Annotated in this window: 99 protein-coding genes, 1 tRNA gene and 1 riboswitch (2 of these 101 only partly in view); of the genes, 46 read left to right on the top strand and 54 right to left on the bottom strand. The window is 66.8% G+C overall.

Annotation, left to right across the window (positions count from 1 at the left end):
- The 3 genes in view from DK26_RS13275 to DK26_RS13265 are tightly spaced (each overlapping or abutting the next) and all read left to right on the top strand, a layout consistent with a single transcriptional unit that may run on beyond the window.
- Positions 1–1136, top strand: partial view of an ABC transporter permease gene (locus DK26_RS13275; protein ID WP_066473785.1) — the 3' portion only. It extends 754 nt beyond the left edge of the window; only the last 1136 of its 1890 coding nucleotides appear in the window; its start codon lies beyond the left edge, outside the window; it ends in the stop codon at positions 1134–1136.
- Positions 1133–1894, top strand: coding sequence for an ABC transporter ATP-binding protein (locus DK26_RS13270; protein ID WP_066472952.1), 762 nt, complete (start codon positions 1133–1135; stop codon positions 1892–1894). The genes DK26_RS13275 and DK26_RS13270 overlap by 4 nt, the downstream gene beginning before the upstream one ends.
- Positions 1894–2607, top strand: coding sequence for an ABC transporter ATP-binding protein (locus tag DK26_RS13265; RefSeq protein ID WP_066472950.1), 714 nt, complete (start codon positions 1894–1896; stop codon positions 2605–2607). Before DK26_RS13270 ends, DK26_RS13265 begins: the two co-directional genes overlap by 1 nt.
- A gap of 217 nt (positions 2608–2824) precedes the next feature.
- Here the strand turns inward: DK26_RS13265 and DK26_RS13260 are convergent, their stop codons facing one another.
- The 6 genes from DK26_RS13260 to DK26_RS13235 are packed head-to-tail and all read right to left on the bottom strand — an operon-like array spanning position 2825 to position 6722.
- On the bottom strand, positions 2825–3613 hold the full coding sequence (locus DK26_RS13260; RefSeq protein WP_066472948.1) for a MetQ/NlpA family ABC transporter substrate-binding protein: 789 nt from the start codon (positions 3611–3613) through the stop codon (positions 2825–2827).
- Positions 3614–3654: 41 nt separating this feature from the next.
- Positions 3655–4455, bottom strand: a complete 801-nt coding sequence (locus DK26_RS13255) for a MetQ/NlpA family ABC transporter substrate-binding protein (RefSeq protein WP_066472947.1) — start codon at positions 4453–4455, stop codon at positions 3655–3657.
- Between the two features lie 37 nt (positions 4456–4492).
- Complete coding sequence (locus DK26_RS13250) at positions 4493–5158, bottom strand: methionine ABC transporter permease (protein WP_066472944.1); 666 nt, start codon at positions 5156–5158, stop codon at positions 4493–4495.
- A complete protein-coding gene (locus DK26_RS13245; protein WP_066473782.1) occupies positions 5148–6254 on the bottom strand; it encodes a methionine ABC transporter ATP-binding protein in 1107 nt (368 codons plus the stop codon). The genes DK26_RS13250 and DK26_RS13245 overlap by 11 nt, the downstream gene beginning before the upstream one ends.
- Before the next feature lie 7 nt (positions 6255–6261).
- Positions 6262–6456: a hypothetical protein gene (locus tag DK26_RS13240; protein WP_066472941.1), complete on the bottom strand. Its 195-nt coding sequence runs from the start codon at positions 6454–6456 to the stop codon at positions 6262–6264.
- Positions 6457–6464: 8 nt separating this feature from the next.
- Positions 6465–6722, bottom strand: a complete 258-nt coding sequence (locus DK26_RS13235; protein WP_066472940.1) for a hypothetical protein — start codon at positions 6720–6722, stop codon at positions 6465–6467.
- Between the two features lie 146 nt (positions 6723–6868).
- Here DK26_RS13235 and DK26_RS29005 point away from each other — a divergent pair, with 146 nt between their 5' ends.
- The gene (locus tag DK26_RS29005; protein ID WP_184231700.1) at positions 6869–7171 is read left to right on the top strand and encodes a hypothetical protein; all 303 of its coding nucleotides are present in this window, start codon (positions 6869–6871) and stop codon (positions 7169–7171) included.
- A complete protein-coding gene (locus DK26_RS13230) occupies positions 7168–7920 on the top strand; it encodes a hypothetical protein (protein WP_066472938.1) in 753 nt (250 codons plus the stop codon). Before DK26_RS29005 ends, DK26_RS13230 begins: the two co-directional genes overlap by 4 nt.
- Before the next feature lie 3 nt (positions 7921–7923).
- On the opposite strand, the gene DK26_RS13225 is transcribed toward DK26_RS13230, so the two are convergent.
- Positions 7924–8139, bottom strand: a complete 216-nt coding sequence (locus tag DK26_RS13225; protein ID WP_066472936.1) for a hypothetical protein — start codon at positions 8137–8139, stop codon at positions 7924–7926.
- 132 nt (positions 8140–8271) lie between these two features.
- Here DK26_RS13225 and DK26_RS13220 point away from each other — a divergent pair, with 132 nt between their 5' ends.
- The 5 genes from DK26_RS13220 (at position 8272) to DK26_RS29000 (ending at position 12302) form a co-directional block, all read left to right on the top strand.
- On the top strand, positions 8272–8658 hold the full coding sequence (locus DK26_RS13220; protein ID WP_066472935.1) for an STAS/SEC14 domain-containing protein: 387 nt from the start codon (positions 8272–8274) through the stop codon (positions 8656–8658).
- A gap of 129 nt (positions 8659–8787) precedes the next feature.
- Positions 8788–9087 carry a hypothetical protein gene (locus DK26_RS13215; protein ID WP_066472934.1) on the top strand — a complete coding sequence of 100 codons (300 nt, stop codon included), beginning with the start codon at positions 8788–8790 and terminating at the stop codon, positions 9085–9087.
- A gap of 964 nt (positions 9088–10051) precedes the next feature.
- Positions 10052–10366, top strand: coding sequence for a GIY-YIG nuclease family protein (locus DK26_RS13210; RefSeq protein ID WP_349236327.1), 315 nt, complete (start codon positions 10052–10054; stop codon positions 10364–10366).
- Positions 10367–10600: 234 nt separating this feature from the next.
- Positions 10601–11569 (top strand): pentapeptide repeat-containing protein, encoded by a 969-nt coding sequence (locus tag DK26_RS28535; protein ID WP_083533205.1) that lies wholly within the window; start codon positions 10601–10603, stop codon positions 11567–11569.
- Complete coding sequence (locus DK26_RS29000) at positions 11535–12302, top strand: hypothetical protein (protein WP_157089645.1); 768 nt, start codon at positions 11535–11537, stop codon at positions 12300–12302. Before DK26_RS28535 ends, DK26_RS29000 begins: the two co-directional genes overlap by 35 nt.
- Before the next feature lie 283 nt (positions 12303–12585).
- Here DK26_RS29000 and uvrB read toward each other — a convergent pair whose 3' ends face one another.
- Positions 12586–15300 carry an excinuclease ABC subunit UvrB gene (gene uvrB / locus DK26_RS13205; RefSeq protein WP_083533204.1) on the bottom strand — a complete coding sequence of 905 codons (2715 nt, stop codon included), beginning with the start codon at positions 15298–15300 and terminating at the stop codon, positions 12586–12588.
- Between the two features lie 138 nt (positions 15301–15438).
- Here uvrB and DK26_RS13200 point away from each other — a divergent pair, with 138 nt between their 5' ends.
- The gene (locus DK26_RS13200) at positions 15439–18879 is read left to right on the top strand and encodes a DNA methyltransferase (RefSeq protein WP_066472932.1); all 3441 of its coding nucleotides are present in this window, start codon (positions 15439–15441) and stop codon (positions 18877–18879) included.
- Positions 18880–19035: 156 nt separating this feature from the next.
- Positions 19036–20352, top strand: coding sequence for an esterase-like activity of phytase family protein (locus tag DK26_RS13195; RefSeq protein ID WP_248309975.1), 1317 nt, complete (start codon positions 19036–19038; stop codon positions 20350–20352).
- Positions 20353–20377: 25 nt separating this feature from the next.
- Here the strand turns inward: DK26_RS13195 and aspT (DK26_RS13190) are convergent, their stop codons facing one another.
- The 3 genes from aspT (DK26_RS13190) to DK26_RS13180 form a co-directional block, all read right to left on the bottom strand.
- Positions 20378–22045, bottom strand: a complete 1668-nt coding sequence (gene aspT / locus DK26_RS13190) for an aspartate-alanine antiporter (protein WP_083533203.1) — start codon at positions 22043–22045, stop codon at positions 20378–20380.
- A 124-nt stretch (positions 22046–22169) separates the two neighbouring features.
- The gene (locus DK26_RS13185) at positions 22170–23390 is read right to left on the bottom strand and encodes a hypothetical protein (protein ID WP_157089644.1); all 1221 of its coding nucleotides are present in this window, start codon (positions 23388–23390) and stop codon (positions 22170–22172) included.
- A gap of 195 nt (positions 23391–23585) precedes the next feature.
- Positions 23586–24524, bottom strand: coding sequence for an aldo/keto reductase (locus DK26_RS13180; RefSeq protein WP_066472924.1), 939 nt, complete (start codon positions 24522–24524; stop codon positions 23586–23588).
- Positions 24525–24746: 222 nt separating this feature from the next.
- Between DK26_RS13180 and DK26_RS13175 the strand changes: the two genes are divergently transcribed.
- Positions 24747–25586, top strand: a complete 840-nt coding sequence (locus tag DK26_RS13175; protein WP_066472923.1) for a universal stress protein — start codon at positions 24747–24749, stop codon at positions 25584–25586.
- Positions 25587–25607: 21 nt separating this feature from the next.
- Here the strand turns inward: DK26_RS13175 and DK26_RS13170 are convergent, their stop codons facing one another.
- From DK26_RS13170 to DK26_RS13140, 7 genes are all read right to left on the bottom strand, one after another.
- Positions 25608–26168, bottom strand: coding sequence for an AAA family ATPase (locus DK26_RS13170; RefSeq protein ID WP_157089643.1), 561 nt, complete (start codon positions 26166–26168; stop codon positions 25608–25610).
- Between the two features lie 11 nt (positions 26169–26179).
- Positions 26180–27745, bottom strand: a complete 1566-nt coding sequence (locus DK26_RS13165) for an EAL domain-containing protein (protein ID WP_157089642.1) — start codon at positions 27743–27745, stop codon at positions 26180–26182.
- Between the two features lie 258 nt (positions 27746–28003).
- The gene (typA, locus tag DK26_RS13160; protein WP_066472918.1) at positions 28004–29827 is read right to left on the bottom strand and encodes a translational GTPase TypA; all 1824 of its coding nucleotides are present in this window, start codon (positions 29825–29827) and stop codon (positions 28004–28006) included.
- A 137-nt stretch (positions 29828–29964) separates the two neighbouring features.
- Positions 29965–30621 (bottom strand): SdpI family protein, encoded by a 657-nt coding sequence (locus DK26_RS13155; RefSeq protein WP_066472914.1) that lies wholly within the window; start codon positions 30619–30621, stop codon positions 29965–29967.
- Positions 30618–30923 carry an autorepressor SdpR family transcription factor gene (locus DK26_RS13150; protein WP_066472912.1) on the bottom strand — a complete coding sequence of 102 codons (306 nt, stop codon included), beginning with the start codon at positions 30921–30923 and terminating at the stop codon, positions 30618–30620. Before DK26_RS13150 ends, DK26_RS13155 begins: the two co-directional genes overlap by 4 nt.
- 86 nt (positions 30924–31009) lie before the next feature.
- On the bottom strand, positions 31010–31375 hold the full coding sequence (locus tag DK26_RS13145; RefSeq protein WP_066472911.1) for a hypothetical protein: 366 nt from the start codon (positions 31373–31375) through the stop codon (positions 31010–31012).
- 20 nt (positions 31376–31395) lie between these two features.
- Positions 31396–32694: a TAXI family TRAP transporter solute-binding subunit gene (locus DK26_RS13140; protein ID WP_066472910.1), complete on the bottom strand. Its 1299-nt coding sequence runs from the start codon at positions 32692–32694 to the stop codon at positions 31396–31398.
- 196 nt (positions 32695–32890) lie between these two features.
- On the opposite strand from DK26_RS13140, the gene DK26_RS13135 reads away from it, so the two are divergent.
- From DK26_RS13135 to DK26_RS13125, 3 genes are all read left to right on the top strand, one after another.
- Positions 32891–33592: a phosphoribosylanthranilate isomerase gene (locus DK26_RS13135; RefSeq protein WP_066473775.1), complete on the top strand. Its 702-nt coding sequence runs from the start codon at positions 32891–32893 to the stop codon at positions 33590–33592.
- Positions 33589–34836: a tryptophan synthase subunit beta gene (gene trpB, locus DK26_RS13130; RefSeq protein WP_066472909.1), complete on the top strand. Its 1248-nt coding sequence runs from the start codon at positions 33589–33591 to the stop codon at positions 34834–34836. Before DK26_RS13135 ends, trpB begins: the two co-directional genes overlap by 4 nt.
- Before the next feature lie 92 nt (positions 34837–34928).
- Positions 34929–35666, top strand: a complete 738-nt coding sequence (locus tag DK26_RS13125) for an SIMPL domain-containing protein (RefSeq protein WP_066472906.1) — start codon at positions 34929–34931, stop codon at positions 35664–35666.
- A gap of 21 nt (positions 35667–35687) precedes the next feature.
- Here DK26_RS13125 and DK26_RS13120 read toward each other — a convergent pair whose 3' ends face one another.
- Together DK26_RS13120 and DK26_RS13115 are read right to left on the bottom strand one after the other, a co-directional pair.
- Complete coding sequence (locus tag DK26_RS13120; protein WP_066472902.1) at positions 35688–36140, bottom strand: PIN domain-containing protein; 453 nt, start codon at positions 36138–36140, stop codon at positions 35688–35690.
- 4 nt (positions 36141–36144) lie between these two features.
- Entirely contained in the window at positions 36145–36390 is a 246-nt protein-coding gene (locus tag DK26_RS13115) for a type II toxin-antitoxin system prevent-host-death family antitoxin (RefSeq protein ID WP_066472899.1), read from the bottom strand.
- 112 nt (positions 36391–36502) lie between these two features.
- On the opposite strand from DK26_RS13115, the gene DK26_RS13110 reads away from it, so the two are divergent.
- From DK26_RS13110 to DK26_RS13080, 7 genes are all read left to right on the top strand, one after another.
- Positions 36503–37186 (top strand): helix-turn-helix domain-containing protein, encoded by a 684-nt coding sequence (locus DK26_RS13110; RefSeq protein WP_066472896.1) that lies wholly within the window; start codon positions 36503–36505, stop codon positions 37184–37186.
- Positions 37183–37569, top strand: coding sequence for a DUF488 family protein (locus tag DK26_RS13105; protein ID WP_066472895.1), 387 nt, complete (start codon positions 37183–37185; stop codon positions 37567–37569). The genes DK26_RS13110 and DK26_RS13105 overlap by 4 nt, the downstream gene beginning before the upstream one ends.
- Before the next feature lie 80 nt (positions 37570–37649).
- The gene (locus DK26_RS13100; protein WP_066472893.1) at positions 37650–38591 is read left to right on the top strand and encodes a cysteine synthase family protein; all 942 of its coding nucleotides are present in this window, start codon (positions 37650–37652) and stop codon (positions 38589–38591) included.
- A 48-nt stretch (positions 38592–38639) separates the two neighbouring features.
- Positions 38640–39488 carry a tryptophan synthase subunit alpha gene (trpA, locus tag DK26_RS13095; RefSeq protein ID WP_066472892.1) on the top strand — a complete coding sequence of 283 codons (849 nt, stop codon included), beginning with the start codon at positions 38640–38642 and terminating at the stop codon, positions 39486–39488.
- 40 nt (positions 39489–39528) lie between these two features.
- On the top strand, positions 39529–40431 hold the full coding sequence (accD, locus tag DK26_RS13090; protein WP_066472889.1) for an acetyl-CoA carboxylase, carboxyltransferase subunit beta: 903 nt from the start codon (positions 39529–39531) through the stop codon (positions 40429–40431).
- An 82-nt stretch (positions 40432–40513) separates the two neighbouring features.
- On the top strand, positions 40514–41836 hold the full coding sequence (locus tag DK26_RS13085; RefSeq protein WP_066472888.1) for a folylpolyglutamate synthase/dihydrofolate synthase family protein: 1323 nt from the start codon (positions 40514–40516) through the stop codon (positions 41834–41836).
- Between the two features lie 58 nt (positions 41837–41894).
- Positions 41895–42317 (top strand): hypothetical protein, encoded by a 423-nt coding sequence (locus DK26_RS13080; RefSeq protein ID WP_157089641.1) that lies wholly within the window; start codon positions 41895–41897, stop codon positions 42315–42317.
- A gap of 10 nt (positions 42318–42327) precedes the next feature.
- Here the strand turns inward: DK26_RS13080 and DK26_RS13075 are convergent, their stop codons facing one another.
- Positions 42328–43161, bottom strand: coding sequence for a prolyl oligopeptidase family serine peptidase (locus DK26_RS13075; protein ID WP_066472883.1), 834 nt, complete (start codon positions 43159–43161; stop codon positions 42328–42330).
- Between the two features lie 107 nt (positions 43162–43268).
- Between DK26_RS13075 and DK26_RS13070 the strand changes: the two genes are divergently transcribed.
- On the top strand, positions 43269–44111 hold the full coding sequence (locus tag DK26_RS13070; protein WP_066472881.1) for an aldo/keto reductase: 843 nt from the start codon (positions 43269–43271) through the stop codon (positions 44109–44111).
- A 140-nt stretch (positions 44112–44251) separates the two neighbouring features.
- On the opposite strand, the gene DK26_RS13065 is transcribed toward DK26_RS13070, so the two are convergent.
- Together DK26_RS13065 and DK26_RS13060 are read right to left on the bottom strand one after the other, a co-directional pair.
- A complete protein-coding gene (locus DK26_RS13065) occupies positions 44252–45187 on the bottom strand; it encodes an acetamidase/formamidase family protein (protein WP_066472880.1) in 936 nt (311 codons plus the stop codon).
- 33 nt (positions 45188–45220) lie between these two features.
- Entirely contained in the window at positions 45221–46306 is a 1086-nt protein-coding gene (locus DK26_RS13060; protein WP_066472877.1) for a DMT family transporter, read from the bottom strand.
- A gap of 241 nt (positions 46307–46547) precedes the next feature.
- Between DK26_RS13060 and DK26_RS13055 the strand changes: the two genes are divergently transcribed.
- Complete coding sequence (locus DK26_RS13055) at positions 46548–47660, top strand: AbrB family transcriptional regulator (RefSeq protein ID WP_198162328.1); 1113 nt, start codon at positions 46548–46550, stop codon at positions 47658–47660.
- On the opposite strand, the gene DK26_RS13050 is transcribed toward DK26_RS13055, so the two are convergent.
- A complete protein-coding gene (locus DK26_RS13050; protein ID WP_066472874.1) occupies positions 47661–48833 on the bottom strand; it encodes a glycosyltransferase in 1173 nt (390 codons plus the stop codon).
- Positions 48834–49160: 327 nt separating this feature from the next.
- On the opposite strand from DK26_RS13050, the gene DK26_RS13045 reads away from it, so the two are divergent.
- Positions 49161–50180: a glycosyltransferase family A protein gene (locus DK26_RS13045; protein WP_248309960.1), complete on the top strand. Its 1020-nt coding sequence runs from the start codon at positions 49161–49163 to the stop codon at positions 50178–50180.
- A 21-nt stretch (positions 50181–50201) separates the two neighbouring features.
- On the opposite strand, the gene DK26_RS13040 is transcribed toward DK26_RS13045, so the two are convergent.
- Complete coding sequence (locus DK26_RS13040) at positions 50202–52670, bottom strand: exopolysaccharide transport family protein (RefSeq protein ID WP_184231698.1); 2469 nt, start codon at positions 52668–52670, stop codon at positions 50202–50204.
- Positions 52671–52728: 58 nt separating this feature from the next.
- A complete protein-coding gene (locus DK26_RS13035) occupies positions 52729–53796 on the bottom strand; it encodes an endo-1,4-beta-xylanase (RefSeq protein WP_066472864.1) in 1068 nt (355 codons plus the stop codon).
- 145 nt (positions 53797–53941) lie between these two features.
- Here DK26_RS13035 and DK26_RS13030 point away from each other — a divergent pair, with 145 nt between their 5' ends.
- A complete protein-coding gene (locus DK26_RS13030) occupies positions 53942–55171 on the top strand; it encodes a transporter (protein WP_066472861.1) in 1230 nt (409 codons plus the stop codon).
- A gap of 16 nt (positions 55172–55187) precedes the next feature.
- Here DK26_RS13030 and DK26_RS13025 read toward each other — a convergent pair whose 3' ends face one another.
- Positions 55188–56084 (bottom strand): DUF6492 family protein, encoded by an 897-nt coding sequence (locus DK26_RS13025; protein WP_066472858.1) that lies wholly within the window; start codon positions 56082–56084, stop codon positions 55188–55190.
- Positions 56081–56884 (bottom strand): WecB/TagA/CpsF family glycosyltransferase, encoded by an 804-nt coding sequence (locus tag DK26_RS13020; protein ID WP_248309959.1) that lies wholly within the window; start codon positions 56882–56884, stop codon positions 56081–56083. The genes DK26_RS13025 and DK26_RS13020 overlap by 4 nt, the downstream gene beginning before the upstream one ends.
- Positions 56885–57224: 340 nt before the next feature.
- Here DK26_RS13020 and DK26_RS13015 point away from each other — a divergent pair, with 340 nt between their 5' ends.
- The 3 genes from DK26_RS13015 (at position 57225) to DK26_RS13005 (ending at position 60878) form a co-directional block, all read left to right on the top strand.
- Positions 57225–58682, top strand: coding sequence for an undecaprenyl-phosphate glucose phosphotransferase (locus tag DK26_RS13015; RefSeq protein ID WP_066472856.1), 1458 nt, complete (start codon positions 57225–57227; stop codon positions 58680–58682).
- Between the two features lie 108 nt (positions 58683–58790).
- Entirely contained in the window at positions 58791–59537 is a 747-nt protein-coding gene (locus DK26_RS13010; protein WP_066472853.1) for an SDR family NAD(P)-dependent oxidoreductase, read from the top strand.
- An 81-nt stretch (positions 59538–59618) separates the two neighbouring features.
- Entirely contained in the window at positions 59619–60878 is a 1260-nt protein-coding gene (locus tag DK26_RS13005; protein WP_066472850.1) for an allantoate amidohydrolase, read from the top strand.
- A 4-nt stretch (positions 60879–60882) separates the two neighbouring features.
- Here DK26_RS13005 and DK26_RS13000 read toward each other — a convergent pair whose 3' ends face one another.
- Entirely contained in the window at positions 60883–61791 is a 909-nt protein-coding gene (locus DK26_RS13000; protein ID WP_083533200.1) for a protein-methionine-sulfoxide reductase heme-binding subunit MsrQ, read from the bottom strand.
- A 204-nt stretch (positions 61792–61995) separates the two neighbouring features.
- On the opposite strand from DK26_RS13000, the gene DK26_RS12995 reads away from it, so the two are divergent.
- Entirely contained in the window at positions 61996–62607 is a 612-nt protein-coding gene (locus DK26_RS12995) for an HAD family phosphatase (RefSeq protein ID WP_066472842.1), read from the top strand.
- A 70-nt stretch (positions 62608–62677) separates the two neighbouring features.
- Here the strand turns inward: DK26_RS12995 and DK26_RS12990 are convergent, their stop codons facing one another.
- Positions 62678–63043 carry a hypothetical protein gene (locus DK26_RS12990; RefSeq protein WP_083533237.1) on the bottom strand — a complete coding sequence of 122 codons (366 nt, stop codon included), beginning with the start codon at positions 63041–63043 and terminating at the stop codon, positions 62678–62680.
- Positions 63044–63131: 88 nt separating this feature from the next.
- Positions 63132–64937 carry a translation elongation factor 4 gene (lepA, locus tag DK26_RS12985; protein ID WP_066472838.1) on the bottom strand — a complete coding sequence of 602 codons (1806 nt, stop codon included), beginning with the start codon at positions 64935–64937 and terminating at the stop codon, positions 63132–63134.
- A gap of 226 nt (positions 64938–65163) precedes the next feature.
- On the opposite strand from lepA, the gene DK26_RS12980 reads away from it, so the two are divergent.
- Entirely contained in the window at positions 65164–65706 is a 543-nt protein-coding gene (locus tag DK26_RS12980) for a GNAT family N-acetyltransferase (protein ID WP_066472834.1), read from the top strand.
- A gap of 21 nt (positions 65707–65727) precedes the next feature.
- Here DK26_RS12980 and DK26_RS12975 read toward each other — a convergent pair whose 3' ends face one another.
- From DK26_RS12975 to DK26_RS12960, 4 genes are all read right to left on the bottom strand, one after another.
- Positions 65728–65970 carry a DUF3297 family protein gene (locus DK26_RS12975; RefSeq protein WP_066472831.1) on the bottom strand — a complete coding sequence of 81 codons (243 nt, stop codon included), beginning with the start codon at positions 65968–65970 and terminating at the stop codon, positions 65728–65730.
- Positions 65971–66240: 270 nt separating this feature from the next.
- Complete coding sequence (locus tag DK26_RS12970; protein WP_066472828.1) at positions 66241–67248, bottom strand: amino acid ABC transporter substrate-binding protein; 1008 nt, start codon at positions 67246–67248, stop codon at positions 66241–66243.
- A 146-nt stretch (positions 67249–67394) separates the two neighbouring features.
- Complete coding sequence (locus DK26_RS12965) at positions 67395–68558, bottom strand: amidohydrolase (protein WP_066472825.1); 1164 nt, start codon at positions 68556–68558, stop codon at positions 67395–67397.
- A complete protein-coding gene (locus tag DK26_RS12960) occupies positions 68558–69778 on the bottom strand; it encodes a diaminopropionate ammonia-lyase (RefSeq protein WP_066472823.1) in 1221 nt (406 codons plus the stop codon). Before DK26_RS12960 ends, DK26_RS12965 begins: the two co-directional genes overlap by 1 nt.
- A 104-nt stretch (positions 69779–69882) precedes the next feature.
- Between DK26_RS12960 and DK26_RS12955 the strand changes: the two genes are divergently transcribed.
- Positions 69883–70380 (top strand): Lrp/AsnC family transcriptional regulator, encoded by a 498-nt coding sequence (locus tag DK26_RS12955; protein ID WP_066472821.1) that lies wholly within the window; start codon positions 69883–69885, stop codon positions 70378–70380.
- 81 nt (positions 70381–70461) lie between these two features.
- Here the strand turns inward: DK26_RS12955 and aspT (DK26_RS12950) are convergent, their stop codons facing one another.
- The 4 genes from aspT (DK26_RS12950) to DK26_RS12935 form a co-directional block, all read right to left on the bottom strand.
- A complete protein-coding gene (gene aspT, locus DK26_RS12950; protein ID WP_066472819.1) occupies positions 70462–72147 on the bottom strand; it encodes an aspartate-alanine antiporter in 1686 nt (561 codons plus the stop codon).
- A gap of 110 nt (positions 72148–72257) precedes the next feature.
- Entirely contained in the window at positions 72258–73877 is a 1620-nt protein-coding gene (locus tag DK26_RS12945) for a bifunctional aspartate transaminase/aspartate 4-decarboxylase (RefSeq protein WP_066472817.1), read from the bottom strand.
- Positions 73878–73927: 50 nt separating this feature from the next.
- Positions 73928–75619, bottom strand: a complete 1692-nt coding sequence (gene aspT / locus DK26_RS12940) for an aspartate-alanine antiporter (RefSeq protein WP_066472815.1) — start codon at positions 75617–75619, stop codon at positions 73928–73930.
- 54 nt (positions 75620–75673) lie between these two features.
- Positions 75674–78433 (bottom strand): decarboxylase, encoded by a 2760-nt coding sequence (locus DK26_RS12935; RefSeq protein ID WP_066472813.1) that lies wholly within the window; start codon positions 78431–78433, stop codon positions 75674–75676.
- 317 nt (positions 78434–78750) lie between these two features.
- Positions 78751–78947, top strand: a riboswitch (cobalamin riboswitch).
- Between the two features lie 154 nt (positions 78948–79101).
- On the opposite strand from DK26_RS12935, the gene DK26_RS12930 reads away from it, so the two are divergent.
- From DK26_RS12930 to DK26_RS12900, 7 genes are all read left to right on the top strand, one after another.
- The gene (locus DK26_RS12930; RefSeq protein WP_066472812.1) at positions 79102–80097 is read left to right on the top strand and encodes an ABC transporter substrate-binding protein; all 996 of its coding nucleotides are present in this window, start codon (positions 79102–79104) and stop codon (positions 80095–80097) included.
- Positions 80098–80125: 28 nt separating this feature from the next.
- Positions 80126–81097: an ABC transporter substrate-binding protein gene (locus DK26_RS12925; RefSeq protein ID WP_066472810.1), complete on the top strand. Its 972-nt coding sequence runs from the start codon at positions 80126–80128 to the stop codon at positions 81095–81097.
- 17 nt (positions 81098–81114) lie between these two features.
- Positions 81115–82128 carry an ABC transporter substrate-binding protein gene (locus DK26_RS12920; RefSeq protein WP_066472807.1) on the top strand — a complete coding sequence of 338 codons (1014 nt, stop codon included), beginning with the start codon at positions 81115–81117 and terminating at the stop codon, positions 82126–82128.
- 40 nt (positions 82129–82168) lie between these two features.
- Entirely contained in the window at positions 82169–82729 is a 561-nt protein-coding gene (locus DK26_RS12915) for a GNAT family N-acetyltransferase (protein WP_066472797.1), read from the top strand.
- A gap of 297 nt (positions 82730–83026) precedes the next feature.
- Entirely contained in the window at positions 83027–84472 is a 1446-nt protein-coding gene (locus DK26_RS12910) for an efflux transporter outer membrane subunit (protein WP_248309958.1), read from the top strand.
- On the top strand, positions 84469–85674 hold the full coding sequence (locus tag DK26_RS12905; RefSeq protein WP_066472794.1) for an efflux RND transporter periplasmic adaptor subunit: 1206 nt from the start codon (positions 84469–84471) through the stop codon (positions 85672–85674). The genes DK26_RS12910 and DK26_RS12905 overlap by 4 nt, the downstream gene beginning before the upstream one ends.
- Positions 85675–85678: 4 nt before the next feature.
- Positions 85679–87634: a MacB family efflux pump subunit gene (locus tag DK26_RS12900; RefSeq protein ID WP_066472793.1), complete on the top strand. Its 1956-nt coding sequence runs from the start codon at positions 85679–85681 to the stop codon at positions 87632–87634.
- A gap of 104 nt (positions 87635–87738) precedes the next feature.
- Here DK26_RS12900 and DK26_RS12895 read toward each other — a convergent pair whose 3' ends face one another.
- The 6 genes from DK26_RS12895 to DK26_RS12870 all read right to left on the bottom strand — a co-directional run bounded on the left by DK26_RS12895 (position 87739) and on the right by DK26_RS12870 (position 96783).
- Positions 87739–89601: an ABC transporter ATP-binding protein gene (locus DK26_RS12895; protein ID WP_066472791.1), complete on the bottom strand. Its 1863-nt coding sequence runs from the start codon at positions 89599–89601 to the stop codon at positions 87739–87741.
- Between the two features lie 70 nt (positions 89602–89671).
- Entirely contained in the window at positions 89672–91396 is a 1725-nt protein-coding gene (locus DK26_RS12890) for an ABC transporter ATP-binding protein/permease (protein WP_066472789.1), read from the bottom strand.
- The gene (locus DK26_RS12885) at positions 91393–92286 is read right to left on the bottom strand and encodes a ChaN family lipoprotein (protein ID WP_066472786.1); all 894 of its coding nucleotides are present in this window, start codon (positions 92284–92286) and stop codon (positions 91393–91395) included. The genes DK26_RS12890 and DK26_RS12885 overlap by 4 nt, the downstream gene beginning before the upstream one ends.
- Positions 92279–93031, bottom strand: coding sequence for a hypothetical protein (locus DK26_RS12880; protein ID WP_157089640.1), 753 nt, complete (start codon positions 93029–93031; stop codon positions 92279–92281). Before DK26_RS12880 ends, DK26_RS12885 begins: the two co-directional genes overlap by 8 nt.
- Positions 93032–93136: 105 nt before the next feature.
- Positions 93137–95398, bottom strand: coding sequence for a TonB-dependent hemoglobin/transferrin/lactoferrin family receptor (locus DK26_RS12875; protein ID WP_066472780.1), 2262 nt, complete (start codon positions 95396–95398; stop codon positions 93137–93139).
- Positions 95399–95772: 374 nt separating this feature from the next.
- A complete protein-coding gene (locus tag DK26_RS12870; protein ID WP_248309957.1) occupies positions 95773–96783 on the bottom strand; it encodes an amidohydrolase family protein in 1011 nt (336 codons plus the stop codon).
- Between the two features lie 260 nt (positions 96784–97043).
- On the opposite strand from DK26_RS12870, the gene DK26_RS29655 reads away from it, so the two are divergent.
- Positions 97044–97235: a hypothetical protein gene (locus tag DK26_RS29655; protein WP_248309956.1), complete on the top strand. Its 192-nt coding sequence runs from the start codon at positions 97044–97046 to the stop codon at positions 97233–97235.
- Here the strand turns inward: DK26_RS29655 and DK26_RS12865 are convergent.
- Genes DK26_RS12865 through DK26_RS12855 form a run of 3 tightly spaced genes read right to left on the bottom strand, consistent with a single transcriptional unit; the run spans position 97220 to position 99935 of the window.
- Positions 97220–98245 carry an ABC transporter substrate-binding protein gene (locus DK26_RS12865; RefSeq protein ID WP_066472778.1) on the bottom strand — a complete coding sequence of 342 codons (1026 nt, stop codon included), beginning with the start codon at positions 98243–98245 and terminating at the stop codon, positions 97220–97222. The genes DK26_RS29655 and DK26_RS12865 overlap by 16 nt on opposite strands.
- 33 nt (positions 98246–98278) lie before the next feature.
- Positions 98279–99052, bottom strand: a complete 774-nt coding sequence (locus DK26_RS12860; protein WP_066472776.1) for an ABC transporter permease — start codon at positions 99050–99052, stop codon at positions 98279–98281.
- Between the two features lies 1 nt (position 99053).
- A complete protein-coding gene (locus DK26_RS12855) occupies positions 99054–99935 on the bottom strand; it encodes an ABC transporter ATP-binding protein (RefSeq protein WP_083533196.1) in 882 nt (293 codons plus the stop codon).
- A gap of 179 nt (positions 99936–100114) precedes the next feature.
- Here DK26_RS12855 and DK26_RS12850 point away from each other — a divergent pair, with 179 nt between their 5' ends.
- A complete protein-coding gene (locus DK26_RS12850) occupies positions 100115–100873 on the top strand; it encodes a GntR family transcriptional regulator (RefSeq protein ID WP_066473760.1) in 759 nt (252 codons plus the stop codon).
- Positions 100874–100878: 5 nt separating this feature from the next.
- Here the strand turns inward: DK26_RS12850 and DK26_RS12845 are convergent, their stop codons facing one another.
- The gene (locus DK26_RS12845; RefSeq protein ID WP_066472774.1) at positions 100879–101286 is read right to left on the bottom strand and encodes a nuclear transport factor 2 family protein; all 408 of its coding nucleotides are present in this window, start codon (positions 101284–101286) and stop codon (positions 100879–100881) included.
- Positions 101287–101395: 109 nt separating this feature from the next.
- Between DK26_RS12845 and DK26_RS12840 the strand changes: the two genes are divergently transcribed.
- The 3 genes from DK26_RS12840 to DK26_RS12830 all read left to right on the top strand — a co-directional run bounded on the left by DK26_RS12840 (position 101396) and on the right by DK26_RS12830 (position 109211).
- On the top strand, positions 101396–102661 hold the full coding sequence (locus DK26_RS12840) for an amidohydrolase family protein (protein ID WP_066472772.1): 1266 nt from the start codon (positions 101396–101398) through the stop codon (positions 102659–102661).
- Positions 102662–102871: 210 nt separating this feature from the next.
- Positions 102872–102948, top strand: a tRNA-Arg gene (locus DK26_RS12835).
- A 1322-nt stretch (positions 102949–104270) separates the two neighbouring features.
- Positions 104271–109211, top strand: coding sequence for an autotransporter-associated beta strand repeat-containing protein (locus tag DK26_RS12830; RefSeq protein ID WP_066472770.1), 4941 nt, complete (start codon positions 104271–104273; stop codon positions 109209–109211).
- 101 nt (positions 109212–109312) lie between these two features.
- Here the strand turns inward: DK26_RS12830 and DK26_RS12825 are convergent, their stop codons facing one another.
- The 4 genes from DK26_RS12825 to DK26_RS12810 all read right to left on the bottom strand — a co-directional run bounded on the left by DK26_RS12825 (position 109313) and on the right by DK26_RS12810 (position 112008).
- A complete protein-coding gene (locus tag DK26_RS12825; protein ID WP_066472768.1) occupies positions 109313–109534 on the bottom strand; it encodes a hypothetical protein in 222 nt (73 codons plus the stop codon).
- Between the two features lie 83 nt (positions 109535–109617).
- Positions 109618–109974 (bottom strand): HdeA/HdeB family chaperone, encoded by a 357-nt coding sequence (locus DK26_RS12820; RefSeq protein WP_066472767.1) that lies wholly within the window; start codon positions 109972–109974, stop codon positions 109618–109620.
- Positions 109975–110035: 61 nt separating this feature from the next.
- Positions 110036–111466: a DUF1254 domain-containing protein gene (locus DK26_RS12815; RefSeq protein WP_066472765.1), complete on the bottom strand. Its 1431-nt coding sequence runs from the start codon at positions 111464–111466 to the stop codon at positions 110036–110038.
- A 209-nt stretch (positions 111467–111675) separates the two neighbouring features.
- Complete coding sequence (locus DK26_RS12810; RefSeq protein ID WP_066473757.1) at positions 111676–112008, bottom strand: AraC family transcriptional regulator; 333 nt, start codon at positions 112006–112008, stop codon at positions 111676–111678.
- 124 nt (positions 112009–112132) lie between these two features.
- On the opposite strand from DK26_RS12810, the gene DK26_RS12805 reads away from it, so the two are divergent.
- Positions 112133–113194, top strand: coding sequence for an AraC family transcriptional regulator (locus DK26_RS12805; protein WP_248309955.1), 1062 nt, complete (start codon positions 112133–112135; stop codon positions 113192–113194).
- Positions 113195–113452: 258 nt separating this feature from the next.
- Here the strand turns inward: DK26_RS12805 and DK26_RS12800 are convergent, their stop codons facing one another.
- On the bottom strand, positions 113453–114439 hold the 3' portion of the coding sequence (locus tag DK26_RS12800; protein WP_066472758.1) for an ABC transporter substrate-binding protein. The gene runs 12 nt beyond the window's last position; 987 of the gene's 999 nt are visible here — the last part of the coding sequence; the start codon falls outside the window, past its right edge — the gene reads right to left on this strand; its stop codon occupies positions 113453–113455.

Here is a 114439-nt window from a genome sequence, read left to right as displayed (position 1 = left end):
TGATCGGCGTGATCCACGCCTTCGGCATCCTGATCTTCCCGAAGATCACGCTCGTCCTCGTCTTCCTGGTCATGGCGGTCGTCCTGATGGTCAAGCCCTACGGGCTGATGGGCAAGCGGCCGGTCGGCAGCGCCCATGCCCATGGTCCGGTCGAGCCGCTGCTGCTGCCGGCCAGCCCTGCCGCCAAGGGACTCGGCTTGCTGGCCCTCGCACTCCTCTTGGTCGCGCCCTTCATCGTCGCCGATCACTGGCTGCTGACGCTCACCGAGCTCTCGATCTTCGCGCTCTTTGCGGCCTCGCTGCACCTGATGATGGGTCCGGGCGGCATGGCCTCCTTCGGCCACGCCGCCTATTTCGGCCTCGGCGCCTATGGTGCGGCGCTCGCCGTGAAATGGCTCGCTCTGCCGATGCTGCCGGCGCTTGTCTTCGCTCCCTTCCTGGCGGGCATTGCCGGCTTCGTCTTCGGCTGGTTCTGCGTCCGGCTCTCGGGCGTCTATCTGGCGATGCTGACGCTCGCCTTCGCCCAGATCGCCTGGGCGACCGCGTTCCAATGGGTCGATCTCACCGGTGGCGACAACGGCATCCTCGGCGTCTGGCCTGCGGCCTGGGCAAGCTCGAAGCTCGTGTTCTATTACCTCACGCTGGCGATCTGCGTCGTTTTCGTGCTGCTGCTCCGGGTCTTCGTCTTCGCGCCGTTCGGCTATGCCCTGCGGGCCGGGCGCGACAGCCCGCTCAGGGCCGAGGCGATCGGCCTGCCGGTGATGCGCATCCAGTGGCTCGCCTTCATCATCGCCGCCTTTGCGGCGGGCATTGCAGGCTCGCTCTTCGCATTCTTCAAGGGCTCGGTCTTCCCGACCTATATGGCGATCCCGCGTTCGGTCGATGCGCTGCTGATGGTGCTGCTCGGCGGCGTCCAGACGGTTTCGGGCCCGATCGTCGGCGCCTTCGCCTTCATGGGTCTGCAGGAGCAGCTCGCCAAGGCGACGATGTACTGGCGCTTCGTGCTCGGCGCCTCGATCGTGCTGCTCGTCATCCTGTTCCCACGCGGGCTGGTCGGCACCACGCTCGCCCTCGCCGAGCGCCGCCGCGAGGATGGCGGCGCCGCGCCTGCCGCCACGCCGGAGCCCGCCCGATGACGCCGGTCCTCGAAGTCCGCAATCTCGGCAAATCCTTCGGCGGCGTGCGTGCCGTCGACGATGTCAGCTTCCAGGTCGAAGCCGGCAAGCTGCTTGCCCTGATCGGCCCGAACGGCGCCGGCAAGACCACCTGCTTCAACATGCTGAACGGCCAGCTGCCCTCCGATCGCGGCGAGGTCATCCTCGCCGGCCGCCGGATCAGCGGGCTGAAGCCGCGCGAGGTCTGGCGCCTCGGCGTCGGCCGCACCTTCCAGATCACCGCCACCTTCGCCTCGATGAGCGTGCGCGAGAATGTCCAGATGGCGCTGATCTCGCATGCCGGCGAGATCTGGAAACTGTTCGGCCGGGCCAAGGATCGCCATGTCGCCGAAGCCGACGCGCTGCTGCAACAGGTCGGCATGCTCGACCAGGCCGAGCGCGCCTGCGGCGTGCTCGCCTATGGCGATCTGAAGCGCGTCGAGCTCGCCGTCGCCATCGCCAACCAGCCAAAACTCCTGCTGATGGACGAGCCCACGGCCGGCATGGCGCCGCGCGAGCGTATCGCCCTGATGGCGCTGACCGCCGAGATCGCCCGGCAGCGCGGCATCGCCGTGCTCTTCACCGAGCACGACATGGACGTCGTCTTCGCCCATTCCGACGCCGTGCTGGTGCTCGACCGCGGCCGGCTGATCGCGCAAGGCAAGGCCGAGGAGGTCCGCAACGATCCGGCGGTGCGCGCCGTCTATCTCGGCTCAGGCGCGACTTCGGGAGGCCATTGATGGGCGCCACCATGCTCGAGATCGAAGGGCTCAACGCCTATTACGGCCGCGCCCATATCCTGCAGGGCGTCGGCTTCTCGATGGGCCGCGGCGAGGTGCTGGCGCTGATGGGTCGCAACGGCGCCGGCAAATCGACGACGATGAAGGCGGTGATGGGGCTCGTTGCGCCGCAATCGGGCCGCGTCGTCTTCGACGGGCAGCCGATCGCCGGGCGCGAGCCCTTCGAGATCGCCCGGCTCGGCCTCGGCTATGTCCCGGAGGACCGGCGCGTCTTCTCCGAGCTCAGCGTCATGGAGAACCTCGCCGTCGGGCGCCGGCCGCGCCGCGAGAACGTGCCCTATTGGACGCCCGAGCGGCTGTTCGACCTCTTCCCCAATCTCGGCCGCATGCGCGACCGGCCGGGCGGGGCGATGTCGGGCGGCGAGCAGCAGATGCTGACCATCGCCCGGACCCTGATGGGCAATCCGAGCCTTGTTCTGCTCGACGAGCCTTCCGAAGGGCTTGCCCCGGTCATCGTCGAGGACATGGCCAAGACCATTCTGGCGCTGAAAAGCGAGGGGCTCTCGGTGCTGATCTCCGAGCAGAACCTGCATTTCGCCGGTTCGGTCGCCGACCGTGCCACGATCATCGAGAAGGGCCTGATCCGCTTCTCCGGCACCATGGCCGAGCTCAAAGCCAATGATGCCGTGCGCTCGCAGTACCTGTCGGTTTGATCCCCGTCCTACCTCTCTGTCGTCCCGGACAAGCGGCGAAGCCGCACCGATCCGGGACCCATGCCTGAGCCTTCATCGCAAAAGGCTCAGGCATGGGTCCCGGGTCTCCCTTCGGTCGCCCGGGACGACTACGCATTCGCGCCGGAAACGAAAAACCCCGGAAGCTTGCGCTTCCGGGGCAGGTGCCCGGCAGTGACCATGCCAGGTGGGAGGAAGCTTACCAGCCGGCGAGGACCGAACCCTTGAAGCGCTCGGCGACGAAGGCCTTGATCTCGGGAGTGTGATAGGATTCGAGCAGCGCCTTGACCCAGGGCTTGTCCTTGTCGGCGGCGCGGACCGCGATCAGGTTGACATAAGGCCCCTTCGGGTCTTCGCGCAGGATCGCAGAGGTCGGCTCGATCTTGGCGTCGACGGCGTAGTTGGTGTTGATCGCCGCAGCGGCGACGTCGGCCAGCGAGCGCGCCGTCTGGGCGGCCTCGATCTCGATGATCTTCAGCTTCTTCGGGTTGCTCACGATGTCGGCGACGGTCGGCTTGAAGCCGACGCCGTCCTTCAGCTTGATCACGCCCTTGTCCTGCAGCAGCAGCAGCGAGCGGCCGCCATTGGTCGGGTCGTTCTGGATCGCGATCGTGGCTCCGTCCGGCACCTCGGCCCAGCTCTTGTGCTTCGCCGAATAGATGCCGAGCGGGAAGTTCACGGTCAGCCCGACGCTGACCAGCTTGAAGCCGCGATCCTTCACCTGGTTGTCGAGATAGGGCTGGTTCTGGAACGAATTGGCTTCCAGCTCGCCGGCGTCGAGCGCCTGGTTCGGCACGACATAGTCGGAGAACTCGGTGATCTTGAGGTCGAGCCCCTTCTTGGCGGCGATCGGCTTCACCTTTTCGAGGATCTCGGCATGCGGCCCGGGCGAGACGCCGATGCGGACGACCTGGTTCTGCTGGGCGAGCGCCGGGCCGGCGACAGCGACTGCGAGGGCGGCGGCGAGAATGGTCCTGCGGGTGGTCATGGAACGGACTCCGTTCTTGAAGATTGCGGAAGACGACGGTTTCACCAGGTAGGCAGGATCGAGCCCTTGAAGCGCTCGGCGACGAAGGCCTTGATCTCGGGCGAGCGGTAGCTGTCGACCAGCGCCTGCACCCAGGGCTTGTCCTTGTCGACGCTGCGCACCGCGATCAGGTTGGTGTAGGGGCCCTTGGGCGCCTCGCGCAGGATCGCCGAGTTAGGGTCGATTTTCGCGTCGACAGCATAGCTCGTATTGATCGCCGCGGCAGCGACGTCGGCCAGTGAGCGCACCGTCTGCCCGGCCTCGATCTCGACGATCTTCAGCTTTTTGGGGTTCTCGGTGATGTCGAGCACGGTCGGCTTGAAGCCGGTGCCGCCCTTCAGCTTGATCACACCCTTGTCCTGCAGCAGCAGCAGGGCGCGGCCGCCATTGGTCGGGTCGTTCTGGATCGAGACGGTGGCGCCGTCCGGTACCTCGGCCCAGCTCTTGTACTTGGCCGAGTAGATCCCCATCGGGAAGTTCACGGTCGGCGCGGCGCTTACGATCTTGAAGCCGCGATCCTTCACCTGGTTGTCGAGATAGGGCTGGTGCTGGAAGGCATTGGCCTCGAGGTCGCCGGTGTCGAGCGCCTGGTTTGGGATGACGAAGTCCGAGAACTCGAAGATTTTGAGCTCATAGCCCTTCTTGGCGATGATCGGCTTGATCTGCTCGACGATCTCGGCATGCGGGCCGGGGGTGACGCCGATGCGGATCACCTGGTTCTGCTGGGCGAGGGCGCCCGAAGCGGACAAGGAGAGAGCGGCGGCGGCAGCCAGCAGGCTGCGCCGGGAGATGAACGTGGACATGGTAGGCTCCGGCTGAAGAAGAAGGTTCGCGTGGCGCTCAGGCGTGGCGCAGGCGCTTGTTGAGATGGCGGGCGAGGCGGTCGCCGAGGCTCTGAACGGCCTGGACGAGGACGATCAGGACGGCGACCACGGCTGCCATCACCTCGGGCATGAAGCGCTGATAGCCATAGCGGATGCCGAGATCGCCGAGCCCGCCACCGCCGACCGCGCCGACCATGGCCGAGAAGCCGATCAGGCTGACGAGAGCGAGCGTCAGGCCGAGCGTGATCGCCGGCAGCGCCTCGGGGACGAGGACCTTGCGGACGATCTGCACCGGCGTCGCGCCCATCGAGCGCGCGGCCTCGACCAGCCCCTGGTCGACCTCGCGGATCGCGCCCTCGATGAGGCGGGCGATGAACGGCGTCGCCGCGACCGTCAGCGGCACCGTCGCCGCCGTGGTGCCGATCGAGGTGCCGGCGATCAGCCGGGTGAACGGGATGATCGCGACGACGAGGATGATGAACGGCGTCGAGCGCGTGGCGTTGACCAGCGTACCGAGGATGGCGTTGACGGCCGGGGCGGCGAAAAGCTCGCCGCGCTTGCTCGTCGCGAGGAAGACGCCGAGCGGCAGGCCGAGCAAGGTGCCGAGCCCGGCGGCGATCGCGACCATCAGCAGCGTGTCGCCGGTGGCCTGGATGATCAGGCGGATGAGTTCAGGCGACATGACCGATGACCTCTGCCTTGAGTTCGAGGCCCTTCAGCGCGCCGAGCACGGCGCCGACGCCGGGCTCGCCGGCCGGGATCGCGACCAGCAGGCTGCCGAAGGGCTTGCCGGCGATGGCGTCGATCCGCCCCGCCAGGATGTTGATGTCGATGCCGACCGTGGCGCTGAGCCGGCTGATCACCGGCGCAGTGGCATTGGCACCGGAGAAGGTGATGCGCAGCACCGTGCTGCCGCCGGCCTGCGGCGTCTCGCGCAGCTGCCCTTCGAGATGGGCCGGCAATTCGACGCCGGTGACCGCCTCGACGAAACGCGCCGTGGTCGGATGCTGCGGCCGGGTGAAGACCTCGAAAGTCTCGCCCTCCTCGACGATGCGCCCGCCCTCGATCACGGCGACCCGGTCGCAGATCTCCTTGATCACCGGAATTTCGTGGGTGATCAAAAGGATGGTGACACCGAGCTCGCGGTTGACCTGCTTGAGCAGGGCCAGGATCGACTGTGTCGTCTCGGGGTCGAGCGCCGAGGTCGCCTCGTCGCAGAGCAGCACCTTCGGGTCGGTCGCCAGCGCCCGGGCGATGCCGACGCGCTGCTTCTGCCCGCCCGAGAGCTCGGCCGGATAGCGCTCGCGCTTGTCGGCGAGGCCGACGAGGTCGAGCAGCTTCTCGACCCGTCCGGCGATTTCGGCCTTCGGCGTACCGCCGATCTCGAGCGGCAGCGCGACATTGTCGAACACCGTGCGCGAGGACAGAAGGTTGAAGTGCTGGAAGATCATGCCGGTCGAGCGGCGGCGCGTCCGCCAGCCGGCCTCGGTCAGGCCGGTGACGTCCTCACCCTCGATCAGGATGCGGCCGGAGCTGGCGCGCTCCAGCCCGTTGACCAGGCGGATCAGGGTCGACTTGCCGGCGCCGGAGCGGCCGATCACGCCGACGATGGCGCCGCGCGGCACATCGAGGTCGATGCCTTCCAGCGCCGTGACGGGCTTCTGCCGGCGCCGGCCGGCAAAGACCTTGCCGACCCGCTCGAAGCGGATGATCGGCTCGGCCGCTGGCGCGATCTCGGCCGCGACGCGGAAGGCGTCGGGTTTCAGGGGGGCGTTCATCATGACCTCAGTATAGCGTGTGGCAGGACCAGTGGGTGATGCCGATTTGCTCGAGCGTCACCTGCCGGACCGATCGACGCTGCGCCTCGGCGTCGATCGAAAATGAAGGCTGGTCGTGCCAGCGCGGTGCGCCGGGCACGGCGGGCAGGGCGTCACCGAGCCAATGCGCGAGGCGCCGGCGCAGGGTTTCGAGCACGGACATCACCCGCCTCAGGCCGCCAGCCGCGTCTGGCCCTGGCGGCGCGGGGCCGCCAGCAAACGGGCGGCCCGCTCGGCCGCGCCCGGCGTCGCGAAGCGCTCGCCCTCGAGCCGGTCGAAGGCCGAAGCCGCCGAGATGAAGGTGAAGAGGCGCTCGCCGGCGCGGCGCGCCACCAGCCCGGCCTGGGTCTCGCCGACCTCGATGACATAAGCGAGCGTCGGCTGGGCAGTGGCGGGCTGATCGGATGCAAGGAAAGTGAGCTGCGACATGACATGACCTCCGCCGCGTTGCGGCGTCTCGAAGGATGAATCTGTTCGGAAAAAACTCCGCCGCGTAGGCGGCCTCAGCGCTTGCTCAGCGCCGACAACAGAACATCATCGAACGGAGCGTCGGTCCGATCGGAGGAAAGGAATGCTTGGTCATGTTGCTCTCCGCTTTAGCGTTTGGTGACGCGGCGCAAGCTGCTCGCTCAAATCTCCGCGGCCGCAGGGCTGAGCCCGACGACACGATCAACCTAGCCAAGGTCGTTCTGCATGTCAATCCAAACGTTCTTTTAAAGAGACTTTCTAATCTGGAAGGCTGTTCTGCCGAGGGGCGCCGTAGCAAAAAATTCTTGCGTGGCGGCATGGCCGGCGCATGGCGGCGCCCGTTCTGGCGCGCGGCGGCTCCAACCTGCTATCGTCCCGCCATGGCTATTCGAGATTCGGACCTCGCATGAACCAGGCGGTGCGCGGCGTCAGCATCGCCGACGGGCGGATGACGGTCGACGGGGTCACCGGCGCCTTCATCCAGGCCGTCGGCCGCCCGCTCGCTCTGGAGGCGGACGGGCTCGCTCTGGTGCGCGGCCATGTCTGGCGCGAGGGCGTGCGGCACGAGGCCAACCGCATCGAGGCTCGCGCCCGGCCGCGCGAGGCGAGCCTGCACCGTGCCGGCTATCCCGGCGAGGCCCATGACATCGCCCTGACCATCCGGCCCTTCCCGACCGAAGGTGCGCAGGCGCCGCTGCTCCGCCTCGGCCTTTCCGGCGATACGCAGGAGGCCGGGCTCGATCAGAACTACCGCGCCGATCTCTTCCTGCCGCAGCCGCTCTTCGCCGAACTCGGCCGCGACCTCGCCGCGAGCGCGCCCGAACCCCTGCACCTGTCGCTCAGCGCCGCCACCGATCTCTGGCTGCGCGAGGCCGAGCCCGAGGCGCTGCCGGGAAGGCCGCTCGCCTTCCATCTCGGGCTCGAAGCCGCCAGCGGCCGCAGCGCCAGCGGCCATGGCCGGGTCGAGTCGATCGAATGGAGCAGGGCCGGCCTCCGTAGCGGCACTGCACCGGCTGATCCCGATGCGGCCGCTGCTGAAGCCGACCCCGAAGAGGAACCGGATGATCCGGTTTCCGAGCAGCTCAGGCGGATCAACTGGAGCCTGAAGCAGGTCCTGATCGTCCTCGCCTTCCTGATGCTGATCGTCGCGCTGAAATAGGGCTCATTCGCCCTGCGAGCGCTGGTTGCCTTGCGTCTCGTAGACCTGCTCGTTCTCGATCCATTTGCCGTCCAGGCCGCGGCCGCGATTGAGCTGCGTCTTGTCGCGATTGGAGAGCACCTTGTGGTCGGGCAGCGAGACCGGCCGCGTGCTCGTCGCGCCGGTTCCGTCTCCCTTGCCCTTGATGCTCGGGCCGAGCTTCCCGCCGGCATTGGCCATCATCATCTCCTTTGCGTGCAGTGCCCCCCGCTGAGCCAACGCCCCGCCGCGCCGAAGGTTCGCCGCGAACTTCTGCCGCAGCTTTGCGTTGTTCGGGGTGCAGGCCAGGAGCTTGCAAGGCAGGAGCCCGCAATGCTCGACATCCTACCCGCGGCCGATCATGTCGCGGCCTTCCGCATCACCGGCACGCTGACCGAGCCGGATTTCGACCGGCTGATCGCCGAGATCGAGGCCAAGCTCGAACGGCATGAGAAGCTCGGCATCTTCGCCGATCTCACTGGCTTCGAGGACATGACCTTCCGCGCCGGCCTGAAAGATGCCCGCTACGGTTTTGGCAAGATCCTGCAATGGCACCGTTTCCCACGCGAGGCTGTCGTCACCGACAAGGGCTGGATCGAGACCCTGGTCGCGATCGCGAGCCCGCTCGTGCCCTTCGTCGAGGTCCGGAGCTTCAAGCCCGGCGCTTTCGACGCGGCGCTCGCCTGGGCGAGCGAGATCGAGGGCGGGCCCGACGCCTGATTCCCTGATTCCATCCCGAGCCGGCGGAAACGCGCCGGTCCCAAGATGAACGGCAGCCGACTGGCCCGTTCAGGCGGGGTTCCGTGCCCCGCTGGTCAAATCCCCACAACAGACGAAGGAGACAAAGCCATGCGTCACATTCTCATCGCCGCGGCCATCGCACTCGGCGCCGCCGCCACCCCGGCCGTCGCCGGCGAGGCGTTTGGCGGCGCCAGCAGGCTCGACAAGCTCGAGGCGACCTATGTCCGCCACAACCGCGAGCACCGGATGTGGGAGATCCAGCGCAACATGGAGCGCCAGGACCGCTATGAGCGCCGCCATCGCTATCGCGACGGCTACGGCTATGGCTATGGCCGCCGCCATGGCGGCCCGCCGCCCTGGGCCCCGGCCCATGGCCGCCGCCACCGCGACGCCTACGACCGCTGGTAAGGCGGCCCCGCGCCCTTCGTGCCCCTGTTCCCCACAAGCGAAGGGCGCGGGAACTTTCAGCTTCCTTCTCCCACCCATCTCGGGCCTGCCCGAGATGGGCACTCTAGGTGGCTCATGTCGGAAACATCCGACATGAGCGGGGGAGAAGGTCCGGCAGGGGATGAGGGCGGTTCGACCGGGTGAGACGCCTTTGCTTCCTTCATCCGGCAGCTCCACGCCAACTCCCTTCCCCCTTGCGGGGAAGGGTTGGGGATGGGGGGGCGAACGACTGGGTACGAAACTGCCGGTAGAAGCGTCACGGCGAACCGGCGCCCGCGCGTTCCGACTTTCCGCCCCCCACCCCTGCCCCTCCCCGCAAGGGGGAGGGGTTCGCCCAAGCGTCGTCCCCGCCCGCAGGCTCGTCCCGCGGGCGTTGTCGCATCTGAGGGGCAGCGGAGCGCCGCGAGGCGCGTTTGGTGATCCGCTTCCGTGACCGGGAGCGGCGCGGATGGATTGAGCCACCATCCGCACGCCCCGTGGCGCTCCGCCGGCGGCGATTTGAAAACTCCGGGCCGCGCTTCATTCGGACCTTGCCCCGATCCCGCTCGTCGCCTTCGCCTGTTCCCCTCATCGGGTTGTCGCATCGGCGCTCGGGCGGTTCACGATCGGCGGCAGGTCCAGCTAGCGAGCTCCTCGCGCAGGGATCGTAGTGTCCCCAGGTCGGTTCCCGAAGCCTCCCGGGACCGGGTTGCAAGCCCGGCCGCAGGCGCCGCACCCACCCCGCCAAACGACATGCCTCCGGTCGGCCGCCCCTCGGGGATGGGATGCGGGGGATTATACGGGCGGTTGGGATGACGGGGATAAGTTGCCCCCGTTTCCCTGCTTTACCCTCCCCGTCATGGTCGGGCTTGTCCCGACCATCCACGCCTTTGCATCCGAGCGACGGGGCACCGAGCTGGCGGGCATGTCATCAGCGCCGCAAGACATGGATGCTCGGCACAAGGCCGAGCATGACGGGAAAGGCGTCGGCACTCTTGCCGCTCGCCGGACCACCCGCCATCCTGCCGGCATGAGGCGCAAGGGTGGCTGGGTCTACATCATGACCAACCGGCCGAACGGCACGCTCTATCTCGGCGTGACGAGCGATCTGGCGCACCGTGTCCGCGAGCATCGCGAGGGGCTGCTCGCCGGCTTCACCAGGACAGACGGCCTCAAGCGCCTCATCTGGTACGAATGGCATGACGAGATCGAAGCCGCGATCCAGCGCGAGACCTCGATGAAGCGCTGGTATCGCACTTAGAGAACACACGATCATAGCGGGCAATCCAGACTAGGACGACCTTCACGACGAGCTGGCGCGAGCGTTGGCTCAGCCGGTCGTCCGCGATATGTGCACTTCTTCTTGATTGTGCAAGCATCAGGATGCTTCAATATTCCTGCCCGCACGTGTTTGCAATTTGGAGAGGGGTGGCTTGGGCTAGCGGGAAAAGCGTTCTACAAAAACGCATTCGTCGCTGCTGGAAAAGGGCGAGTCATGGAAGCAATACTGAGGATTGCAGAAAACATTCAGACGCCGTTGTCTATTGGAGCGTTGGCGGTTCTTTGTTTTTTTGGACTTTTTAAGTTAATTATAGATAAGCTTCCCATAGAGAAGATGATAAAGAAAGATACATATGATATTCTTAAATATTCTATTAAATTAATATTTGCTATTTCTTTAATTGGATTAGTTCTAGGAATTTTATTGCATGGATTAACGACGGTCCTTAATTGGTCAAACGAGAAAAGGATACAAGTCTCGTTAGAGAAGCTTGAAACTCTATCGTCTGAGAATCGCGAGGCGATTATACGTAACGCTATTGGATTTAGATACTATAATCAAAATTCTATATCAGGACATTGTTCTATTATTGCTACAATGGTTCGAAATTCACCAAATATGTCAAATGATTTTACGAGAGCCAGAGTTGATGTGCAGGCTGCAGTCGAATATCTGAGCTATAATATTAAGAATAAGAAATGCAGTAATGTTGATTTAACTGGAAGCGATCTTCGCAGATTAATTTTGCCCGATGGGGATTTGTCAACATCAATAATGACGGAATCTAAGCTTCAAGAGGCAAATTTTAGGGGAGCAAAATTCTATGATGCGAGACTGATCGGTGCAAACCTATCAGGCGCATCACTAAGGCAGGCGAGGTTGAGAGGCGCCTATCTGAATGGCGCGACTTGGGCGGGGGTCATCCTAACGGATGCTGATCTAACGCATGCGAAAGGTCTGGCGGGCGCAGATTTGAAGACGGTCTTGATGGATAGAGCTGTCCTTGATAGCGTTGATCTTCGAGGGGCTAAGTTCTCAATGCATTCTGTTCGCGGTATTTCGTTGAAGGGCGCTGATTTAAGAGGGGCTGACCTAAGTCTCGTAAAAGGAATCTGTAAGGAAAGTTACAAGGAGGCTATGATAGACAATGACACAAAACCTCCCGAGACATATGAATGCTGAAAATACTCGTCGAGATTTTATAATTCGAGCGACGTCGGTAGGGGTCGCTCTATGTAGTAGTCCTGCTGTGGGGAACGCACAATATAGTAAGCGTATGTTTTCTTATATTGGACAGAGTGGCGTTCCATCTGCATCGGGTATGTTTCTTGGTGTTCTTTATTCTGCAGATGATACAACGCATCGTGCTGAAATTCAAAAAATTCGTGAAAAATGTAGTTATTGGAGAAAGCTTTTATCGAGATCGACTGATAAATGGAAGATTAAATATTCACATCAAATTATTGATTATATACTTTCACAGGATAGTATTCGATATTTCTGCGCGCGAATCGAGAACGCTATTTGGCCGGATGATCCCGCCGAAAAGGACGCTGTTCGGTTGTCTTGTTATGCTGCGCTGATTTCACAATCAGGAATGCTTAGATCTGCCCTTCCTGTTTCTGTTTCTCTCAAGTATACAGAGAAAAATCCTCACGACAGGAGATTGGCAAGAGGGCTGCAAGATTTTGTGTCTCGAGAAAACGATCAAAATCGTGTTATCAAAGCAGATAACGAACTAATCGAGATATCGCAATTCTTGACGGGGCTTGCTCGATATGAATTCGCCGTGATGAGATCGGCGCGCCGTGCTGAGATCAACAGATACTTGCGCGAAAAGCTATCAGTCCGAACACTCTCGGTCGATGAGCTGAGTCAAAATGCCAAATTCCGTATGCAAACTATAAGAGTATAGAACGCCAGCGGGCTAATACGGTCGCATAGCCACCCAAAGCCCGCCAGCGTCGCATTTATTCTGAACTCACACAGCCAAGCCTGTCAAGCGAGTAGCATTTGCGCTCGATATTCTGCGCCCAAAAAGTTCGAAAACTCCGATAGAGCGGCAGTGGGACGCACTAGCGCACTATCGGCCAGTCTCCCGATACATTCGCGAGCTACTGTCGTTGCAATTCATCATCACCGTCTGTGAATGTCGTGGAAAATCCTTCGACTAGATGTGGATCACACTCGGCCATGTTCTACTTCCGCCTTCCCCGTCTCTCCCCCGCCCCCTTGGGCCGCGATTCCGGCACCGGGCCCATCTCGTCGAGCCCGGGCTTGCGCGGTCGCGCCACGCGGGCGAGCGGCTTTGCTTCGCCGCCGCCCCAGTTGTGCGGGCCCATATCGGCCTCGGTCGGCTTGCGGGCTCTCGTCGGCAGGTTGGCCGAGGCGCCATAACTGCGCTCGCCCTGGTACTTGCCGGCGCTGCCCTCGACATCGCTCTGGCGGGCGAGCGGGTCGTCGGCGATGGCGAGCTCGGTCGCCTGCAGGCGCTTGATCTCGTCGCGCAGGCGCGCGGCGGTCTCGAATTCGAGGTCGGCGGCGGCTTCGCGCATGCGCTTCTCGAGATCGGCGATCGCCGCCTTGAGGTTGTGGCCGGCGACCGGGCCCTCGACCAGGCCCTTGTCGACGGTGACATGGTCGCGCTCATAGACCGAGCCGAGGATGTCGCCGATGGCGCGCCGGATCGTCTGCGGCGTGATGCCGTGCTCGGCGTTGTAGGCCTCTTGCTTTTCGCGCCGGCGATTGGTCTCGGCCATCGCTCGTTCCATCGAGCCGGTGATGTGGTCGGCATAGAGGATGACCTTGCCGTCGACATTGCGGGCGGCGCGGCCGATGGTCTGGATCAGCGAGGTCTCCGAGCGGAGGAAACCTTCCTTGTCGGCGTCGAGAATGGCGACGAAGCCGCATTCGGGAATGTCGAGGCCCTCGCGCAGCAGGTTGATGCCGACCAGCACGTCGAACGCGCCGAGGCGCAGGTCGCGCAGGATCTCGATGCGCTCGATCGTGTCGATGTCGGAGTGCATGTAGCGCACCCGCACGCCGTTCTCGTGCAAATATTCGGTCAGGTCCTCGGCCATGCGCTTGGTCAGCACGGTGACGAGGGTGCGGAAGCCCTTTTCGGTGACCTCCTTGATCTCGTCGAGGAGGTCGGCGACCTGGTGCTTGGCGGGCCTGATCTCGACCGGCGGGTCGATCAGCCCGGTCGGGCGGATGACCTGCTCGGTGAAGACGCCGCCGGTCTGCTCCATCTCCCATGAGCCGGGCGTGGCCGAGACATGCACCGAGGCGGGGCGCATCGCGTCCCATTCCTCGAAGCGCAGGGGCCGGTTGTCCATGCAGGAGGGCAGGCGGAAGCCGTATTCGGCCAGCGTCGCCTTGCGGCGGAAGTCGCCCTTGTACATCGCGCCGATCTGCGGAACCGTGACATGGCTTTCGTCGGTGAAGACGAGGGCGTTGTCGGGCAGGTATTCGAACAGGGTCGGCGGCGGCTCGCCCGGCTTGCGGCCGGTGAGATAGCGCGAATAGTTCTCGATGCCGTTGCAGGAGCCGGTGGCCTCGATCATCTCGATGTCGAAGGTGCAGCGCTGGTCGAGCCGCTGCGCCTCGAGATAGCGGCCCATGCGGTTGAGCTCGTCGAGCCGGCCCTTCAGCTCCTCCTTGATCGACTTCACCGCCTGGTTCAGCGTCGGGCGCGGCGTGGTGTAGTGCGAATTGCCGTAGACCTTGATGAATTCGAGCTCGCCGGTCTTCTGCCCGGTGAGCGGGTCGAATTCCGAGATGCTCTCGATCTCGTCGCCGAACAGGCCGATGCGCCAGGCGCGGTCCTCATAGTGGGCCGGGTAGAGCTCGACCGTGTCGCCGCGCACGCGAAAAGTGCCGCGCGCAAAATCGTGCTGGACGCGCTTGTATTGCAGCGCCACGAGGTCGGCGATCAGCTGGCGCTGCTCGATGCGCTCGCCGAGCTTCAGCGAGAAGGTCATCGCCGTATAGGTCTCGACCGAGCCGATGCCGTAGATGCAGGAGACCGAGGCGACGATGATCACGTCGTCGCGTTCGAGCAAAGAGCGCGTCGCCGAATGGCGCATCCGGTCGATCTGCTCGTTGATCGAGGATTCCTTCTCGATATAGGTGTCCGAGCGCGGCACATAGGCCTCGGGCTGGTAGTAGTCGTAATAGGAGACGAAGTACTCGACCGCGTTGTCGGGGAAGAAGCTCTTGAACTCGCCGTAGAGCTGCGCCGCCAATGTCTTGTTCGGGGCGAGGATCAGCGCCGGGCGCTGCGTCTCCTCGATCACCTTGGCCATGGTGAAGGTTTTTCCGGAGCCGGTGACGCCGAGCAGCACCTGGTCGCGCTCTTGCCGGCTGATGCCGTCGACGAGATCGGCGATCGCGGTCGGCTGGTCGCCTGATGGAGAGAAATCGCTCTTCATCTGAAAACGCACGCCGCCTTCCGATTTCTCGGGGCGGGCCGGGCGGTGCGGCACCCAGGCCTTGCCGGGCTCGATGAACGGGCTGCCGGTCTCCAGCAGCGCCTGCAGCGACTGCGCCGTCAGCGAGGCCGCGGTCTCGCCATCCGAGCCGGCGAAGGCGGCGTCGGCCTTCTTCGAGAGCTTGCGCTTCTTGGTCTCGCCGGCATCGCCCGGCCGCGCCTCATAGCCGGCCTGCGGCGTGTCCTTGAAGCCAGAGGCGCCGCCCGGCACCGCCGTGCCGCGGTTGATCGCCGGGTTGAGCAGGTCGGCGAGATAGCCTTCCAGCGGCTTCAGCTCCGGCTTCGTTGCCTTGGAATTGGGCGTGCGCGCGCTCGCCGGCTTCTTCGCGGGCTTCTTGGCCGCGGGCTTTGCGGCCTCGGCGGCGGGGCGTTCCGCCTCGGGCGAGACGGTGTCGGAGCTGGCATCGGGGCGCTTTGGCATGGCCGCAATATGGGCGCAGATCGCCGCCGATGCGAGGGGGTGGGTACGCGCTCCCTCTCGATTGATGACAGGAGTTGACAGGAGACGATTTGCTCGCATTAGTTGTAATAAAAGGTGATGCAATCAAAGGGAGCGGCCATGCCGGGGGGCGGGGCTGGGACCGATGCGGCGGCCGTCGACGCCTTCATCGCGAAATGGCGTGTCTCGGAGGGCGCGGAGCGGGCCGCCTACGCGCAGTTCCTGACCGAGTTCTGCCGATTGATCGGCGCCGAGACGCCGCTTCCGCCGACCAGCGATGCCGAGGCGGTGACCTATCGCTTCGAATATCCGGTCGCCTTCCAGGATGCGGCCGGCACGAGCGGCACCGGCCGCATCGACCTCTACAGGAAGTCCTGCTTCGTGCTCGAGGCCAAGCAGAGCCGGCTCAAGGGCCAGCGCAAGGAGATCCTGCTGGCCGAGGAGGGTGCGGAAGAACGCTCGGCCGCGCCGCGCGGCCGCCGCGGCGCCGACCGCTCGCTCGACGTCATGATGCTGCACGCCAAGCGCCAGGCCGAGCATTATGCTCGCGCCCTGCCGGCCTCGCATGGCTGGCCGCCCTTCGTCATCCTCTGCGATGTCGGGCACTGCTTCGAGTTCTATGCCGACTTTTCCGGCCAAGGGAAGAACTACGCCCAGTTCCCCGACCGGCACCGCTTCCGCGTCTATCTCGACGATCTCAGAGATCCGGCGATCCGGGCCCGGGTCGCCCGGATCTGGTCCGACCCCGCCGCGCTCGACCCCGCCCGCCATGCCGCGCTGGCGACACGCCAGATCGCGCTGCGTCTCGCCGCGGTCTCGAAAGCGCTCGAGCGGCGCTACGATGCCGAGGATGTTGCGCTCTTCCTGATGCGCTGCCTCTTCACCATGTTCGCCGAGGATGTCGGGCTGATCCCGCGCGACAGCTTCAAAAGGCTGCTGCGCGAATGCCTGGAGGCGCCGAGGAGCTTCAAGCCGCTGGTCGAGGATCTTTGGCGGGCCATGGATCGCGGCGACTTCTCCTCGGCGGTGCGGGCCCAGATCAAGCAGTTCAACGGCCGCATGTTCGCCGAGCCGCAGGTCTTCGCGCTCGGCCGGGACGGCATTGCTGAATTGCTGGCGGCGGCCGAGCACGACTGGAGCCTGGTCGAGCCGGCGATCTTCGGCGCCTTGCTCGAACAGGCGCTGGAGCCGGCCGAGCGGGCAAGGCTCGGCGCGCATTACACGCCGCGCGCCTATGTCGAGCGTCTGGTGGTCGAGACCGTGATCGCGCCGCTGCGCGACGATTGGCGGGCGGTGCTCGGCGCCGCCCAGCAGGCGCGCGATGGCGGCAGCGCACGGACGGCGCTGGCGCTGGTCGAGGCTTTCCATTTTAAGCTCTGCGAGACGCGCGTGCTCGACCCGGCCTGCGGCACCGGCAATTTCCTGCATGTCGCGCAGGATCTGATGAAGCGGCTCGAGGGCGAGGTGCTCGAGACCGCTGCCGAGCTCGGCGCCGTCGAGCAACTCGGCGGCTTCGCCGAACGCGGCGTCGGGCCGGGCCAGTTCTTCGGCATCGACGCCAATCGCCGGGCGGTGGCGATCGCCGACCTGATGCTCTGGATCGGCTATCTGCAATGGCATCTGCGGACGAGGGCCTACGCACCGCGCGAGCCGATCCTGCGGAAGCTGGCGCAGATCGTGCCGGGTGATGCCTTGCTGACCTGGGATGATTGGCCGGTGCCCTCGGTCGAGGCTGGCCGCGAGGTCGCCCCGGCCAATCCGCGCCCGCCGCCCTGGCCGGAGGCGGAGTTTATCGTCGGCAACCCACCCTTCATCGGCGGCAAGGATCTGCGCCGGCGCCTCGGCGACGGCTATGTCGCGGCGCTGCGGCTCGCCTGGCCGCAGATGAACGAGAGCGCCGACCTCGTCATGTATTGGTGGGAGCGCGCCGCCGCGCTGCTGACGGCGCCTGGCACGGTGCTGCGGCGCTTCGGCTTCGTCACCACCAACTCGATCACCCAGCTCTTCCAGCGTCGCACCGTCGAGCGCTATCTGGACGCGCGGGGCCCGGTCTCGCTGCTGCTGGCGGTGGCCGATCATCCCTGGACCAAGGCCGGCAAGGACGCCGCCGCGGTGCGCATCGCCATGACGGTGGCCGCTGCCGGCCGGCATGAGGGGCGGCTGCTCGAAGTCACCTCCGAGGCGGGCCTCGACAGCGATCAACCGCAGATCGGCTTCGCCGAACGGGCGGGGCGGATCAATGCCGACCTCACAATCGGCGCCGATGCGTCGCGTGCTCTGCCATTGCTGGGCAACGAGGCTCTGTGCTCGCCGGGCGTCAAGCTGCACGGGGCGGGCTTCATCGTCTCGCCGGAGGAGGCGGAGGCGCTCGGCCTCGGTCGGCGCCCCGGGCTCGAAGCCCATATCCGGCCCTATCGGAACGGGCGCGATCTCACCGCCCGTCCGCGCGGGGCTCTCGTCATCGACCTGTTCGGGCTCGATGCCGGAGAAGTCCGGGAGCGTTTCCCCGAGATCTACCAGCATCTTCGCCTGACCGTCGAACGGGACCGGCAAGCGCAGTTCGCGCGCTCGCCGACCGCCGATGCAAAATCCTACTTGGCCAAATGGTGGCAGTTCGGAAAGCCGCGTCAGGAGCTGCGGCCGGGGCTTTCCGGCCTGCAGCGCTACGTTGCCACGGTCGAAACCGCCAAGCATCGCGTCTTCCAGTTTCTCGACCAGTCGATCCTGCCGGACAACATGGTCATCGCGGTCGCGCTCTCGGACGCCTTCCATCTCGGCGTGCTGTCCTCGCGCATCCATCAGTCTTGGGCTCTACGCGCCGGTGGTTGGCTCGGCATCGGCAATGATCCCCGCTATTCCAAATCGCGCTGCTTCGATCCCTTCCCTTTCCCCGATGCGACGGAGACCCAGAAGCAGGCGATCCGCGAGCCGGCCGAGGCGCTCGACGCCTTGCGCAAGCAGGTGCTCGCGGCGCATCCCGGGCTGACGCTGACCGGGCTCTACAATGTCCATGAGAAGATCCGGGCGGGCCTGGCGCTGACGCCCGGCGACGAGGATGCCCGCGATCGCGGCCTCGTCGTGATCCTCGGCGAGCATCACGACGCCATCGATGCCGCGGTGGCCGCGGCCTATGGCTGGCCGGTCGATGCCGGTGTGGAGGAGGTGCTTTCCCGTCTTATCGCCCTCAACCGCGAGCGGCGCGGCGAGGAAGCGCGCGGCGCGGTGCGCTGGCTGCGGCCGGACTATCAGCGCCCGCGCTTCGGGGAAGGCGGGGGCATGGGCGAGCAGGTCGAGGCCGCCGAACTGCTGTCGCTTCCCGCGGCTACGGCCGGCAGGCCGGTCTTTCCCACCCAGCCGGTCGAGCGGGTCGCCGCCGTGCTCGCTGTCCTGGCCAAAGGTAGCGCGCCGCTCGATGCTGAGGCGATCGCCTTGCAGTTCCGGCAGGGGCTCAAGGTCCGCCCCGCCATTCGTGCCGTCCTGGTTTCGCTGGCGCGGGTCGGCGAAGTCTCGACGGCCGATGGCGGCGCACGCTTCGGGCGCCGCTTCGCTTCGCACGGCTAGAGCATTTTCAAGCCGGCGGATCGGCTGTCGCGCAAGCGTCACGCCGCTGTCGCGCGGCTGCAAACTCCGGGCGCGAAGCGGGGCCTTCCGCTCTTCCCAAACCCGGAGTCTTCCATGCGTCTGCGCCTCGCTGCCGCCCTGCTTCTGTCCTCGACCATGCTCGCCGGCGCGCAGGACGCGCAAAAGGAGTTTCCGGCCAAGCTGGTCGGCCACGCCCTGCTGCCGGCCAACACCATCATCCCGGCTCCGGCCGATGCGCCGGCCGATCTCAAGGTCTCCGGCAAGTTCATCACGCCCGGCAAGCGCGTCGAGCAGGTGGGCACGGTGATGGGCACCTCGGGCGGCCGTCCCACCGGCCTTTCCACCCCCTTCGCCGGCCAGCCCGTGCAGGGCTTCTCCGGCATCCGCTCGCTGGGCAATGGCGAGTTCCTGGTGCTGACCGACAATGGTTTCGGCGCCAAGGCGAACTCGCCGGACGCGATGCTGTTCTTCCACCGCCTCAAGGCCGATTTCGAGGGCGGCAAGATCGAGCGCCTGGCGACCACCTTCCTGCACGATTCCGACAAGAAGGTGCCGTTCCGCATCGCCAACGAGGGCACCGAGAAGCGCTACTTGACCGGCGCCGATTTCGATCCGGAATCGATCCAGCCGATCGGCAACAAGATCTGGATCGCCGAGGAGTTCGGTCCCTACCTCATCCGGGTCGACCAGAGCGGCAAGGTCGAGGCGGTGTTCGAGACAATGGTCGACGGCAAGCCGGCCCGCTCGCCCGACCATTACGCCGTGACCACGCCCGGCGCGCCCAACCTACCGGTCGAGTTCAATGTCCGTCGTTCCAAGGGCTATGAGGGCATGGCGCAGTCGCCGGATGGCCGCTTCCTCTATCCGCTGCTCGAAGGCCCGCTCTGGAATGCCGAGACCAAGGGCAATGAGGAGGTCGACGGCAAGGAAGTGCTGCGCATCCTCGAATTCGACGTGCAGAACGAGAAGTGGACCGGCCGCTCCTGGTTCTTCCCGCTCGCGCAGAAGGGCCTGGCCATCGGCGACTTCAACATGATCGACAGCACTACAGCGCTCATTGTCGAACGGGATAATGGCGAAGGCACCGCTGACAAGGCGTGCGCCGCCGGCCAGAAGGGCCCGGATTGCTTCCACGACCTCGCCAAGCACAAGCGCATCGTCAAGATCGAGATGACCGACGCCAATGTCGGCAAGGCGGTGCGCCGTATCGGCCATGTCGACCTGATGAAGATCGCCGATCCCGACAAGAAGGCGAAGCAGGGCGCGATCGACGGCGTGCTGCCCTTCCCGTTCTTCACCATCGAGAATGTCGACGTCGTCGATCTCGCCAATGGCATCATCGTCGTCGGCAACGACAACAACCTGCCGTTCTCCTCGTCGCGCGACCCGAAGAAGGCCGACGACAACGAGCTGGTGCTGCTTCAGGTCAAGGAGCTGCTCGCCGCCAAGTGAGGCGGTTTCGACCGCGCCGGGCTGCTCAGCCGATCAGCCCGGCCATGGCGACCACGACCGGCCCCATCAGGGGCAGCAGCACGTTCGAGATCGCATAGGTCACGGTGTAGCCGATCACCGGGATCGAATTGCCGGCAAGCGAGACCAGGGCGCTGATCGAGGGCGTGCTGCAATGCTGGCCGGCGATCGCGCCGAGCAGGATCGGCCCCTCGATCTTGAGCAGATAGCGGCCGATATAGAGCGAGGCCACCGCCGGCAGGGCCGAGACCAGGACCGAAAGCACCGGCAGGACGAGGCCGTACTGCTTGAGCAGGGCGAAGGCATCCGGCCCGACCGAAAGCCCGACGGCGGCGATGAACGTCGCCAGCCCGAAATCCTTCATGAAGGCAGCGGCCTCGGAGGGGATCGCGCCGCTCTGCGGCCGGTGCATATGCAGCCAGCCGAAGACCAGGCCGGAGACCAGCGCCCCGCCACCCGTGCCGAGTGTCAGGTTGAGCGCCCCGATCTTCAGGCTGAGCTCGCCGAGCAGCAGGCCGGCGACGATGCCTAGGCCGAGCATGACGAAATCGGTCGTCGCACTCGCCGACAGCAGATGGCCGAGCTCCGGGCCGGCGCGGGCGATCGCGTCGTCCGTGCCGTAGAGCGTCAGGATGTCGCCCTGCTCGAGCATGGTGCCCGGCAAGGCCGGGATGTTCTGGCCGAGCCGGCGGATCCGCGAGATGAAGACGCCGCGCCGCAGTTCTGCGCCGGCGAGCCGGTGCAGGTCGCGGATCCGGCGGCCGCGGACCTCGCGCCGGGTCAGAACCACCTCGCGTTCGACCAGCGGCACATTGGCGCCGACCGGTAGCGGCACCTCGGCGCCGAGCCGCTCGCTGATCGCGATGACGGCGCGCCGGCGGCCGACCACCAGTACGATGTCGTCGGCCTCCAGCATCGTCTCGGTGGTCGCCTTCTCGAAATTGCCGCCGCGCCCGACCAGCGTGATCGTCACGGCGCCGCTGACGCTGTTCTCGAAGGCGCCGACGCTGCTTCCGCCGATCGCGCCGGCGCGGAAGCCGCGCGAGACGATCTGCGGCACGCCGTTCTCCTTGGCCGTGTCGTCCTCGGCCCCGAGCTCGCGGGCAAGCGCTGCCGAGGCCTCGCGAACATTGATCCCGAGCAGCAGCGGGCCGATCTGCGTGGTGAAGACGACGATCGCGACGAGGCCGAACAGATAGGTGATGCTGTAGGCGGTCGCCATGTTGCCCTGCAGGCGGGTGATCTCGGCCGCAGGCAGAGCGAGGCGCGTCATCGCCTCGGAGGCGGTGCCGAGCACGGCGGATTCGGTGGCCGAGCCGGCGAAGAGCCCGGACGCCGTGCCGGCATCGAGGCCGAACAGCACGATCGCCGCGGCGAGCAGCAGCAGCACCGTGATGACCTCGACGAAGGACAGGATGCCGTAGCGCCAGCCGCCGCGGATATTGTTGAAGAATTGCGGGCCTGCGGTGAAGCCGAGCGCGTAGATGAACAGTGCGAAGGCGACGTTCTTCAGGTCCGGGCTGATGGTGACGCCGAGCTGGCCGATCGCCAATGCCACGAACAATGTGCCGCAGACGCCGCCGACCGCGACCGAGCCGATCCTGATCTTGCCGATCAGATGGCCGAGTGCCAGCGAAACGAACAGGGCGACAACCGGTTGCGCGATGAACGACACGATGAAGCCCCGCCATGTGCCAGCAGCGAGACTGACTATCGGCGGCGTTCCGTGCGCAGGCAAGATGGCCGGGAGAACAATGATCGCGCCGGGGAGCGGCGTTAGCGTCCGCCGATTGCCGGGGTCAGCAGATCGCGGCGCGCAGTGCCGGCGCCAGCAGCAGCTCCGAGGCCGAGCCGGTCTGGATCCAGCTCTTGGCCGAGGCGTCATCCTCGCGCGGGTCGATCCGCAGCACGATCTGTTCGAGGTCGCCGAGGCGGCAGAGCTGCTCGCGCGAGATCTCGGTGGTCATCGGCCCTTCCGGCTGGGAGCTGTCCTCGTTGCTGGCGACGATCGGCGCCGCGCCGGGCAGGCCGATTGTGACCGTGCGCAGCCGCGTCGCGATCGGCGCATTGCCGGAGAGCAGCCGCATCCGCAGGCCGACCTCGCCGGGCTGGCTGCCCTCGCGGACCGCGAGCTCGAGCCTGATCTCTCGGCCGCGATGCTGGCCGAAGCCGATATTGCCGAGGATCGCCGAGGCGATGCGGCGGTCGGCCGGGGCGGGCGCGGCCTCCGAGCGCTGTTCGGAGAAGATCGCGCTCGCCGGCGAAAGCTGCGTCGCGATCGTCGTCGCGCGCATCTCCTCGGGCCGCAGATAGCGCATCGTGTCGGCCGGGGTCGACACGGTCAGCTTCAGGAAGGATCGGTCGAGCCCCATCGCGTCGAGATGCCGGGCGATCTTGGCGTCGATCTCGCCGGTCGCCTGCTCCTGCTTGACGGTGCGGGTCTCCTTGCGCTCGTTGACCAGCTCGCGTCGCTCGACCATGCGGTCGCCCTCGCGCCTGCGCACGATCTGGTAATCGCGCACCGTCGTCGTCTCGGTCTCGAGAATGGTCTGCTGGTGCACCCCGATGCGCGATTGCGGCGGGATGATGCGCCTGACGCCGCCGGCGAGCACGAAGGTGCAGGCCGAGGAGCAGAGCGGGCTGCGCTCGTCGATGGTGCCGAGATTGGGGTCGCGCTGGGTCAGCACGGTGCGGGCAACCGCGATGTCGAGCCCCTGCTGGCGGATCAGCTCGCCCATCGCGATCGCGACCTCGACCGTGCCGCCGGTCGAATAGATCAGGATCGGCAGCTTGCGCCCGCCGAGCCCGGCAAGGGCGCGGCGCAGCTCCTCCAGCGTGTCGTTGGTAATCGCGCCCTGGGCCGAGAGCCATTCCCGGCAATGCGGCTCGCAGCCGGGCTCGGCGCTGCGCACGGCGACGATCCGCATCGGCTCCGGAGCCGGAGCCGGCTTGTCCTGCGCCACTGCCGGCAAGGCAAGCAGCGAGAGGGCGAGCGCCAGGCAGGAGGCGATGCGCGACACGATACCAGGAGACTCCATGAAGAGGGCGCGCAAGGGAACCCCAGGCGCGCCGATTTGACAACCGTTTCCGGCGCCCGAGCGTTCTCGGCGCCCAAGCGTTCTCGGCACGGTTGCGGCTTCGGCGGTAGGGCCGATGCTTCACACCGCCGGTTGGGCGGCTTTGAGGCGTTCTCGCGACCGACTAATGGCCCGCGCTCACGCTGTGATCTGGTCGATCTCCGCCAGCTCTTCGGTCGAGAGCCTCCATTCGGCCGCCTTCACATTGGCGGCGACCTGCTCCGGCCTGGTCGCGCCGGCGATGACGCTGGAGACCACGGGCTGCGCGGCGAGCCAGGAGAAGGCGAGCTCGACCATCGTCTTGCCGTGCTTCTCGCAGAAGGCGGAGAGCTTCTCCGTCTTGCGCCAGTTCTCCTCCGTCAGCACTTCGCCGGCGCGCTGCGCCTCGCGGGTCATGCGCGCGCCTTCCGGCATCGGCTGATTACGCTTGTACTTGCCGGTGAGCAGGCCGTTGGCGAGCGGGAAATACGGCAGGAGGCCCATGCCGAAATGCCTGATGGACGGGATCAGCTCCTTCTCGGCGCCGCGCACCAGCAGGCTGTACTCGTCCTGGCAGGAGGCGAAGCCCTCGATGCCACGGGTCTTTGCCGTCCAGTGGGCGTCGGCAACCTGCCAGCTCGGCAGGTTGGAGCAGCCGATATAGCGGACCTTGCCCTGGCGGATCAGGTCTTCGAGCGTGCGCAGCGTCTCCTGGATCGGCGTCAGCGGGTCAGGCCGGTGGATCTGGTAGAGGTCGATCCAGTCGGTCTTCAGCCGCTTCAGCGAGGCCTCGACCGCGTCCGTGATGTAGCGCCGCGAGCCGCCTCTCTTGATGCCTTCGGCGTCCATGTCCATGCCGAACTTGGTCGCCAGCACGATCTGCTTGCGGCGGGCGCCGAGCACCTCGCCGAGCGCGGTCTCGGAGCCACCGCGATTGCCGTAGATATCGGCGGTGTCGAACAGGGTGATGCCGTGCTCGATCGCGGCATCGACGACCTTGCGGGTCGCTTCAAGATCGATCCGGCCGCCGAAATTGTTGCAGCCGAGGCCGACGAGCGAGACGCGCAGGCCTGAGCGGCCGAGATTGCGGGTGAGCATGGCTTTTCTCCTCCTCCGAGAGCCGCACACAGGACCAGAGCCGTGGCGGGCCGGCAAGCGCGCTCTGCGCGACCTGCGGGCTGCACTGCGCGCAGGGCAGGGCCTTCGCCATGCTCACGGGGCTGATGGCGCGCGACGTGGCTGCGATTGACCGAACGCAAAGCGGCGGCAGAATGATTGGGTAGAGTTGCTCCAGGAAACCATGAAACAGCCGGAGAACCCATGGCCCCGATGATCAAGAGCGTCTTCACCGCTTATACGGAAGAAGGCGAGGGCGAGCGCGACTCGGCGCTCGGCTATGCCCTTTCGCTCGCGCAGCAGGCCGGCGCGCATCTGACGGTGCAGGCCGCCGCGATGCGCTACAACATCCCGGGCACGCTGATCGGCGATTTCGGTGTCGCCTTCGTCGCGACCGAGAACCGCCGCATCACCTCGCTGGCGAAGCGCTTCGGCGAGCTGGCGCGGACCAGCGCGGCGCTCGCGGGCGTCAACGCCACGGTCGAGACGCCGGAGCTGATCTATGCCGAGCTCGGCGGCTGGCTGGTGAGCCAGGCCCGCGTGCATGATCTCAGCGTGCTCGATCTCGAAAAGGACGCCGCCGAGCGCGATCGCGGCCTGATCGAGGCCGCCCTGTTCGACAGCGGCCGGCCGGTGATCATCGTGCCGCCGGGCGTCGAGACCTTCGCCGCCAAGCGCATCCTGATCGCCTGGGACGGCAGCGCCACCGCGGCCCGCGCGGTCGCCGAGGTACGGCCCTTCCTGGCGGGCGCGGAGGTCGAGATCCTCTCCGTCACCGGCGAGAAGGACCTGTCGAAATTCGTCGCCGGGGCGGAGCTGGCGCCGCATCTGTCGCGCCACGGCGCCGCGGTCAGCGTGCGCAACGTCTCCCTCTCGCCTGGCCAGGACGTGGCGGAGGCGATCCGGATGGCGGCGGCCGAGTTCAGCGCCGATCTCGTCGTCTGCGGCGCCTACAAGCATTCGCGCCTGCGCGAATGGATCCTCGGCGGCGTCACCCAGTCGCTGCTGAAGTCCAGCCCGCGGCCGCTGCTGATGAGCCGCTGACCCGGCAAGGCGGGCGGCCGCTCAGGCGGCCCGCGCCCAGCCGATCCGATCGAGGATTTCGCGCGCCAGCTCCTGCGGCGCGCGGCCATCGGTCTCGACGACGAGGATGTCCGCAATGTCCTCGTCGGCCAAGCGCTTCGACTGTTTCAGGCTGCGCTCGATCTGGGCATCGCGGCCAGCCCCGGCTTCGCGCCTGTCGAGGCGCTGCCGCAGGCTGTCGTCGCCGGCACGCAGGCGCACCACCGTGATCCGCGCATCCGGAATGGCGGCGAGGATCCAACGTTTGTCGAAGGCGACATGGATCATCACGCCCGACATGATCAGCCTGCTGTGGCCGAGCGCGCGATAGGTCGTCCAGAGCGCGGCGAGGTTGAGCTGGCTGACATCGCGTACGCCTGGTGCCAGGGCCGATAGCGCAGTAGCGTCCGGCTTCGGAAAGACGCGGTCGAGCTCGTCGCTCTCGATCGCCGCATGGGCGATCCCGGTCTCGCCGAGCAGGCCGCCCAACTCCCAGCACAAGGTCGACTTGCCGACCCCGGCCGGGCCGGTGATCAGCAGGATCTCGACCACGGAATCGACCATGACGGCGCCGGTCACAGCGCGCCGGCCGGGGATTGCTCCTGCTGCGCCAGCTGGCGCGCGGCATCGGCCGAGAGCAGCTGCGACGCGCTCTGCCCTTCCCTGATGCCGGAAGCGAGCAGGGCGGCATCGCCAGCCGAGCCCGCGATGCCGTCGGCACTGACCGCGACGCCGAGCCCCTGGCCCAGGCCCGCGAGCGCCCGCACCACGCTCGCCGCCTCCTTATCCTGCATGTTGGAGATCAGACGGCGGTCGATCTTGACCTTGTCGAAGCCGAATTCGCGGATGTGGTAGAGGCTCGAGTAGCCCGTGCCGAAATTGTCGAGCGCGACCCGCACGCCCGCCTGCCGCAGCGCGCCGAGGGCCACCTTCGCGGCGTGCAGGTCATGCACGATGGCGCTTTCCGAGATGTCGACCTCCAGACGCGAGGCCGGCAGTCCCGCCGTGCGGATGGTCGCCAGAACGCCGTCGCTCAGCGTCCGGTTCTTCAGCTGGGCCGGCAGGATGTCGACCGACAGTATGATGTCGTCGGGCCATTCGCGCGCCGCCTGGCAGGCGATGGCGAGGACACGCCCGGCAAGCTGGTGGATCAGCCCGGTCTCCTCGGCGACCGGCAGGAAACGCTCCGGCGGAAAGCGCTCGCTCCCCTCGACGACCCAGCTGGGCACCGCTTCGAACCCGGTCACCCTGCCGCTGGCGAGATCGATCGACGGGCGGAAACGCGGCCTGATCTGGTCCTGTTGCAGCGCCTCGCGCAGTTCGCGTTCGATCTGCTGCCGCTGGCGGACCAGGCGGTCCATGTCTTCCTCGAAGAAGCGGAAGGCGGAGCGGCGCTCGGCCTTGGCACGATAGAGTGCGAGGTCGGCCTTGCGCAGTACCTCGGGCGCCGTCTGCGCGTCATCGGGCAGGAAAGCGATGCCGATGCCGGTGGCGACGCGGTGCTCGACCCTGCCGATCATGATCGGCTCGGCCAGGCTGTCGATGACGCGCATCGCGATATTGGCGCTGGCCTCCAGCCCCATCAAATGCTGGGCCAGCAGCACGAACTCGTCGCCGCCGAGGCGCGCCACCAGGTCGCCCTCCCGGACGGAGCGCAGCAGGCGCTCGGCCACGATCAGCAGCACCTCGTCTCCGGTGCCGTGGCCATAGGTGTCGTTGATCTGCTTGAAGCCGTTGAGATCGAGCAGGTAGACGGCGTGCACCTGTCCCTGCGCCGGCGGCGAGGCGGCCGCCATCGTCAGCGCCTCCTCGAACTGCCGGCGGTTGGCGAGGCCTGTCAGCGGATCCTGATAGGCGAGCTCGCGAGCCCGGCTCTCGGCGGCGATGCGCCGGGCCATTTCGCGCTTCTGCTCGATATAGCGGCGCGCCGCGAAGATCAGCAGGCCGACGGCCAGCACCGCGCCGATCAGCAGCGCCTCGTCGAGTTCGATCGACTGCTGCTGCGCCGGTACGCTGCCTTGCGTAACGAAGATGTCGACGGCGTAGGCGACGTAGGTGACGACGAGCACCACTGCCAGGACCATGCCGAGATCCTGGAGGCTGGCACGGTGCTTAGCGATGACGTTCCTGACTCTCGACAAGCAAGCCTCCCGACCCCGCGAGACGACGCTCACCTCGCTCCGGTCGGCCGCCTAGTACCCTTGCCGGATGCTCGTTACCAGCAATCCGGAGATGATCGCGGCAATTCGCCGGGAGAGCAACTCTGTCCCGGCCGGCCCTGCGCCGGCGGCGCCAAGGCGCTCCGGTGCAACCGGCTCGGACGGAAGCCGGAGCGGCAGATAAAAAACGGCCCGGGCGATTGCCCGGGCCGTGCATGGATTGATTCAGGCTAGCGCCTCTCAGGCCACTTCGGCCTTCTGCTTCTGCGAGCGCTTGCGCTCGTTGGGATCGAGGATCGACTTGCGCAGGCGGATCGACTTCGGCGTGACCTCGACGAGCTCGTCATCGTCGATCCAGGCCAGCGAGCGCTCCAGCGTCATCCGGATCGGCGGGGTCAGGCGCACCGCCTCGTCCTTCGAGGTCGTGCGGATGTTGGTGAGCTTCTTGCCCTTGAGCACGTTCACTTCGAGATCGTTCTCGCGGGTGTGCTCGCCGACGATCATGCCCTGATAGACCTTCCAGCCCGGCTCGATCATCATCGGGCCGCGATCCTCGAGGTTCCACAGCGCGTAGGCCACGGCCTCGCCGGTCTCCATCGCGATCAGCACGCCGTTGCGGCGCCCGCCGATCTCGCCCTTGTAGGGCAGGTAGTCATGGAACAGCCGGTTCATGATCGCGGTGCCGCGGGTGTCGGTCAGCAGCTCGCCCTGATAGCCGATCAGGCCGCGGGTCGGGGCGTGGAAGACGAGGCGCAGGCGATTGCCGCCGGAGGGACGCATCTCCAGCATGTCGGCCTTGCGCTCGGACATCTTCTGCACGACGACGCCGGAATGCTCCTCGTCGACGTCGATCACGACCTCTTCGATCGGCTCGAGCAGCTGGCCGCTCTCATCGCGCTTCAGCACGACGCGCGGACGCGAGACGCCGAGCTCGAAGCCCTCGCGGCGCATGGTCTCGATCAGGATGGCGAGCTGGAGTTCGCCGCGGCCGGATACGATGTAGCTGTCCTTGTCGGTGGCTTCCTCGACCTTCAGCGCGACATTGCCCTCGGCCTCCTTCAGCAGGCGGTCGCGGATGACGCGCGTCGTGACCTTGTCGCCCTCGGTGCCGGCGAGCGGGGAATCGTTGACCATGAAGGTCATCGACACGGTCGGCGGGTCGATCGGCTGGGCCTCGATCGGGGTCTCGACCGACGGATCGCAGAAGGTGTCGGCGACCGAGCCCTTGACCAGCCCGGCGATCGAAACGATGTCGCCGGCGATGGCCTCCTCGATCGGCTGGCGCTCGAGCCCGCGGAAGGCGAGGATCTTCGAGATGCGGCCGGTCTCGACGACCGTGCCGTCGCCGGAGAGCACCTTGATCGTCTGGTTCGGCTTGGCCGTGCCCGAGGTGACGCGGCCGGTGATGATGCGGCCGAGATAGGGGTTGGCCTCGAGCAGCGTGCCGATCATCCGGAACGGGCCTTCCTCGACCTTCGGCTCCGGAACGTGCTTCAGGATCAGATCGTACATCGGGGCGAGGCCCTGATCCTGCGGGCCGGCCGGATCATGCGCCATCCAGCCCTGCTTGCCCGAGCCGTAGAGGATCGGGAAATCGAGCTGCTCGTCATTGGCGTCGAGCGCCGCGAACAGGTCGAAGACCTCGTTGATGACTTCCTGGACGCGGGCGTCGGGCTTGTCGACCTTGTTGATCGCGACGATCGGCTTCAAGCCGAGCTTCAGCGCCTTCGAGACCACGAACTTGGTCTGCGGCATCGGGCCTTCGGCGGCGTCGACCAGCACGATCGCCGAGTCGACCATGTTGAGGATGCGCTCGACCTCGCCGCCGAAATCGGCGTGGCCGGGGGTGTCGACGATGTTGATGCGGGTATCCTTCCAGACCACCGAGGTGGCCTTGGCCAGAATGGTGATGCCGCGTTCCTTCTCCAGATCGTTGGAGTCCATGACGCGCTCGACGATGCGCTGGTTTTCGCGATAGGTGCCGGACTGCTGCAGCAGCTTGTCGACCAGCGTTGTCTTGCCGTGGTCGACGTGGGCGATGATGGCGATGTTACGCATGGACATGCGGGAAACGGCCTTGGTTCAAGACCGCGAGCCGGCGGGGACAGCCCGGCCGGCGCAGCCTGTGCGTGAATGGAATCTGAGGTTAGTTGCGCTGCACATAAACGCTGGAGGGCGTTAGGGCAACCTGCAAGGCTGCTTCAGCTGCGCGCGACCTGCCGCGAGAGCCAGTAGGAATAGCCGGTGCTGCCGGCGAGGAGCAGGGCGAGCCCGCCGAGGCAGGCGCTCGCCAGCACGAGCGGCGGTGCTCCGGCCAGTGCAAGCGCGACGAGGCCGAAGCCGAGCCCGACGGAAGCCCGGCCGTAGAATCTGTGCGTCTTTTCCCAGACATTCCGGTCGGCAAGGGTCCAGGGCGTCCGGATACCGAAGAGCTGCATCGGCCGCGTCTTGCCCGCGACATTGCCGGTGGCGATCAGGAACAGCCCGAGCAATGCGCTCGTCAGGCGCGGCACGTCCGGCATGAGGCCGAGCGCGTTGCCGACGAGCAGGGCGTGGCAGGCGGCGAGCACCAGGATGACCGCATGCCAGGTCGTGACATAGGCCTTGCCTGAGCGGGCGAGGTTGGCGGCGAGAGGCTCCAGCCTCGGCAGGAGGGCGAAGAGCACGGTCGCCGCGAGAGCAAGGCCGGGCAAGACCAGGAAGGCGAGCCAGGGGGCGGCGAACCTGTCCGGGCGGCCGTTGATGTCGAAATGCACTGCGATCTGTGCATCCGCTGGCACCTGACCGAGCGCGAAGGCCGAGGCGGCGAGCATGACCCCGATCAGGGCAAGGCTCATGAGGAGCGGATGGCGGATCATGGCTTATCCTTTTGGGGCCTGGACGGAAGCGAGCGGGATTCCAGGACGAGCCCGAAATGGTCGAGGAACAGGCACATCGCTTCTTCGAGGACGGAGAGGTTCAGGTGGTAGGTGACCGTGGTGCCGGCTTTCTCGCTCTGGATCAGCTCCGCTTCGCGCAGGACCGCGAAGTGACCGGAGAGGGTCGGCTTGGCGAGATCGAAGCGGGCCGCGATCTCGCCGGCCGTCATGTCCTTCTCGCGCAGCAGGCGCAGGATCTCGCGTCGCGTCGGATCGGACAGGGCTTTGAAGACTGCGCTCATATTCGGTATTTAGGAAAATAGCGAAATAGAAGCAAGCCGCTTTCGACGCGCATTCGAGGAGCCGGCGTTACCCCTGGGCCGAGGGTCTATTTCCGGCAGGCGAAGGGCATGAAGGTGCTCGACAGGCCGGCATTCATCCCGGCCATCACCATGATGTTGGCGAGGTTGAGCTCTTCCGTGCTGCGCGGGCAGACATCCGGCGGCGTCTGGCAGCCCGACGCCATGAAGGCGTCGTGCCGGGCAAGGAACTCCGGGCCGAGCCCCTTGGTCCCGAAGCGGCGGGTCGCCTCGTCATACGCCTTGCGATAGCGCTCGCATTTCACCGCCGGCCAGTTCTCGCTACCGGGCGCCTGGGCTAGTGCGGCGGTGCCGAGCGCGAGATTGCCGGCGACGATCGCGGCGAGCAGCAGAGCGAGGCCCGCGGGCCGAAGCTGGATAGGGGGCATGGTCATGTGTCCGTGATTATGCCGGCCTATTCGGCCAGCGACGCTTCACTCAGGGCGGTGCGGCGCTCGCTCGCGGCCCGGCCGATCTGGTCCATGGCGAGGCGATAGGCGCTGACGCCGCCGGAATCGATGTGGCCGCGCGCATAGCTTTCGAGGACGCCGGCCAGGATGCTGTCGGCCTCGCGCTCCAGCCCCGCCAGCGCCGGTTCGTCGCGGGCGGTGCGCATTGCGCCGAGCAGCGAGACCAGGCGGCCGAGATCCGCCATGGCGCGCTTGCGCCTTGCGGAGCTCTCATAGCCGAGCAAGCCGGCGGCGCCGGAGCCGAGCAGCGAGAGCGCCATGACGCCGAGATAGAACCAGTCGCCATAGAGCTCGAAGAAGGTCTCCTGCTCGCCGTCGATAAAGGCGGCGGCGCCGCTATGGACCGCGAGCGGCGCATCCTTGTCGGTCGCGGGCGTCTCCAGCCCCTGGATCGCCGGCAACTCGCCGGCGAGGGCGACGCGCAGCGACAGGATCGCGCTGACGAGATCGGCGACGCGGCCGTCGTCGAGCGATTGCGCCGCCATCAGGCGCGAAGTGATCGAGATCGTCGGCAGGTTCTCGGCCGGCAAGGGCGGGTCGCCGCCGAGCGCGCCGCGGACGATCTCGCCGGCCTCGACCGCCCGGTTGCGCGCCGCGAGCGCGTCGGCCTCGCGGATCGGGATGATGCCGGGCTCATCGCCGAAGGCGGCGCGCAGGCGCTGGGCGGCGTCGTTGGCGGTGCGGGCGCTGATGGCGCCTACGGCGAAGAAGGCGTCGATTCGACCCTCGCGGGCGGCGCCGACCACCATGTCGCGCGTCAGTCCGACGATCTCGACTTCCTCGGGCTGGACATCGTATTGCGACAACACCAGCTTCAGCAGGTCGATGTTCTCGGCGGGATTGCGGATCACGCCGATACGCTTGCCACGCAGGCCCGCAACGCGGTCGACCGGCAGCGCCTTCGTCGTGATGAAGAACGGGAAGGAGCGCCGCGTGATCAGAGCGGTGTCGGCCTTGGCCGGCAGCGCGATGTCCGGGCGCACGATAGCGAGATCGACCTCGCCGGCATCGATCTTCCGGGCGCTCTCGGCCGAACCCTCCGTCAGGATCAGACGCAGACGCACCGATTTCTTCTCGCGGCTGAGGCCCTGGACGAAGGCGGCGGCCATGCGCGCATCGTCGGAACCCAGCGGTCCGACGGCGAGCTTCAGCGTCTTGGGCTGGCTCCAGAGATAGACCCCGAGGGCCACGAGCCCGGCTGTTAGCAGCAGGCCCGCCAGAACCGCAAAACCGCGCCGCCCCATGCCTTGCCCGCTTTCGCCCCGCCTTGCCGCCGATCGCTCTCGACCGTCATCATGTCACAAGTGCGGCAGCCGGGGAGCAGCGGCAAGAACCAGCGGCAGGAGTCTGCAAGAAGAGTTCGTAAGAGGGTGCAGAATTTGGATGGCAGCCGTTGCGGCAAGGGTGGGGGAGCCCGTGCAATTGTGCTACAGCGCGGCGATGACGCGCGCCGAACCCAGCTTCCCGGTCAAGATATGCGGTCTCTCCACGCAGGAGACGCTTGAGGCCGCGCTCGCCGCGGGTGCCGATATGATCGGCCTCGTCTTCCACCCGAGGAGTCCGCGCTTCGTCATGCCGGACCAGGCCTCGCGGCTCGCCGCCCAGGCGCGCGGCAAGGCGGAGATCGTGGCACTGACGGTCGATTTCGAGCCCGCCAAGGCGGCCGAACTCGCGCAGCTCCTGCAACCCGACTGGCTGCAGCTGCATGGCAGCGAGACCCCCGAGGCGGTGAGGGCGATCAAGGCCGCGACCGGATTGCCGGCGCTCAAGGCGCTGGGCGTCGCGAAAGCAGCGGATCTCGACCGCATCCCGGCCTATGCCGGCAGTGCCGACATGATCCTGCTCGACGCCAAGCCGCCCAAGGACGCGGCCTATCCCGGCGGCCATGGCCGGCCCTTCGATTGGACGCTGCTCGCCGGCCTCGACCCGGCTTTCCGCTTCATGCTATCGGGCGGGCTCGATCCGGCGAATGTCGCGGAGGCGATCCGCATCGCGAGGCCGTCCGGCGTCGACGTCTCCTCCGGGGTCGAAAGCGCGCCGGGCGCCAAGGATGTCGACCGGATCGCGGAATTCGTGAAGGCTGCCCGGGCGGCGGCCGAAGCGCTGAACGACGACATGTTGAAGAAGGCAGGCAAGGCATGAACGCGCCGCACGCACCGAACAGCTTCCGGAACGGCCCGGACGAGAACGGCCGGTTCGGCCAGTTCGGCGGGCGCTTCGTCGCCGAGACGCTGATGCCGCTGATCCTCGAACTCGAAGCGGCCTACACCGCTGCGAAGGCCGATCCGGCCTATCATGCCGAGACCGCCTACGGGTTGAAGCACTATGTCGGCCGGCCCTCGCCGCTCTATTTCGCCGAGCGTCTGACCGAGCACTTTCGCAGTGTAGCGACGGCCTCCGGCCTATCGGGCGGCGCCAAGATCTATCTGAAGCGCGAGGAGCTGAACCACACCGGCTCCCACAAGGTGAACAATGTGCTCGGCCAGATCCTGCTGGCGCGGCGCATGGGCAAGAAGCGCATCATCGCCGAGACCGGTGCCGGCCAGCACGGCGTTGCCACCGCCACCCTCTGCGCCCGCTATGGCCTCGAATGCATCGTCTACATGGGTGCGGTCGACGTCGCCCGGCAGGCGCCGAACGTCTTCCGCATGCAGATGCTGGGTGCGACCGTCGTGCCGGTCGAATCCGGTACCAAGACGCTCAAGGACGCGATGAACGAGGCGCTGCGCGACTGGGTGACCAATGTCGCGACGACCTTCTACTGCATCGGCACGGTTGCCGGCCCGCACCCCTATCCGGCCATGGTGCGCGACTTCCAATGCGTCATCGGCAAGGAGACGCGCGAGCAGATGCAGGAGCTGGAAGGCCGCCTGCCAGATTCGCTGGTCGCCTGCATCGGTGGAGGCTCGAATGCGATGGGCCTCTTCCACCCCTTCCTCGACGACAAGAATGTCGAGATTTACGGCGTCGAGGCTGCCGGCCACGGCATTCCCTCCGGCCTGCATGCGGCCTCGCTCACCGGCGGCCGCCCCGGCGTGCTGCACGGCAACCGCACCTATCTCCTGATGAACGAGGACGGGCAGATCAACGACGCCCATTCGATCTCGGCCGGGCTCGACTATCCCGGCATCGGCCCGGAGCATTCCTGGCTGCACGATGTCGGCCGCGCCACCTATCTCTCTGCGACCGACGAGGAGGCGCTCGAGGCCTTCCAGCTGATCTCGAAGCTCGAGGGCATCATCCCGGCGCTGGAATCGGCGCATGCCCTCGCGAAGGTCGCCGAACTCGCACCGAAAAAGCCGCAGGACCATCTGATGGTCGTCAATCTCTCCGGCCGCGGCGACAAGGATATCCCGCAGGTGGCGGAGATTCTGGCGGCGCGGTGAGCCTATCGTCCTGATGCTGCCCCATTAGGTTGCGCATGGTCTGGGCGCAGAAGCTGTGCCGCTTCTGCGGACCATGCCAGCGAAGGACGATCATGTCGAAGACCAAGAAGGCCCTGCTCATCGCCGCGCTTGCGGCGCTTTCCGCCCCCGTTCAGGCCCAGACTGCTGCTCCGCTCGCTCCGGCCGAAGGCATCGTCATCCGCACCGAGGGCGAAGTCAGGGTGAAGCCGGATCTGGCGACGATCCAGGCCGGCATCGTCAGCGAAGGCAAGACCGCCGCTGAGGCGCTGGCCAAGAACACCCCCGCGCTGGCGAAGCTCGTCGAGGCCGTGAAGGCGGCCGGCATCGCTGGCGGTGACGTCAGGACCTCGCAGGTGGCGCTGGTGCCGCGCATGACGCAGCCCTCCGCCTCCTCCTCGCCGCAGCCGCGCGCGCCGAAGATCGACGGCTATGAGGCACGCACCGGGCTCACCGTCATCGTGCGCGACATCGCCAAGGCCGGGCCGCTGATCGACGCGCTCGCCGCCGCCGGCGCCAACGAGATGTCGGGGATCATCTTCGGCCTCGCCAACGAGGACACCGCCAAGGACGCGGCGCGCCAGAAGGCGGCCGAGGCGGCGCGGGCCCGTGCCTCGCTCTATGCCGACAAGCTCGGCGTCAAGGTCGGCGAGCTCGTCTCGATCGTCGAGGCCGAGGCCGAGCCGCCGATCCGCCCGATGGGCGATGTCCGGGCCTATCGCATGGCAGCCGCCGGTGCGCCGATGGCGGTCGAGCCCGGCGAGATCACCGTCAGCGCCGCGCTGCGCACCGTCTGGCGCATCGAAAAGTAGCGCAGCCGGCCGGTTGTGGGCTCAGTCGGCGTGCCGCAGCGCATCCGCCAGCAGCGGATGGGGCGGTTCGGCGAAGGGGTTCACCACCGTGACGCCGCGATGGACGAAGCCATGCTGCATGTCCTCCGACAGCAGCATGGCGCATCCGGCCTCGGCGGCAGTGGCGAGGATCAGCGCATCCCAGAACTGCAGGCCGTGCTGGGTGGAAAGTTCGAACGCGCCGTCCCAGCAACGCGTGTCGACCAGCCGGAAACCAGTGGTGCCGCGCCATTCCAGGCATATGTCCCTTGCGCGCTGCCGCGGAACGCCGAGTTTTCGCGTCAGTGCATTGAACAGTTCGCCGAGCACCTGCGATGGCAGGATGACGCGATCTTCGCCCAGAGCTTCCCGGATCTCTCGCGACCGTACGACGCGCGGTGCGTCGTTGAAGCCTTCGACATAGATCAGGATGTTGGTGTCGAAGCCGACTCGCATCGCTTCAATCGTAGAAGTCGTCGCGCGTCAGCCGTGGCAGGTTGAGCGCAGGCTGGGAGTTCAACCGCTCCGTCATCCTGTCGAAAGCCTCGCGCCGCCGCGTCCTTTCGGCGTCGGCATCCTCGATGCGGGTGATCTGAACCTTGGGCTGCCCGCGCGAGGTCACGACGACGCGCTCGCCGCTTTCGGCGAGCTTCATCAGCTTCGAGAATTCACGATTGGCCTGCGCGGCCGAAACCGTCTTCACCATCGCCACCTCCAAAGTAGTGATATCACTACTTCAATCCGCTGCGTCCGTAAACGATCATAGCCGGTCCGCATTCCGTACCGCCTCGGTTGGATCTTCATGCTAGGCTCGGCGCATGACGAGCTATGGCCAGTTCTGTTCGATGGCGCGCGCCCATGAGGCGCTGGGCGGGCGCTGGACGCTGCTTGTGGTGCGCGAGATCCTGTGCGGCAGCAGCCGCTTCAACGAGATCCGCCGCGGCATCCCCCGGATTTCGAAGACCATGCTCGCGGAGCGTCTGCAGGCGCTCGTCTTGGCCGGCGCGCTCGCGCGCCGGGATGGCGCGCAAGGCCCTGAATACGCGCTGACCGAGGCTGGCCTGGAGCTCGCCGAACTCGTCAGGGCGATGGGTGCCTGGGGCCAGCGCTGGTTGCCGCGCCATGCCGTGGGCGAGGATCTCGATCTCGAGCCCGTGCTGGTCGACATGCAACGGCGCGTGCGCTTCGAGGCTTTGCCGGAGGCGCCTCTGGTCGTCCGTTTCGAGATCGCCGGCCACGGGCCGCGTTTCCTGCTGCTTCGGCCGGGCGAGGCTTCGCTTTGCACCCAGAACCCCGGCTTCCCTGAAGCGCTCTGCGTCCGCGGCCCGCTCTCGGCGCTGGTCGCCTGGTGGCGCGGCGATGTCGGCTTCGCGGAGAGCAGGCGGTTCGGCCTGTCGCTGGCAGGCCCGCGCCCACTGGCGGCAGCCTTTCCCGATTGGTTTCAGCTCTATGCCTTCGCCGGCATCCGCCCGGCGCGGGCCGTTGAAAGGACAAGCCCATGACTGTCCGCATCGTTCGGTTGGGAACGCCGCGCGCTGCTGGCGAAGGCACACGCATCGGCACGGTTCGGCGCGTGCCGCGCGGCGTACCGAAGGAGCGTTATGCCAGCGAGAACTGGTTCGACGTCTGGTTCCCGGTGTTGTCGCCGACGCCGGAGCTGATGGCGCAGGCCAAGGCGGCCGAGACGGAGAAGGACTGGGCCGGCTTCACCCGCGCCTTCAAGGCCGAAATGGCCGAACCGGCGCCGCGCCATGCGCTCGACCTGCTGGCGACGCTATCGCATGACAGCGATTTCTCGGTCGGCTGCTACTGCGAGGTCGAGGCGCACTGCCATCGCTCGGTGCTGCGGGCCCTACTGGTGGAACGCGGAGCTAAACTGGGCTGACGCGGTCTGGATTTCGGACCGGACCGATCGTGGATTTCGAGCGACAAGGCGAGGCAGGATCGACCGCTCAGGAACCGCCAATGACCCAGCCGACCATTCTCGGCCGCATCGGCAAGACAGCACTCATTCAGCTGCGCCAGGTCGCGCCCGCCAATGGCGCGCGCATCCTTTTGAAGCTCGAAAGCGAGAACCCGACCGGGAGCATGAAGGACCGGATGGCGCTCGCTATGATCGAGGGCGCCGAAGCCGACGGGCGGCTGCAGCCGGGCGGCGCGGTTGTCGAATATACCGGCGGCAGCACCGGGGTTTCGCTGGCGCTGGTCTGCGCGGTGAAGCGCCACCCGCTCCACATCGTCACCTCCGACGCCTTCGCCCGCGAAAAGCTCGATCACATGGCGATCCTCGGCGCAAAGCTGACGGTGATCGCCAGTGAGGGCGGAGGCATGACCGAGAAGCTGACCCGCGACATGATCGCCGCTGCTGGCGTGCTCGCCGAGCAGATCGGCGCCTTCTGGACCGACCAGATGAAGAACCGCGACCAGCTTGCCGCCTATGATGCGATGGCCGACGAGATCTGGAGCCAGGCCGAGGGGAGGATTGACGGCTTCGTCCAGAGCGTCGGCACCGCCGCCTCGCTGCGTGGCGTCGCGGCGAGACTGCGGCGCCATGACGAGCGCATCAGGATCGTCGCGGTCGAGCCGGCGGAATCGCCGGTGCTCTCCGGCGGCGCGCCCGGCGCGCACAAGATCGACGGCATCGGTGCCGGCTTCGTCGTGCCGCTCTGGCAGGAGGGCATTGCCGATGCCGTCGAGCGGGTCTCGACGCAGGAGGCGCGGGCGATGGCGCTCAGGCTCGCTCGCGAGGAGGGGCTGTTCGCCGGGCTTTCGACCGGCGCGAACGTGCTTGCGGCACTGCGGCTCGCCGAGCGGCTCGGCGAGGGCGCGACGATCGTCAGCGTGATGTGCGACACCGGCATGAAGTACTTCGGCAGCTACCGCGTCGCCCTTGCAGAGCATGGCTGAGCCTGCGCCCTCTCGCCAGCCGGGCCGGGCCATGCTAACCGCAGCGCCATGACACAGACCGGCCAGACCCGTATCGAGAACCGCTTTGCCGCCTGCGCCAGGGAAGGCCGGGCCGCGCTCGTGACTTTCGTCACGGCCGGCGACCCGGATTTCGACACGGCGAGCGCGATCCTGCACGCCCTGCCGGCGGCGGGCGCCGACATCATCGAGCTCGGCGTGCCCTTCACCGACCCGATGGCGGACGGCATCCCGGTCCAGCTCGCCGGGCAACGCGCGCTCAAGGGCGGCCAGACCCTGAAGAAGACGCTGGCCATGGTCGAGGGCTTCCGCAAGGCCGGAAACGACACGCCGATCGTGCTGATGGGCTACTACAATCCGATCTGGGCCTATGGCGTCGAGCGCTTCCTCACCGATGCGCGCGCCGCCGGCGTCGACGGGCTGATCGTCGTCGACCTGCCGCCCGAGGAGGACGCGGAGCTCTGCTTGCCGGCGCTGGCCGCCGGCCTCAGCTTCATCCGCCTGGCGACGCCGACGACCGATGACAAGCGCCTGCCGCGCGTGCTGCAGAACACCTCGGGCTTCGTCTATTACGTCTCGATGACCGGCGTCACCGGCGGCACCATCGCCAATTACGACGCGGTCGGCGATGCGGTCGGCCGGATCAAGCAGCACACCAAGCTGCCGGTCGCGGTCGGATTCGGCGTCAAGACGGCTGCCGATGCGGCTGCGATCGCGCGCGGTGCCGATGGCGTCGTCGTCGGCTCGGCTCTGGTCGAGCGCGTCCGGCTTTCGCTCGATGGCGAGGGCAAGGCCACGGAAAAGACGGTTTCGGCTGTCACCTCGCTGGTCGCCGAGCTCGCTGCCGGCGTCCGTTCGGTCGCCAAGGCGGCAGCCTGAGCCCGAGCCGGCTGCTCCCGCTGAATTCGAGGATGGTCCGATGAACTGGATTTCCGAAGTCGTTCGCCCGCGCATCAAGACGCTGTTCAAGCGTGAGAGCCCGGAGAACCTCTGGATCAAGTGCCCGGATTCCGGACAGATGGTCTTCCACAAGGATGTCGAGGCCAATGGCTTCGTCATTCCCGGCTCGGACCACCATCTGCGCGTCAAGGCGCCGGACCGCCTTCGTCTGACCTTCGACGAGGGCAAATGGCTCGATGTCGCGCTGCCCGAGGCCGCCGTCGACCCGCTGAAGTTCCGCGACGAGAAGCGCTATGTCGACCGTCTGAAGGACGCCCGCGCCAAGACCGGCGCGACCGACGCCTTCAAGGTCGGCTATGGCCGCGTCCAGGGCCTGCCGATGACCGTCGCGGTGCAGGACTTCCACTTCATGGGTGGCTCGCTCGGCATGGCGGCGGGCGAGGCCTTCATCAAGGGCGCCGAGACCGCGCTCGAGAAGAAGACCCCCTACGTGGTCTTCGCGGCCTCGGGCGGCGCGCGCATGCAGGAGGGCATCCTCTCGCTGATGCAGCTGCCGCGCACCACGGTCGCGATCCGGCGCCTGCAGAAGGCCGGCCTGCCCTATTTCGTCGTCCTGACCAATCCGACCACCGGCGGCGTCACCGCCTCCTATGCGATGCTCGGCGACATCCACATCGCCGAGCCGGGCGCGCTGATCGGCTTCGCTGGCCCGCGCGTCATCGAGCAGACGATCCGCGAGAAGCTGCCGGAAGGCTTCCAGCGCTCGGAATATCTCAGGGACCACGGCATGGTCGACATGGTCGTCCACCGCCACGACATCCCGGCGACGCTGGCACGGCTCGCCCGCTTCCTGACCAAGCAGCCGGCCCCGGGGGCGAACGCGACCGCGGAAGCCGAGCCGCTCGTTCACGAGGCCAACTGAACTTTCCCACGACGCATCGGGGATCGCCGGCAGCCGCTCCGCACCGGCGCGATGCCTTCGCCGGCCGGGGGGCCGGAGCCGCATGAGCACATCCGACCTGCTGCTGGCGCGCTTCCTGGCGCTGCATCCCAAGCTGATCGACCTCTCGCTCGGCCGCATATTGCGCCTGCTCGAGCGCCTCGGCGATCCGCAGAAGCGCCTGCCGCCGGTGATCCATGTCGCCGGCACCAATGGCAAGGGCTCGACCATCGCCTTCATGCGGGCGATCCTCGAGGCAGCCGGCCTCAGCGTGCACGTCTACACCTCGCCGCATCTGGTGCGCTTCCATGAGCGCATAAGGCTCGGCCGGCCGGGCGGCGGCCGCTTCGTCGACGAGGACGTGCTGGTCGAGGCGCTGGAGCGCTGCGAGCGCGCCAATGCCGGTGATTCCATCACCTTCTTCGAGATCACCACCTCGGCGGCGCTGCTGCTGTTCTCCGAGCACAAGGCCGATGTCGTGCTGCTCGAGGTCGGGCTCGGCGGGCGCTACGACACCACCAATGTCATCGACCATCCGGCCTGCACCGTGGTCACTCCGGTCTCGCTCGACCATTCCGAATATCTCGGCGACACCGTGACCAAGATCGCGGGCGAGAAGGCCGGCATCTTCAAGCGCGGCGCCCCGGCCGTGATCGCGCCGCAGGAGCCCGAGCCGACCGCTGTCCTGGAGGCTGCTGCCGAGCGCGCCGGCGCGTCGAAGATCCTGATCGGCGCGCAGGACTTCAACGTCCATGAGGACGGCGGAAGGCTGGTCTACGAGGATGGCGACGGCCTGCTCGATCTGCCGCTGCCGCGTCTCGCCGGGCGTCACCAGCACATCAATGCCGGCACCGCGATCGCGGCGCTGCGGGCCGCCGGCTATGGCGGCCTGCCGGCGGCGGCCTTCGAGCGCGGCATGACCGAGGCCGAATGGCCGGCCCGGCTGCAGCGGCTGGCGCGCGGCCACCTCGCCGAACTCGTGCCCGCCGGCGCCGAGCTTTGGCTCGATGGCGGCCATAATCCCGATGGCGGCCGCGTGCTCGCCCAGGCCATGGCCGATCTCGAGGAGAAGAACCCGGCGCCGCTGGTGATGATCACCGGCCTGCTCTCGACCAAGGATGGCCGCGCCACGCTCGGCCATTTCAAGGGGCTGGCGCATGCGCTCTTCGCCGTGCCGATGCAGAACCAGCTCGCCGCCCGCCCGGCCGAGGAAGTCGCGGAGCTCGCTCGCGCCGCCGGGCTCAGGGCGGAAGCCACGGGCTCGGTCGAGCAGGCGCTGCGCGAGATCGCCGCGCGCCACTGGCCCGTGCCGCCGCGCATCCTGATCTGCGGCTCGCTCTATCTCGCCGGCGAGGTGCTCCAGGCCAACGGCACCCCGCCGGTTTGAGGCCGGGGCGAACGGCCCTATCGTCCTGTTCCGCCTACCGCCTGCGCCGAGGAGAGCCATGCCAGTTGCCGGATTGACCACCCTCGGCATCGTCCTCCTGTGCAGCATGCTCGGCGGCTGCGTGACCTCCGGCGACGCACCCGGCGAGGCCGCCGATGGCATCGACCGCGTCCGCGCCGGCGAGCCGACCTTCCTGCAGCAGACCTACATGACCATGGACAAGCGCTGCCGGCAGGTGAAGCGGCCGACCGCCGTGGTGACCCGCAATCCCGAGCACGGCAAGGTCAGGATGGCGACGCGCAAGGCCGAGGCAGTCTACGGGCCCGGGCCCTATGCCCATTGCGACGGGCGGGCCGGCAACTCGCTCGCCTTCGAATATACCTCGCGGCCTGGTTACCGCGGACGCGATAGCTTCGAGGTCAAGGTGCGCTATGCCGATGGCGAGGTCCGCCATGGCCGCTTCGAGATCGAGGTCCGCTGAGGCGTGGCCGTCAGCGGCGGCCGACGAAGCCGATCGCCGCGAAGAACACGTCGACCTTGTCGCGCCATTGCTCGAGCGCGCGGATATAGCGATGCCCGTCCTCGCCGAATGGCGGCGCGGCGACGAATTCGGCCCTGCCTCCGGCCTCCTGGAAGGCGCGGTGGAGCCGGCCGGCGATCTCCGGACCGAAGAAGCGGTCATTGCTGCTGTAGAGCCAGAGCTGCGGCACGCGCGAGCCGCGGCCATAGCGGCCTGCGGCGGCGACCAGAGCTTCCGGGGAACAGACTTCGCCGGCCTTCAGCGAGCCGCGGCCGCCGGCAAAACTGACCACGCCGAGCAGGCCGGGAACGGATTGCGAGGCGGCGGCGAGCGAGCCCCAGCCGCCGGCCGAAACTCCCATCAGCACGACGCGGCGCCGGTCGGCGTCCGGCCGGGCCAGAACCGCGTCGAGCGCCGCGCGGATGTCACGGGCGCTGTTCAGCCCAGCCTGGTGGAACTCGGCCCGGTCGCAGGCGCCGTAGCCCTCGGCCCAGGAACCACCCTCCGCGCCATAGCCGCGGCGGATCGGCACCGCGACCATCACGCCGCGCGCAGTGAAATGGCGCGCGATGGCGGCGAGCGTGCCCTTGCCGAACTCTGCCCGCCCGGCCGCGTCGCGCGGGCTGCCATGGGACAGCACCAGGACAGGGAAGGGGCCCGTGCCCGTCGGCCTGCGGACATAAACGGCGATCTGCCGGTCACCGACGCGCGCCTGCAGGGCTTCGACCGTTTCGGCTGCAGCGATGGCGGCGGTGAGCATGACGGCCAGGCCGGCTGAAGCCAGCGCTGCAATGACCCTGCGCATGATCAGCCCCCAGCTGCAAAGCTCCTATTGGATGGCGGCTTCATCGCCCGATGGCAAGGAGGACGCCGCCATGGCCTTGCCCGGACAACCTCGCTAAGCTCGTGCGCATGACGACACGGACTTTCGGACAGGGCGGTCAGCGGGCTTCCGTGATCGGCCAGGGCAGCTGGAACATCGAGCTCTCCGAGCGCAAGGCGGCTGTCGCGGCGCTGAGGCGCGGGCTCGATCTCGGGCTGACGCATATCGACACCGCCGAGATGTATGGCGACGGCCGCGCGGAGGAGATCGTCGGCGAGGCGATCTCGGGCCGGCGCGACGAGGTCTTCCTGGTCTCCAAGGTGCTGCCGCACAATGCCTCGCGGGCCGGCACGCGCGCCGCCTGCGAGCGCTCGCTGCAGCGGCTCGGTACCGACCGGCTCGACTGCTATCTGCTGCACTGGCGCGGCTCCTACCCGCTGGCCGAGACCTTCGCCGCCTTCGAGGCGCTGCGGGAAGAGGGCAAGATCCTCTCCTGGGGCGTCAGCAATTTCGACGTCGATGACCTCGATGAGGCTTTGAAACTGGTCGGGCCGGGCAGGATCGCCTGCAATCAGGTGCTCTACCATCTGCGTGAGCGGGCGATCGAGCACGCCGTCATCCCCTGGTGCGAGAAGAACGGCGTCGCGGTCACGGCCTATAGCCCGTTCGGGCAGGACGATTTCCCAGAGCCCGGCTCGGCGCAGGGGCGGGCGCTGGCGCAGATCGCGGCAAAGCATGGCGCGAGCCCGCGCCAGGTCGCGCTCGCCTTCCTGACCCGTCGCCCTCAGCTGTTCGCGATCCCGAAGGCGGCGAGGGCCGCGCATGCCGAGGACAATGCCGAGGCGCTGTCGCAGAGCCTCGACAAGGCCGATATCGCCGCGATCGACGCCACCTTCCCGCGCGGCAGGCCGCGCTCGCTGCCGATGCTGTAGCAACCCCTTGGACAATCGCGCCGTCGTCCCGGGCGACCGGAGGGAGACCCGGGACCCATGCCGGAACCTCTATGGATAACGCTCAGGCAGGATCCCGGCTCTCCGCTGCGCTCCGGCTGGGATGACCCGCGTCAATTGAGCTACCCCACCAGCGTCTTCGGCAGCATGCAGTGGATGCCCTTGTTGCCGTTGACGGTCTGGGTGACGCGCAGATCGGCGGCGAGGCTGCACAGCATATAGGCCTCCTCGCGGGTGAGCCGCGTCCGTTCGGTGATCAGCCCGATCATCTCGCGCAGCGCGTTCTTGGCACAGATGTCGAGATCGGGATCGATGCCCATGGTGATGTGGTGGGTCCGGGTCTCGGCTCGCGGCATGGCGAAGGAGAGGTCCTCGCGCAGGTGGAATTCGAAGGTGCCTTCGAGGGCGGTCTCGATCGCGGTGACGCAGACCTCCCCATCGCCCTGCGCGCCATGGCCGTCGCCGCAGGAGAACAGCGCCCCCTCGACGAAAACAGGCAGGTAGAGCGTCGCGCCGGCGACGAGCTCTTTGTTGTCGATATTGCCGCCGAAGGCCCGCGGCACCAGCGAGCTCTGCCGGCCCCAATGCGCCGGCGGCGCCGTGCCCATCACGCCGAAGAAGGGTGCGAGCGGCAACTCCATCCCCCAGGGGAGCACGGCGATGTTGCGCTCGCGGTCGAGATGGATGTGGCGGAAGGTGTGGGCGTCGAATTCCTCGGGCAGCGTCCCGCCGAGCGGCTTGATGAAGGTGAAGCCGAAATCGGTGCGCGGCTTCACGCTCCTGATCTGGACCTCGAGCACCTGGCCGGGCTTGGCGCCCCTGATCGCGATCGGCCCTGTCAGGATATGGCCGGGCACCATGCGCTCGGCCTTGGCGTGGATCTCGTGGATCTCCGGCGGGATCGTGGCGTTGCCGGCCGGCAAGGTGTCGGCGCCGCCGGTCAGGGTGCGGATGGTGACGCTGTCGCCGCTCTCGATCTCCAGCACCGGCTTCAGCTTCGCGTCGAAATAGCCCCAATGGCAGGTGGCGAGGCTGGAATCGAGCTGGTGATGGGTCATGGCATGGCCTCTTTGGCGCGGCGCGGGCGGTCGTCAGGCTGGGGGCGCGAGTCCGGTTTCGGCCCGGCTGCGGGCATTGCGGCGGATCGTATACAGCGTCGCTCCGATGACGATGGCCGAGCCGATGAAGGTCGAGAGCGACGGGATCTCGGCGAAGAAGACGAAACCGGTGAAGCTCGCCAGCAGTAGCCGGCTGAAATCGAGCGGGGCGAGCGCCGCCGCCTCGCCGACCTGGTAGGCCTTGGTGATCAGCCACTGTCCGGCGGTGCCGAACAGGCTGAGCAGGACGAGCGCGAGCCATTGTTCGGCTGTGGGCCAGACCCAGTAGGCGAAGGCCGGCCAGGCGAGGACGACGATCAGCACGAGGCCCTGATAGATCAGGATCGTCTCGGTGCGCTCCGACGTGCCGAGCATGCGCACGCTGACGGTGATGCAGGCGCCGAACACCGCGCCGCCGACCGACATCAGTGCCCAGAAATTCAACCCCTCGGTCGAGGGGTTCAGCATGATCAGGATGCCGATAAAGCCGATGATCGTCGCCGCCCAGCGCCGGCCGTCGACCTTCTCCTTGAGCACCAGCACCGCCGCGATGGTGACGAACAGGACCTGGCTGAAACTGATCGAGGTCGCCTGCGCCAGCGGGATGTGGATCAGCGCACTGAAGCCGCAGAGCATCGAAGCCAGCGTCACCACCCCGCGAAAGATCTGCAGGCCGGGATGGCGGGTGCGCAGCATCGAGGGCAGCGCCCGGCCGACGACGAGCACGATGACGAGGCTCATGATCAGCTGGCGGATCATCAGCGTCTCGACAAGCGGGATCGAGCTGCCGAGATGCTTGAACAGCCCGACCATCACCGCATAGACCAGCAGTGCCGACAGCATGTAGACCGAGCCGCGCAGGTTCGGGCTGGCGCCGCGCCACCACAGGCCGGTGCGCGAGCGCCGCCTGGCGAGCCAACTGCCGCCGGCCGGGGCGATGACGGGTGGCGGTGGAATGTCGGGAAGTGCGGCGCTGCCGCCCGGACAGTGGTCTTCGTCGGATGCCGAGGCAGCCGGCTCGCCGATCCCGGCGCTCTCGCCGCCGCGGGCCTCCTGATCCGAAAGACGGTCGTCGCTCATGGCAGCCCGGAGCCGGGCTCAGCGCCAGCGGCTTATTATTGGTCTCGTTCCGGAACTCTCGCCGATTTGCCGGTTTCGGAGGAGGGGGCTTGCGCACATGGCAGGGTTGTTCTGGCGTCCGGCCGCCCCGCCTTCAGGGCAGGGGCGTCATTCGGCTGGGCGGCTGCCTGCGCCGCCATTGTGGCGTATAGCAGCGCGGATCCCGCATTCGGGCGGCGATCGGACAAGGTGACGCGGGACGATGCGGGATCTGCTGGCCGACATGGCGAACGGCGTGCGCGAATTGTCGCCGCGGCGCTTTCCCTGGCGGCGCTTCCTGCTTGCGCTTTCGCTCGGCATTCTCGGCGGCTGGCTGTTCGCCTATCTGCGCCTGCCCTTGCCCTGGATGCTCGGCTCGATGGTGTTCTGCACGGCCGCCGCGATCTCGCGTGCGCCGGTCGCGGCCCCGCCGGTGATCCGCCCGCCCATGTCGGCCGTGATCGGCGTCATGCTGGGCTCGGGCTTTCGGCCGGACCTGATCGCGCAATTGCCGAACTGGCTGCCGACGCTGGCCGGGCTCATGCTCTTCATGGCCGCCTGCGCCTTCTTCTGCGTCGGCTATTTCCGCCGCGTCGCCGGCTATGACCCCGTCACCGCCTTCTTCGCCGGCATGCCCGGCGGCCTCGTCGAGATGGTGATCACCGGCGAGGAGAAGGGCGGCGATGCGCGCACCATCGCGCTGATCCACTCCGCCCGCATCCTGCTCGTGGTGATGACGCTGCCCTTCATCGTGCAGTGGCTCGAGGGCGTCTCGCTCGGCATCAATCGCACCTCCGGCCCCTCGATGATGCAGACCTCGGCGCTCGGCTGGTTCTGGCTGGTCGCCTGCGGCGTCCTCGGCGTCATGCTCGCCCATGCCCTGCGCCTGCCCGCCAAGCAGCTGCTCGGGCCGATGCTGGTCTCGGCGGCGGTGCATGTCGCAGGCCTCAGCGACTCCGTGCCGCCCTTCGAGATCGTCAACCTCGCCCAGCTGATCCTCGGCGTCACCATCGGCTGCCGCTTCGTCGGGACGCCGCCGCAGGCGATCCTGCGCATCCTCGTGATCTCGGCCGGGTCGACGCTGATCCTGCTGGTGCTGACCCTGGTCTTCGCCTTCGCGGTGGCGCAGGTCTCGCGCTACCAGCCGGTGCCGCTGATCCTGGCCTATTCGCCGGGCGGTCTCGCCGAGATGAGCCTGATCGCGCTCGCTTTGCATACCGAGGTCGCGTTCGTCGCCGCCCACCATATCATCAGGGTCTTCCTGGTGATGATCGGCGCCGGGCCCCTCTTCGGCCTGCTCGGGGGCAAGGCCAAAAGCGCGAGCAAGCCGAAATAGTCAGCGCCCGACCGCAGCAGCGAGCCCGCGCGCCAGCGCGTCTGCCAGCGCCGCGCGCTGGCGTGCCATGAAGGCGGCGCCGTCGAGACGCAAGTTGGCGCCGGTCCGCGCCGCCATGACCAGCTCGATCAGTGCTGCAGCGAAGGCACGTGGTTCGTCTGCAACCCGGAAATTCGCGGGTATCTCGGTGAAGCCGCGGCAGGAGAGCGGTGTCGCCACGGCGGGGGCACCGAGCTGCATCGCCTCGATCGTCTTCAGTTGCACGCCGGTGCCGGCCCGGCTCGCCAGGGCCAGCGCCCGGCAGGAGAGCAGGAATTCGCGCGCATCCGGCACGCGCCCGACTAGCTTCACCTGCTCCGGCACGGGCGGCATGTCGGGCGGCAGGCGCCCGGCGACCGCGATCTCGAAATCTGCCGGCAGAAGCGGGCAGACCTCGCGCAGGAACCAGTCGAGCCCGGTGAAGTTCGGCACCCAGGTCCAGGTGCCTATCAGGCCGATATCATGGGCCGCCGCGACGGGCTGAACGCTCGAAGCTTCGATCTCGGCGCCCGAAACCAGCGGCAGCACGGCCGATTTTCCGGCCATCTCCGGGCCGAGCGCGGCGCGGTCCTCCTCGGCCAATGTCCAGACGAAGCGTGCCTCCTGCCAAAGCCGGCGCTCGACCTTTTCGAGCAGATGCGCCTCGCGGGCGAACAGCGCCCGCATCAGCGGACTGCGGGCATGGTCGGCATTCTGCTGTGCCGAGACATGCTCGATATTGTGCTCGACGAGCACGCAGGGGCCGAGCCCGGTCAGCTCCGGAAAGGCGCCGGGCAGCATCACGGAATTCAGCACGATGGCGTCGAATGGACCGCGCGCCTTGACCGCCTCAATGAGCCGCCCGCGCCCCGCAAGCCTGAGCTTGGCGCAGGCGACCGGCAATGAGGCGGCGAGCGCGCTGCCCAGCCATTGCAGCTTGCGCGCCTTCGAGACGACGGCGTTCTCGACATCGACCGCATCGATCACCACGGCGCCGTCAGGATCGACCGGCACCTCGCCCGGCCGCACGAAGCCGAAGGCGGTGACCTCATGGCCGGCGGCGCGCAGCGCATCGAGGATGGCGGCATTGGCGATCTCGAAGCCGGTATCGGGCCGTGCGACGGGGATCAGCGTGGTGAGGAAGGCTAGGCGCACGGGTTTCCGCATCCTGGGATCGTGGCCGAGAAAGGGGGCAGGCCGCCCGCCGGGTCAAGCCCGCTAGAGCCGGATCCGATCAGATTGAATCAATCTGATCGGTGAATCCGTCTCTCACTTTGAGATGGAGGCCGTTTTGCCGATCAGCTTGCGGCGCAAGCTGATCGGAACGGGCTACGGGCGGTGACCTCAACGGCATGTGATCGACGAGGCTGCGCTCGCCGGTGCCGCGCATACGGAACCTTAAAGCGAATCGGTTGCGATGCCCTGACGACAATGGAAGTCCCGGGAGCCGTTCATCGTTTTTGCCGGGGCGAGGAACATCACATGATGCAGCAGGCACTGGCGGAAAGGCCGGGTTTCGGCCCGCCTGAAACCTTCGAGATCGTGGCGCAGTCGGCGCCTGAGATCTTGGCCCATGTCGAAACCGTGGTCTGCGTTCCGACCTTCCGGCGGCCCGACATGCTGGAGCGCACCTTGCGCTCGCTGGCGGCGCAGCGGGGCGCCGGCCCGTTCGCGGTGATCGTCGTCGAGAACGAGGGACAGGAGCGAGCCGGCGCCGAGCGGGCCTGCGCGCTGTTCGCCGAGGGGCTGTTCGAGGGGCTGGTCATCGTCGAGCCGCGCCAGGGCAACTGCAAGGCCTACAACGCCGCCTGGCGCTGCGCGCTGACGCGGCTGCCGGCGCTGAGCCATATCGCCGGCATCGACGACGACGAGGAGGCCGAGCCCGGCTGGCTCGCAGCCTTCCTGCAGGCCGCGGCGAACGCGCCGGCGGAACTGTTCGGCGGCTCGGTGACGCCGCGCTTCGAGGACCCGACCCGCGCCTGGCTCGGTGCCCATCCGGTCTTCCGCTCGCACTACACGGCATCGGGGCCGGTCCCGATGCTCTATTCCAGCGCCAACTACCTGATCCGGCGCGAGGTGCTCGATACCCTCGGCTTCCCCTATCTCGACGAGAGTTTCGACTTCACCGGCGGCGGCGACAGTGACTTCTTCAGGAGGGCGATGGCAGCCGGTTTCCGCTTCTGGTGGGTGCAGGAGGCGGCGCAGCGCGAGACCATGCCGGCGCGGCGCACCGAGGCCGACTGGATCAGGGCGCGCGGCTATCGCAACGGCGCGATTTCCGCCCGGATCGAGCGGCGCAGCCAGCCCGGCAGGGCTGGGCGAGTGCGGGTGCTGGCCAAGAGCCTGATGCTGCTCGCCGCCTCGCCGCTGCGCGGGCTGATGCTCGGGCTCGACACCCGCTCGCTGACCATCGGTCTCTATCACGCCCAGGTCGCGCTCGGGCGGCTCGGCACCGAATTCGGCGTCCAGGACGAGCAGTACCGCGTACCCGACAAGAACTGAGGGCTGCCGACCCGCCGCGCCTCAGGCCTGATTGACGACGAAGCCGCGGATCTTGCCGGCCTGGGCCCCGAGCGCCTCTGCCGCGCGTTCGATGTCGCCGCGGCCGACCTCGCCCTCGCGCAGTACCAGCACGATGTCGTCGACGGCCTCGGCGAAGTGCAGGGTCAGCTCGTCGCTGCCGAGCGCGGCCCCATCGACGATGATCGGGCCGAAGCGCTTCGCGGCGCCGAAGAACTCTCGGCTGATCTTCGTCCCGGTGATGGCGGTGGTCGGGCCGCGGCGCGGCAGGAAGAACAGTCCTGTCCCTTCGTCCTGCAGGGCGGCGCGCACCACGCCGACGGTGCCCGAGACGATGTCGGCGAGGCCCGTCTGCGCATCCCTCGCAAAGGTCGTCGTGAGATTGGCGGCGCCGACCCCGGCATCGACCAGGATCGCCGCCTTGCCGGCGAGCGCCGCATCGAGGGCGAGGTTCAGCGCCAGCGTCGAGGCGCCGGCGCCCGGGCGCATGCCGACGATCAGGATGCGGCGGCCGTCATTGCCGCCGGCGGCAGCCTGAAGGGCTTCGCGTACCTGGCCTACCGCCCGCGCAAAGCTCGCCTGCGGCTTGTCGAGCACGTCGACGAGGGGGCCCTTGCCCTGGAACACCGAACGGGTCTCGTCCGGCTCGCGCCGCCAGCGCCGGTGGCGCACGGCTGGCAGGGTCGCGAGCAGCGGGGCGGCCGTCGTCGCCAGCACCTCGGGCAGGCGCTTGCCGCCCGGCAGCGACGTCAGGCGACGCCAGCCGGCCCTGGCCGGGCTCGCCGCGGCGGCCGGCGCGTCCTTGGCGGGCGAATCCTCCGCAGGCGCATCGCGGGGCGGCGCGGGATCGGCCGGGCGCACGGCGGGCACCTGGGCGGCGGGCATCTGGGCACCAGGCATCCGGGCGGCCGGAGCGCCGGCTGCCGGCTGCGCGGGCTGTGGCCGGTCGCCACGCGTTGGCGGCTCGGCTTGTGCAGGGGCGGGCGCAGGCGCCGCGCCGGGCTGCGCCGGCCTTACCGTGCCGAGGAGGGCGAGGGCCAATGCCAGCAACGCGCCGACGCCCGAGCCGCCGATGCCGCCGAGCAAGGCGATGGTCCGGCGCGACATGCCGGATTTCTGCAGCGGTGGCATGGCCTGCGAGATGATGCGGGCATTGGTGGTGTCGATGCCCGAAAGCTCGCCGGTCTCGCGGGCCCGCTTCAGGAAACCCTCATAGATCACGCGTGAGGATTCGACCTCGCGCTCGAGTTCGCGCAATTCGACCCCGGCGCGCCCGGCGGCGAACTGGCCGGATTTCAGCTCGTCGACGCGGGCCGCGGTCTGGCGCTCGGCGGAGAGCGCGCGATCGTACTCGCTCCTGGCAGCGCGGGCGATCCGGCCGAGCTCCTCGGCGATCTGGCGGCGGGCGTCACGCACCTGCGACTGCGCCGCGAACAGCGAGGGATGCCTGGCTCCGAGCGAGGCGGTGAGGTCGGCCTCGCGGCTCAGCGCCGCGCCGAGCTGGGCCCGCAGCGCCGTCATCGTGTTCGAGGCGAGCGCTTCGGGAATCGCACCGGCTTCGAGCGAGGAGGCGCGGGTCCGGGCGATCTCGTCGTACTTCGCCTTGGTCTCGGTGACCCGGGTGCGTGCCGCAACGAGCTGGGCGTTGCTGAGCGCGAGCTGCTCCTCGCTGATCGACCGGCCGCCGGCGGCGACGAGGTTGTTGGCTTCCTTGAAGCGCTCGGCCTTGTTCTCGGCATCGCGCAGGCGCGAGCGCAGCTCCTCGAGACGGCCGGTCAGCGACTCCGTCGCACGTTTAGCGGCCGCGTCGCGCACCGCCGCCTGGTTTTCGAGATAGGCGTTGGCGAGTGCATTGGCGAGGCGGGCGGCCTTTTCAGGGTCACGCGAAGTCACCGAGATGTCGATCACGAAGGTGCGCTCGCCGCGGCGCACCGAGACCCGGCGATCGAGTTCAGCCAAGGCGTAGAGCATGCCGTCGCGCTTGCTGGGCGTGCCGCCGAACAGGCGTGAGAGCAGGCCGGGGCTGGCTGAGCCGCCGAACTCCGGATCGCTGTCGAGATGCTCGCTCTCGACGACGCGCGCCTTGATGCTGTCGGAGGCGATGATCCGCGCCTGGCTTTCGAGATAGGCGGTGATCGAGGTCGGGTCGCTGCCGACCATGGTCGGCGAGACCTCGTTCTGGAGCACGCGCAGGTCACGCGGGTCGATGAAGAGCTGGGCGGTCGAGACGTATTTCGGCGTGATCAGCAGGCTCGCCAGCGAGGCCAGCACGAGGCCCGCCAGCCCGCAGAGCAGGATCAGGCCCTTGCGCCGCCAGAGCGTGCCGAGCACCCAGAGCGGATTGGCGAGCACCGCCAGCGACGGCCGGCCGGCATCAGCCGGAGCCGCGCTCGCCGCCTGAGGCGGCGGCGTCGCGGCCCGGTCGCTGTCGCCCGGTGCGTTCTCGGTGGTGAACATTGCGCTCTGCTTCACTCGCTCTGCATCGTCCTCTACGTCCCGTCCGGCCTGGCCGGGACGTCTCGTCATTCGGTCAGGCCCGGCCGCTTCGGTAGCGTTCGAGCACCTGCATCATCGGTTTGGGGCGGTAGTCCTCGTCGAGCGGCAAGGGCCTTGCCTTGGCCGAATCCTTGCGCGGGAAGGTCTCGTGCACCCAGCTGTAGCGGTCGGTCAGGCCCCAGGTGACGATCGCCTTGGGCTGCCCGCCTGCCACAACGGCTTCGAGATAGGTCGAAACCAACTTGGCCGCGGCCCGGTCCCGTACGCCGGTATCGCGCGGCAGCTTCCAGTCGATCACGTCGAGCTCGGTGACCTCGACCCCGACGCCGAGCTTGCCGAGATCGGCGACGAAGTTGCGTACGCCGTCGCTGTCGATCGCATTCTCTGCATAGAGATGCGCCTGCATGCCGACCCCGTGGATCGGGATGCCCTTGTCCTGGAGGCGGCGTACGATATCGAGCGCGATCCTGCGGCGGGCCACTATGCCCGCTCCCGCTTCCTCGAAATTGAAGTCGTTCAGTACGAGCCGCGCCTTCGGATCGACCCGCGCCGCGGTGCGGAAGGCGATCTCGATATGGCCCGGTCCGAGCAGGCGCTGCCAGATCGTGTCGCGATAGGGCTCGCCCGGCTTGGGGTCGAAGGCGATCACCTCGTTGACCACGTCCCAGGTCGCGATCTTGCCCTTGTAGCGGTCGACCACGACCTCGATATGCCGCGTCAGCTCGCGCTCGGCCTCGGCCCGGCTCGACATCTCCTTGGCCCAGGGCGGCAGCGCCATGCCCCAGAGCAGCGCGTGGCCGCGCAGCGCCTTGCCGTTCTTCAGCGCGAAGTCGACCAGCTCGTCCGCCCCGGAAAAGTCGAAGCGGGCGCGGTCATGGCGCAGCGCCTCCCATTTCAGGTCGTTCATCGGCACGATCACGTCGCAATACCGCGTCAGCGCCTCGCGATAGCGCGCATCGGCGCGAAAGGTCTCGATCTGCGCCGCCGAGCCATAGGGGATCGGCGCCCGCGCTGGTTCAGCGCCGGCGCCGTCGCCGGCGAGGGCAGCCGCGGCGAAGCCGGCGGCTCCGCCCAGCGCATCCCGGCGCGAAATGGCTTTCATGGCGCGATCCCCGACAGTTGCGTTCCGCGGCCGGGCATGGCCCCGTTTCGTTTAGGGTCGCTCAACGCGTATGCGCTAGACACGGGGCGATCTCCGCCCTGCCTGAGGCACGGAACGGGCCAGCCGATCTGTCGAAACGGACTTCATGTCGCCCGACCGCGCCTCCATCGCCGCCTACCTCACCATCCTGAGCGGCTCCGCCGGCCGGCTCGTCATCTCCCTTGTCTACTTCCTCATCGTTGCGAATACGTTGACCCTGGGCGAGTTCGGCATTTTCGCCACCGCCTCGGCGACGGGCGTCATTCTCTCGCGCCTGCTCGCCTTCGGCTTCGTCTCGCCGGTCTACCGCGTCGCCACCGTCAAGCCGCGCCTGCTCGGCGCCTATCTCGCCGGCTTCGCCGGGCTCGGCTTCGCTTCGCTGCCGGTGATCCTGCTCGCCGGCTGGGTGGCCTACGCGCTTCTCTTCGCCGGCAAGGTCGCGCTCCTGCCCTTCGCGCTGATCATCCTCGCCGAGGTGCTGGGCTGGCGCCTGGTCGAGCTTGTCGCGATCATCAACAACGGCATGCGCCGCTTTCGCGAGGCGGCCCTGCTCGTCATCATCGGCTCGGGCTTGCGGACCCTCGCGGCGCTGCTGTTCTACGTCCAGGGCCAGACGACGCTGACCGTCTGGGCCTTCGCCTATCTCTGCGCGACCCTGCTCTCGGCGCTGCTCGCCTTCCTCGTCTTCATGCCGAAAGTGCGCCTTGCCTTCGTGCCAGCGCTCTATCCGCGCCGCATGGCCGATGCGCTCTCGGCTGGCGCCGCCGACATTCTGTTCTACCTGCAGGCCGAGCTCGACAAGCTCCTGATGCTAGGCTTCGCCGGGGACCGCGTCGCCGGGCTCTACGCGATCGCGATGCGCGTCATCGACCTCACCGCCATGCCGGTGCGCAGTTTCAACCAGATGCTGGTGCAGAAGATTATGCAGGATCGCGGCCTGCGCGGCGGCGCCGGGCGTCAGGTCCTGGTCGAGCTCGCCATCGCGGCGGTTTCGATCGCCGGGCTCGTCGCGATCATCCTGCTGCTGGCGCTGTTCCCGCGGGCGCTCGGCAACAATGTCGCGCTCGCCTCCTATCTCTTCCTGCCGATGTTGCTGGTGCCGGCCTTCCGCAATCTCGTCGAGTACCAGGCCGAGTTGCTCTATGCTCGCGAGCGCACCGGCTCGCGTGTGCTGCTGCTCTGCGCGATCGCGGCGCTCAAGGCGGCGCTGATCTCCTGGGTGATGACGCGGCACGGCGCCGATGGCAGCTGGGCGTACTGGCTCAACGGCGTCTTCGGGGCGCTCTATCTGCTCTCGACGATCTTCACCTATCGGCTGCTCGGCCGGGGGCGCTGACTGGCGCCGCGCAGTCCTATTGCGCCTCGAACAGGGCCCAGAGCCGGTCGAGCGGCACGCCGGTGAAGGACTGCACGCCGACCGCGACCTGGCTCGGCCCGAGCACCTCCTCGAAGGAGCGCAGGCCGGCGATGCCGCCGACATCCTCGTCGACCCAGTAGACCTTGCAGAGCTCGAGGGCCTCGGGCCAGTGGTCGGCTTCGGCAAGGCCGCGCACGCGCTCGACGAAATAGCCGTAGAACATGTATTCGGAGAATTGCCGGTTGGCGGCGATGGCCGAGACCCAGTCGCGCCCGCTCTGCTGCTCGATCCGCGCCATCATTGCGACGACGTTGTCGCGGCGCCAGCTCACCAGATTGTTGATGTAGTCGGCGCTCGGGAAGGCCGGTTCCGGCAGGCCGAGCAGGCGGCTCGCAACCTCGCACCAACCGCGATGGCGCTCCATCTCCTGGGTGATGCCGCCGGGCTTGCGATAGAGCCGCACCCCGTCTGCCCTGGATAGGCTCGCGACGTCGAAAGGCCGCAGGAAGATCATGTCGGAATCGGCGAAGAGTGTGATCTCTTCGCTGGCCTTCAGCGGCAAGGCGAGCTTGCGCAATTGCTGGGCGTGCCAGCCGCGCAGCGGCGGGATGCCACGCATGAGCGCGCCGGGGCCGGTCCAGACCCGCCGGCGCCCGAGGCTGAGCGGATCTGGCCAGGAAGAGAGCCAGCGCGGCAGCAGCGCCGATTCCGGAATCACCTGTCGGCGCGGCCCGGCCAGGGGTGCGAACAGCTTGAGGTCGCGGTCCTCGACCAGCAGGTAATGCATGGCGTGGCCGCTGACGAAGCGGTCGATGCTGGCGCAGAGCAGGCGGCAACGCTCGAAATCGCCGGAATAGCTCGGGGTCGCGATCGCGACGCTGAGGCTGCTCACGTCGGATTGCGTCCCGCGAGACGTTGCCGCAGCACGCGCATCAGGAAGACCGGATTGCCGACGACATAGCGCCGCCAGAGTCGGGCGGGCTCGAGCCAGAGCCGGTAGAGCCATTCCATCCGCAGGCGGCGGACAAGGAGCGGCGCCCGCGTCACCTCGCCGGCCAGGAAGTCGAAGAACGCGCCGATCCCGGCGGCGACGCTGCAATGGCGCGCATTCAGCTTCTCGGCGATCCAGCGCTCCTGGCGCGGATTGCCGAAGGCGACGAGCAGGAGGTCGGGGCGCTCGCGCTCGAGGCGGGCGAGGAGCGCCGGCTCCTCGTCGGGCGAGAAATAGCCATGCCCGAGCACCTTGAAGTCGTGCCGGGGATGCTCGGCCTGCAGCCGCGCCGCGGCGCGTTCGGCGACGCCGGGCTTGCCGCCGAGCAGCATCACGCGCAGCGGCGTGCCCCGCGCCGCGAGCAGCGCGGGCGTGAAATCGGTGCCGTTGAGATTGGCCGGAAAGTGGCTGCCGTGGAGCAACTGCGAGGCTAGGTCGACGCCGATCCCGTCGGGTAGGACGAGGAAGCCGCCGAGCGCGGCCCGCAGAGCCGGATCGTTAGCCGCGACATTGGCGAGATGGGCATTGCAATAGGCCAGCCGCAAATGACGCTTCTGGTCGAAGGCGCGCTCGATCAGCGCCAGCGCCTGATCACGGCTCAAGGCTGCGACCTGCACGCCGACGATATCCCGCCGCGGCGCCTCGATAGCCGGCATACGCCCGACCAGGGGCTGCGCATAAGGAGCTGAGAAGGCGTTCATCGCGGTTTCGGCTCGGGCAAGCATGCGCCGCCATGGCGACGGCAGCGGCGCATGTCTTGGGGTATTTGCAAGGTCGGTCAAGGCGAACCCGTTCCCAAAGTAAATCGAATCTTCAGTCGGCCCGGGACCTGTCCCGTTCCGGTTCGGGTCTGGCGTGTTCCGAAATGGCACGCCGCTCCCCGGCTTCCTTACCGACCATGCCGGAATCGTGCCGTAACGGCAGGTTTTCGGGCCTGCCTACGCGTGGTGAGGCCGGCATCGCGCTTGCCACCCCTGCCGCAAGAGCGGCGCTGATCTGGAGACTTGTCCCGATCCGGGCCGCTCGGGAGCGAGATGCCGGATGATGACTGTCAACGACCTGAACTACGCCGCCGCCTCTGCCGCGGATGAACGCGCCAACTCACTGCGCCACTGGATCGGCCTGATCACCGCGCTCGTCGACGTGGTCATGGTGCTGGCGATCGTGACTGGCACCTCCGTCGCCTATCACCTCTATGCCTATGGCGATTTCGGCAACAGCAAGATCACCCTCGAGCTCGCCTCGATGATCGCTGCGATCTTCGTCTTCATCAACGCGCTGCGCGGACGCTACCAGCTCGCCAACTACCTTTCGACCAAGGGCCAGATCGCCTCGGCCTTCACGGTCTGGAACATGGCGATGGTCGCCTTCATCGCCTTCGTCTTCCTCGCCAAGATCGTCGACCACTATTCGCGCGTGGTGGTGATCGTGACCTATCTCGCCGGCATTCCGCTGGTGGCGCTCGCGCGCTCGGGGATCGTGCGGGCGGTGTCGATGGCGAGCAAGACCGGCCGGATCACCTCGGAAAGGGTCTTCCTGATCGGCCGCGAGAGCGAGGTGATGTCCTTCGTCTCGCGCCATCAGCCCTGGAACATCGGCTTTTCCATCGTCGACGTCGCCTTCCTGCGCAGCAACGATGCGCGCCGCATCAACGATCCCGCGGCCGCGCTGGCGGCCGACCTCGCCACCGCCTCGGCGCGGGCGCGCGATCTCAAGCCCGATGCCGTCTTCATCGCGCTGCCCTGGGCCGATCAGGAGACGATCGACGCCTGCGTCGACGCCTTCATGAACCTGCCGGTCGCCATCCACATGACGCCCGAGCGCATCATGGACCGCTTCGATAACCCGCACATCGTGCGCGTCGGCTCGCTCGCCTCGCTGCGCCTGACGCGGCCGGCGCTTACCTTCGCCCAGGTCGTGTTCAAGCGCATTTTCGACATCTGCGCAGCCAGTGTCATCCTGGTCGCGAGCCTGCCGCTGCTGCTCCTGATCGCGCTGGCGGTCCGGCTCGACTCGAAGGGGCCGGTGCTGTTCCTGCAGCGCCGCTTCGGCTTCAACCAGGAGCCGTTCCGGATCTTCAAGTTCCGGACGATGACCACGACCGATGACGGCGCCGTGATCCGCCAGGCGACGCGCGGCGATCCGCGCATCACGCGGGTCGGCCGCTTCCTGCGCCGCTACAACCTCGACGAGCTGCCGCAGCTGCTCAACGTCATCGCCGGGCAGATGTCGCTGGTCGGCCCACGGCCGCACGCGCTCGCCCATGATCGCGAGTACCAGCGCAAGATCGCGCTCTATGCCCGCCGCCACAACGTCAAGCCGGGCATCACCGGCTGGGCCCAGGTCAACGGCCTGCGTGGCGAGACCGACACCGACGAGAAGATGGCGCGCCGCATCGCCTACGACCATTGGTACATCGACAACTGGTCGTTCTGGCTCGACCTCGGCATCCTCCTGCGCACGCTGTTCAGCCCGGCCGCCTTCCGCAATGCCGGCTGAGCCGCCGGCATTGCGCGACTGCAACCCTCTCCCCTTGAAAACAGGCCTTCGCGCGCGCCGGCTTTGCGCTAGATTGCCAGGGCTTCATCAGGGAGGGGCGTTGTTTTCATGAATCAAATCGATTTAGCCGGCCGTGTTGCCATCGTCACCGGCGGCGCGCAGGGCATTGGCCGCGCCGTTGCCGAGCGTTTCGCCAAGAGCGGCGCCAAGGTCGCGATCTGGGATCTGGACGGCAAGCTCGCCAAGGAGGCGGCCGCCGCGATCGGCGGTGAGGCCAGCGGGCTCGGGATCGACGTCACCGACGCCGCGGCCGTGAACGAGGCCGCCGCCGAGCTCGAGAAGCGGCTCGGCAGCGTCGACATCCTCGTCACCAGCGCCGGCATCGCCGGCCCCAACCGCAAGACCTGGGAATACCCGCTCGACGAATGGGCCAAGGTGATGCGGCTCAATGTCGATGGCACGCTGCATTGCTGCCAGGCCGTGGTCCCCGGCATGATCAAGCGCAATTACGGCCGGCTGGTGCTGGTCGCCTCGATCGCCGGCAAGGAGGGCAATCCGACCGCCTCCGCCTATTCCGCCTCGAAGGCGGCGGTGATCGCGCTGACCAAGTCGCTCGGCAAGGAGCTGGCGACGCAGGATATCGCGGTGAACTGCATCACCCCCGCCGCCGCCAAGACCCGCATCTTCGACCAGATCACCCAGGAGCATATCGACTACATGCTCTCGAAGATCCCGCGCGGGCGCTTCCTGCAGGTCGACGAGGTCGCCGCCATGGTCGCCTTCCTCGCCTCCGCCGAGAACAGCTTCACCACCGGCGGCGTCTTCGACCTCTCGGGCGGACGCGCCACCTACTGAGCGAAAGAGCTGCGGCAGGCGATTGCCGCGATTTCGAAACGGCGCTGGCCACCCGGCCGGCGCCCCTCTTAATATGGCCCCATGACCGCGACCCTTCCTTCCGCCGCCGTGCTCGGCGCCCGCGCCTTCGCGGCGCTCGCCGGCCTCAACCGCTTCACCGAGGAGCCGGGCAAGCTGACCCGGCTCTATCTGTCGCCGGCGCATCGCCAGGCGGCGGAGTGGACCAAGGGCGCGATGGAGGTCGCTGGCCTCACCGCCTTCATCGATGCCGCCGGCTCGGTGCAAGGTCGGCGCGAGGGCGCAAAGCCCGGCCTGCCGGCCGTGCTGATCGGCTCGCACATCGACACGGTCAAGGATGGCGGCCGCTTCGACGGCAATCTCGGTGTCGTCGCCGGCATCCTTGCGGCGCAGGCCTTGCGCGATGCCGGCATCGTCCTGCCCTTCGCGCTCGAGGTCGTCGCCTTCGGGGATGAGGAGACCGTGCGGTTCCCGACCGATCTTTCGACCTCGCACGCGCTGATCGGCGAGTACCGGCCGGCCTGGCTCGAGGGCACCGACGCCGACGGCGTCAAGCTGCGCGATGCGCTGGTGAAGTTCGGCGGCGATCCGGCGGGCATTGCCGGCCTCGCCCGCAAGCCGGGCTCGCTGAAGGCCTATCTCGAAGTCCATATCGAGCAGGGACCGGTGCTGGAGGCTTCCGGCGAGGCGGTCGGCATCGTCACCGCCATCGCCGCGCAGAAACGCGCCCGCGTCCGGGTCACCGGCGAGGCCGGCCATGCCGGCACCGTGCCGATGGCGCTGCGCAAGGACGCGCTCGCCGCCGCCGCCGAGATGGCACTGGCGCTGGAAGAGATCGCCCGCGGCCATGACCAGGCACTCGGCACCGTCGGCGTCTTTCGGCCTGACCCGGGCGCGACCAATGTCGTGCCGGGCGCCGTCGACTTCACCATCGATTTCCGCGCTCCGGCCAATCAGACCGTGGCGAGCATGGATGCCGCCATTCAGGCGCGTTTCGGCGAGATTGCCGCGCGGCGTGGTGTCCGCCTCGAGATCACGCCTTATTCCCAGTCGAAAGCCGTGCCGATGGACGAGGGTCTGCAGGAGGCCTTCGCCACTGGCATCGCCCGTACCGGCACCAATCTGACAGCGCGGCGCCTGCCCTCCGGCGCCGGCCATGACGCGATGGCGATGGCGGCCTTCTGCCCGGCGGCGATGCTGTTCGTGCGCTGCGAGAAGGGCATCAGCCATTCGCCGCTGGAGAATATGAGCGAGCTCGACGCCGGCATCGCCATCCGCGTTCTGCTCGAGACGCTGCTGGAACTGGCGCGCCGCGAGGGCTGAAGAGTCAGCCCGGTGCGGCCGTGGAGACCGGCTGCGCGGGACGACGCTCGCGCCGCGCCGGCCGCTGCGCCGGCTTGCGCCAGAGATGCAGCAGCGCCAGGCCCAGGCCGACGAGCGCGACCCAATGGCCGGGGCGCAGCGCCGTCCAGTCCTGGTAGGCGATGACGTCGGCATTGGCCTGGAAGATCAGCCAGGCCGAGGCACCGGTCGCGAAGGCGTACCAGGCGGTCTCGGCCAGTGCCGTCGCGAGGCCGGTCCCGAGCGCGGTCAGGGCGAGCGAAGTAAAGCTCAGCGGAATGCCCAGGCGATTCAGGCCACGATAGGCCATCAGCAGCGCGAAGAGCCCGGCGAGCAGCACCGGCTGGGTCACGTCGATCTTCGACTGCAAGGCGAAATGGAACAGGCCGAGCATGGCGATCGCGTAGACGAGGCTGTGCAATTGTTGCCAGCGCGCCGAGCCGAGCCGGCGGATCATGCCGTCGGTCGAGGTCGCTCCCAGCGCGACGAGGCCGATCAGCGCCGTGATGCCGACGATGAGATAGAAGCGCTTGACGATCTCGGAGGCGATCAGCCCCCAGTCGAAGCCGAGATCGATGCAGTAGAGCGTCAGGTGCCCGAGCGCGTAGGCGAGGGCCGAGAGGCCGAGCATGCGGCGGATACCGATCAGCCGGTTCCAGTCGAGGATGCGGCGCAGCGGCGTCACCGCGAGGGTGATGACGAGGATGCGCAGGCTCCAGGTGCCGGTGTCGTGCACTGCCTGCGTCCAGGGCTTCGAGCCGAGCTGGTGGGCGAAGGCCTGATAGGCGAGGTAGGCGGCCGGCATCAGAACGAGAGCGAAGCAGCCGGCGCGGAGCGCGTCGAAGCGTCCCTTCCGGTCGGTCCACGGCCAGTAGCTTGCGTCCGCCAAAGCCATCCTCGCTCCCTTCGTCCCGGTCGCCACCCCGGATACGCCAAATTCGCTCTGGGCGTCATGCACCTTGGCGCACAAGCGCGTGAGCGGCCGTGAGGGCGTGCCGCCGGGCGCGCGCGGATTCGGCTTCCCTAACGCCGTGCTTTGCGATTCGATCCGGGCGCAAGGCTGCGGCGGCGAATCGCCGGTGCCGGTTGGAGGAACCTGATGTCGCGCAGTCCCGTTGTGGTTTTCGATGTCGGCAACGTCCTGCTGCGCTGGGACCCGTTCCATCTCTACCGCGACCTGATCCCGGACGACGCCAGGCGCGACTGGTTCCTGGCGAATGTCTGCACGGCCGCCTGGAACATCGAGCAGGATCGCGGCCGGTCCTGGACGGATGCCGTCGCCATCCTCATCGCCGCGCATCCGGAATGGGAGCGCGAGATCAGGGCCTTCGACGAGCGCTGGCACGAGACCGTTCCCGGCGTGATCGACGACAGCGTCGCGGTGCTCGAAGAGCTCAAGGAGAGGGGTGAGAAGGTCTATGCGATCACCAATTTCTCGCGCGAGAAATGGGCGGAATGCCTGGTCCGCTTCCCCTTCCTGCGCAGTTTCGACGGCGCTATCGTCTCCGCCCACGAACGCCTGCTGAAGCCCGATCCCGCGATCTACCGCGTGCTGACCGAGCGCTACGAACTCGACGCCGGCGATTGCATCTTCATCGACGACAGCGAGAAGAACGTGCTGGGCGCCCGTTCGGTCGGCATGCGGGCGGTGCATTTCCGCGAGCCGATCGATCTTCGGGGCGAATTGCGCGCGCTCGGCGCCGCACTCTGAGGCGTCGGAAACCTATGCCGCGCACGCATCGTTCCCGCGCAGCACGAGCGTTTAGCCTCTGACGTGCCGGCTACCAGTAATAGCGCGGGCCCCAATAGCGCCGATAAGGTCGATAGCCATAGGGCCGGTAATAGGGATAGGGCCGGTAGTAGCGCGGACCGTAATAGTAGCGTGGCCCGTAGAAGCGCGGGCCGTAATACGGCCGGCGCCAGTAGCGCCGCCGTGGCCCGTAATAATAGTACTGCGCGTAGTCGGCATCGGCCTTGTCGAGGGCCTTCGTGTCGACTTCGGGCGCGCCTTCTGGGCGGCGGCGATCGGCCGGAGGCGTCGCCTGTGGCTGTGCCGCCAGGCCTGCCGAGGCGAAGCTGCCTGAAGAGGCGAAGCTCGCTGCCGCCAGGCCGCCGATCAGGCTCGCGAGGAAAGAGCGTCTGTCCACGATGCTGTCCTCCCTTTCCAAAGGGCCGAAATCAACGTCGTGGGGCGATGATGGTTCCAGGCCGCGCCGGTGCGCGCGGCCCGAAGGTTCAGTCGTCCATCTTGAGGGCGGCGATGAAGGCTTCCTGCGGGATTTCGACCTTGCCGAACTGCCGCATCTTCTTCTTGCCTTCCTTCTGCTTGTCGAGGAGCTTGCGCTTGCGCGAGGCGTCGCCGCCATAGCACTTCGCGGTCACGTCCTTGCGCAGCGCCCGGATCGTCTCGCGGGCGATGATCTTGCCGCCGATCGCGGCCTGGACCGGAATCTGGAACATGTGCGGCGGGATCAGCTCCTTGAGCTTCTCGCACATGGCGCGGCCGCGGGCTTCGGCGCGGGTGCGGTGCACCAGCATCGAAAGCGCGTCGACCGGCTCGGCATTGACCAGGATCGACATGCGCACGAGGTCGCCCTCGCGATAATCGGTGATGGCGTAGTCGAAGGAGGCGTAGCCCTTCGAGATCGACTTCAGCCGGTCGTAGAAATCGAACACCACCTCGTTCAGCGGCAGGTCGTAGACCACCTTGGCGCGGGCGCCGACATAGCCGAGATCGATCTGCAGACCGCGCCGGTCCTGGCAGAGCTTCAACACCGAGCCGAGATACTCGTCCGGGGTGAAGATCGTCGCCCGGATCCAGGGCTCCTCGATCGCCTCGATCTTCATCACGTCCGGCATGTCGGCCGGGTTGTGCAGCTCGAGCGTCGTGCCGTCGCGTAGCTTGAGATGGTAGACGACCGACGGCGCGGTCGAGATCAGGTTGAGGTTGAACTCGCGCTCGAGCCGCTCCTGGATGATCTCCAGGTGCAGGAGGCCGAGGAACCCGCAGCGGAAGCCGAAGCCTAGCGCCGCCGAGGTCTCCATCTCATAGGAGAACGAGGCGTCGTTCAGGCGCAGCTTGGACATCGCCCCGCGCAGCACTTCGAAATCGGCCGCGTCGACCGGGAAGATGCCGCAGAACACCACCGGCTGCACCGGCTTGAAGCCCGGCAGCGGCTCGGCGATCGGCTTCTTGTCGTCGGTGATGGTGTCGCCGACCGCGGTGTCGGCGACCTCCTTGATCGAGGCGGTGAAGAAGCCGACCTCGCCGGGGCCGAGCTCCTTGACCTCGGTCATCTTCGGCTTGAACACGCCGACCCGATCGACGCCATAGGAGGCGTTCGCCCGCATCATCCGGATGGTCATGCCCTTCTTCAGCACGCCGTCGATGATGCGCACCAGCACGACGACGCCGAGATAGGCATCGTACCAGCTGTCGACCAGCATCGCCTTGAGCGGCGCTTCGAGGTCGCCCTTCGGCGCCGGCAGCTTCTGGACGATGGCTTCGAGCACGCCCTCGATGTTGAGGCCGGTCTTGGCCGAGATCGGCACGGCCTCTGAGGCGTCGAGGCCGATCACGTCCTCGATCTGCTGCTTGATCCGCTCTGGCTCGGCGGCGGGCAGGTCGATCTTGTTGAGGACGGTGACGATCTCGTGGTTGGCGTCGAGCGCCTGGTAGACGTTCGCCAGCGTCTGCGCCTCGACGCCTTGAGAGGCGTCGACGACGAGGAGCGAGCCTTCGCAGGCAGCCAGCGAGCGCGAGACCTCATAGGCGAAGTCGACGTGGCCGGGCGTGTCCATCAGGTTCAGGATGTAATCCTTCCCGTCCTTGGCCTTGTAGTCGAGCCGGACGGTCTGGGCCTTGATGGTGATGCCGCGCTCCTTCTCGATATCCATCGTATCGAGAATCTGCTCGCTCATATCGCGTGCAGCGACCGTGCCGGTCTGCTGGATCAGCCGGTCGGCAAGGGTCGACTTGCCGTGGTCGATATGGGCCACGATCGAGAAGTTGCGGATGTTGTCGAAGCTGCGGGTGCTCATCGGCCGCAGATAGCAGCGTAAGCCCTTGGCGCCAAGGGTTTGCGCGAGGGATTGCGGTGGCCCGGGCACGATGACCTTGCAGGCGGCGGCAAGGCCGGGCCTGCGGGCGCCGCGCGCGCTCCCGCGCCGCCAGGAAAGACGCTTTGCAATGGCGCTTTTCTATCATAGTGGAATAAATCTTGCTTGGTGGATTTCGTGCCGTTTGGCATGGCTGCCGGAGGATACGATGTCGAATGAACGCGAAATTGCGATCGAGAGGCTGGACGGTGCGGGGGCTGAAGCTGCGCTGCCGGCGCTGACCGAAATTCTGCGCGACGCGGTCGCCAATGGTGCCTCGGTCGGCTTCATGGACTTCAGCACATCGGCCGATTTCGAGCGCTTCTGGCAGGGCATCGCCGGGCAGGTCCGGGCCGGCGATGTCGTGCTCTTCGTCGCGCGCGGCGTCGAGGGTATCGTCGGCACGGCGCAACTGCACCCCGTAGGCAAGCCGAACCAGCCGCACCGGGCCGAGATCGCCAAGGTGCTGGTGCATTCGCGGGCCCGCCGCCGCGGCATCGGCGAGGCACTGATGCGGGAGGCCGAGGCGGCGGCGCTCGCCATGGGCCGCGATCTTCTGGTGCTCGATACCGACGAGGCCGGTGCGGCGCGGCGCCTCTACAACCGGCTGGGCTGGACCGAGATCGGCACGATCCCGCGTTACGCGCTGATGCCGGACGGTCGCGATTGCGGCTCGACCTTCTTCTACAAGGCGTTGCCGTCGCCAAGCTGAGGCCGGCGACGGCGGGTCGTTTCAATCGGCCTTGCGGAAATAGGGCTCGACCTCGCCCTTGAGCTTGACCGTCATCGGGTTGCCGTGGCGGTCCTTGGCGTTGCCGGCGGTGAGGCGCACCCAGCCTTCGCTGACGCAGTACTCCTCGACATTGTTCTTTTCGACGCCCTTGAAGCGCACGCCGATGTCACGCGCGAGCAGCTCCTCGTTGTAGAACGGGCTGTTCGGGTTGGAGGAGAGGCGGTCGGGCAGGGTGTCGGTCATCGTGTCGGGCCTTCGTCTGGGTCTTTGCGAGATCGTCCGGCACCGTTTCGGCGCCTGGTCCCGCCTCCCATACCCTCAGATCACGCGCTCAACAAATCCGGGCGCCCCGGCCGCTCGGTCGCCATCACGATGCCGGAAGATGCGGCCTGATGGTCACCGGCCTGCGTTCTGCGAAGATGCAGGCGCAAGACGCTCTCGCCGGCGGTTGCCCACCGGCGAGAGCGCTGCGGCCGAAGCCGCACCTTTTTCGCTGCGATATGGCACGGGCGGTCAGCGGATCGGCGGCGCGTAATGCAGTCCGCCATCCTTCCATGAGGCGTTGATGCCGCGCTTGATCTTCAGCGGGCTGTCCTTGCCGATATTGCGCTCGAAGACCTCGGCATAGGAGCCGACCTTCAGGACGATGTTGTAAGCCCACTCATTCGGCAGGCCGAGCGCGGCGCCGAGCTTTCCTTCCTTGCCGACGAGGCGAAGAATGTTCGGATTGGCGGTGGTGCTCGCGGTCTCCGCGATATTGGCCGATGTCAGGCCGAACTCCTCGGCGGCGTGCAGCACGTATGCGGCCCATTTGACGACGTTGTACCACTGGTCGTCGCCCTGGCGGACGGAAAGGCCGAGCGGCTCCTTGGACAGCGTCTCGTTCAGGATCGTGTGCTTCTCGGGCTCCGTGAGCTTGGTCCGGAAGGCGTAGAGCACCGAGCGGTCGGAGCTGAACGCATCGCAGCGGCCGGCCTGGTAGGCCTGGGCGGCCTCCTCCTGCGAGGAATAGGCGACGATCTCGTTCTTGAGCTTATTGATGCGGAAGAAATCGGTCAGGTTCAGCTCGGTGGTCGAGCCCTGATTGGTGCAGATCGTCGCGCCGTTCAGCTCCTTGGCGCTCTGGATCTCGCCGGAACGCACCATGATGCCCTGGCCGTCATAATAGTTCACGCCGGCGAACAGGATGCCGTTGGTCGCCTCGCGGCCCAGGGTCCAGGTCGTCGTGTTGAACAGCACGTCGACTTCGCCGGTCTGGAGCGCGGTGAAGCGCGCCGCCGCGCTCAGGGGAATGATCGAGATCTTCTCGGGGTCGCCGAAGATCGCCGCTGCGATCGCCCGGCAGAAATCGATATCAAGGCCCGTATACTTGCCGCTCTTGTCCGGAATGGCGAAACCGGGCGTCCCGACGGTAGAACTGCACTTGATCGTGCCACGCTTGGTCACGTTTTCAAGGGTATTGGCATTCGCTGCACCGGACATCGCCGCCACAAGAACTGCCGCCGCCGTAATTGTTCTCATCGTTCCATCCTCCGATTGTCGTTGCTTGTTCTTGCTATGGGTCGTCTGTGCAGTGAGTCGCGCTGGCGCCGCTCGTCCAGCCGAGCCCGCACGGCGCCGCGCCGGCGCCTTGCGGCAGCGTCAGTCTTCAGCGGGCGGGAGAGGGTCTATGCGGGACGAAGGCGCTGGCGCGTGATCGCGGCATGGAAGCGCGCGCCATGGATCAGGCCCTCATCGTTGAAATCGTAGGTCGGGTTGTGCAGCGGCGCTGAGCCCTCGCCATTGCCGACATAGGCAAAGCAGCCCGGCACGTGCTTGAGAAAGCGCGCGAAATCCTCCGAGCCGGTCATCGGTTCGCGCGCGATGGCGACGCCACCATCCCCGAACACCGTGCGCGCGGCCGCCGCGGCCTCCTGCACGAGCGCCTCGTCGTTCACCAGCGGCACGAATTCGCGCGTATAGGTCATCTCGGCTGTGACGTTGTAGGCCAGCGCCGTGCCCTCGACGATGACGCCCATCTGCTTCTCGATCGCCGCGCTGATCTCGGGCCGGAAGCTGCGGGCATCGCCGAGAATGCGCGCCAGACCCGGCAAGGCGTTGCGCGTGCCGTCCGTCAGCAGCTCGGTCACGGAAACGACGCCGATATCCGTCGGGCTCAGGCGGCGCGAGACGATGGTCTGGAGATTGGTGACGAGCGCGCAAGCCGCGACTAGGACCTCATTGCCCGAATGCGGCCGCGCGGCGTGTCCACCGACGCCCCTGAGCACGATCTCGAAATTGTCCTCGGCCGACATGAACGGCCCGGCTCGCGTCTTGAAGCGGCCGATAGCGAGGCCGGGCGCATTGTGCAGCCCGTAGATCTCCTCGAAGGGGAAGCGTTCGAGCAGCCCGTCGGCCAGCATGGCGAGGGCGCCCTTGCCCCATTCCTCGGCCGGCTGGAACAGGAAGCGCACCGTGCCGTCGAAGCCGCCTTCCGCGGCGAGCAGCTTCGCCGCCCCCAGCAGCATCGTCGTGTGGCCGTCATGGCCGCAGGCATGCATGACACCGGGCGAGCGCGAGCGGTGAGCGTGATCGCCCTGCTCGGTGATGCGCAGTGCGTCCATATCGGCGCGCAGGGCGATCGAGCGGTTGCCGCTGCCGCGCTTCAGCGTCCCGACCACGCCGGTGCCGCCGATGCCCTCGGTGACATCGTCGAGGCCGAATTCACGCAGCTTGGCGGCGACGAAGGCCGCGGTCTGCTTCTCCTCGAAGCCGAATTCGGGATTGGCGTGCAGCTGGCGCCGCCAGCCGGTCATCTCATCCTGCAGGGCGTTGTGATCGAGCTTGGCCATCAGAAGCCGCCTTGTCGCGTTGACGTCGGGTCGGATGAACGTACGGCGTCCGGCGCAAGGCCGACGAGCGCCTCGTAGCGGTCGGGATCGGTCGCGCCTTCGGTGTTGACGATGAGGACGCGCGATGAAGCATCGAGCCGCAGCGCGGCGCGCATCGCCGGGTCGGCCGCGGCGCGACTGAGCCCGGCCAGGCCGGCTCCGCCGCTCTCGCCGGCGACGATCGCCGGATCGCCGACCGAGGGGCGGGCCAAGCGGTTCATCACCGCGACCGCGTCGGCGTCCTCGACCGTCATGAATGCGTCGGCGACGCGCGACAGCACGCGCCAGGCGATGGGAGACGGCTCGTAGCATTCGAGCATCGCCATCACCGTCGGCTCGGCGTGTGCGACCTTGACCGGGTGTCCTGCCTTCGCGGTCTCGAAAATGCATGCGGCGCGGGCCGGGTCGACGACGATGAAGGTCGGCCGCTGCTCGCCCAAGGCGAGAGCAAGATGAGCCGCGAGCGCCGCCGCGATCCCGCCGACCCCGGCCTGGACGAAGACATGTGTCGGGGGGCGGTCGAGCTGTTGCAGCGCCTCGCGCACGATCACCGTGTAGCCCTGCATCACGAGGCCGGGAATCCGCTCATAGCCCGGCCAGGAGGTGTCGGAGACCACCGTCCAGCCCTGCTCCTTGGCGATGCGCGAGGCTTCCAGAACCGAATCGTCGTAGGTGCCGGCCACCCGGCGCATCTCGGCGCCGAAACGGGCGATCGCCGCGACGCGCTCGTCGCTGACCCCGCCATGCACGAAGATCACCGCCTTTGCGCCAACGAGTTCGGCGCCCTGCGCGACCGAACGCCCATGGTTGCCGTCCGTCGCGCAGGCGAAGGTCATGCCGCCTGCGACCGCCTTGACGTCGGGCGCATGCAGATCCGCGACATCGACGGGGCGGCCGAGACGCTGCGACGCCTCTTCGAGCACGAGCCGCATCACGGCATAGGCGCCGCCCAGCGCCTTGAAGCTGCCGAGGCCGAGCCGCTGGCCCTCGTCCTTCACTGCGAGCTCGCCGATGCCGAGTTCGGCTGCGAGCCCGGGAAGCCGATGGAGCGGCGTCACGACGTGGTTGCGACGGTGGGAAAGGAAGCGCTCCACCGTGCCCGCCGCGGCGACACCGAGCGTTTCAGCGTCGACATTGTCGAGCAGGGTGCGGTGATCGGGGTGCCGGTTGAGGAGAAACATCGCCGTCCTTGCGCTAGGTAACGGCGCAAAGATATTAGACGCCGCGCGAAAAGAGCGCTGCAATCGCACGCTGCAAATGCAAGTTTGTTTCATCGGAGCGCCGATTGACCAAGCCCGCTTCCCCGAACTCGCTGACCCTCGACAGATTCGACATCGCGATCCTCCGCATATTGCAGCGCGACAACACCACGCCGCAGCGCGTGATAGGGCAGGCGGTGAACCTCTCCGCTCCGGCGGTCCAGCGCCGGATCAAGCGCCTCGAGCAGGCCGGCGTGATCAGGGCGAATGTCGCGGTCGTCGATCCCGCCGCGGTCGGTCAGGCGATAACGCTGTTCGTCGAGGTCGAGCTTGTCAGCGAGACGGCCAAGGACATCGACGCGGCCAAGCGCGAGTTCACCGCGGCCGAGCAGGTGCAGCAATGCTACTATGTCACCGGCGAGGCGGATTTCGTCCTGGTCGTCGTCGTGCCCAGCATGACCGACTATGAGGCGCTGACCCGGCGCCTGTTCTTCGAGAACAACAACGTCCGCAAGTTCCGCACCTTCGTCGCGATGGACCGCGTGAAGGTCGGGCTCACGGTACCGCTGGAGCATCGGTTGTGATCGGCGGGCTTCATGCTCGGTGGATGCATGCCTTGCGCGTCAAAGCTCGCCGGTGCGCTCCCGAGCCTCGTCGGGACGGCGCTACATGGTCATGAGCGCGACCAGAACCGGCCCCCAGGCCGTCAGCAGGATGTTGCCGATCGCGTAGGGCACGGTGTAGCCGAGTGCCGGGATGCTGCTTTGCGCTTCGTCCTGGACCGCTCGCAAGGCCGCGGTGATGGTCCCGGCGCCGGCGCAGGCTCCGAGCACGATCAACGGGTCCATCCTCAGGACGTAGCGACCGAACAGAATGCCGACCGCGTGCGGCAGCAGGGCCGAGACCAGGCCGACGGCAGCGAGACTGATGCCCGTCGCCTTCAGGCCGGCGACGAAGCTCGGTCCGGCTCCGAGGCCGACAATGCCGATGAACATGCACAGTCCGACGGTATCGAAGATCCAGATCGCCGGCTCGGGAATGCGTCCGAAGAAGGGATAGGCGGAGCGCAGCCAGCCGAAGACCAGCCCCATGAACAGCGCGCCGCCGCTGGCGGTCAGCGTCAACGGAATGCCGAGGACGACGACCGAGAGCAGGCCGAAGAGGCCGCCGAGAAAAATCCCCAGTCCGACGAAGACCATGTCGGTCGCGGCCGTGCGCCTGTCGGGATAGCCGATCACCGAGGCGGCGCGTTCGACTTCCGCCATCGGCCCCATCAGGGACAGGACGTCGCCGCGATTGAGGCGGGTCGTCGGGATCACCGGCATGGCGATGCCCGAGCGCGTCAGCTTGGCGAGGAAGACGCCGCGCGCAAGCTGGTCCTCCGCCAACTCCGCCAGCGACCTGCCGTCGAGCTGGCGGTTCGTCACGATCACGTCCAGTGCCTCGAGCGGAATGTCCAGCAGCTCCGGATCGGAGACTTCGGGGCCGATGACATCACCGCGGGCGGCGTGCACTTCGAAGCGCGCCATCACGGCGATGATGTCGCCGGCCCGGATCCGGTGCGGCGAGGCAAGGTCGAAAAGCGTGTCGCCGCTGCGGCCGCGCAAGACGAAGACGCGCGATTGCTTCGGCATCGCCTCGAGCTCGGCGATGGTCTTGTCCAGCAGCGCGGGATTCTCGACGCGATAGGCCCGGACATCGAACAGGCGTGCGGCCGAGGTGATGCCCTCGGTTTCAGCTGCCGTCGTGGCCTTCTCGGAGCGCGCCGCCGCGGCCGCTTCGCGCAGGTTGATCCCCATCAGCCTGGGGCCGACCTTCGGCAGGAACCAGACGAGGGCGGCGGTGCCGATCAGATAGGTGACGGCATAGGCGACGGGGATGTTGTTGACGAGCGCCGTGCGCTCCGCCTGCGGTAGATCGAGCCGCTGGATTGCCTCCCCGGCGGTGCCGATCACGGTCGATTCCGAGAAGGCTCCGGCCAGCAATCCCGCGGCGGTGCCGGTATCGTAGTTCAGCAGTTTCGCGAAGGTCAGCGCCGTGAGAAGGCAGGTCACGCACAGGACCACGGTCAGGGCCACCTGCGGCAAGGCATCCTTCTTCAAGGCACGGAAGAACTGCGGCCCGACCTTGTAGCCGGTGGTGAACAGGAAGAGGTCGAAGAAGACCGCCTTCACGACGGCCGGTACCTTGATGTCGAGCTGGCCGACCAGGACACCGGCCAAAAGGCAACCGACGACGACGCCGAGGCTGAAACTGCCGAATTTCAGCCTGCCTATCAGGAAACCCAGCGCGACCGTCAGGAAGACGGCGAGCTCGGGATTGTTGCGCAATCCTGCGACGACGAAGTCCATTGCCGAACTCGCAGTTGGCCAGCCAAATCCGCTCGGAGCCCGCGCTCGCCGAAAGGCAAGCGAGGGGCCCGATCTGTCGCCGCGCCCTGGCAGCTACGCTCCTCGCGCCCTCAGGACTTCTGCTTGAGGGCGAGGTTGTAGGCGTCGAAAGCCTGCCGATAGCCACGGGCGACGGCACGTGTCGCGCGGCCGATCTGCCCGTAGACCTCGTCGTCGAGATTGGCGAAGGAGACGCGGACCGACCAGTCCGGGGCGTGGAAGCCACCGCCATTGAGCAGCACGATGCCGTGGTCCTCGGCGAGCCGGAAGACGATGTCGAGCGGGTGGATGTTCTTCTTCATGTAGGCCACCACCTCCGGCCCGACATATTTGTTGGCCCAGAACTCGAAGTCGACCAGGCCGTAATAGCGGTCATGAAGCGGATTGTCGGGCACCTCGATGCCCAGCCCTTCGACCATGCGCTGGGCGCGCGAGTGGACGATCTCCATGCAGGTCTTCTGGTAGAGCTTGGCCTCGTCCATCATCTCCGACAGCGAGAACAGCGACATCATCACCTGCTGCGGGAGGGAAAGCCCGGCGGTGTGGTTGAGCGCGATGTCGCGGCTATCGGCGACGATGCGGTCGATCAGCCTCATCTCGCGCGGTTTCAGGGTCAGCGGGCCATAGCGCTTGTCGAGCGGCGCCAGGATGTTGGCGGGGTGCTTCGCGATCGCCTTGTCGAAGATGTTGTCGCGGTGGATCGCGATCACGCCGAGGCGCCAGCCGGTGCAGCCGAAGTACTTCGAGTAGGAGTAGACGCCGATCGTGTTGTGCGGCAGGGCGCCGAGCAGGCCGCGGAAGCCCTTCACGAAGGTGCCATAGACATCGTCGGTCAGCAGCATCAGGTCCGGCCGCTTGGTCTGGACCAGCTTGACGATCTTGGCGATGGTCTCCTCGCTGAGCGCGACCGCATAGGGGTTGCCGGGGTTGACGACGAAGAAGGCCTTGACCTTCGGGTCCTCCAGCTTCTTCAGCTCCTCGTCGGTGAACTGGAAGCGGTTCTCCTGCGGCGCCGCGACTGTGACGACGTTGAGCCCGTAATCCTCCAGATGCGGCATTTCGAGATAGGGCGTGAAGATCGGCGTCGCGAGCGCGATGGTGTCGCCGGGGTTCAGCAGCCGGTTGGCCTTCAGCGATTTGAAGATGTAGCACATCGCCGCCGTGCCGCCCTCGACGGCGTAGAGGTCGAACTGGCCGCTCGGGCGCGGCTCGCCGCACATCGCCCACATCAGGTATTCGTGCACGATGCGCTCATTGTGAACGAGCATGCGGTCGGGCACCGGGTAGTTGTCGCCGATGATCGAGTCGACGAGCTCATGCACGAAGGCGTCGGGCTTGAAGTCGAACTTCTTGACGGCGAAGGCGACCATATCCTTGAGGAAGCCGGCGCCGGGCGAGTCCTTGTGCGTCGCCAGCCAGTCGTCGAGCCGCGCCGCGATGCCGTCGGCCTTGGGCATGCCGCCGATTCCGGCCGGCTTGTTCATCACCCGCCGGCTCTCGGTGATCGCGAACTGACCGAGCAGAAAGAAGCCCTCCCGGGGCGTCATCGCGACCCAGTTCGGATTGCCGCGACCGGCATTCAGCATCGCAATCGAGGAGTTCTGCGCGGTCAGCTTGGCGAGGCGGATCAGCTCGTCCTTGATCTCGAAGGGGCTGAGTGTCTCGAAGGTCCGCAGCGTGACAGGATCCATGACATACTCCCGGTAAAAGGCTGATATCGAAAGTCTTTCCTTGGCCTGCGCTAGGTCAGCAGCATGATGATCACCATGCCCCAGATCGTCAGAAGCGTGTTCCCGACCGCGTAGGTCACGGTGTAACCGAGCGCCGGGACCTGGCTCTTGGCGGTCTCGCAGATCATGCCGAGCGCCGCGGTCGTGGTGCGGGCACCGGCGCAGGCGCCGAGCAGGATCGCCGGGTCGAAGCGGAAGATGAACTTGCCGGCGAACATCGCCAGGACCAGCGGGATCGTCGTCGCGAGCGCGCCCCAGAGGAAGAGGCCGACGCCTTGGGTCTGCAGGCCTTTGACGAAGCCGGGGCCGGCCGAGATGCCGACGACCGCGATGAACATGTTCAGGCCGACCGAATTCATGAACCAGACGGTCGAGCTCGGGATGCGGCCGAAGGTCGGGTGAACCGAGCGCAACCAGCCGAAGACCAGGCCGGAGATCAGTGCGCCGCCGGCGGTCGACAGCGTCAGCGGCACGCCGCCAACCTTGAAGACGAGCGCGCCGATCAGCGCGCCGAGCACGATGGCGCCGCAGATGAAGGCGACATCGGCGACATCGCTCGGACGGTCGGGATGGCCGATGACCTTGGCGACGGCAGCGATGTCCTGGGTACGGCCGACAATGGTCAGGATGTCGCCGCGATGGATCACGGTATTGGCGTGGATCGGGATGCTTACGGCGGTGGCTCCGCGTACGATCTTGCGCAGGAAGACGCCGCGGGCCGATGGCAGCTGCGAGAGCTCGGCCAGCGTCTTGCCATTGGCTTCCTTGCTGGTGACATAGACGTCGACACCTTCCGCCTTGACGTCGAGGAGTTCGGGATCCTCGACCTCCTCGGCATTGTGGCCGATCAGGTCGACGAGAACTTCGCGCGGACCGGCAATCGCCAGGATGTCACCTTCCTTGAGGATGGTGTCGGCGGTGGCATCCGAGATCACGCCGTCGCGGCGGATCCGTTCGACGAAGACGCGGGCATTGGGAACCAGCGCCTCGGCCTCAGCCGCGCGCATGCCAGCGACCCTGGCGCCCGCCTTGACCCGGAAGGCGCGCAGATCGAACCGCCGCCAGACCGATCCCGGCCCGCCGATTTCCTTGTCGCCGCCGAGCCGGTCCTCATAGTCCTTGCAGGCCATGACGAGATCGATGTTGAGCAGCTTCGGACCGAGCAGGGCGAGCACGACCGCCGAACCGACCGTGCCGAAGATGTAGGTCACCGCATAGGCGACCGGCATCGCGTCGAGATACTCCTTGGTCTGCTCCGGCGAGAGGCCGAGCCGGTTGATCGCGTCTGTCGCCAGGCCCATCGAGGCCGAGATGGTCTGCGAGCCCGCATAGAGGCCGGCTGCATAGCCCGGGTGGTAGCCGGCGATCTTGGCGATGATCACGGGGATCGCGAGGCAGAACACGGTGACGACGACCGCGAAGATCGCCTGCGGGGCGCCGTCCTTGGCGATGCCGCGCACGAATTGCGGCCCGACACCATAGCCGACCGCGAACAGGAATATCAGGAAGAAGGTCGATTTGACGTTGGGCGAGACTGTGATGCCGAGCTGGCCGATGACGACCGCGGCGATCAGCGTCGAGGTCACCGCGCCGAGGCTGAAGCCCTTATAGGCGAAGCCGCCGACATAGTAGCCGATGGCCAGCGACAGGAAGAGTGCGATCTCAGGGTAGCTGCGCAGGGTACTGGCGAACCAGTCGAACATGAGACTCTCCTGATCTGGCGAGGCGGCTTCGCGTTAGGCAGGCAAAGGTGGGCGCTAGGTCGCTCGCGTTTTCTTTCGGGCCGTCTCCTGGCCGCCGCTCTTCTTGCCGCTTGCTCGGTCGACTTTGAGCAGTTTCAGGCCTCTGGCCTTCTCGTAGCCATGGATCTCCTTCACATCGAGCTTGCGCATGAAGGTGATCGTCTCATGGGTGATGACCTGGCCCGGGACCATGATCGGGAACCCCGGCGGGTAGGGGATCACGAAATTGGCCGAGACCATGTCCGGCCCGTCCTTCAGCCGGCGGTCGCATTCGGGGCTGTCGATCGGGACGTATTCGCACTGCTCTTCGTCATAGGCGCCGAAGAAGGCCGAGCGGATATCGCCCTCGGGCGTGGTGTCGCCGGCATCCTGCCGGAAGGTCTCGTGGAAATGGCTGAAATTCGGCAGGTCCGGCACGTCCTTCATCAGACTCCGGACCTTCGCGGCGAAGGCCGTGCGTTCGGACTCCCCGCCATGCTTGAGGCGCGTCTCGATGCTTTCGCTGATCTTCAGGAGGACGCTGATCAGCAGGGCGACGTCGCTGCGGGTGTTGTTGATGTTGGATTGCAGGAGGACCGAGTTCCTCGAGGTCTTGTTGACCTGGATGTTGTATTGCGAGGCGAGCAGCCCCTTGAAGCTAGTGCCGTCGAAGCCGGCCGTGCCGCAGACTAGGGTCATGCGGGTCGGGTCGAGGCAGAACTCGTCCTCGCGCATGCTGCGCAACTGGTCGTCCCAGCGGGTCCCGGGCGCCAGGAAGTCGACGAAGCCGCTGCGGCGGTATTCGGCGGGCACCATGCCGTCGGCGCCGACTATGCTGAAATATTTCGCGATCACCGGGTGCGAATTGACCTCGCGGCGAATGTCGAGCGCGACTTCGATGGCGTTCATCACCAGCCCATAGCCTTCGAGCTCCATCTGCCGCCGGGCGACGTCGAGGCTGGCGATCAGTTGCTGGTTGGGGCTGGTCGAGGCGTGGGTGAAGACGGCCTCGTGGAACTGCGCTTCGACCCTGTGGAAGTCGACGTCGCGCACCAGCACCATCGAGCCCTGCCGGATCGCCGACATCGACTTGTGAGTGGAATTGGTCTGGTAGACCCGCAGGCGGATGGCGCGCGGATCAGGGACGAGACGGGTGTCGAGCAGCTTTTCGAGCGATGGTGACGCGCCCAGTTCGGCGACCTGGCGCTCATGCTGGGCGAGCGCCTCCGGCGTCTTGGCCCAGGCCTCGATGTCGGCGGCGGCGCCCATGCCGGTGCGCGGCCGCAGGAAAGGCGACCAGCGTGCGAAGCCGAACCAGGCTTCGTCCCAGAGGAAGATCAGGTCCGGCTTGATCGCCAGGCATTCTTCCATCACCCGGCGGGTATTGTAGATGTGGCCGTCGAAGGTGCAGTTGGTCAGGTCGACCATCTTGACCCGGTCGAGCCGGCCTTCGGCCTTCAGGTCGAGCAGGGCCTTCTTGATCGTGCGCAGCGGCACCGCCCCGTACATCGAGAATTCCACCATCGGGAACGCCTCGACATAGAAGGGCTGCGCGCCGCTCAGCACCAGGCCGTAATGGTGCGATTTGTGGCAGTTGCGGTCGAGGATGACGATGTCGCCGGGCGCGATCAGCGCCTGCAGCACCATCTTGTTCGAGGTGCTGGTGCCGTTGGTGACGAAGAAGACGTGGTCGGCGCCAAAGGCACGCGCCGCCATCTCCTGGGCCCGCTTGATGTTGCCGGTCGGCTCAAGCAGGCTGTCGAGCCCGCCGGTCGTGGCACTGCTCTCGGCGAGGAAGAGGTTGATGCCGTAGAACTGGCCCATGTCGCGGATCCAGGCCGAGCGGAACACCGACTTGCCGCGCGCGATCGGCAGCGCGTGGAAGGTCGCGATCGGCCTTTGCGCATAGAGCTTGAGATTGTCGAAGAAGGGCGTGTCGAAGCGCGCCTTGATCCCCTCCAGCACCGACAGGTGCAGCTCTAGCGGCTCCTCGATCTGGTACATCACCCGGCGGATCATCGCGGCGCGCGGGTCGCCAGCGAGCTTTTCTACGCGGCGGTCTGACAGCAGATAGATGTCGAGCTCGGGCCGGATCGACTTCAGTCCGGCGGCGAGGCGCAGGGCGAGGTCCGCCTCGTCGACCTGGTCGAGGAGCGGCTGCTGGGCCGCGAGCACGCTGCGCAGCACGGGCGCGTCATGGCGGGAGCGGAGCGTGAAGCCCTCATAGATGGCGACCGCGGCGATGTCGGGATTGACCACGGCCGCACAGATCGCGTCCTCAAGGCTGCCGACGAGCACCGCCTCGTAGACGAATGCGTCCTCGGACCGGCGCAGCCGGCGGAACTCGGCTGCGATGTGGGGCCAGCGCCCGAGAGGAGCCGGCGTCACGGTCAGCATCTCGAAATAGGGTCGGCTCGTGCCATCCGCCGCCGAGGCGGGAACGATATCGACCGGCTCGGCCAGCGACAGATCGGCCGCCTGCCATTCCTTGGCATCGTGCTTGTAATTACCGGTTATGATCGCGATCGAGATGCGTTTGGCGAGCGACAGGAAACCGTTCGCATCGTCGTTCTGCAGCAGGCCGCGCAGGGCGGCGAGAAGGTCCGCGCCGGGGAAGGCATGGAACTCCTCGGAGACGCCGAGCTCGTTGAGCGCTGCTTCGACGGCGTGTCTGTTCTTCGTCCCGGACGACCAGGCCCGCGCGGCGGCATGAAGATCCCGCCAGCGATCGGTTCGCCCGGAAGGCGCCGAGAAAAAATGGTCGATGGAGCGAGATTCCGTAACCGTGGAGGCCATCTCGATATCCTTCCCGCGTCGGCAGCGCCCTCCGGGGCATAGTCAGGTTTGCGGTCGCGCAGTTCAGCGCGGTTGCCGGGAGTTCACCACAAGCCGCGCCGCGCTCGTATTGTCCCTGAGGACAAGCCAGCCTCGGGACCGCCCGATGGTTCGTGATGGCGGAGCGGGGCGGCGATGAGCCGGGCAAGGACAGGCGCTTCTTCGAGACACGCATCACCGAGAACCGGAACTGCGGGGCGTCGAGCTGGGAGCGAGGGCCTTTTTCTGGAGCGTTTCCAATCGGCTGCCTTTGCGTTGACAGCGCATGCCCGTCGGTTACAACCGGTGCTGGAACAGGTTCTGCCGCGAGGCGGATGAAAAGGGAACGCGGTTCAAGCCCGCGGCTGCCCCCGCAACTGTAACCGGCGAGTTGATCTCCATGAAGTCACTGGCGGCGCGTCCTGCGCTGCCGGGAAGGCGGAGATCGAGCGATGACCCGGAAGCCAGGAGACCTGCCCGTTCCAGTCACCTGAGCCCGCGGCACGGGGTGTGCTAGGGCGCGGTCGTCTCCGTGACGGTGACATTCGATGAATGTTGCCGCGCGCCTGCGACCGAAGGAGACCTCTCCCGAAGCTCACGGCACCGGCGCCGGATGCGACGCATCCGGTCTTGGACCGAAGGAGCTTGCGATGTCTGTAGGCATCAAGGAGAGGCAGCGACTTTCGCGCCGGAGCTTCGCGGCGCTGCTGGCCGGAACCTGCTTCGTCCGGGCTTGTCCGGCCGCGGCGCAGACGGGCTCTGTGATGGGAGATGGCGGCCGGCTCCGGCTGCCCGTCGAGGCGAAGCGGATCGTCGTGCTCGATGCCGGGTTCGCTGGCTATGCCCTCGCGCTGGGGGCGCCGGTCGTTGCTGCCGATGTGCGCTTCCCGGATGGTCGTATCAACCGCAGGACCGGCTTTCCCCCACTCTGGAGCCGGCAGGCCTTGGCTCAGAAAACCACGGCCCTGCCGCAGCACCCGGACAGCATCGCCCTCGATGCGATCAAGGCAGCGGCGCCCGACCTGATCATCGCCGGCGGACGCAATCCAGGCGGAGCGCTCAGCCGCGCCCTTGCGAGCGAACTGTCGGCGATCGCGCCGACGCTGATCGCGCCGGCGACCCTGCCGGGCTGGCGCGAGGAGCTCGCGCTGATCGCCGAGGCGACAGGGCGCGCCGACAAGGCTCCCGCATTGATCGTCGCCTTCGAGACACGCGCGAAGGAGGTTGCGAGCAAGATCGCTCTGCCGGATGGCGAGATCGCCTTGCTTCAAGCGAATGCCGCTGGGATCCACGAAGATCCCTTCGCCCTTTCGGCAGGTGGCGAGCTCGGCCGGACGCTGTCCACCCTCGGCTTTGAAGTGTTCGACGCCGCGGCCAGGGTGGCCGGCGGCAAGCCGGACGCTAACGGTCGCGTCATCGTGCCGATCGCGGCGGTGCTCGAGGTTTTCACGGCTCCCAACCTGATCATGGTCTCGAACGGTCCCGTCAGCATGGGGCAGCTCTGCTGCGATCCCGGCTATCGCCAGCTCGACGCGGTGATCAACTACCGACGCTGGGAGCTCGATGAATCGGCGGTACGGCCCGACTATCTCTCGGCGCTGCGTCTGCTCGACATGCTCGAAGCCGCGTTTCCGAAGAAGGCGTGATCCAGGCCATCCGGAGCGAGGACATGCCATGACATCGAGCCTGATTTCCCGGAGGGCGCTGCTGGCGAATGCGGGAGGCGTGCTGGCCGCCGGAACGAGCGCATTCGCCGCCGACGGCGTCTTTCCCTTGCGGGTCAGGCACAGCCGCGGCGAGCTGGTGCTGAAATCGGCGCCGAAGCGGATCGTGGCCGTCGGCTACAGCGACCTCGCGATCGCGCGGGCTTTGGACATCCCGCTGGTCGGGGCGATGCGCTATGGCGCTGGCCATGACGGGCACAACTTCCCCTGGGTACAGCCGGCGCTTCCGCATGAGATCGCCTACGTTCCCGCCGGGCGCGTCGATCTCGAACTGCTTCGGGAACTGGAGCCGGACCTGATCCTGGCGGCCACCGCCTATCACAGCTACGCCGACCATTACGGTCGGCTCGCCGAAATCGCGCCGACTCTCGTCAGCATCCGCCGCAACCTGCGCGATTCCTATGCCGAGTTGACGGGGCTGATCGCCCGCATCACCGGCAGGCTGCAGGACGGCGCAACGCTGATCGCCGTCGCCGATGCCGCCGTCGCCGCGTTCGCCAGCCGCCATTCGGGCTGGCACGGCAGGACGATCGCCTATGGGCAGGTCACGTCCAACTCTTTCCATCCGATCATGGACGAGACGGCCCAGGCGCTCGACCTGTTTCGCCGCATCGGGCTGAAGCCCGTTGTCGGGCCGGCCGACGGCTTCGATTGCAACGGCTCGTACATGCGGCCGCTCGCGAGCCTGCGCGAGTTCGGGAGCGTGGACCTCGCCTTGCTCGCTCCGATCGGGAAGGCTGTTTCGGTCGAGGCGGTGCTTTCGCCGCTTCAGGGCGCGCAGAACCTCCCCGTCGTGGCCCGCCGGGCGGCGCATCTCGTCGATACGCACCTCTACGACGCGCTCGTCTCGCCCAACCCTGCCAACATCCCGTTCATCCTGGCCCGGCTCGACGCGATCCTCGCCTCCACGCCCCGCCCCTGACCCGAAAGGTCCCTGCCATGAAGCTGGTTCTGCTCATCGCTGTCGGCGCGTTTGCGCTGTCGACCTCCGGCGCCTTCGCCGCCGGCAAGACCCAGTATCCGCTGACGCTCGACAATTGCGGCCGCAAGATCACCTTCGACAAGGCGCCCGAGCGGGCGGTCTCGATCGGCCAGAACTCCACAGAGATTCTGCTTTCGCTTGGCCTCGCCGAGAAGATGGTCGGCACGGCCGTCTGGGTCGGGCCTGTGCTCGACAATCTCAAGGCGGCCAACGAGAAGGTGCCGCGCATCTCCAACAACCAGCCGAGCTTCGAAGGCGTGGTGAAGAACGATCCCGATCTCGTGGCTGCGCAGTTCGTCTTCGACGTCGGGCCCAACGGCGTCGTCGGCAAGCGCGAGCAGTTCGAAGAACTCGGTGTCGCCACCTACATATCGCCCGGCGATTGCGCGGCTAAAGACAATTCGATGCGTGACGGCTCGCGCTCGAAACTGTTCTCGATGGACTCGATCTACCAGGAGATCGGCGAACTGGCCGGGATCTTCGACGTGCAGGACAGGGGAGAGGCCTTCATCGCCGAGCTGAAGCAGCGCGAGGCCAAGGCCGTCGCGTCGGTTTCCGGCGGCAAGGCCGCCAACATCTCGCTGGTCTTCTGGTTCTCGTCATCCAACATCAACGGCGATGCCTGGATGGCCGGCAAGAATGGAGCGCCTGGCTACATCACCCAGGCGCTCGGCGCCAGGAACCTGATCCAGACCGAGGAAGAATGGCCGGCGGTGAGCTGGGAAGCGATCGCCGTCCAGAATCCCAGCGTGATCGTCGTCGGCGCGATGGACCGCCGCAAGTTCCCGGCCGACGATCCGAAGGTGAAGATCGACTTCATGGAAAAGGACCCGGTCGTCGGCAAGCTCGATGCGGTCAAGAACAAGCGCTTCATCGAGCTCAGCGCGCAGGCGATGAACCCGACGATCCGCACCATCGACGGCATCGAGACGGTCGCGGCCGGCCTCAAGCGCCTGAAGCTGGTCGATTGAGTTTGGGAACATCGCCTGCCGCACCGGAACCATATCGACGGTGAACCCGAACGCGCCTTCCGGACTGTCGCTTCGCGCCTTGCCCGAGACCGGTCGCGGCGAGCGCGAGGCGGCGCGCCGCTTCTGTCTCGACGTGATCGAGGAGTTCTACGGCATTGCCTATCGCAGCGACTGGCATGCCGACCTCGATTCGCTCCTCGACGGCGAGGAGCGCTGTTGGTTCGCCGCACGGCATTGTGGCGGATTCTGGATGCTGTTAGGCGACGGCGGCAGGATCGTCGCGACCGCGGGCCTGTACCGCCTCGACTGGAAGCCGACCTTGTCGGCCGCGTTTGTCGTCCGCTATCCGCAGGGCAACGCTGTGGCCCAGCTGGTTCGCGTCTACGTGCACAAGGAACATCGCGGGAGTGGGATTGGTCGCTGGCTCAGCGCACTTGCGGAAGCGGAGGCGGAGCGACTGGGCTATGCGACGCTGTACCTGCATGCCAATGCGGACACAGCCGCGACTATCGCATTTTGGCGCAGTCGCGGCTTCGATGCGTTCGCAAGCGGGGACGGCACGACCCATTTCGACAAGTCGTTGATCGGGCAGGTGGCTTGAGCCGCCTCATTCAGGCATGCGGCGGTCAACGTCGCCCCTTGGCGCGCGTCGGGATCTGCCGGCCCGCCTGCCTTGCATTTGGCTGGTTCGGTTTGTAGGTCTGCGAATTCGTGAGAAGCAGCTCTTTCGAGTCGCCCGGCGGCTCCGGTTTCTCCGACAGATTCGTGCATGGCGCCTCATCGGTGCCGACACGCGCCTTTCCGCTGGAGCGGTGACGGTGTCAACCCGGCGGAAGTGAAGGATATGCGCTTCGGCGACAGGCGGACATCGGACCTGGTAGGCCTCCTCGCTCTGCCTATGCTTCTTGGCCTCGGCGCCTGCGCGGTCGGTCCCGATTTTGTCCCGCCGACGCAAGCTTTGCCGGCGCAATGGAACGCGGCCTCGCAAGGCAATCGGCGCCCGCTTCCCTCCGAATGGTGGCGGCAGTTCAAGGACCCCGCCCTGAATCGCCTGGTCGAGGACGCCGTTACCGGCAATCTCGACGTCGCCCAGGCCAAGGCCCGCATTCGCGAGGCGAGGGCGAGCCGGATCCAGGCGATCGCGCCGCTGCTTCCCCAGGTCGACGGTTCGGCCTCGGCGACGCGCTCCCGTTCTGCCACCAGCGCGGATTCTTCTTTCGGCAACGTGACCCGCAACAGCTTCCGGGCCGGTCTCGATGCGTCCTGGGAGCTCGACCTCTTCGGAGGGCGCGACCGTGCCGTCGAGGCCGCGACCTATGGCGTCGATGCCGCTGATGACGATCTCGACGGCGTACTGCTGACGCTCGTCGGCGATGTTGCCTCGACGGTCATCGAGGTGCGCGGCTTCCAGGCTCGCATCGCGCTGGCGCGGCGCACCGCGGCGACGCAGCGCGAGACCGAGGCCTTGACCAAGGTGCGCTTTCAGGCAGGCGCGGTCTCGGCGACCGATACCGCCCGGGCAACCGCGCAGGTCGCGAGCACGGAAGCGCAGATACCCGCACTGGAGATCGCGCTCGCAGAAGGCCTCAACCGCATCGCCGTGCTGACCGGCAGGCCGCCTTCGGCGGTCGCGGCTCGCCTGGTCGGTGTCGGGCCGGTGCCGTCGACGCCTGCGCCGCCGGCTGCCGGGGTGCCTGCCGACGTCCTGCGCAATCGCCCGGATGTTCGCCGCGCGGAGCGCCTGCTCGGCCAGGCGACGGCGCGCATCGGCCAGGCCGAGGCTGCCCGCTACCCATCGGTCAGCCTGACCGGCAGCATCTCGACCTCGGCGCTGAAGCTCGGGGACCTCGCGAAGAACACTGCGATCGGCTGGTCGATCGGGCCTTCGCTAAGCGTGCCGATCTTCAACGGCGGCGAGCTCGTGGCCGCCGTCGACGCGGCGCGCGCCCAGCGCGACCAGTCCGATGCGGCGCTGCGTCTGGCCGTGCTGAGCGCGCTGCAGGATGTCGAGAATGCGCTCGTCGGGCTGCGCCAGGAGCGGCTGCGTCTGGCGAGCCTTGCCAAGGCGGCGGCTGCCTCAGGCGAGGCGGCGAAGCTGTCGCAGGCGCTCTACCGCTCGGGCGGGATCAGCTTCCTCGATGTGCTCGACGCCGAGCGCTCGCAGTACAGCGCCGAAGATTCGTTGATCCAGAGCCGGATCGCCCTGGCCAACCGGTTCATCGCGCTCAACAAGGCGCTTGGCGGCGGCTGGCTCAGGCCGGTCGAGGTGTCGCGTCCCAGGGTCGAAGACCCACCGCAAGGGCCGCGCCTGCGAGCCCTGATCCTGGAGCCGCTGCAACCATGAGAATGCGCCGCGCCACCTTGCTGCTGCTCGTGCTCGGGACGCTGGGGGCAGGCGGCTATGCTTTGCGCTCGCAGCAGGCGTCGCAACCCGCCGCCGCCCCGCTTCCGACGGTCGCAGCAGCGATCGGCGATGTCGAGGAAGCCGTGCTCGCCAGCGGGGCTCTAGAGCCGGTCAGGCAGGTCAGCGTCGGTGCGCAGGCTTCGGGACGCCTGAATTCGCTCAAGGTGGCTCTCGGACAGCATGTCGCTCAGGGCGACCTGATCGCCGAGATCGATGCCGTGACCCAGCAGAACGCCCTGCGGTCGGCGGAAGCCGAGGTCGCGGTGATGCATGCGCAGCGCGAGGAGAGGCTGGCGAGCCTCGCCTACGCGGAGTCCGTGCTGGCGCGTCAGAAGCAGATGCTCGGCCAGAATGCCGTCTCGCGCGACGATTTCGAATCGGCCGAGATGACGGTGCGCACGACGCGCGCCCAGATCGCGGCCCTCGACGCGCAGATCATCTCCGGCAACGTCAAGGTCGAAACGGCGCGCGCCAATCTCGGCTATACGCGCGTCACGGCGCCCGCGGCCGGCACGGTTTTGGCCATCGTCACCCAGGAAGGCCAGACGGTGAATGCGGTCCAGTCGGCCCCCACCATCGTCGTGCTCGGCGATGTCTCGACCATGACGGTAAAGGCCAAGATCTCGGAAGCGGACGTCCTGCGCGTGAAGACGGGGCAGGAGGTCTTCTTTAGCGTGCTCGGGGCGCCCGACCGCCGCTTCCCCGGCAAGATCGCCTTCGTCGAACCGGCGCCCGATACGCTGAAGACGCAGAATTCCACGGGCGCTTCGGCGTCGTCGAGCGCGACGTCCTCGTCGACCTCCTCCGCCATCTACTACAACGCCCTCTTCGAGGTGCCGAACCCCGAAGGCAGGCTGCTGACTTCGATGACGGTGCAGGTGACGGTGGTCGTCGGCCGGGCCCGCGGCGTCGTCATCGTGCCGTCGACCGCGATCCGGCGTCGGGGGGACGGAGCCTGGCTGGACGTGCTCGGCGAGGACGGCAAGCCCGCGCCACGCCAGGTTACCGTCGGGCTCGACAACAAGATCGTCGCCGAGATCGCCTCCGGCCTGAAGGCCGGCGAGCGTGTCGTGACCGCGCGAGCGCCGGCGGGCGGTGCGGCGGGCGCGGCACGGCGCATGCGCGGCCCGCTCGGTTTCTGAGCCGATGGGCGTTCCGCTGATCAGGCTGAGCGGCGTCCGGCGCGATTTCGGCACCGGGGAGGCGGCCGTCGCGGCGCTCGACGGCGCCGAGCTGACGATCGAGGCCGGCGAGATGGTCGCGATCGTCGGCCCGTCGGGGTCCGGCAAGTCCACCTTGATGAACATCATCGGCTGCCTCGACCGGCCGACAGGCGGGAGCTACGAGATCGACGGGCGGCCGACGCGCGATCTCGGCCCCGACGAGTTGGCCCGCCTACGGCGCGAGTATTTCGGCTTCGTCTTCCAGCGCTATCATCTGCTGTCGGAGCTGACGGCGCTCGCCAATGTCGAGGTGCCGGCGATCTATGCCGGCGTCCCCGTAGAGCAAAGGCGCAGCCGCGCGGCCGCTCTGCTCGAGCGCCTCGGCCTCGGGGCCCGCAAGAGCCATCGCCCGGCCGAGATGTCGGGCGGCCAGCAGCAGCGCGTCTCGATCGCGCGGGCGCTGATGAATGGCGCGCGCGTTATCCTGGCCGACGAGCCGACCGGCGCACTCGATAGCAAGAGCGGCGAAGAAATGCTGACCCTGCTCGAGGAACTCGGCCGCGAGGGCCACACGATCATCCTCGTGACGCACGACATGTCGGTCGCGGCCCGGGCCGAGCGCATCATCGAGCTGAGCGATGGCAGGATCGTCTCGGATCGGCGTAACCGGCCCGCCATGGGCGCTGGACAGAACCCGGCGCTCGAGGCGCCGGCGGGGGGATCGTGGCGCGGCGCGCTTGGCCGTCTGCGCGAGGCCTTCGGCATGGCGCTCCTGTCGATGCGCGCGCACAAGCTCCGTTCGGCGCTCACCATGCTCGGCATCGTGATCGGGATCGCCTCGGTGGTCAGCGTCGTCGCGCTCGGCGAGGGCTCGCGCCAGCAGGTCCTCGCCAATATCGCCGGTCTCGGCACCAACACGCTGGAGATATTCCCCGGCACGGGCTTCGGCGACCGAAGGTCCAGCCAAATCAAGACGCTGACCGTCGCCGATGCCCAGATCCTCGCCAGCCAGCCCTATGCCGCCGGCGTGACGCCGACCGTCTCCACAACCGCAACCGTGCGCTTCGGCGCCACCGAGGCGACGGCGCTCGTCAACGGCGTCGGCGAGCAGTATTTCGAGGTCAGGGGCAGCACCTTGCTGCGCGGGCGGTTCTTCGACGCCGAAGACGTGCGGCGGCTCTCGCAGGACGTGGTGATCGACGAAAATGCGGCCGGCGTGCTCTTCACGCAGCCCGGCCAGGACCCGATCGGCAGCATCGTCCTGGTCGGTACCGTGCCGACGCGGGTGATCGGCGTGATGCGCCGGCAGCAGGGCGGCTTCGGCGGCAGCCAGAATCCCCAGGTCTTCCTGCCCTACACCACGGTCCAGGGCAGGTTTCTGGGTGACCTCTCGCTGCGCAGCATCACGCTGCGCGTCAACGACGACACGCCGATGGAGGCGGCCCAGGCGGCGGTCACCGAGCTCTTGATCCACCGTCATCGCGCGCAGGACTTCTTCATCCAGAACCTCGACGACATCCGGCAGGCGATCACCAGCAATAATGCGACCTTCGCGCTGCTCATCGCTTCGATCGCTGTGATCTCGCTGCTGGTCGGCGGCATCGGCGTCATGAACATCATGCTGGTTTCGGTGATCGAGCGCACCGGCGAGATCGGCCTGCGCATGGCCGTCGGCGCCCGGCGCGGCGACATCCTGAAGCAATTCCTGATCGAAGCCTCGCTGGTCTGCTTCATCGGCGGCGTGCTCGGCATCACGCTGGCGCTCTCGGTCGGGCTCGGCTTCGGGCTGGCGGGCTCGCCGGTGCGCTTCATCTACTCGGGCGAGGCCTTCGCCGCGGCGATCGCATGCTCGACGCTGATCGGCCTGACCTTCGGCTTCCTGCCGGCGCGCAATGCCGCGCAGCTCGATCCGGTCGAGGCGCTGGCGCGCGGCGCCTGAGCCTAGAGCATTTCCGCGTTTCTCCGAATCGCGGAAATGCTCTAGGTCTTTGTTTTATCGCATTTTCTTCACGCGAACCGGCGCCCACTTCGCTCGAAAATGCTCTACTGGAAGCCTTCCGCCTGCAACTCGAACAGCTCGGCATAACGGCCGCCCAGCGCCATCAGTGCGTCGTGGCTGCCGCTTTCGAGGATCGCGCCGTTCTCCAGCACCAGGATGCGGTCGGCCATGCGCACGGTCGCGAAGCGATGCGAGATCAGCAGGGCGGTGCTGGTCTCGCTGAGGTTGCGGAAGCGCGCGAAGATCGCCGCCTCGGCGCGGGCGTCCAGCGCCGCCGTCGGCTCGTCGAGGATCAGCAGGCTGGCATCGCGGAAATAGGCCCGCGCGATCGCGATCTTCTGCCACTCGCCGCCGGACAGATCGAGGCCGGCCACGAACATGCGCCCGAGCATCTGCTCGTAGCCTTGCGGCAGGCTTTCGATCAGCTCATGGGCGACGCTCTTTTGCGCGGCATCGACGATGCGCGGGCGATCCTCGATGCGCTCGACGCGGCCGATGCCGATATTTTCGGCGGCCGTCATGTGATAGCGCACGAAATCCTGGAAGATCGCGCCGACATGGCGTTGCAGATCGTCCAGCGCAAACTGGCGCAGGTCGATGCCGTCCACCAGGATGCGGCCTTCATCGGGATCGTAGAGGCGCGTCAGCAGCTTGACGATCGTGGTCTTGCCCGCGCCGTTCTCGCCGACTAGCGCCAAGGTCCCGCCCGCTGGCAGGGTGAAGCTGAGGTCGCGCAGCGCCCAGCGATCCGTGCCCGGATAGCGGAAGCCGACCTTCTCGAAGACGATGCCTTCACGCATCGGAGCGGGGAAGGCGACGGGCTTCTCCGGCACGGCCATGGAGGAGCGCATGTCCATGAAGGAGAAGAAGTCGTCGAGGTACTGGGCCTGGGACGCGATCTGCGTCAGCCCCAGGATCAGGCGCTCGAAAAGACCGTTCAACCGCAGCAGCGAGCCGGCGAGGAAGGTCAGGTCGCCGATGCTCAGCGCGCCGCTCAGCGTGCGCCAGGCGACCACCGCATAGGCTGCGTAATAGGCCAGCGATGCGATCGCCCCGAACAGGCTGCCCCAGAGCGCACGCCTCGCGGCGAGGTCGCGATTGGCCAGATGAACCCCGGCCGCCAATCCAGCGAAGCGCGCGGCGAGATGGCTGCCGAGGCCGAAGAGCTTGATCTCCTTGGCTGATTCGGCGGCCGAGCCGACATGCTGGATGTACTCTATCTGCCGGCGCTCTGAGGTAACGGCGACGTTCAGGCCGTATCCCTTGGCGTTGAAGTGCGCCTCGCCCGCCAGGGTCGGCAGAACCGCAAGGAGCAGCAGGAAGACCAGCAAGGGCGCGTACGCGACCAGCCCGGCGACGAACAGGATAAGCGTGACGCCATCCTGCGCCTGTCCGAGGACGGCGCTGAGGAGCGGATTTCCGATGTAGCGCTGGGCCCGGGCACGCTGCAGCCTGTCCTGCGCGGCGCTGGTCTCGATGTCGAGGAGATCGAGGCGTGCCACCTGCTCGATGAGAGCGACGCCGAGCGCATTGTCATGCAGCTCGGTCAGGATGCGCTCGACGAAGGTCCCGGCACGGGTCAGGACATTCGCCGCCGCCACCAGGAGGAATTCGAGCAGCAGCCAGCCGGCGACGGCGTTCAGTCGCCCGCTCTCGACCCAGTCGGCAAGGGTCGGCCCGGGCGCCGGGGTGGCGGTCTGCAGGATGATCTCGTCGACGATCAGCTTGCCGATGAACAGGACCAGTGGCGGCTGGATGGCCCGGAGCAGTCGCAGAAGGATGATCGTCGCGGCGAGTGCGGGGCTGGTGTTCCACAGCGAGCGCAGCAGCCGCGGCACGTGGACCCAGACTCGTCCCCGCCGCCGCAATGCATCTCGCAGCCCTTCCAGCAGAGTGGTGATGGACATCACAGGACCTTTCGGGGACGCGGCTGCGGGCGTGGCGCCTGCCTTATGTTCGACGCAGTGGGAGGAGGGCTCATGCCGTCAGAGCGGCGCCCGGCAGCAGGGGCGTGGCCTTATCGCGCTCCGCCAGGTGGATCGCGCGGTACTCTCCGATGCCAAGCGGAGGGCGGTGCGCGATCAGCACGAGTGCGGCGGATGGCAGCGCTTGGCGTAGCCGGCTCAGCAATTGTTGTTCGGCCTGCGGGTCGAGCGCACTCGTGGCCTCGTCGAGCACGATCCAGCCCGGCCGCTGCAGATGCAGGCGGGCGAGCGCCAGCCGCTGGCGTTCGCCGCCGGACAGGCCGCGGCGGGCATCGTTCCAGGTCGCTTCGTCGATCTCCCAGAGATCGGCCATGCCAACGGCCTCCAGCGCCTGCCGGTAGTCCTCAGCCTGGTAAGCTTCGGGCGCGGCGGGATAGGCCAGTGCGGACCTCAGATCTCCGAGCGGCAGATAGGCGAGCTGCGGCAGAAAGGCGGTGCCGAGCGCGGGACGCTCCAGACGACCTGAGCCATGGCGCCACAGCCCCGCCAGCGCCTTGATCAGGACGCTCTTGCCGTGGCCGGAGGGCGCGGCGATCCAGTAGGTTCCGCCGGCTTCGAAAGTCAGGTCCGGCACGGGCGCCAGGGGGCGGCCCTCCGGCGTCGCGAGCTTGACGTCGCTCAGGGCCATGCGGTCGCTCCGGCTCAATACCAGCGCGGATTGCGAGCCGTCGGCGGCCTGACTGGCGGCGTTGAGGAAATGGCTGAGCCGGCTGGCCGACGCCGCGAGCTCCGCAAGGTCCCGATACGAGAAGATGAACCAGGACAGCGTCGTCACGACGTTCTGGAAAGCCGAGCCGATCTGCATCAACCCGCCGAAAGTCACGCGCCCGGCGAGAAAGGCCGGAAGTGCCAGGAAGAGCGGGATGCGCAGCACCGTCTGGAAATAGGGTCTGGTGAAACAGCCGAGGATCAGTTCGCGATTGGCGAGACCCCGCCAGTTCCTGATGATCTCGCCGAAGCGCTGGGTCAGCAGGCGGCGTTCGGCCTCCTCGCCACTGGCCAGGGCCACTGCCTCGACATGCTCACGCAGCCGCGTCAGCGCAAAGCGGAAATCGGCTTCGCGGCGCTGCTGCTCGAAGGCCAGCGATTTCAGCGGCTTGCCGAGCCAATGGGTGACGCCACTCGATATCGCGACATAGAGCGGTGCGGCCCAGACCATGTAGCGCGGGATCTCGATGGCGACGCCGCCGACGGTGAACGCGAGTGGAAAGGTCGAGAGCGACCACAGGATCGTCACGAAGGAGACGAGCGCGACGATGTTGGTGATCAGCTCGATCGCCTCGCCGGTGAGCTTGTCGACGAAGATGCGGCAATCCTCGGCGATGCGCTGGTCGGGGTTGTCGAGGCCGTTGTCGGCGCGGTCGCGCAGATGCCAGTAGGACTTGTTCGCCAGCCAGCGGTCGAGCGCCGTCTCAGTCAGCGAACGCCGCCAGCGAATCTGCAGCATCTTGCGCAGGTAGCTGCCGCTCAGGAACAGCGTGACGCTGATCGCGATCAGGCCGAAGAAGATCGCGATCTGGCGCAGAGTCGCGTCGACGTCGAGCTTTTGAAGCGCGTTGTAGAAGTCGGCGGTCCAGGCGATCAGCCGGACCGAGACCTGCACTCCGGCGAGCCCCAAGCCGAGCACGAGGACGAAATAGATCAGCCCGGCCTTTCCTCCCGGTCCCGCGATGCAGAGCCGCGCCAGTAGCGCGATTTGCGAAAGAACATTGCTCACGCAGATGTTCCGGGAACGCGGCGCCTCGGGGAGGGCGGCTCAGGTGTGTCGAGCCGAAAGATCGCGTCGGCGATGCCTTTGAGGCTCGCGGCCTCATGGCTGGCGCGATCGGTCGGCAGCAGGACAGCGATCTCCTCGATGCCGAGGTGGCGTAGCTGGTAAGGGGTCCCGTGGCCGTATTCGAGATGGCCGCGGCCGATGATTCCGATGACGAGCGGATCGCCCGGCGTCGCCGCCAGATAGTCCGCGATGCCGCAGGCGAAGGCCCGGTCCCAGGTCTGCTGCGCCCGGATGAAACGGTCGAACCGTTCCGGCTCCATGGCTGGTGGACGGTCAGGACCGGCAAAGCCGCTCATGAGCGCCCGAAGATAGCGCCGGTAGCCGTCCGTCGCCGGGGCGGACGGTGTCAGGCCATCGCGTTCCTCGACCGGGATCGCATCCCAGCCGAGCTGACCGACACGGGTGACGAGCGGACGATGGCAGTTCAGCGCCAGCATCGGCACGCGCTGTTGGCGGCAGAAATGGAGCAGGGGCAGGTAGAGCTCCGGATCGAAGCCCCAGACCTGCGCCCATTCCGAACGCTCGATGAAGCTCGCAGTGTCCATCTCGCCCGCGACCCAGGCGTCGAGAACGGGCTGGACCCGGCGCGGGAACATCTCGAAGCCGACCGCCATTTGCGGCCGCAGCAGGTGCAGATAGGTCGTGACGTGCAGCTGCCAGCGATGAATCTCGGCGACGTCATGGGTCTCGCCGAGCAGCACGACGCGCTCTCCGGCGATGATGCGCATGAGGTCGGGCTGCGCGATCGCCTCGCCGTTGCGGGGCAGGAGCCAGGTTCCGCGCGGATGGGCCAGAAGCTCGGCAGTCTCGACGCGATTGGCTTCAGCCATGGTCGGCGCGCCATTCCGGTGGAACGCCTTCAAACGCGGCCGCCGGGCCGCGCAGCACGAGGCCGAACGAGGCGCCCTCGGCGTCCTGCGCATGCAGCTCGACCTCCGGCCCTTCGCCCATGCGCCGCCAACCCGAGATGGCGCCGGCGCGCAGATGCAGGTGGAAATCGGGTTGCATCAGATTGACGAAACCCATGGCCGGCTTCGGCTCGGGCAGGGCACCGCTCCAGAGCTGGTGCACGCCCGGCCGGCGCAGTTCGATGGCGATCGGCGTGCCGTTGCGCAGGATCGCGGCGAAGGTGGCGGCGCCGAGGTCGTCATCCGGCACATCCTGAGCGCCGCCCGCTCCCTCTTCGCGCGCGACGGGCTCGAGCGCCTCTCCGGGGCCGAAGCCGGCAAGCGCCTCGTCGAAAGGCTCCAGCCCGTCGAGGCCGATCAGGCTGAACAGCACCTCGCCTTCGGCATTCTGGCATTCGAGGCGCGGCAGCACACGCTCGCGCATCTTGCTCGTGCGGTCGGCGACGAGGCGGGTGACCACGGTGAGGTCGAGCGCGCTGTCATGCATCTCGCCGGAGAGGCGTGCAAAATCGCCTTCGATCTGCACCTTCTCGACCACGCCCATGCGCTCATGCGTCGCGCCGGCGGCGCGAGCGCTGAGCATGACGCGGCCCATGCCTGGGAGTTTGGCGAGGATCTCGGCCGGAGCCTGACTCAACAATTCGCGGGGAAGGCTCGTAGCGGTCATCGTGATCTCCAAAAAGAGTTGCGGCGCTCCGGGGTCTCGCTCGGAGCGCCGCCGAGCGGCATGCCCTGTCGGGCGGGCCGTCGTAAGGCGGAAGAGGCGATCGTTTCAGAACTCGACGGAGGCGGCGAGCTTGAAGGTGCGGCCCGGCGCGGTCTGCAGTTCGAGCGGATTGGTCGCTGCGGTCGCAGCGGAAACAGGCACCTTGTCGAAGCCGTAGACGTTCGAGAAGTAGCGCTTGTCGAAGATGTTCTGGACGCCGCCGCGCACGGTGATGAACGAGGTCGGCTTCCAGTTCAGGAAGGCATCGAACACCGAATAGCCGCCCGGCTTGAACTTGGCCGGCGTGCTGGCGCGGGTGACGCCCGAGCCGAAGGTGCCGATGAACTCGGCCTCCAGGCCGTACTCCGGCATCAGGTACTTCAGGCCGGCCACGGCGGTCAGGGGGCTGATCGAATTGTAGGGTGTGGTCAGGGCGCCGGCGTCCTCCTTCTGCGTACCGTACTGGTAGCTGAGCGACACATTGCCGATCCAGCGCTCATGGAACTTCCACTCGGCCGACGCCTCGATGCCTGAGATCTTGACGCTCGCAAGGTTGCGATAGGTCAGGTCCACCGTTCCGGGGATCGTGGCGAAGTTCTGGATGAAGTCCTTGTAGTCGGCATGGAAGACACCGACCGAGAACCAGCCATTGGCGAAGCGGCCGCGCAGGCCGGCCTCGTAGGACTTGACGGTCTCTGGCTTGAGATCGGGGTTCGGGATCAGGTTCTGGTTGCCGAAGGGCAGCGAGGTGTAGAGCTGCTGCGCAGTTGGCATTTTGAAGCCCTGCGCGTAGCGGGCATAGAGCGAATAGGTGTCGTCGAGCTTGAAGAGGGTCCCGACCTGCGGGATCAGCTTGTGGGAGTCGATGTCGCGCGGTTCCTTGCCCGGCACGATCACATAGCCGGCCCCGATGCTCGGCTCGATCTTGTAGTTGGCGTAGCGAACGCCCGGCGTGATCGTCCAGCGGCCGTTCAGCAGCTCGATCTCGTCCTGCAGGAAGAAGTCATAGCGCGTGGTGGTCGCATTGGCGAAGTTGAAGCCGCCTGCGATCGTCGTCGTGGTAACGCCGGTCGTCATGTTGCGGACGTCGTCGCGACGCTCATAATCAGTCCTGGTGATGTCGCCCTGGAAGCCGTAGGTCAGCTTGTGGAAGGTCGAGCCCAGCGCGAAGCTCGACTTGGCCTCGATGTCGAGCTGCGAGAACTTCTCGGAGTAGTCCAGGATGCCGCGCGTGAAGCGCTGCTGGCGATTCGCAAGCGTTTGCAATCGCTTATTGGTCATCTCGCGCTTTTGCGGCGAGAAGGACGCCTGCCAGCGGATCGAGTCGAGGAAGCTGGCGCCGACATCCCAATGATGCTCGAGCGCGATGCGCTGGCGCGACTTCACCTCGTCCCGCACATAGGGGCCGTTGCGGGTGCCCAAGCTGACGACATTGTAGTCCCAGAGCTGGTTCACCGTCGAAGAGTTGTCGAAATACTCGCCGGTCAGCTTGAACGTGTGATCGGTCGTCGGCTTGAAGACCAGCTTGCCGAACGCATTCCACACGGTGCTGTCGAGCGGGTTCAGCGTGTCGCAGCCGAGATAGCGCAGGCTCGGTACCGGGCAGCCCCAGCGGCCGCCATCGGCGCGGGCGCGGCTGAGCTTGGCTTCCTGCGCGGTCGTGTGACTCAGGCCGAAGATCGCCTCGAGCGTCGGCGTCAGCCTGAACGCTGCGGTGCCGGTCTTGGTGAAGGCACGGTTGAAGCTGTCGTAGTTGGCATCGAGCTTGACCGCGTAGGGCTTGTCCTTGCCTTTGAGCAGGTCCTGCGGGTCGAGCGTCCGGAACGAGACGATGCCGCCGAGCGCATCTGCGCCCCAAAGCACCGAACCCGGCCCGCGCACGATCTCGACGCTCTTCAGGAACGGCATGTCGACGAAGTTGCGGTTGCCGTCGGTGATGCGCTCGATCACGCGCGATCCGTCGACCTGCATCTGCACGCGGTTTCCACCGACGCCGCGGATGGTGAAACCTTCGTAGTTGCCGAACGGGTCCGTGCCGCTGGTGATGCGGTTGACGCTGACGCCGGGCTGGTAGCGCACGAGGTCTTGGATGTCGCGCGTCATGCGCTCTTCGAGTTCCGCGCGCGGAATGACCGTGACGTTACCGGGGACATCCAAGGCCTGCTTTTCGCCGCGGGTCGCCGTCACGGTGATCTGGTCGAGGGAAATCGTCCCGGCTTCAGCGCCCGCAGGCGCGGTTCCCCCGGCGTTCTGGGCAAAGGACATCGCGATGGGCGATGTCGAGAACAGCAATGCTGCCAGTACAAATAGATTGTAATTGTTCTTCATAGCCGAGCCCGGTTCGGAGATGTGGGCTGTCTACTATATGATTCGAAATTTTCGCAAACAGATTCATCGCAAGGAGATAAGTAAATAACTGGTCGGTTTCTAAACTGAATTGCTCATGTTCGTAGGTATAGAGTTGAATTGTTCAAAATTGGATCTTGAGTCATCATCAGGGATGAGCGGATTGCCCTTCTGCCGCCCGCCCCCTGCGATCAGGGGGGCAACTCCCCTAGCTGCGGAAGGCCTCCAGCAACTCGGTCTTCGAGCGGATGGTTTCGATCGGATGACGTCGGCATTCATCGCCGCGATCACACCAATGATCCGATTGAACACCGAACAGCACATAGCGGCTGGAGGCCCGCACAGCGGCATCTCGCCTAGCCGCACCCCGCATGCTCGAACCAGCGCGCAGTCGCGTCCTCCAATGCAGGCCAGGCAGCTCGCATCGAGGCAAAGTTCGGCAGATTCTTCCGAAAGAGCGACCGCAGCTCCGTCTGGAGGGCGCCGAGATCGACCCCGGTCGGCGTTCCGTCGCGCACGATACGGCGGCCGGCTACCACGACGTCGCGGACGCAACTTGCATTGCCGCGCGCGAAGAACAGGTCGAGCGGCTCCACTGGCATGATGGCATCGCGGTCGAGCCGGTCGAGGTCGATCACCGTGAAGTCAGCCGGCGCGCCGGTGCCGAGCACGCCTCGCCCCGGCGCACCGACAGCCCGGCGACCATTGCGGACTACCAGCTCCAGGAATTCCGCGCGGGTCCAGTTGCGCCTGAAGCCGAGCCCGTCATGCGCGAGCTGGACGAGGCGCATTTCGCGGATGGCGTCGTCATCGTCGTCGAGCGCGGCGCCGTCGACACCGACGGCGATGGCGCAGCCGCGCCGGTGCGCGTCCGCGATCGGCCCGAGGCCGGAATGCAGGTGCAGGTTCGAGCTGAAATTGGTCACGATGGTTGCGCCGGCATCCGCGATCATGTCGAGCTCGTCCGGCCGGGCATGGACACAATGGGCAAGCGTCAGCCGGTCCGACAGCAGCCCGATATCCCTGAGGTAGCGCACCATTCCGCCCGGAAAGGTCCTGTCGGCCCAGGCGCGCTGATAGATCGTCTCCAGCAGATGCATGTGGACCCGGCGCCCGGTCGCAGCAGAACGCTCGGCGATGGCCTCGAGCAGCGCAGCCGAGCACCATTGCACCCCGGCCGGGCCATACTGCACGTCGACCAGTGGGCCGGCGATGGCGGCGTGGATCTCGTCGACCAGATCGAGATAGGCGGCGGGCGGGGAGGGTGTCCTGACGAACAGCGCCTCAACGGGCTGGCGCGCTTCGGCCGGAAGCGCGTCGAGAAGCGCATGGCTGTCGCCGTAGACGAGCGCGTTCTGGTCGCGCACCGCAATGCGAAGGCGATGCGGATACCGACATCGCCTGCGGCCCGGGCGATCTGCCGGGTCTCCTCGACGATCGGCATGGTGCCGCTGGGGCGGGTGTAATGCACCATCATGGCGCCGCAGCCGGCGCGCGCCGACCGTGCGAGCGAGGCTGCCGCGGCGAGATACGGGTCGGGCGGCGTGCCGAGCGCGGAGCGCAGGATCCAGGTCTCCAATGGCATGTTGGACGCGCCGAAGGAGATCGCACTCGGCCGCGCATGGTCATGCGCGTTGACGAGAGCCGGAATGATCAGACGGCGCGGACCCGGTTGCGGCGCCTGATCGGGCAGGACGGCGCCGACGGCGCCGTCCACATATTGAAGCGCGGCATTCGCGAAGAGCTCCTTGCCGGTGAACAGGCTCGTCGCGAACTCCGTTTCGCTCATGGCGTGTTCCGCTCTCAGTTCGGCGTGTAGATCAGCTCGCGCTCGCCCTTCGGCGGCAGGAACTGGCGCGAGAAGATCTCCTCCGGCTTCGGCGTGCGGCCAAGCTGGTAGCCCTCGACGATGATGCCGATGGCGCGGGCCATGCGGTCGTCCTTGGTGTCGCCGACGCCGATCTCCTTCATCTCGGGCGAGACGATGAGCTCGCTGAATGAGTACTGCAGGCGCTGCTTCTCGATCTTCTCGTCGACGAGATTGTCGAAGTTCATCACGCCCTTCATGCCGAGATTCTGGTCCTTGCCGATCTCGAGCATGGCCTTGTTGGTGGCGCGGACCAGCCCGGCGACGGCCTTCGGATTCTCCTTGAGCAGCTTCTGCGAGACCATCAGCCCATTGGAATAGAGGTCGAGGCCGTAATCGCCGAACATTAGCCAGTTGAAGTCCTTCTGCGGGTCCTGCCGGTTGAGCAGCAGGTTGAAGTAGCTGGTGATGTTGAAGATCAGTGCGCCGTCGATCTCGCCCTTGATCAGCAAGGGCTCCTGCAGGTTCGGCGCCATGTTCGAGAGCTTGATCTTGCTCATGTCTACGCCGTTCTTGCGCGCGAAGACCTCGAGCAGGCGCGTCGTCGGCGTGCCCTGCGAGCCACCGAGCGTCTTGCCTTCCAGATCCTTCGGCTTGGCGATGCCGGTCGTCTTCTTGCTGGAGATCGCGAAGGGCGGGCGGTTCCAGATCATGTAGACCATGACCGGGTTCTCGCCGGGCTTGGCCGCGGCGTTCTGGATGATCGCATTGACGTCGCCGAAACCGGCGTCATAGGCGCCGCCCATGATGCGGGTCACCGTCGCGCCCGAGCCCTCGCCCTGGTCGATCACGACGTTCAGCCCCTCGGCCTTGTAGTAGCCCTTGTCGCGCGCGACGAAGAAGGCGGCGTCCGAGCCTTGGGTCTTCCAGCCCAGGGTGAACTTGATGGTCGTCTCCTGGCCCAGCGCGGAGCCGGCCAGTGCGAAGCTCGCGAGTAGGGCCGCAGTCAGTGTCTTGAGCATGGTCTTTCCCCTCTTGTTTTGTGCGGATTGAGATCAGGCGGCGGCGAAGTCGTTCTTGCGGTTGGCCCAGCCGGTGACGCGCATTTCGATCAGCGAGAAGGCGACGTAGAGCGCGACGCCGAGCCCGGCGAGGATGAACAGCCCGGCGAAGACCAGCGGCACGTTGAAGTTGGAGGAGGCGCTCATCATCACGTTGCCGATGCCGCGATTGGAGGCGACGGTCTCGGCCAGCACGGTGCCGACGAAGGCATAGGTGACGGCGACCTTCAGCGAGGCGAAGAAGAAGGGCATGGTGCGCGGCAGGCCGACATTCCAGAGGATGTCGAGCTTGCTGGCGCCGAGCGCCTTCAGCACGTCCTCCATCTCTGGCTCGGTCGTGGCGAGGCCGGTCGCGATATTGACGACGATCGGGAAGAAGCAGATCGCGAGCGAGGTCAGCACCGCCGGGACCGTGCCCGAGCCGAACCAGAGCACGAAGATCGGCACCACCGCGACCTTCGGGATCGACGAGAACCCGATCAGCAGCGGGTAGGCCGTGTCGTAGGCGGTGCGCGAGACGCCGATGATCGCGCCGAGCACGACGCCCAGCGCCACGCCGAGCGCGAAGCCCAGCATCGTCGTCGCCAGCGTCTGCAGGATATGCGGCCAGAGGATCGGGAAGCGCTGCACCAGCGTGGCGAAGACCTGGCTCGGCCGCGGCAGGATCAGGTCCGACATGCCGGAGGCGATGCAGAACACCTCCCAGCCGGCGAAGAACAGCAGGATCAGCGCGGCCGCCCAGAACTTGCGCTTGAGGTTCTCGGACATGTCAGTGGCTCCCCGCTATTGCCTGGGCCGAACGGGCATCGACGATCAGCTCGCGCAGGCGCTGGTTAAGGGCCACGAAGCCGGGCTCGAAGGTCATGGCGATGCTGCGCGGCCGCGCGAATGCGACAGGGCTGTCGTCGATGATCCGGCCGGGCCGGGCGCTCATCACGCAGATGCGGCTCGCCAGGAAACCCGCCTCGCGCAGATCGTGCGTCACCAGCAGGACGGTTGGTCGGTGGGTCAGCCAGAGCTCCTGCAGGATCGCCCAGAGTTCCTCGCGGGTGAACTGGTCGAGCGCACCAAACGGCTCGTCGAGCAGCAGCATGCGCGGTTCGTGGATCAGGGCGCGGCAGAGATTGGCGCGCTGGAGCATGCCGCCGGACAGCTGCCAGGGATATTTGCCGGCAAAGCCCTGCAAGCCCACCTGCGCGAGCAGCGCATGCGCCCTGTCGCGGAAGCTGCCGCGTTTCTCCTTGCGGAACTGCGAGCGGAATGGCTCGACGATCTTGAGCGGCAGCATGACGTTCTGCTCGATCGTCATCCAGGGCAGCATGGTCGGGTTCTGGAAGGCCATGCCCAGCCGGAGCGCCTTGGCCGCGACCTCGCGCCCGCCCACGATGACGGCGCCCGAACTCGGTTGCACGAGGCCGCTGACCAGGCGCAGGATGGTCGACTTGCCGCAGCCGGAAGGGCCGACCAGCGCGAGGAACTCGCCATCCGGAATGCGCAGCGTCGTCTCGGCGAGGGCGGGAACAGCGTTCGCCCCCCGCCCGAACGTGACGGAGGCCTGGGAGAGTTCCGCCGCGAGCCGCGGCTGCGCGGCGGCCTGCGTTTCGGGTTCCGGCGCCACCGCGATGGCGAGAAGGGGGCTGCTCTGGCTCATGAGAAAGTGCATGCAATAGGAATGCCAAACTGCATTCGATGCTCTGTGTCCGCTCTCCGTTCATGGAGCGGAAGGCACGATCGCTGCCGCGGCTGTTCGCACGGTTCCTGGCGCGCTGCATGCATTGCGCGGTCCCCCGGGACGGCGCTAAGACGGCTGGCACAGGGTGGACGATGACGATGGCGCGTGACGGTGGCGGGGGCAGCGGCCCCTCGGACAAGGTCGGACAGATTTGCCGGGCCCTGCGCCGCGCGATCATCGAGCAGGCGCTCGAGCCGGGCGAGAAACTGCCCGAGGATGCGCTTGGTGAACGTTTCGGCGTCAGTCGCACAATTGCGCGCCATGCGCTCGGTCAGCTGGCCGCCGAGGGGCTGGTCGAGCTGCGCCGCAACCGCATCGCCGTGGTCGCAACCCCGAGCTGGCAGGAGGCGCGCGACACGTTCGACATCCGCATCGAGCTCGAGCGCCTCGTCGTGCGCCAGCTTGCCGGCCGGCTGAGCAAGAGCCAGGTCGCGACGTTGCGCGCCCATGTCGATGCCGAGGATGCCGCACGCAGCGGGCCGGACGCAGTCTCGATCCGGCTCGCGACCGAGTTCCACATCCTGCTGGCGACGATGACGGAGAGCCCGATCCTGATCCGCTATGTCAGCGAGATCGCCTATCGCTGTTGCCTGACGCTATCCCTGTTCAGCCGGCCGCATTCATCTGAATGCGGGATCAACGAGCACAGGCTGCTGATCGATGCGCTCGAGGCGGGGAATGCAGAGGCTGTGGCGAGCCTGATGCACCATCACCTCGACTCGGTCGCGGAGCGCGCCTTGGTCGCGCACGCGAAACCGCGCGGGCGCGACATCATGGTTATTCTGGCGCCCTATGCCGAGACGGCGCCCGCTGCCCCGCCTTCCGGGCGCAAGCGCCGGCTGGACGCGGCCGAATAGCCGTTTCAGGCGACGATGCCGCGCTGCTCCAGGATGCGCTCGGCGCTGTCGTTCCAGACGTCCATCTTGACGATCAGCCCATCGCGCACGACGAAACGATCGACATAGCGATTGCCCTCGAAGGCGGTGCCGTCTGGCCATTCGCCATAGAGCGTGCCGACGCTGTAGACGATCGTCTCGCCCTCGGCGGGGCAGACATCGAAACGCTCCATGCGCTTCTTCACCCAGCGATAGCGCATGGCGTTGAAGCCCGACGGTCCGCTCGGATGGTCGAACAGGCGTCCGCCGGTAAAGGTGATCGGCGTCCCCGGCGCCATATAGCGCGCAGCGCCGTCGGGATCCGGCACCATCGAGGCTTCGAGATATGCTCGCACGATCTCGGCGTCCGAGAGCGTCTCCACGCGGTTCAACATGGCCTGGTCCACTGTCACGAGGTAATCCTGAACCTAGTGTTTAGCGTCTCGGCACATAAAGTGCATGCATGTTTTCTGCGCAACTGAATACCAAACGACAAGCAGAGCCATGCCGACCGCCCCTTCTCTCGATCTCGTCTTTCGCCGAGCGACCATCCGCGGCCATGACCAACCGCAGGATATCGGCGTCAGCGCCGGGAGGATCGCGGCCATAGGCGCGGGGCTGCGCTGCGATGCGCCGGAGGTCGATGTCGGCGGCCGGCTGGCGCTGCCGGGCTTCGTCGACAGCCACATCCATCTCGACAAGGCCTGTCTGCTGGGCCGCTGCGACCATGGCCACGGCGGGCTCTCCGGCGCCATCGCGTCCGTCGCCGCGATGAAGCGCGACTTCACCGAGGCCGATGTCTACGCGCGCGGCGCCAGGGTCATCGAAAAGGCGATCGGCAAGGGCACCACCCGGATGCGCACCCATGTCGAGGTCGACCCCCGCGCCGGCCTGCGCAGTTTTGCGGCGATCAAGGCGTTGAAGGCCGATTATGCCTGGGGACTCGACCTCTCGATCTGCGTCTTTCCGCAGGAGGGACTGACCAACGATCCCGGCACCGAGGAGCTGCTCGTCACCGCCCTCGAGAACGGGGCCGACCTCCTCGGCGGCTGCCCCTATACCGATACCGATCCGGTGGCGCAGATCGAGCGGCTCTTCGCCCTGGCGCGGCGCTTCGATGTCGATCTCGATTTCCATCTCGATTTCGACCTCGACCCGAGCTGGATGCATCTCGACGAGGTCTGCCGGCAGACGCAGCTGCATGGCTGGGGCGGGCGGGTGGCGATCGGCCATGTGACCAAGCTCTCGATGGTGCCGCCCGATGCCTTGGCGGCCATCGGGCGAAGGCTCGCCGATACCGGCATCGCCCTGACCGTGCTGCCGGCGACCGACCTCTACCTCATGGGGCGGGAGGAAACCCATGCGAGGCCGCGCGGGCTCACGCCGGCGCATCTGCTGGCCGCTCAGGGCGTGACCTGCTCTGTCGCCACGAACAACGTCCTCAACCCCTTCACGCCTTTCGGCGACGGCTCGCTGCTGCGCATGGCCAATCTCTACGCGAATGTCGCGCAATGCGGCCCACACGAATTTGAGCAGTGCCTCGACTTGGTCACGACAGCACCGGCACGGCTGATGCGTCTTGACGACTACGGCATTGTGGTCGGCAATCCCGCCGACCTCGTCATCCTGGAGGCCGGGACGCCGGGCGACGCTCTGGCGGAAATTGCCGAGCCGGTCATGGGCTTCAGGCGAGGCCGCCTGAGCTTCGAGAGGCCGCCGGCGCGATTGAACATCTCAGTTGCGAGAAAGCTCGCCGGACTATCGGGTTGAGAAAGCGCTGCCTACGAAAGCATACGGCGGCGTGCCGACGCTGAGCTATGCCATATTGAGGCGTGCGAGGTCCCTGACACTTTGCACGCCACAGCCGCGCCACGCCCGACACGATGCGAACGTGTGACCTTGCCGCACTCGAGCGCCGCTCCTTCGCAAAATCCCTCGTTGCCGAAGCAGCCGCGATCGGCTATCCAGCCTTCACGGTTTGCGCCCGTAGCTCAGCTGGATAGAGCGTTGCCCTCCGAAGGCAAAGGTCACACGTTCGAATCGTGTCGGGCGCGCCAACAAAATCAACCACTTACACCCTTTCTCGCCGTTCGTCCCACACAGCTGTCCCACACAGCCGCGCGGGGCTACTCAGCGCGCTCGCACAACGCAGCGCATTCTCCGCAGCTCTCGCTTTGTGCCTGGCAGCGGCCGGCTGCGCGACGCGCGCCGAGATCGCCGCACAGCGCGAGGCGCAATTCCAATCCCTCGTCGGCGGCACGATGGCCGATTTCATGCGACGAACCGGCCTAACGCCGACTGATATGTATTCGACGAGTTCCGGCCGCACCTTCGTCGTCCGTGGTCCCACCACAGCGATCGTCGTCCCTGGCAGTTACGGGCGCCAACGGTGGGGCGCAGTTTTCAGTGTCAGATGCTCATTGACACGGAGGCAGCGGACGCGAAGGGAACCGCGGATAGCTGGCGGGTGACGCGGATCACGCGCAGTGGGCCGTGCTAAGTTGAAGCAACGGCTCGCGCCGGCCCATGGCAGTAAGGCGCGGCATCCGATGTTCAAGGCGCAGAGAGCCAGGAGCGACGCCTGATCGTCTCCGACGCGCCAGTTAACGAAGTGTGTCGGAAGTATCACAATTCGGGCTTATCGGGCCTCCTGGTGCAGCGTCACCCAAATGGGGGGTGCGGCCGATGCGGGCTCTGTGCTGGTCTCCCGGCCGAGATGCCATGCTGCCCAAGGTTTGCCTCCGCCATGCCGCGCCGTCTTCCGAAGTCCGCCCCGCGCCTGGCGCCGCTCTTCCTCGCTGGTATCTCCGTCCTGCCACTCACGTCGGCAGCGCTCGCCGTGGATGCGACCTGGGTCGGCGCAACAGGCAACTTCGGCACCGGCTCGAACTGGAGCGGCAACAACGTACCGGACGGCACCGCGACCTTTGGCGCGACCGGGGCGACGACGGTCGACATCTCCGGCAGCACCTATTGGGTCGGCGGCTTTACATTCAATGCTGACACTCCGGCCTACGACTTCAATGTGTCCTCAACTTTGGTCCTGAACGGCGCCGGAATTACCAATAATTCCAGCGCAATCCATGTATTTAATGTTTCCGCGTCAGGTCGAATTGCGTTAATGGGATCAAGTTCAACGGGTAATTCTACAATTATAAACAATGGACAATTGACTTTTAATGATTCCAGTTCACCTGGAGCCTCTAGTATATCGAATTATCAAAATATTACATTCCAAAGTAACGCATCATTGGGATATAATTATATTTATAATTACGATTTAATAGATTTCAACTCTATGTCTTCCGCCGGAAATTCAACAATTTTTAACGGATATATACTTCGGTTTTCTGGCTCATCCACAGCCGGAAATGCACGATTGATCTCGACGACATCTAATAGTCTTACTATTTTTACTGGCACGGGCCTACTTGGCGACGGCCAGGTTTCGGCCGGTTCGATCGAGGGCGATGGTTATTATAATCTCAACAGCACGACGCTGACGGTCGGTGGCAACAATTTCTCGACCACGGTCGGCGGTGTCATCAGCGGAGCCGGCGGATCGCTGACCAAGACCGGCACCGGCACGCTCACCCTGTCGGGCGCCAACACCTACACCGGCACCACCACCATCAGCAGCGGCGCGCTCAGGATCGAAAACGCCTCGGCGCTCGGCAGCGCGGCCGGCGGAACCAGCGTCGCCTCCGGGGCGGCGCTGGAACTGGCGGGCGGCATCTCCGTCGGCAGCGAGGCCCTGACCCTGAGCGGCACCGGCGTGTCGAACGGTGGCGCGCTGCGCAATGTTTCCGGGCAAAACAGCTATTATGGCACAATCACGCTCGGCTCCGACGCACGTATTGCCAGCGACGCCGGAGCATTCGCCCTTGGAGCCATCATCGGCGCCAACGTCAACCTGACCGTGGGCGGCGCCGGCACTACGGCGATCGCCGCCGGCATATCGACCGGCACCGGTTCGCTGACCAAGGACGGCACTGGTATGCTCACCCTGTACGGTGGCAATAGCTACAGCGGAATCACCACCATCAATGCCGGCACGCTACGCACCGCCGCGACCAATGCGATCGCGTCGAGCTCGGCGCTCGCCCTGGCGGATTTCTCAGGCGCCGTCTTCGACCTGGCTGGCTTGAACCAGACGATCCAGACGCTCAGCGGCGGCGGCAGCAATGGTGGCGACATCACGCTGAGCAGCGCGATTCTGACGGTCAACCAGACGGCAAACAGCAGCTTTGCCGGCAGGATCAGCGGCAGTGGCGGCCTGACCAAGACCGGCACCGGAACGCTCACCCTGTCGGGGGCCAACAGTTACACTGGCGCGACCACCATCAGCAGCGGCGCCCTCAGGATCAGCAACCTCTCAGCGCTCGGCAGCGCGGCCGGCGGAACCAGCGTCGCCTCCGGGGCGGCGCTGGAACTGGCGGGCGGGATTTCCGTCGGCAGCGAGGCCCTGACCCTGAGCGGCACCGGCGTGTCGAACGGTGGCGCGCTGCGCAACATCTCCGGAACCAACAGCTATGGCGGAGCCATCACGCTGGCCTCCGACACGCGCATCGCCAGCGACGCCGGCATAATTTCCCTGCAGGGCGGCGTCAGCGGCACCAACGTCAATCTGACGGTCGGCGGAGCCGGCGATACGACCATCTCGGGCGCCATCGCCACCGGCACCGGCTCGCTGACCAAGTACGGCGCCGGCACGCTCACCCTGTCGGGCGCCAACACCTATACCGGCACCACCACCATCAGCGGCGGCGCCCTCAGGATCAGCAACGGCTCGGCACTCGGCAGCGCGGCCGGTGGAACCACCGTCGCCGCCGGCGCCGCGCTGGAGCTGGCGGGCGGGGGCGGGATCGCGGCCGAGGTCCTGACGCTGAACGGCTCCGGCGTTGCGGGCGGCGGCGCGCTGCGCAACGTCTCCGGGAGCAACACCTATAGTGGGGCCATCACGCTCGGCTCCGACACGCGCATCGCCAACGATGCCAGCGCGCTGCACTTGTCCGGTGGCATCAGCGGCACCAATTTCAATCTGACGGTCGGCGGAAGCGGCAATACGCTAAATTCGGGCAGCATCGCCACCGGCAGCGGCTCGCTGACCAAGGACGGCTCCGGCGCGCTCTTCCTGTACGCGGGCAACAGCTATAGCGGCGCGACGTTCGTCAACGCCGGCGCGCTGCGGGCCGTGGGGGCCAATATGATCGCGTCCAGTTCCGGGCTCACCCTGGCCAATGTCACCGGCGCCGTCTTCGATCTGAACGCCTACAACCAGTCGATCGGCACGCTCAGCGGCGGCGGTAGCAGTGGCGGCAACATCACGCTGGGCGCTGCGACGCTGACGGTCGATCAGTCGGCGAGCAGCCTCTATGGCGGCACGATCTCCGGCAGCGGCTCCCTGACCAAAAGCGGTACGGGGACGCTCAACCTGTCGGGCACCAATACCTATACCGGCGCGACCGCAGTCAATGGCGGCACCCTGCTGGTCAACGGCTCGCTCGCCTCCTCGACCGTCTCGGTCGGCACGGGCGGCACGCTCGGCGGCTCGGGCACGATTGCGGGCGCGGTCACCGTCGCTTCGGGCGGCACGCTCTCGGCCGGCAATTCGCCGGGGACGCTGACGGTCCAGTCGCTGACGCTGAGCGCCGGCTCGAACACGGTGTTCGAGCTGAACACGCCGGGCGTCGCCGGCGGCGCCACCAATGACCGCATCATCGTCAACGGCGCGGGCGCGGCCGGCAATCTCCAGCTCGGCGGCACCTTGACCGCCACTGTCGCCTCGGCCGGCTATTACCGGCTGTTCGACGTCACCGGCGGCGGCACGATCAGCGGCAGCTTCGACACGGTGACGCTCTCGGCTCCCTCCGTCGCAGGTGCGGCCGGCACGGTCTACAAATCGCCCGGGGGCGCGTCCTCGCAGGTCAACCTCGCGGTCGTCGGCTCCGGCCAGAACCTGCAGTTCTGGGATGGTGGCGACCAGAGCGGCAACGGCACGGTCGATGGCGGCGCCGGAACCTGGAATGCCGGCAACACCAACTGGACGAAGGCTCCGGGCGAGGCCGGGATCAACGCACCCTGGCTCGGCTCTGTCGGTGTCTTCCAGGGTGTGGCCGGCACGGTCACGGTCTCCGGTACGCAAAGTTTCGATACGCTGCAGTTCAACAGCGACGGCTATCTGCTGACCGGCGGCAGCCTGCGCCTTGGCGTCGCCGGCGGCGGCACGCTCAACGTCTCGGCCGGCGCCACAGCAACGATCGCCTCAAGCTTCGCCGACGGCGCCGGCACCGGCCTGAACAAGGTCGGGGCCGGAACGCTCGTCCTCACCGGCAGCAACACCTATACCGGCGGCACGATCCTCTCGGCCGGCACGTTGAGCGTGTCGGCCGACGCCAATCTCGGTGCTGCCGGCGGGGCGCTGACGCTGAATGGCGGTGTGCTGCAGGTGACCGGGACCGGGCTGACACAGCTTTCCCGCAGCATCGTCTTCGGCGCCAATGGCGGCGGCTTCGACATCACAGATGTCGGCAACACGTTCACGGTCTCGCAGGCGCTTGCCGGGGGCGGCTCCCTGACCAAGACGGGCGCCGGGACGCTCGTCCTTTCGGGAACCAGCACCTATACCGGCGCGACCACGGTCAACGCCGGCAGGCTTCTGGTCGACGGGTCGATCGCCAGCGCGGCGACGGTGAACAGCGGCGGCGTGCTCGCCGGCTCCGGCACGGTCGGCGGCATCACCGCCAATGGCGGCGCCACGGTCGCGCCCGGCAATTCGATCGGCACGCTCACCGTCACCGGCAACGTCGCCTTTGCCGCTGGCTCGACCTATCAGGTCGAGGTCAACGCCGCCGGGCACAGCGACCGGATCTCCGCCTCGGGGAGCGCGACGCTCGCGGGCGGCACCGTGCGGGTCCTGGCCGAGAACGGCAATTATGCGGCGGCGACGAGCTACACCATCCTGTCCGCGACCGGCGGCGTGAGCGGGCAGTTTGCCGCGGTGGGCTCCAACCTCGCCTTCCTGACACCCTCGCTGAGCTATGACAGCCAGAACGTCAGGCTGACGATGACGCGCAACGACACCTCCTTCGGGCCGACGCCGGTGCCGGACGGCTCTGGCGGCTCATCATCCTCGCCAGACGCACCCGCGCCTGCCGCGACCACGCCGAACTACATCGCCGGGACACGCAACCAGGGCGGCATCGCCAGCGCCGCCGAGCGGCTGGGCGCCGGCAACCCGGTCTATGACGCACTGATCGGGGCGACCGCCGACGAGGCCCGCGCCGGCTTCGCCCTGCTCTCCGGCGAGACGCACGCCCAGGGCGTCGCCGTCGCGGTCGGCCAGGGTGGGTTGATGCGCGATACCCTCCTCGGCCATCTGCGCGGGCCGCTGCTGACCCCGCCCGGTCCTGCTGTCGCAGCCGGCTTCAGCGCCGATCTGCGGGTTCGCCAGGAGCTCGTGATGCTGCCGGCCCCGGTGCCGCAGCCACGCTTCCGGCTCTGGGGCGAGGCTTATGGCGGGCAGGGACGCAGTGCCACGGACGGCAATGCCGCCTTCCTGAAAAGCCGCACCGGCGGTTTCCTGCTCGGGGCCGATGCGCTCATTGCCGAAGGCGCCGGCTCCTCCTTCAGCCTCGGTGTCGCCGGCGGCTACAGCCGATCGGACGTCGACTCAGACAGCCGGCTTTCCTCCGGCCGGCTCGAAGCCGGTCAGGCCGCGCTCTATGCCGCGGCCCGCCTCGGTGCCTGGCGCCTGGATGGCGGCCTGGGCTATTCCGTCGGCGAAACCAGCCTGACGCGTCAGGTCCGCCTTCGCGGCTTCGGCGACACTTTGCGCTCGAAGCGCGACAGCCGGGTGGCGCAGGCTTTCGTCGAGCTCGGTTATGGCTTCAACTTCGAGCGCTTCGCGCTCGAACCCTTCGCCCAGCTCGCGCTGCTGCGGATATCGACCGGCTCGGGCCTCGAGCAGGGCGGGGCTGCGGCGCTGCGCCTGTTCTCCGGCGAGCAGAACCTCGGCTTCACGACGCTCGGCCTGCGTGCCGAGATGCAGCTCGGCGCCATGCCGGTCTTCGCCCGCGGCCTCGTCGGCTGGCGCCACGGCTTCGGCGACCTCACCCCGCAGACGCTGACCGCCTTTGCCCTCGGCACCGCTCCGGCGCAGGTCTACGGTACGCGGATCGACCGCAACGCGCTGGTCGCCGAGGCCGGGCTGGACTGGCGCCCGGACGGGGGGACGACGCTCGGCATGGCCTATTCCGCCGTGCTCGGCGAGCAGGCGCAGGATCATGCCCTCAAGGGACGCTTCGAGGTCAGGTTCTGAGAAGGCCGGCGGCGCTCAGCTTCAACGGGGGTGGATCAGTCGTGCTCTCTTCAGCTGGCGCGGCCAGCAAACGTCATCCGGCCGGAGACGATATGGCCCCCTCAACGGCCCGCGGGCGCGCCGAGCTGATAGTCCTTCTGCAAGGCCTGGTCGGAAGACGGGTAAAGCGCCTGGCATTCGTCAAAGTAGAAATTCTGGGGCTGCCTGTTGACGGGGTTTGCGCAAATCGCCGCGAGCTCCGCTTGTCTCGACTGCGACGTCTGACAGCCGCTGAGGACGATGCTTGCCAGGAAGACTGGGCCGATCAATCGGATCGATGTCATGCGATCGCTCCTTCTTGAGTTCGGGAGAAGATCCGCGCCAGAGGCCCGGCCCGGATCTTCAAAGGAGGGGCAGTGCCTTCAAATCAGGGCTTCATCTCGATTCCGCGCTCGGCGCGCATATCCTTGAACACCACGGCGATGGCTTCGATCACGCGTTTGCTCTGATTGGCCTTACAGTACTGGATGATTTCGTGCTCGGCCTCTTTGCCGCGCTTGACGTTGAGCATGTGCTTCCGCGCCAGGCCATTGTACCAGCCGCTATACCAGCTCGTCAGCATGTCGGCGTCCTCCTGGAACGTCCCCGCCAATTGTGCGCAGGTCAGCTTCTGGACGTCGATGTAGCCATTCTCGTCCGCATAGGCGCTCAGAGCAGTCTGCGCCGCGGCCGGAGTTGCAAGCATCATTCCCAGGAGTGCTGCTGCCAATGCCTTTCCGGTCATCGTCTTCGCCTTTCCAAGTTTCACCAACAGTCGTCAGGGTCGAAGCTGCGCAGGGCCCGGTTCAGGCCTGTTTCGTCGCGGCGGGGATCGTCCAGGTGCCGTTGATGATCGACGGATCGGTTTCACTCGGCCAATACATGCGAAGCATCAGAATGAAATCGCCGGCGGGGGCGGGAAGCCAGTTCGACTCCTTCTCCTTTCCTGGGGATTCATGCTGGATGTAGAGATCGGTGGAGCCGTCCGGATTGGACTTGAGGTTCTGGCGGGCGCTGATCGAGTATCGGTTCAGCGGGTTGTTCACGAAGAAATACTTGTCGTCGTACATGGTCAGCGACCAGAAGCCGTCCGCGGGGGGCAGATGCCCCTTGGGGAAGCGCATGACGTACTTGTTCGCCCCGCTGTATTTCCGGCCAACGGCATCGCGCTGCGAGGTCGGGTAGACCGCGTCCTGGGGGCGGTTGGCGCCGAGGCCGATCGCGGTCACCAGCGCGCGCATCAGATAGTCGGTGCCATAGATGCCGGTCTTCTTCGTAAAGGCCCAGCCGTTCTCGTGCTTGACGGCCCCGTTGATCTTGAACTGCAACATGATCCTGTCGAAGGCGACTTCGGGGACCCGCTTCGCCAGATCGACCTTGAACTTGCTCTCGTCGAAGTCCTGGCCCGGAACGATGCCGAGATGGGCGAAACGCGCGAGCTCCGGCGCGTCGGCGGCTGCCGGCGGATTGCTCTTCATCAGCTCGCAGAGCAGCTTGAAATAGGACACCGCATCCATGCGATTGACCTGGTCCCGCACCGCGGTCTTCATGTCGATCGACGGATCGACCTTGCCGGGCGGCGGCGTATAGGGCTTGCCATAGGCGCTGAGCGGGACGAGCTTGAATTCATCCTGCAGCTTGTGGACCGCGGCGTAGTCCTCGGGCGTGCCGGTGCAGTAGATGCGCCCGAGCAGCCAGACGATGTTCGTCGAGGATTTGTACTCCTTCACGCCCTCGGGCAGCGTGCCCTTCCAGCCGGGGCCGGTAATCGCGTAGGTCTGGGGCCCGGTGCCGGTGGTCCGCTTGCCCGGCACTTGGAAGACGGTCGTCCAGCCGTCCAGCATCGGAAGCAGGAAGTAGCGCCCCTTCATATCGGGAACGCTGAGGACCCAGGGCTCGTTGCCGACGTCGAAGAACGCGGTCGTGTAGAGCGTATCGGCGTTCGGCGCCGTGACGTCCCTGAAGGAAGCATCGGGATAGCTGCGCAGCTTGATGATGTGGCCCATCGGAGCCCGCGTTCCGACGGCATCGGCAGCGTTGGTTATGACACGCCGGGTCATCTCCATCGTGACCAGCGGGTACCCGAAAATATAGGCGTCGGTGGCCAGCCAGAAATCCTCCAGGCCTTCGCCGATGCCGAGGAAAGCTCCCTGCTCGGCGCGAGCGGGGTTCCCCGCCGTCGCGCCAGCAAGCACCGCTACGCCGCCGAGAGCTGCGGTTCGCCGAGTGATCTTCATCTTCAACCTCCACATTGCTAGCGCCAGACTGAAGCGCGCCGGGCAGGCCTTTTGCGGCCGCTCGCCGGTCACTCCCTGCGAAACCGTGCGCCTTCTGGGCGATTACGCTCGGTCATTTGCTGCCTCTGCCCGATCGAAATCTTGCCATTACGCGCCAAGAGCGGACTTGCTGAGAGTGGCGCGGAACACACCGAGGTCTGCGGCCTGCGTCATTTGCGCCGTTGCCGCCGATAGCTCGCGGGCTGGATCTTCATCAGGCGCATGAAGCTGCGCGAGAAGCTGGTCGGGCCGGTGTAGCCAAGAAGCAGGGCGATGCGCGAAACCTTCTCGTCGGTTTCGGTCAGCAGGCGGCAGGCGGTAGCCAGCCTGACCTCGGCAACGATTGCGCTATGGCAGGTTCCGCTTGCCGCAAGATGCCGCTGAAGCGAGCGGGTGCTGAACCCGAGCCGACTTGCAATCTGCCGGAGCGATGCGCCACTCTGCAGCGACGCTGCAACGGCCTCTCGCACGGTGTGCTGGGAAGGGATATGCCCGAGCTTCATCGCCTTGTCGCGAAGGGCCGAAACCTTCGCGTCTCCGTTCACTCAGCTCGCCATTTAGTGATCGATCAAGTGGCCCGTCTGGCCATTGCCCGCCAAAAGCTGGCCGCTCCGATGCCTTGCCAGGATGACGGAGCGGCTATGGTTTGCTGAAGACGATAACTCTGCAGCCTTGGGGGAAGGCGACATGAGCAGTATTCCGATTACGCGTTGCCAGTTCCTGATCCCGTTCACCGACATCCACGACGAGATCGGCGCGCCCACAGCGCCGTTGCTGGAGAAATTCGGGCTGCCGAGCTGCCTGGAGGAGAAGGCCGACGATTTCATCCCGCTATTGCGCGCGGTGAGCTTTGCCGAGAGCGCGCAGAGGTCCCAAGGCATCGTCGATTTCGGCTTTCAGGCCTCCAGGCGCCTCCAGTTCTGCCATCTCAGCGCCAAGTTCAGGGCAATCATCGGATATTCACCGACATTGTTCCTCGCTCTGCAGCAGGTCTGCAAATGGGCGACGCTGGAGGACAACGTCCTCGACATGTGGCTCGAACGAGCCGATGACCACATCAAGATCTGCAGCAAGCTCGTCGGAACCGCGGGCATCGCGCATCTTGAGCATTCGCATTGGCTGCAGAACGTCTTTACGATCCATGTCGTGCGGCAGTTCGCCGGGACGGGCTGGGAGCCGGCTACGATCGCCTTCGAGGCGCGCTACGTCCCGAGCATCGAAACCCAGGCCTACTGGCCAAATACGCGGTTCCTCTCCGGGCAGTTCGCCTCGTGGATCGAGGTGCCGCTCTCGCTCATGGGCCGTTCCGGCTGCGGGATCGAGACACCGTTCGCGTTCCTCGATGACGATGCCGACCCGGCCGGAGGAGACATCGTCCGCGCGCTCAAGCTGATGTTGCCGTCCTATCTCGACGAAGGCGTTCCGTCCGTCGCTGAAATCGCGGAGATGGCGGGCACCAGCGCCAGAAGCTTGCAGCGAAAACTGGCGCTCGTCGGCCTGACCTACTCCGATCTGATCGAAGCCGCGCGTTTCGAGAGGGCGACCAAGCTCCTGCGCACGACGGACGCCAAGGTGATCGAAGTGGCGTTTGCTTCGGGCTATGCCGACCCGGCACATTTCACGCGGGCATTCCGCCGCATGTCGGGGATCACGCCGCGCCGGTTTCGCAACGAAGCCAGACCACGCTGACTTTGCAGTCCCAACCAGTCGGCTGGCGTCGGCTGTCCGCTATCGCGTGCTCCGGAAACATACGCTAGTGGCGCAGTACGCCTAATGAGGCTCAGCTCTCATTACTTTTAAGAGCTTGCGGGCCCTCCTCCTCGCACGACGGCATGCCAAGCTGGGCCCCGCCGCCGAAACTCGCTGGGTCCGCGACCCGGCTGCATCTTGTGTGACTGAGAGGCCAAGCGGTCCCTTTCGCCTGGCCTCTTTCCGTCGTTGCGGGACTTACCGAGCCGTCGCCTCCGGGAACAGCATCTCCTTCTTCCAATCCGCCGGGGCGTTCTTCAGACGGCCGACCTTCCCCATGAAATCGGTGAAAGAGCCGAGATTGAGCACGTCGGTGGTGATGTGCGTCGTCTTGTCGTCGAGGATCGCGACGAGTTCCTCCTTCGAGGAGCGATCCTTCGTCAGGCGCAGATAGGCCTCGGCGGCAGCGCCCTTGTCCTTGCTGACGGTATCGGTCGCTTCCTTGAGAGCCGCGAGGAAGGCGCCATAGAGTTTCGGATTATCCTTGCGGAACTTGCCGGTCGTCGCGATCACGTTGAACGAGATCGGGCCTCCGAGAATGTCGTCGGAGTTCATCAGCGCCCGGATATTCTGGTCCTTGAGCTGGACGTTGGAGAAGGGCGGCGAGGAGAAGTTCGCCACGATCTCGGACTTGCCGCCCAGCATCATCGCAGTGGCATCCGGATGCGAGAGTGAAACGGTCAGGGAGTCGAGCTTCTCGAATTCCTTGTCGCCCCATTCCTTCGCGGCTGCGATCTGCAGAGCGGTCGCCTGCCCGGAGACTTTAACCGCCGGCACGGCGATGCGGTGCTGCGCGGTGAAGTCCTTCAGCGACTTGATGGCGGGATCGCGCACGTTGAGCGTCCAGGCCATGGCGTTGAGGCCGCTGGCGGCGCGGACATCGACATTGTTTCGGGTGCGCGACCAGATCGTGATGATGCCGGTGGGGCCGAGGCTGGCGAAGTCCAGATTGCCGGAGATCAGCGCATCGTTCATGACGTCGCTGGAGCGGAAGGTCGACCAGTCGACCGTGACGTCGCCGAGGCCGGCAGCCTTGGCATGTTTCTCGACGAGCTTTTGATCCTCCATCAGCATCAGCTGGATGTAGCCGAGCCCGTATTGCTTCGCGACGCGCAGCGTCTTGGCCTCCGCCAGGGCGGCCCCGGCCGTGCCGAGCAATGCAAAGGCCGTCGTGGCGGCCAGGAG

This window comes from Allobosea sp. WAO (assembly GCF_001509835.1).
Classification (GTDB): domain Bacteria; phylum Pseudomonadota; class Alphaproteobacteria; order Rhizobiales; family Beijerinckiaceae; genus Allobosea.
Note: the sequence above shows the minus strand (reverse complement) of the source record. Positions and strands in the feature narration are given on the sequence as shown.

Excerpts from the sequence above, each read along its gene's own strand:
- DK26_RS13270 (WP_066472952.1), top strand. The coding sequence starts at position 1,133 with ATGACGCCGGTCCTCGAAGTCCGCAATCTCGGCAAATCCTTCGGCGGC.
- DK26_RS13265 (WP_066472950.1), top strand. The coding sequence starts at position 1,894 with ATGGGCGCCACCATGCTCGAGATCGAAGGGCTCAACGCCTATTACGGC.
- DK26_RS13260 (WP_066472948.1), bottom strand. The coding sequence starts at position 3,613 with ATGACCACCCGCAGGACCATTCTCGCCGCCGCCCTCGCAGTCGCTGTC.
- DK26_RS13255 (WP_066472947.1), bottom strand. The coding sequence starts at position 4,455 with ATGTCCACGTTCATCTCCCGGCGCAGCCTGCTGGCTGCCGCCGCCGCT.
- DK26_RS13250 (WP_066472944.1), bottom strand. The coding sequence starts at position 5,158 with ATGTCGCCTGAACTCATCCGCCTGATCATCCAGGCCACCGGCGACACG.
- DK26_RS13245 (WP_066473782.1), bottom strand. The coding sequence starts at position 6,254 with ATGAACGCCCCCCTGAAACCCGACGCCTTCCGCGTCGCGGCCGAGATC.
- DK26_RS13240 (WP_066472941.1), bottom strand. The coding sequence starts at position 6,456 with ATGTCCGTGCTCGAAACCCTGCGCCGGCGCCTCGCGCATTGGCTCGGT.
- DK26_RS13235 (WP_066472940.1), bottom strand. The coding sequence starts at position 6,722 with ATGTCGCAGCTCACTTTCCTTGCATCCGATCAGCCCGCCACTGCCCAG.
- DK26_RS13230 (WP_066472938.1), top strand. The coding sequence starts at position 7,168 with ATGAACCAGGCGGTGCGCGGCGTCAGCATCGCCGACGGGCGGATGACG.
- DK26_RS13225 (WP_066472936.1), bottom strand. The coding sequence starts at position 8,139 with ATGGCCAATGCCGGCGGGAAGCTCGGCCCGAGCATCAAGGGCAAGGGA.
- DK26_RS13220 (WP_066472935.1), top strand. The coding sequence starts at position 8,272 with ATGCTCGACATCCTACCCGCGGCCGATCATGTCGCGGCCTTCCGCATC.
- DK26_RS13215 (WP_066472934.1), top strand. The coding sequence starts at position 8,788 with ATGCGTCACATTCTCATCGCCGCGGCCATCGCACTCGGCGCCGCCGCC.
- DK26_RS13210 (WP_349236327.1), top strand. The coding sequence starts at position 10,052 with ATGGATGCTCGGCACAAGGCCGAGCATGACGGGAAAGGCGTCGGCACT.
- DK26_RS28535 (WP_083533205.1), top strand. The coding sequence starts at position 10,601 with ATGGAAGCAATACTGAGGATTGCAGAAAACATTCAGACGCCGTTGTCT.
- DK26_RS29000 (WP_157089645.1), top strand. The coding sequence starts at position 11,535 with ATGACACAAAACCTCCCGAGACATATGAATGCTGAAAATACTCGTCGA.
- uvrB (WP_083533204.1), bottom strand. The coding sequence starts at position 15,300 with ATGCCAAAGCGCCCCGATGCCAGCTCCGACACCGTCTCGCCCGAGGCG.
- DK26_RS13200 (WP_066472932.1), top strand. The coding sequence starts at position 15,439 with ATGCCGGGGGGCGGGGCTGGGACCGATGCGGCGGCCGTCGACGCCTTC.
- DK26_RS13195 (WP_248309975.1), top strand. The coding sequence starts at position 19,036 with ATGCTCGCCGGCGCGCAGGACGCGCAAAAGGAGTTTCCGGCCAAGCTG.
- DK26_RS13180 (WP_066472924.1), bottom strand. The coding sequence starts at position 24,524 with ATGCTCACCCGCAATCTCGGCCGCTCAGGCCTGCGCGTCTCGCTCGTC.
- DK26_RS13175 (WP_066472923.1), top strand. The coding sequence starts at position 24,747 with ATGGCCCCGATGATCAAGAGCGTCTTCACCGCTTATACGGAAGAAGGC.
- DK26_RS13170 (WP_157089643.1), bottom strand. The coding sequence starts at position 26,168 with ATGGTCGATTCCGTGGTCGAGATCCTGCTGATCACCGGCCCGGCCGGG.
- typA (WP_066472918.1), bottom strand. The coding sequence starts at position 29,827 with ATGTCCATGCGTAACATCGCCATCATCGCCCACGTCGACCACGGCAAG.
- DK26_RS13155 (WP_066472914.1), bottom strand. The coding sequence starts at position 30,621 with ATGATCCGCCATCCGCTCCTCATGAGCCTTGCCCTGATCGGGGTCATG.
- DK26_RS13150 (WP_066472912.1), bottom strand. The coding sequence starts at position 30,923 with ATGAGCGCAGTCTTCAAAGCCCTGTCCGATCCGACGCGACGCGAGATC.
- DK26_RS13145 (WP_066472911.1), bottom strand. The coding sequence starts at position 31,375 with ATGACCATGCCCCCTATCCAGCTTCGGCCCGCGGGCCTCGCTCTGCTG.
- DK26_RS13140 (WP_066472910.1), bottom strand. The coding sequence starts at position 32,694 with ATGGGGCGGCGCGGTTTTGCGGTTCTGGCGGGCCTGCTGCTAACAGCC.
- DK26_RS13135 (WP_066473775.1), top strand. The coding sequence starts at position 32,891 with ATGACGCGCGCCGAACCCAGCTTCCCGGTCAAGATATGCGGTCTCTCC.
- trpB (WP_066472909.1), top strand. The coding sequence starts at position 33,589 with ATGAACGCGCCGCACGCACCGAACAGCTTCCGGAACGGCCCGGACGAG.
- DK26_RS13125 (WP_066472906.1), top strand. The coding sequence starts at position 34,929 with ATGTCGAAGACCAAGAAGGCCCTGCTCATCGCCGCGCTTGCGGCGCTT.
- DK26_RS13120 (WP_066472902.1), bottom strand. The coding sequence starts at position 36,140 with ATGCGAGTCGGCTTCGACACCAACATCCTGATCTATGTCGAAGGCTTC.
- DK26_RS13115 (WP_066472899.1), bottom strand. The coding sequence starts at position 36,390 with ATGGTGAAGACGGTTTCGGCCGCGCAGGCCAATCGTGAATTCTCGAAG.
- DK26_RS13110 (WP_066472896.1), top strand. The coding sequence starts at position 36,503 with ATGACGAGCTATGGCCAGTTCTGTTCGATGGCGCGCGCCCATGAGGCG.
- DK26_RS13105 (WP_066472895.1), top strand. The coding sequence starts at position 37,183 with ATGACTGTCCGCATCGTTCGGTTGGGAACGCCGCGCGCTGCTGGCGAA.
- DK26_RS13100 (WP_066472893.1), top strand. The coding sequence starts at position 37,650 with ATGACCCAGCCGACCATTCTCGGCCGCATCGGCAAGACAGCACTCATT.
- trpA (WP_066472892.1), top strand. The coding sequence starts at position 38,640 with ATGACACAGACCGGCCAGACCCGTATCGAGAACCGCTTTGCCGCCTGC.
- accD (WP_066472889.1), top strand. The coding sequence starts at position 39,529 with ATGAACTGGATTTCCGAAGTCGTTCGCCCGCGCATCAAGACGCTGTTC.
- DK26_RS13085 (WP_066472888.1), top strand. The coding sequence starts at position 40,514 with ATGAGCACATCCGACCTGCTGCTGGCGCGCTTCCTGGCGCTGCATCCC.
- DK26_RS13080 (WP_157089641.1), top strand. The coding sequence starts at position 41,895 with ATGCCAGTTGCCGGATTGACCACCCTCGGCATCGTCCTCCTGTGCAGC.
- DK26_RS13075 (WP_066472883.1), bottom strand. The coding sequence starts at position 43,161 with ATGCGCAGGGTCATTGCAGCGCTGGCTTCAGCCGGCCTGGCCGTCATG.
- DK26_RS13070 (WP_066472881.1), top strand. The coding sequence starts at position 43,269 with ATGACGACACGGACTTTCGGACAGGGCGGTCAGCGGGCTTCCGTGATC.
- DK26_RS13065 (WP_066472880.1), bottom strand. The coding sequence starts at position 45,187 with ATGACCCATCACCAGCTCGATTCCAGCCTCGCCACCTGCCATTGGGGC.
- DK26_RS13060 (WP_066472877.1), bottom strand. The coding sequence starts at position 46,306 with ATGAGCGACGACCGTCTTTCGGATCAGGAGGCCCGCGGCGGCGAGAGC.
- DK26_RS13055 (WP_198162328.1), top strand. The coding sequence starts at position 46,548 with ATGCGGGATCTGCTGGCCGACATGGCGAACGGCGTGCGCGAATTGTCG.
- DK26_RS13045 (WP_248309960.1), top strand. The coding sequence starts at position 49,161 with ATGATGCAGCAGGCACTGGCGGAAAGGCCGGGTTTCGGCCCGCCTGAA.
- DK26_RS13035 (WP_066472864.1), bottom strand. The coding sequence starts at position 53,796 with ATGAAAGCCATTTCGCGCCGGGATGCGCTGGGCGGAGCCGCCGGCTTC.
- DK26_RS13030 (WP_066472861.1), top strand. The coding sequence starts at position 53,942 with ATGTCGCCCGACCGCGCCTCCATCGCCGCCTACCTCACCATCCTGAGC.
- DK26_RS13020 (WP_248309959.1), bottom strand. The coding sequence starts at position 56,884 with ATGAACGCCTTCTCAGCTCCTTATGCGCAGCCCCTGGTCGGGCGTATG.
- DK26_RS13015 (WP_066472856.1), top strand. The coding sequence starts at position 57,225 with ATGATGACTGTCAACGACCTGAACTACGCCGCCGCCTCTGCCGCGGAT.
- DK26_RS13010 (WP_066472853.1), top strand. The coding sequence starts at position 58,791 with ATGAATCAAATCGATTTAGCCGGCCGTGTTGCCATCGTCACCGGCGGC.
- DK26_RS13005 (WP_066472850.1), top strand. The coding sequence starts at position 59,619 with ATGACCGCGACCCTTCCTTCCGCCGCCGTGCTCGGCGCCCGCGCCTTC.
- DK26_RS13000 (WP_083533200.1), bottom strand. The coding sequence starts at position 61,791 with ATGGCTTTGGCGGACGCAAGCTACTGGCCGTGGACCGACCGGAAGGGA.
- DK26_RS12995 (WP_066472842.1), top strand. The coding sequence starts at position 61,996 with ATGTCGCGCAGTCCCGTTGTGGTTTTCGATGTCGGCAACGTCCTGCTG.
- lepA (WP_066472838.1), bottom strand. The coding sequence starts at position 64,937 with ATGAGCACCCGCAGCTTCGACAACATCCGCAACTTCTCGATCGTGGCC.
- DK26_RS12980 (WP_066472834.1), top strand. The coding sequence starts at position 65,164 with ATGTCGAATGAACGCGAAATTGCGATCGAGAGGCTGGACGGTGCGGGG.
- DK26_RS12975 (WP_066472831.1), bottom strand. The coding sequence starts at position 65,970 with ATGACCGACACCCTGCCCGACCGCCTCTCCTCCAACCCGAACAGCCCG.
- DK26_RS12970 (WP_066472828.1), bottom strand. The coding sequence starts at position 67,248 with ATGAGAACAATTACGGCGGCGGCAGTTCTTGTGGCGGCGATGTCCGGT.
- DK26_RS12965 (WP_066472825.1), bottom strand. The coding sequence starts at position 68,558 with ATGGCCAAGCTCGATCACAACGCCCTGCAGGATGAGATGACCGGCTGG.
- DK26_RS12960 (WP_066472823.1), bottom strand. The coding sequence starts at position 69,778 with ATGTTTCTCCTCAACCGGCACCCCGATCACCGCACCCTGCTCGACAAT.
- aspT (WP_066472819.1), bottom strand. The coding sequence starts at position 72,147 with ATGGACTTCGTCGTCGCAGGATTGCGCAACAATCCCGAGCTCGCCGTC.
- DK26_RS12945 (WP_066472817.1), bottom strand. The coding sequence starts at position 73,877 with ATGGATCCTGTCACGCTGCGGACCTTCGAGACACTCAGCCCCTTCGAG.
- aspT (WP_066472815.1), bottom strand. The coding sequence starts at position 75,619 with ATGTTCGACTGGTTCGCCAGTACCCTGCGCAGCTACCCTGAGATCGCA.
- DK26_RS12935 (WP_066472813.1), bottom strand. The coding sequence starts at position 78,433 with ATGGCCTCCACGGTTACGGAATCTCGCTCCATCGACCATTTTTTCTCG.
- DK26_RS12930 (WP_066472812.1), top strand. The coding sequence starts at position 79,102 with ATGTCTGTAGGCATCAAGGAGAGGCAGCGACTTTCGCGCCGGAGCTTC.
- DK26_RS12925 (WP_066472810.1), top strand. The coding sequence starts at position 80,126 with ATGACATCGAGCCTGATTTCCCGGAGGGCGCTGCTGGCGAATGCGGGA.
- DK26_RS12920 (WP_066472807.1), top strand. The coding sequence starts at position 81,115 with ATGAAGCTGGTTCTGCTCATCGCTGTCGGCGCGTTTGCGCTGTCGACC.
- DK26_RS12910 (WP_248309958.1), top strand. The coding sequence starts at position 83,027 with ATGCTTCTTGGCCTCGGCGCCTGCGCGGTCGGTCCCGATTTTGTCCCG.
- DK26_RS12905 (WP_066472794.1), top strand. The coding sequence starts at position 84,469 with ATGAGAATGCGCCGCGCCACCTTGCTGCTGCTCGTGCTCGGGACGCTG.
- DK26_RS12900 (WP_066472793.1), top strand. The coding sequence starts at position 85,679 with ATGGGCGTTCCGCTGATCAGGCTGAGCGGCGTCCGGCGCGATTTCGGC.
- DK26_RS12895 (WP_066472791.1), bottom strand. The coding sequence starts at position 89,601 with ATGTCCATCACCACTCTGCTGGAAGGGCTGCGAGATGCATTGCGGCGG.
- DK26_RS12885 (WP_066472786.1), bottom strand. The coding sequence starts at position 92,286 with ATGGCTGAAGCCAATCGCGTCGAGACTGCCGAGCTTCTGGCCCATCCG.
- DK26_RS12880 (WP_157089640.1), bottom strand. The coding sequence starts at position 93,031 with ATGACCGCTACGAGCCTTCCCCGCGAATTGTTGAGTCAGGCTCCGGCC.
- DK26_RS12875 (WP_066472780.1), bottom strand. The coding sequence starts at position 95,398 with ATGAAGAACAATTACAATCTATTTGTACTGGCAGCATTGCTGTTCTCG.
- DK26_RS29655 (WP_248309956.1), top strand. The coding sequence starts at position 97,044 with ATGCGCGTTGACGAGAGCCGGAATGATCAGACGGCGCGGACCCGGTTG.
- DK26_RS12865 (WP_066472778.1), bottom strand. The coding sequence starts at position 98,245 with ATGCTCAAGACACTGACTGCGGCCCTACTCGCGAGCTTCGCACTGGCC.
- DK26_RS12860 (WP_066472776.1), bottom strand. The coding sequence starts at position 99,052 with ATGTCCGAGAACCTCAAGCGCAAGTTCTGGGCGGCCGCGCTGATCCTG.
- DK26_RS12855 (WP_083533196.1), bottom strand. The coding sequence starts at position 99,935 with ATGAGCCAGAGCAGCCCCCTTCTCGCCATCGCGGTGGCGCCGGAACCC.
- DK26_RS12850 (WP_066473760.1), top strand. The coding sequence starts at position 100,115 with ATGGCGCGTGACGGTGGCGGGGGCAGCGGCCCCTCGGACAAGGTCGGA.
- DK26_RS12845 (WP_066472774.1), bottom strand. The coding sequence starts at position 101,286 with ATGTTGAACCGCGTGGAGACGCTCTCGGACGCCGAGATCGTGCGAGCA.
- DK26_RS12840 (WP_066472772.1), top strand. The coding sequence starts at position 101,396 with ATGCCGACCGCCCCTTCTCTCGATCTCGTCTTTCGCCGAGCGACCATC.
- DK26_RS12825 (WP_066472768.1), bottom strand. The coding sequence starts at position 109,534 with ATGACATCGATCCGATTGATCGGCCCAGTCTTCCTGGCAAGCATCGTC.
- DK26_RS12820 (WP_066472767.1), bottom strand. The coding sequence starts at position 109,974 with ATGACCGGAAAGGCATTGGCAGCAGCACTCCTGGGAATGATGCTTGCA.
- DK26_RS12815 (WP_066472765.1), bottom strand. The coding sequence starts at position 111,466 with ATGAAGATCACTCGGCGAACCGCAGCTCTCGGCGGCGTAGCGGTGCTT.
- DK26_RS12810 (WP_066473757.1), bottom strand. The coding sequence starts at position 112,008 with ATGAAGCTCGGGCATATCCCTTCCCAGCACACCGTGCGAGAGGCCGTT.
- DK26_RS12805 (WP_248309955.1), top strand. The coding sequence starts at position 112,133 with ATGACGGAGCGGCTATGGTTTGCTGAAGACGATAACTCTGCAGCCTTG.